Source organism: Saccharothrix coeruleofusca (assembly GCF_017876325.1).
Classification (GTDB): Bacteria; Actinomycetota; Actinomycetes; order Mycobacteriales; family Pseudonocardiaceae; genus Actinosynnema; species Actinosynnema coeruleofuscum.
In genome coordinates this window covers 4,800,828-4,911,226 of sequence record NZ_JAGINV010000001.1, presented here as the reverse complement: position 1 = coordinate 4,911,226, position 110,399 = coordinate 4,800,828, and the positions used below count along the sequence as shown (strand labels likewise).

The following is a 110,399-nucleotide window of genomic DNA, read 5'->3' as shown; positions in this document are numbered from 1 at the left end:
TCCCGTCAACCCTCCCTCGACCACCCGTGGAGATCCGAATGCCCGAGAACGACGAAGTGGCAGGCGACGGCGCCCTCGACGCGCGGACCGACGCCGCGCTCGACGCGATCGCGCGGGGCTTCGCCTTCCCGCCGCGATCGCCGCTGCTGCGGACACCGGCGGACGCCGGCCTCCGGTTCGACGAGGTCACCTTCCCCTCGGCCGACGGCACGCCGCTGGAAGGCTGGTTCATCCCGCGCCACGACTCCGGCCGGTTGATCATCTGCGCGCACCCGTTCACCTTCTCCCGCTACGGCTTCCCGGCGCACCTCCAACCGTGGAAGTCCGCTTTCGGGGAAGGCTTCGGCAACGACTTCGAGGTCAACCTCATCCCGGACTACAAGATCCTGCACGACAACGGCTACAACGTGCTGGCGTACGACTTCCGCAACCACGGGCTGAGTGCGGCGGCGAACGGCGGGCTGCACTCGAACGCCCGGTTCGAAGCCCGCGACGTGCTCGGCTCACTGGCCTACGCGCGCTCGCGCCCCGACCTGGCGGGCATGGCGCTCGGCCTGTTCAGCCGCTGCATGGGCGCCCACGCCACCTTCGTGGCGATGGAACTCGACCCCGCCGCCTTCGCGGGCGTGCGCTGCCTGGTCGCGCCCCTGCTGCTCTCACCGGTGGTCATCCTCCAGCGGCAGCTCGAACACGCCGGGCTCGCCGGGCACGCCGCCGAGGTCGACCGCCGGTTCCAGCTGATCACCAGCGTGCTGCTGGCGGAGGGCGGCCCGGCGAAGTCGGCTCCGGCGGTCACCGTGCCGACCCTGACCTACGGCGTCCACGACGACCCGCTCACCCACCCCTCGGACCTGGAAGCCATCTTCGAGGCGATCGGCGCGCAGGAGAAGGACATGTTCTGGATCCACGGCACCACCGCGCGGTGGGACGGCTACCTGTGGTTCCAGCGCCACCCGGAGCGGATCCTGGCGTGGTTCGAGAAGCACATGCGGTGATCTCCGGGGTTCGGCTCGGTCGGACGCGGCCTGCTCACTCGCCCGCGACCATGTGCTGGGTGGTCAGCTGCGCGCGGACCTCGGCGGCGGTGCGCTCGGCTTCGGCAGAGGTGGTCCGCTGGGGTGCGTTGAGGAAGTCCGTGCCGCGCAGGGGATGGCTCGCGGGCCGGGGGTAGAGCCAGGCGTGGAAGTGCTGAACGCGGTCGCGGGTGGAGACCGCGTGGACGCGTTCGGCGTCGGTGACCGCGCGCAGGGCGGCGTCCAAGCGGGTGAGCAGCCTGCCGAAGGACTCGGCCTCGGCCCGCGTCATCTCGGCGAAATCGGTGTAGTGCCGTCGCGAGGTGACGCGCAGGGCGCCCGCCATCGTGGTCTCCGCGGGTCCGTGGGCGACCAACCAGTGCTCGTCGCTGTGCACCCAGCCGCCGGTGGCGGGTTCGGGCGGGTCGCAGTAGGGGCAGTCGGACACGGTGGTTCCTCCAAGCGGTCATGGCGTGTGCGCGATCGCCGCGAGGCGGTCGACGCGGTGGGAGAGTTGGCTGAAGACGTCCTCGAAGAACTCGTCGGTGTCCACCCGTCCCGGATCGGGGACCGACCAGTGCACGTGGCGGTCGGCGGGGCCCAGTTCCTCGAAAGCGCCGTCGCAGACGGCGACCACCAGGTCGTCGGGGGCGACGACGTCGCGCACGTGGGCGGTGGTCTCCCGCTCGAGCACCAAGCCGTGTCGTTCGGCGGTGGCCAGTGTGCGGGGGTTGATCCGATCACCGGGGTGAGTGCCCGCCGAGGTGGCCGGGATGGCGCTGCGGGTGCGCCACACCGCCGCGGCCAGCGGCGAGCGGGCGCCGTTGCGGGTGCAGACGAACACCACCCTGGGCGCGGTCACGGTCGGGGTGATGCTCAGGCCCCGCAGTGGTTCGGCGGTGAGCCGCACGTAAGCGCGCCGCCCGTCCGCCTGGGACCTGGTGCGCTCCACCAGCCCGACTTCGCGCAGCACCTTGAGGTGGTGGGCGAGCAGGTTGGAGGTCAGGCCGAAGCGGGCGGCGAGCTCGCCCGGCGACCGGTCGCCGATCGCGAGCAGGTCCACGATCTCCAGGCGCACCGGGTCGGACAGCGCGTGGTGCACCGCCGCCCTGTCCCGAAGATTCATGTCGATTTCCATTGAGGCAATCCTTGTTGAGGTGCTTAGCTGGCGGCAAGGTCGTCCACACCATGGAACACGGGAGGCGCCCAGGGCCACCTCGCACCGCACGACACCCGCGTCCGCGCGCCGACGGCAGGCAGGCGTGGCGGACTGCTGCGACCTCGGAAGAGAATCGTGGTTTTCCGCGGAAGATCACGCGCCTCCGCGTGCGGAAAAACAATTTACGTCCTCTTCGGATGTTTCATGCGGAGTAGTTCTAATTGCTTCTTCTCGCCGATTCCCGGCTGAGTGCGAGTGCGTAGCTTCAGTGCGGTCGGGTCAATCCGCCCAAGGAATCGGGGGATCCATGACCACAAAAGAAGCGATCGATCCGGCCGGCTCATCGCTGTCGCGGCGGTGGGCGCGGTCGTCGGTCCTCACGAAGCTGTACTGGTTGCTGCGCGTCGGCGTCGCGGTGGAGTACCTCGGCCACGGCTGGGCCGGGTTGAGCCGGTCGCGGGCCTGGCTGCCCTACTACGACCTGTTCGGCATCTCCGCCGACACCGCCGTGGGGTGGCTGATGTACGTCACGGGCTCGGTCGACATCCTCGTCGGCCTGGTCGTGCTGTTCTTCCCGCTGCGCATCGTGCTGCTGCACGCCACGGTGTGGGGCGTGTTCACCGCCCTGCTCAGACCCGCCGTGGGCGAGGGCTGGTGGGAGTTCCTGGAGCGCGGCGGCAACTACGGCATGCCGCTGGCCCTGCTGGTGCTGGTCGGTGGCGGTGGGTGGTCGCTGCGCCGCTGGTTCACCCAGGGGCACCTGCCCGAGCAGGTCTCCGACCGCGCCCTGGTGTGGTCGCACTGGGCCGCTCGCGTCGGGTTGGCGCTGCTGCTGATCGGCCACGGCGGATTCGCGCTCTTCGAGAACAAGTCTTACTTCTACAAGTACTTCGCCTTCTTCGGCATCGACGGCGGGACCGTCGACTCGGCGAACCTGATGGCCGTCCTCGGCGCGTTCGAAATACTGCTGGGCCTCGCCGTGCTGATTCGCCCGGTGAAACCGCTGCTGTGGTTCGTGCTGACCTGGAAGTTGTTCACCGAACTGCTCCGGCCGCTGGTCGGCCAGGAGTGGTTCCAGTTCGTCGAGCGCGACGGCGACTACGTGCTGCCGGTCGCGCTCGTGATCGGTGCGGGCCTGTACGCGGCGGCCCGCCACCGGTTGCGCACCCGATCCGCCACCTAGAGGGGAACCCCGTTGCGCCTGCTCCCGCTCGCCACCACCCTGCTGCTCCTCGCGGCGCCCGCCACCGCCACGGCGGGCGCCGCGACCGGGCAACCGGTCGAACTCGGCACGATCCCGATCGGGGCCAACTCCCGGACGGTCGTGTTCACCCCCGACCACCGGCTCGCCTACGTCGCCAACGGCGGCTCCGGCACCGTCTCGGTCGTCGACCCGGTCCGCCGCGCCCAGGTCGCCACCATCCCGGTCGGGACCTTCCCCTACGGCATCGCCTTCGACCGGCCCGGCCGGTACGCCTACGTCTCCAACCGCGACTCCGACGACGTGTCGGTGATCGACACCGCCCGCCGCGCGGTGGTGAAGACCATCCCGGTCGGCGACGCACCCCGCTTGGCCGCGCTCAAACCCGACGGTCGCGAGGTGTACGTCAGCAGCACCGGCTCCGACGCGGTGCACGTCATCGACACCCGCACCCAGGTCGTCACCCACACCATCCCGGTCGGCGACGCGCCGCGCGGCGTGCAGTTCACCACCGGTGGTCGCTACGCCTGGGTGGCCAACTCCGACGCCGACACCGTCTCGGTCGTGGACACCGCCACCTACACCGCCGTCGACACCATCCCCGTCGGCGACGAACCCCGCGGCGTGCTGATCAGCCCCGACAACCGCACCGCCTACATCAGCAACACCATCGACGGCACCGTGTCCGTGGTCGACGTCCGCACCCGGAAGATCACCGCGACCATCCCCGTCGGCGAGAAACCGCGCGGCATCACCCTCGCCGCGGGCGGCCGGATCGCGTACGTGGTCAACGCGGGCCCCGGCGCCACCGGTTCGGGCAGCGTGGTCACCTTCGACACCCGCACCAACCAGGTGCTCGGCCAGGTCGCGGTGGGCCTGGACGCGCACTGGTCCGCCCCCGGACCCGGCCACCGCTACATCCTCGTCACCAACTCCGGCTCCGACACCCTCTCCGTCGTCACCCTCGCCCGCCGCTGAACGCCGCCCACGGGCCCGCGGCAGGCCCGTGGGCGGTCGGCGACCACTCCCGACTAGCGTTGTGCGCCAGGCGGCAGACGTCACCAGCACGTCCGAGCGGAGGACGCGAGCATGACATCCCCCCGACTGGCGCGACGGCTGGGCACCGGCGGCGCGGTGACCATCGGCTTGGGCTCCATGATCGGCGCGGGCGTCTTCGCCGCCTTCGCCCCGGCGGCCGAGGCGGCGGGCAGCGGCCTGCTCGCGGGCCTGGCGATCGCCGCCGTCGTCGCCTACTGCAACGCGACCTCCTCCGCGCGGCTGGCCGCCCGCTACCCCGCCTCCGGCGGCACCTACGTCTACGGCCGGGAACGCCTCGGCCCGTTCTGGGGCTACCTGGCGGGCTGGGGCTTCGTGGTCGGCAAGACCGCCTCCTGCGCGGCGATGGCGCTCACCGTCGCCGCCTACGCCCTGCCCGACGCGGGCAGACCCGCGCGGGCCGCCGTCGCGGTGCTCGCCGTGCTCGCGCTGACCGCCCTGAACTACTTCGGCGTGCAGAAGTCCGTCGCGGCCACCAGGGCGATCGTGGCCGTGGTGCTGGTGGTGCTCGCACTGGTCGTCGTCGCGGCCATCACCGGCGGGCGCGCCGCCGACCTCGCCCGGACGCCGGGCACGACCAGTCCGCTTGGCGTCCTGCAGGCGGCCGGTCTGCTGTTCTTCGCCTTCGCGGGCTACGCCCGCATCGCCACCCTCGGCGAGGAGGTCCGCGACCCGGCCCGCACCATCCCCCGCGCCATCCCCATCGCGCTGGGCATCACGCTCGTGGTCTACGCGGCCGTCGCCGTCGCCGTCCTGACCGCCCTGGGCCCGGCCGCGCTGGCCGCCGCACCCGACCCCATCGCCACCGCCGCCGCCGGGTGGCCCTGGTTGGTCCCGGTGGTCCGCGCGGGCGCCGCGCTCGCCGCGCTGGGTTCCCTGCTGGCCCTGGTACTCGGCGTCTCCCGCACCACCCTGGCCATGGCCCGCGACGGCCACCTGCCCCGCACCCTGGCCGCGATCCACCCCCGCCACCGCGTCCCGCACCACGCCGAGATCGCCGTCGGCGTCACCGTCGCGCTGCTCGCCTCCGCGGTGGACCTGCGCGGCGCCATCGGCTTCTCCTCCTTCGCCGTGCTCGTCTACTACGCCGTCGCCAACGCCTCCGCGTGGACCCTGCGCGTCGACGAAGGCCGCCCGCCACGCGCCGTGCCGGTGGTGGGCCTGCTCGGCTGCCTGCTCCTGGCGGCCACCCTGCCCACCGCCTCCGTGCTGTCCGGGGCCGCGGTGCTGGCGCTGGGTGCCGCGGTGTGGGTAATCCGCTGGCCACGCCACGGGAGGTGACAACGACGCCCACCGTCAGGCGCGAGTGCGGCGATCTCCTCGAGGGGATTGAGTACTCGTTCCAACGACCTAGTCCATGCCATGTGGAAGAGGAGTGCGTCGCGGCGTGTACCGCCGATTTGTCGTACCTAGGGTTCATACTTCGAGGAGCCTGAGTCAGGAGGCGACGTGGTGGAGGTGCTGAGGTCTTGTTGGACGAGAGCCGGCGCGACGACATCGGTTGGCTGGTCGCGACGTACGACAGCTTGGTGCAGGAGGCGGCGGGGGGGACCCGTGACGTCGACCTAGCGCAGGTGCAGCGTTGGCTGCGCCGGGTCACCGGCCTTTCGTCGCTTAGTGCCGCGGTGGAAGCCGCACGGCGGTTGACTCGTCACGAGATCAGCTTCATCGCACCTGTGACACTGCCGGTGCCGAATGCGCCCCGCAAAGAATCGGTCGGACGACAGCAGGCCTCTGAACGCCAGGAGCGCGTCCAGAGGCGTACTCCCCGACCAAAGCAGGTCTCACTACCGCCACCAGACGCGCCCCGCAAAAAATCGATCGGACGACAGCAGGCCGCTGAACCGCAGGAGCGCGACCAGAAGCGCACTTCCCGACCAAAGCCTAACCGCACGCGGGCGGTGATCGCTCCGCCACTTAACGACGATGTCGCGGCGAGATTGGAGAAGCTGTTTGGCCAGCTCGACGGACTACCGCAACGCACGCGCACGGCGGCCGAGGAGGCGGAGGCTGAACGCTTGCGCCAACAGATCACCAAGCTGACCGGGCTTTCCCGTGTGGAGACCGCCAGAAAGGCGCTGCGCACGTTCCTGACTCGCCGCGACGGCGTACGCAGGTTCGTGCCGACCAAGCCGTACGCGGAAGGTTCGACTCGCAAGCCGCCGTACATCAAAGTAGTGCTCGGCGGGTCTCCAGGTGGAGGTAGTCGCGCCTGACGCTCCCTGATCAGTGACTTATAGATCGGTAAAGTCGGCTCGGAAGCCGAGGAGCCAGAGGGTCTCAGACACACTCGCGGGAGCGTTCGTCGAAGACGCTGTGGCCTTGTGGCGTTGGTTGCGTACGTAGATTTGGAGGATCGGCTCTAGCCTCGCCCGCGTACAGATACCGATGTGGGTTCCGTATAACGAGCAGCGCCTGCGCCGTGTGATCGAGTCCATGCTGCGCCCCCCGGTGAAGTGGATGCGCATCGCGGGCCCGATGCTCGTCGCGTGCGGCGTCGTCTTCCTGCTCACCAATTCCGGTTCGTTACTGCTGGCTGGCTCGATTCTGGCGGGAGTGCTCTGCACCTTTGCGTTCGAGCCGCTCATGGTCTGGTACAGCCTGCGCGCGCAGAACGCCGCCATCCGACAGGGCTACCACCTGGTCGTGGACGATGTCGGTGTCACGATGAAGGCGGAGTCCTATGAGTCGCGATTGGCGTGGTCGACGGTCCAGCGGGTCAAGGAAGAACCCGACGTCTGGTTCCTGGTGCTGAGCAAGATGGAGGCGGTGGCGGTTTACAAGGACCTCATGACCGAGGAGCAGCGGAGCCAGTTCGCCGCCGTCCTCGCCCAGCGGCAGCCCGCCTGACCCGATCGATCCGGCGGGCGGACCGCTGAGTCTTCTCCAACCTCATCCGGCGTTGGATTGGAAAGGTCTCTGGTGAAAGTTCGCAGCACGATGGCCGGGGGGAAACCGCCCGGCCATCGTGGTCGATCAGGTCGATCGATCAGTGGTCGATGTCGTGCGCCGCGAACGACCTGTTCGCTCGGGTGATTCCGGCTAGGGCTGCCGGAGCGTCACCAGAACTTGACGGAACTGGCTTTGTTGTTGATGAAGAAGTCCACGGAGGCCTTCGAGCGGTACGGCCCCTCCCAAGTCCCGGTCCAGTTCGTGTGCTCGTAGATTTCCACCAGGCACTTGCTGAACCCCTGGAAGGAGGTGGTCCGGTCGTTGAAGCGCAAAGGGATGTTCGCCTGGTAGTCGACTCCCCTGCTGGTCACGCACGCGCCGGGACCCGAGAAGATCTGCGTGTCGCCACGGAAATCCCTGTCGTCGTAGAGGACGCCGACCGTGACCGAGGCCGCCTCCGCGTTGATCCGGTCCACCACCGTGTCGGTGAGCTCGCGAGGCGAGGAGATGTCCTGGACCTTCCCTCCGCTCAGGTGGCTCACCGCTTCGGCGAAGGACGCGTAGCACGTCGTCTCTCCGCTCTCCAGCGCGGTCACGCAGTGCTTCCCCGATGCGCCGCCGGTGCCGCTCGCCACTGCCGACGGAGCTGCCAGCAGTGCCGCGAAAACGAAGTACAGCGGGACGACAAAGTGTCGCTTGAGCATGGCGCCTCCATTGATCGTAGTTTGCCGTGATCGTGTTCTCCGGTGACGGGCGTATCGATGCCCTTCAACGCGGGCAGTCGTTCGCGGATCGTGGAGAACTCGGCCGATGGAGTGGTTCGTGGTCTGTCGAGTGCTTTTCGACAGGTCCGGTGGGGCGTCTTCGACACTAGAGTCCGCTTTTGGGACCGGTCCCTCTGTGGGGGGTGATCTCGTGATGGCGGTCGTCGTGATCATGGCGTAGTGAGGGTCGGTTCGATCCGGGCAGGCGGTCGTCGGGCACGGGGATCGGTGCTGGATTCTCCCGAGTTTGAATCTTTCCAGCCTCACCTCGCGACGAGGTGGGCGTGACAAAGATTCGGGTCAGGGCGGTGATACGAGTGGTGGAGCAGCGGAGTCCGCTCGGCAGCGGGCAGGGCTTGGCGTCCGGATCGAATCCCGCCAGGGTTCCCGCCCACGCCGCCAGGTTGGAAAGGGCTCACCGGCTACATCTGGAAACCGGCGGGCCCGCGCACCGCGGCGGCGGCCAGTTCTTCGACCCTGGCGGCGGACACCGGCACGCCGGGGGCTGCCTGCACCCAGGCCACGAATTCGAGCACGGTGAGACCGGACGGCGGCTGCCCCACGTAGGGGAGGGCGTAGAGCAGGGTGTTGGGCTCACCGCGCCAGCTCTCCGCCAGCGTGCCGAGGTCCACCGCGTCGAAGCCCAGCACGTCCAGCAGGTCCGCCGCTTCCCGCTTGGCGGTCGGGTCGTCGCCGGACAGCGGCAGCGCGGTGCGGTCGGGCGCCCCCGCCGGGCGGAACAGCTCCAGCAGTTGCTTGGGGCCGATGTTGTGCAGCGCCTTCACCACGCGGGACTCGGCGAGGTGGCGCTGCACCAGCCCGCTGGAGGTCAGCTCGTCGCGGTCGAGCTCCGGAATCCGCCACCCCGCCTTCGGCGCGTAGTTCATCGGGTCGATCACGGTCTTGCCCGCCAGCTCCGCGCGGGGCAGCCGCTCGTGGGCGGCCAGCGGCACGGCCGCGACGACCAGGTCCGCGATGCGCGCCGTCTCGGCCGGGGTGGCGGCGCGGGCCCGCCTGCCGAGCTCGGCGACGAGGTCGGCCAGTGCCTCCGGGCCTCGCGAGTTGCTCAGCACCACGTCGAGGCCGGCGTCGACGGCGCGGCGGGCCACCCCCGCGCCGACCATCCCGGTGCCGATGATGCCGAGGACCGATGTGCTCACTGGTGTTCTCCGTTCGAATGGGCTGGCACCCATCACAGCCCGAGTGAGCCGCGCCAACAATGACCGGAAACGAGCGGCAGCGATCACATCGTGTGATAGATCAGAAGGGGTGGAACTGAGGGCGCTGCAGTACTTCGTGACCGTCGCCGAGGAGCTGCACTTCGGCCGCGCGGCGCAACGGCTGCGGATCGTGCAGCCCGCGGTGAGCCAGCAGATCACCAGGCTGGAGCGCGAACTCGGCGTGCGGCTGCTGGACCGCACCTCGCGGCGGGTGCGGCTCACCCCGGCCGGTGAACGGGTGCTCGACGCGGCCCGCGAGGCGCTGGCGGCGGCGGCTCGCGTGCGGGTGGTCGCGGGCGAACCGGCGGCCGCCCTGCGGATCGGGCTCGCGTCCTGCGTCACCACGCGGGTCGACCGCGCCCTGGCCCGCCTGCGCGACGCCGAGCGCCCCGCCGAGCCGACGCTGGTCGACCTGCCGGTGGCCGCGCGCCTCGACGCCGTCCGCGACGGCGAACTGGACCTGGCGCTGGTTCGCGGCGCCGTCACGACCACGGCGGTGACAGTGGCGCGGGCCTGGTCCGAACCGCTGCACGCGGTGCTGTCACACGACCACCCCGCCGCGAGCACGCCCGCGATCGGCCTGCACGACCTCGACCCGCAGGGCCTGCGGCTCCCTGCCCGCGACAACGACCCGCTGCTGCACGACGCGATCCTCGCCGCGCTGCCATCGGCCCCGCCGCGCCCACCCGCGGGAGACCTGCTCAACGTGCTGTTCGAGGTGGGCCGCGACCCGGCGGGTTGGACGCTGATGCCCGCCGAGCAACTCGCCGCGACCCGTTCGGACCGGGTGCTGTCGCTACCGCTGGACCCGCCGGTGACCATCGACGGCCACGTGGTGACCTCGCAGGCCACGCCGGAGTCGTGCGTGGCGTCCTACGTGGCCGCGTTCGCCGATTGAGGACGATCACCGCCAACCGGACGAGGACGGCGCGCATCGTCGGCAGCGCGAGGGACGAGTCGGACTGCGTTCCGTGACCACTTGAACCCGCAAAGCGAGGATTGCTCCGTTCAGCAGTCGACCCCGTGCCCGCCGAGGCGTCATAGTCTCTTTTCGGATCGGGGATTGATCACTAACTCGCGGAGGGTGCTCCGCGGGCGGGGGGCTTCACACATGCGGTCGCGCATCCGTGCGCGGGGCTTTGCCCTGCGCGCACTCGGTTGTGGAATCGTTCTCACGATGGTGGGCGCCGGGCTGGCGCCCGTGGCCGCGGGTGCCGCGCCGCAGCCGGTTCCGGACGTGGCCGCCGACGAGGCGACCGCCAAGCGGTACGCCGCGCTGGGGGACAAGCCGGTGGCCAAGCCGGCCGACGGGGACCGCGAACGCGACCCGCACCTGGAAGTGATCCACAACAATGAGCCCGACCCGCCGTCCGAGATGAGCATGGAGGGCGGCAAGCTGCCGTGCCGGGTGGGAGCCGACCGGGCGTTCGTCTTCACCCGCACACCCGGGCTGAGCGCGCGGCTGTCCGACGCCGACGGAGGCAGCCTCGACGGTGCGTTCAAGCTGTTCCGCGGACCGCAGGGGGCTTTCTCCCACGAGTACGCGGAGTTCCACGTCAGGAGCATCCCGTCCGGCTCGTTCGGCTCGGCGCAGGTGCCCGAGGGGTACATCACCGCGGACGACATCTACACGTGGCGTGTCCGGGCGGAGGACCGCCAGTCCCACACCTGGTCGGAGTACTGCGAATTCGAGGTGGACACCGCACGGCCCAACACACCCCTGGTGTCCTCCGCTGACTACCCGACCGAGGGTGCGCACGGCAGCGTCGGCCGCACTGGCAACTTCACGTTCCAGGTCAACGGCAACACCGGCCGCGACGGGACCATGGACGTCGTCCACTACAGCTGGTCGCTCAACGACAACGGCGCCCACAACGCTGCCGTGGCATCGGAGGACGGCACCGTCACCGTGCCGATCACGCCCACTCGCCCTGGCATCAACACGCTCTACGTGCACGCCGTCGACCGCGCGGGCAACCACTCCCTGACCAGGGCGGCCTACCGGTTCGAGGTCGCCGCGCCGACGCCCGCGTCGGCGGAGTGGAAGCTGGACGAGTCGTCGGGCGACTCGGCGGCCGACACCGGGCAGGGCAACCGACCGCTGTCGCTGTCGGGCGGGGCTTCCTTCGGCCCGGCGTACGCGGCCAACGGCATGCGGCTCAACGGCACCACGGCCGTCGCGACGACGGCCACGCCCCCGGTGGACACCTCCCGCGCGTTCACGGTCTCGGCGTGGGCCAAGCTGACCCGGACCGACGGCTACTTCACGGTGCTCAGCCAGGACGGCGATCGGGTGAGCCCGTTCTACCTGCAGTACGACCCGGCGGTGGACCGGTGGCGGATCAGCGCGACGGATCGGGACGCCGACTCACCGTCGACGGTCTCGGTGAACTCCCTGAACCCGCCCGAGGTCGGTGAGTGGACGCACCTGCTGGCCACCTACGAGCCGAACAGCCGCAACGCCACCCTCTACGTCGACGGCGAACCGCAGGGCTCGGTGGCGATGAGCTTCTGGCAGGCGGGCGGCAGCCTGGTCGTCGGCGCGGCGCGGTGGAACGGCGACCGGGCCGACCACTTCCCCGGCGCGGTCGACCACGTGCAGCTGTGGGACCGGGAACTCAGCGCGGCCGAGGCCGCCGAAGCGGCCAACCTGGCCGTGCCGCGCGCTCGCTACCAGCTCGACGAGCGCTCCGGCAGCACCACGCTGGACGAGGTCTCCGAGCAAACCGCCACGCGGTCCGGTGGCACGTCCTGGGCGGGCGACCCTCGGGACTCGGCCGCCAGCAGGAAGAAGTGGCTGAACTTCGACTCGTCCGGGACCGGCGAGGTCACCGCACCCGCGCCCGCCGGGCTGCGGACCGACCGCTCCTACACCGTGTCGGCCTGGGTGCGCCAGGACGAGTTCGACCACCTCGCCCGCGCCGCGGTGGGCGCGGGCGACGCGCGGTACTCCCCCTTCCTGCTCGGATACCGGCCGTCGGAGGGGAAGTGGGGCTTCCTGGTGTCCAAGTCGGCGGCCACCGGTGACAGCTGGCTGGCGCTGTCCGACGCACCGGCCGAGGCGGGGCAGTGGGTGCACCTGGCGGCCACCTACGACGCCACCAGTGGCCAGATCGCCTTGTACGTCAACGGCACCGAGCAGAGCTTCTTCTCCGGCACCCCGGACGGCACGGGCGTCCAGAGCAGGGTCGCCACCGGACCGCTGTGGATCGGTCGCGGGATCTGGGAGGGGCAGAGGAACGACGTGTGGAGGGGCGACGTGGACGACGTGCGGCTCTACTCCGGCGTCCTGTCCGCGGACGAGATCGCGGTCGTGTACAGCACCACCTTCCACTTCTGATCGCATCAGGTCGGCCTCAAGCAGCGTTGTCGTGGGCGCTGGATCGGCCAGTAGGGCCGCCCCGCCCGAACTGCAGCGGGAGACCTCCGTTCCAGTCCCCCGCGCAGCGGAGGCGTGAGCTCGGAAACGGGCACTCAGTTGACGTCCTCCGACTGGATATATTGCTAGACCAAGTCTGGCGACGGGTAGTTCTGCCGCTGCCTGCGTGATCAACTCGTGTTGGTTGACAGCAAGGATGTGAAGTGACGTTTGAGCCGCTGGAGCACCTGGAATACTGGCTTGAGGGGGTGCAATCAAAGCTAAACAATAACGGGGTTTCGGTCGAGCTTTCGAGGTCTCCTCCCGGACGTTCAAAGAGGTCGTTGGGGGTGTATCTCCAAGCTGGTGATCGAGGCGGTTTCCTTGAGGTTTGGGATACCGGAGAATGTCAATTGTCGGTTGTGGACTACTCCTCGGTCGCGGATCCTGTCGAGAGTCGTCACTGGGTTCAGTCATCAGGTGATTTGAGAAATGTCGTAGGCTTGCTTTTATCCTGGATTCGGCAGTCGATTTAAGAGTGTGACCCCGCGGGTGATGGCGTTAGGGTGGTGGGTAAGAATTGCGGACAGTGGGCGGGTCTTTCGATGATGGCAGAATGAAAGTATGATCGACATATCTGCTGGACAGGAAGACCTGCCCCTGCTTCACTCTGGCGTCCGTTATTAGTAGCTGTTTTCGAGCTACTGGGGTTCGGAGAGTCGGCGGCTGGTGATGCGGATCATGAACCAGCGGACCATGGCCTCGTGGTGGTGGAGTAGTTGTTCGTAGTCGCGGACACAGCGGCGGTATCCGGTGATCCACACCAACGTGCGCCCCACCACCCACCTCCGGGTCGGTACGGTGAAGTATGGCACTTGCGGATGTTGGACGATCTCCACCACCAGGCCGAGAATCGTACGGGCCCAGTCGAGCATAGGGTTGGTGTGGCCGCCGTCGGCTCACACCAGCGTGGTCCGTTTCCCAGTGGTGCTGCGCATTCGGTGGAGCAGGCTGCGCGCGGCAACTCGGTCCTGTGTCGAGACCGTGGTCACCAGCGTCGCCACCGGCAATCCCAAGGTGTCCACGACGATGTGGCGCTTGCGGCCATCGATCTTCTTCCGGCTGTCCCACCCAGCGTGGCCCGGCCGACGGTGGCGGCGGCGCGCATCGACTGTTCGTGCGCCGGTAGTCTGTTGATGGGGGGATAAAGTTTTCCGTTCTGTGATGATCCTGGGATTCTACGGGACGTGGACCGCCTTGAATAGCGGCCAGCGCGGTAGGGGGTACCGCAGCCTGCGCGGAAAGCGTCAGATCCTGAGTTGGGTGTTGGCGCGTCTATCCGCTCTGCGGAGGCAGGCGTGAGTGCGGTTGGCAGGCCAGTCAGCAACATCCACATTTTCTTACCTGAGGAGTCGGGATGGCCCCGCCCGTAGACCCCGCCGAAGAGCGCTCCCGGCCGGTGGTACCCGTCGAGGTCGAGGTCACCGCATACGACCCCATGCTCGGTGTCAGTACCTGGTGGAATGAAGACACTGTTCTTCGAGTGGAAGTGTGGGATTCGCCCGAGAAAACGGTGGTTATCTCTGGGAATCCGGCCGGTCTCGTGTCCCTCGCCAGGCACCTGCTCACCCTCGCCCAAGAATCGGTTCCGGACGGGCGTCACTTCGACTTCGACACCTATTGCGGATGGCTAGAGGAGGGCTCAGCCGCTATTCGCGTGGAGGTGGACAAGAAGTAAAGGTGCGGCGCTTCACCTGAAGGGACGAGGTGCCACAGCGAGTTGTTGCTCGGTGTGGCCTCAAAGGCTGTCCCTGCTGTCCCGGCCCTCACCGACAACACTACGGTAGGTGATCTGCGTAACCTGTCTGCTGGCAATCCGCTGGAGTTAATAAAAAGTAAAAGGAATCTTTCTGACGCGGACCCGCTGGATAGCGTATTCAACCCGCAGGGAAATCTGAAGGAGTATCCGGGTGTCACCCCTGACCGAACCGTGCTGTTTCAAGGCAATCATCGTGCTGCGGAGTTGATGGCCCGCGCGGCCGGTCCTGACAACCTTAACATAAACTGGGGTATGCCTATTTACATTCGTGATTTTTGAAGACCTCGGTATGATTCACTCTAGCGTGGAGGTGCGCGGTTAAAAAGTTTTGGAGGCGTGTGAATATCGATGCGGTCTACCCCTTGGATTTGCAACTTGCGGAAGAGCTTCGGAGGATGGCCGTCCGGAAGGGCTTTACGGCTCGCGCTTGGCGGCAGGATGATTACCTGAGCATGAGGCCGGGTATGTTGATCAAGTGCTGGCTTCGGCCAGCGGGAAGGGACGCCTTTACCTTTTCGGATAGATACATCAGGTGTTGGCTGATCGTAGAGAAAGTATTCCATGATGAAAAAGGGTGGGAGACTGAAAGAAATCTCCGTCTACATGCCCTTGATGTTGCATCTAATGTTTACGGCAAGCTCAATTCGGCTACCCGTACGGAGCGCGCCGAATACATGCTCGGACTAGAGTCGACGCTTCCATTCGATAGATCTGAGATTAACTGAGGTTTTCTCAACGGTGTATGCCGCAGGTAAAGCAAGGCAGGTTCAGGCGGTCGTAGCATCTGATCGTGGTGTTCGGCGAGGAAGGACCGCCCCGCCGTGCGTCGGATGTTGACCTTGGCCGATCGGGAAGGGACCTCCCAAGCACTGGCCGAGTCGTTGGAGTACTGAGATCGCTGCCCGGATCGGGCGTGATGCCTCGATCGTGTCCCGAGAGGTGAGTCGTCATGGTGGCCGGGATGGTTACCGGGTGGTGGCCGCCGACCGGGCCGCCGGGGCGGCCCGGTCGAGGGCCGAAGCCACTGGCGGTGGACCGGAACCCGGTTCTGCGGTCGCGGGTGGTCGGACTGCTACGGGCGGGCTGGTCATCGGCGTCGATCCAGGGCCGGTGGGCACGCGATCACGATGGCGGGGACGCTGTGCGGGAGAGTGAGCTTCCCTCGATAACCCGAGGCGGTTGTTACCGGGTTCGGGTCGGTGATGCTGGGATGGCAGTCGGTTCGGCCTGAGAGGCGTGCCAGGCGGCTTCGTGCTCGTCGGGGCTGAGCTGGCCGAGGGTCTTCTGGATGCGTTCGGTGTTGTAGAACCCGTTGGGGTGGACAGTTCGGTGGAGGTCCCAGGGGTTGGGCGTGAAGCCCAACCCGACGCTCCGCAGCACAGACGTTGTCGAAGCCGGAACCCGGTATCGATGCCAAGTGCGAGGGTGCGCGGCGAGCACTGCGGGTGCCATCAGCGGCCGCAGGCGACCTCCTCCCGTTCGGCGTGCCCCGCCAGCGCGGCGCGGTGCCTGCGGTTGGCGGTCATCACCTCGTCCAGGGTGTCCCGCGCGCGTAGCAGTTCGGTGATGTGGGTGTCCAGCCGCTCCCGCTCCCTCGCCATGCTCTCCCACGCGGCGTCGGTGACGTCCGCGGTGCCCGCGTCGACGCAGGGCATGATCTCGGCGATGGTGCGGCTGGACAGCCCGGCGCTGTAGAGCCGTTGGAACAGCACCACCCGCTCCACATCGGACTCGCGGTAGAGGCGCTGCCCGCCGGAGCTGCGCTCGCTGGTGAGCAGCCCCTGCTGCTCGTAGTACCTCAGCGAGCGCACGCTCACGCCCGCCCGCGCCGCCAGCTCGCCGATCCTCATGCCGCAGACCTCCCACTACCCGGACCACACCTGATGGTGGACGTCGAACCCAGGGTAGGCGTCAGGAGGCGGTGGGCAGGCGGGTCACGAGGGCTGGTGCTGCCGGTGGGGTGCGGCGAGGTGGCCGGTCAGCCGCTCCCAGTTGCCTGACCCGATGGCGGCCTTCTCCTCGTCGGTGAACGGCGCCTGTTCGAGGAAGGACCGGGCGACGCCGCCGCTGGTGTCCAGGTGGGGGAAGCCGCCGGGGCGGGTGCCGAAGGTGTAGGGGTAGTCGGTGGAGTAGAGCATCCGGTCGGTGCCGACGACCTCGGCGGTCCAGCGCAGGTAGCGCTCGCTGACCGTGCCGCTGCCCGCGATCCAGAAGTTCTGCCGGAAGTAGTCGGCCAGCGGGCGCGGCAGCCCGGCCATCTCCCGCAGGAAGCCGACGTGGTCGAGGTAGAACAGCACGACCTCGCCCCAGTGCCCGGCGATCACCTGGAGCTCGGGGTGCCGGTCGAACACCCCGGAGAAGATCATCCGCAGGTATTGCACGCCCAGGTCGTAGTACCAGCCCAGCCCGGCGGTGGCCAGCGCCGGGCCCACGCCGTTGGGCAGCCCCGAGTAGTACGCCTCCTGGACCGCGCGCACCGGGGTCTGGGGGTGGAAGTGCAGGGGGACGCGCAGCCGCTCGGCGGTGGCGTAGAGGTCGTCGAACTCCGGCGCGTCGGCCAGTTTGTCGCCGGTGCGGCCGTAGAGCATCGCGCCGCGGAAGCCGAGGCCGATCGCGCGCTCCAGTTCGGCCGCAGCGGCTTCGGGCGCGGAGGTCGGGATGGCCGCGAACGCCTGGAACCGCCGCGGGTTGGCTTCGACGATCTCGGCGAGGGCGTCGTTGGCCTCGCGCGCGACGCTCACGGCCTCGGCGGGCGCGAGGTTCTGCACGCCCGGCGTGGACAGCGACAGCACCGCGACGTCGATGCCCTGGTCGTCCATGTCGGCGAGGCGCTGCTGGCCGACGTCGAGCAGCCGCCGGGTGACCGGGTGGTCGGGGCCGTAGACGTTGGGGCTCAGGCCCGCCTTCTCCCACGCTTCCAGCACGACGGGGAGGAGCACGTGCTCCTCAAGACCGACGATGCGCAACTTCTCGTTCATGCCGCACTCCCTGTCTTCGGGGGACAGGAAGCACTGTATCAGCGATACTAACGGTGGTAGCAACGGCATTAGTATCGCCGATAAACAGTGGTGGGCGCGGTGCGCGTCACGAACGCCTGCGTGGCCCCCCGGTAAGCACGCGCAGCACGGTGGCGGGCTTGAACAGCGTCGCCGCCGGATCGATCAGGCCGTTCACCCGCTGGAACTGCCCGGCCAGGACCGGGTCGTGCCTGGAGACGGCTTGCAGCCGCTGGATGTAGGCGCCGATGACGCGCTCGACCCTGGACTGGGGCAGGCCGAGGATCTGGCGGTCGGCGCCGACGCCCGTCCGCCACGCCTGGTCGACCCACTTGGCGGTCGCGGTGAAGAAGCGGCGGGCCAGATCGGGCCCGCCGTCGGCCAGGCTGTCGCGCAGGGTGGTCGCCTGGATCGCGGCCATGGTCATGCCCTGCCCGAACAGCGGGTTGAAGCTGCAGACGCCGTCGCCGACCACGAGCAACCCGCCGGGGAACCGGCGCAGGCGCTCGTAGTACCGCCGACGGCTCATGGGAACCCGGTGCGTGCGAGCGTCGTCGAGCCACTCCGCTTGGCGGAGCGCGGCGAAGACGTGCGGCGGCGCCATGCGCTCGGCGAAGGCGAGGAACCCCTCCAGGTCGGTGGGGCTGCGCTGACCCGCGTACCCGCCCAGCGTCAGCACGTAGCGGCCCTCCTCCTGGGCGAGGAGCCCCATGGCGGTCGGGCGCTGGGGCACGGCCGACACGATGACCATGAGCAGATCCCCCAGCGCGCCCGGCGGCAGCCGCAGGTGCCTGCTGGTGTAGGTGACGTCGACGGGCACCTGCTCCTCGTCCGGCGCGTCGTACCCGAGCCGCTTCAGCCAGACCGGGGTGCGCCCACCTCGGCCGGTGGCGTCCACGACCAGATCGGCCGGGAGGACCTCCTCGCGGCCGTCCTGCGCCGCCACCCTGACCCCGGCCACCCGGTCCCCGGAGGCGACCAGGTCGATCGCGGCGCAGCCGTCGCGGAACACCACACCGGGCATCGCGCGCACCTCGTCCCGGACGCGGCTCTCCAGGTAGGGGCGGCTGGGCTGGTAGCCGGGGTGGTCCTGCGGAGGGTAGTCCTCCGGGGGGCCCTCGTACCCGAGCACCTGGCCGTTGACGTCGAACCACATCTGCGCGGGGCTCTCCACGGCGGGAACCCCGTCGGCGGCGAACTTGGCCAGCAGTCCGGGGAACAGCTCGTCGAGGATCGCCACGCCGCGCGGGAGCAGGGCGTGCGAGTGCCGCCCCTGGGGAACGCCCTTGCGGTCCAGTACGCCCACGGGCAGCGGATCGCGTTCGACGACGGTCACGTGCCGGTAGGCGTCGGCGAGCACCCTGGCGGACAACAGCCCGGCGATGCTCGCGCCCAGCACGACCGCGTGGTCGCCGACCTTCCCCATCACGCCTCCCCGGCGCGGCGGGCACCCGCTCGGCATCCGGGCGGTTCGGGCGGTACCACGGGAAAAACGCGCATGGCGGAGTGCTCCTCGGTGGGGGATCGGCACGGTATTGATCTTCATCCTGAGGCAGCCGTCGAACGCGCGTCCAGGTCGAGTGCCCGAAGGTGCTAAATGATGGCCCCACCCGCGGCGCGGGCACTGATCAGGAATCGAGAAGCGCCGGTCGTGGTGCCGCGCCTAGCGTTCCCGTCATGACCTGCACGGACACGATCACCCTCGAAGTGGACGACCTCGCGGCCGCCGAGCGCTTCTACACCGCCTTCGGGCTGGGGGCACTGGTCGGCCTGCGAGCCGCGCGGGAGCCGACCAGCGGCTTCCGCGGATTCGCCCTGTCGCTGCTGGTGTCCCAGCCCGCCGACGTCGACGCGCTGGTCGACGCGGCTCTGGGCGCGGGGGCGACGGCGCTCAAGCCCGCCGCGAAGTCGCTGTGGGGCTACGGCGGCACCGTGCAGGCCCCGGACGGCACGATCTGGACGGTCGCGACGTCGGCGAAGAAGGACACCGGCCCGGCCACCGGGCGGATCGACGGCGTGGTGCTCCTGCTGGGGGGCGCCGACGTGGCCGCGAGCAAGCGGTTCTACCTCGGCCGAGGGCTGACCGCGGCGAAGAGCTTCGGCCGGATGTACGTCGAGTTCGCCGCCGGGCGGGGACCGGTCAAGCCGGCGCTGTACCGGCGCCGCGCGCTGGCCAAGAACGTCGGCGTCGCCCCGGAGGGCACCGGCTCGCACCGGATCGCGATCGGCGGCGCCACCGAGCCCTTCACCGACCCGGACGGGTTCGCCTGGGAGCCCGCCCCGGTGGCGGCGCGGCCCTGATGTGCCACTACCACCTGCCCGCCGAGCTGGCCGAGCAGCTGCGGGACAGCACGAGTTCCCCGACCGGACCACCCGCTGACCGCCGACCCGATGCCGACGGCACGGTGGCGCCCACCACGACCCTTGAGGAGATTCCGCGATGAGCCGCACCAAGACCAGCACGTACGAGGGGTTCACGGCCGAGGAGCGGGCCGCGATGAAGGAGCACGCCCAAGAGGTGAAGAAGGCGTCGCGCCGGACCTCGCGGGCGGAGAAGGCGGCGGAGGCGGAGCGGGACCTGCTCGCGAAAATCGCCGAGATGCCCGACGCCGAGCGGGTCATCGCCGAGCGCGTGCACGCCATCGTCACGGCCAACGCCCCGATGCTCGCGCCCAAGCTCTGGTACGGGATGCCCGCCTACGCGCTGGACGGCAAGGTCGTCTGCTTCTTCCAGAGCGCGGACAAGTTCAAGACGCGCTACTCCACGCTCGGGTTCAACGACCTGGCCAAGCTGGACGACGGCGCGATGTGGCCGACGCACTTCGCCCTGGCCGAGGTGACGGCCGAGGTTGAGGAGCGCATCGCCGAGCTGGTGCGGCGGGCGGTGGGCTGAGCTCGTCGCTCAGCCGATGCCCGCGGTCCACTCGGCGACCGCGCGGTGGTAGTCCGGCGCGTTGGGGGAGAAGTTGAGCGAGTGCCCGTAGCCGGGGACGACGTGGGTGCGCAGCCGGGCCTCGGGCGCGTAGAAGCGCGCTTCCGAGGCTCGCAGCGCGTCGGCCGACGAGCAGTCCGCGCCCAGCGGCGGGCCGCAGAAGTTCGCGTCGCCGCCGCCCATGACGAGCATGACCGGCACGGTGATCCGCCGCGACACCGGGATGAGGCTGCCGATCAGCACGGTGTCCACGGTCTCCGCGGGCGTGACGGTGTCCTTGGTGGCCTCGTCGAACTCGATGGCCCCGGCCTCGGTCGCGCCGGGGGTGTGGAACGAGGAGTACCGCGAGCCCGCGATGGTGGTGAGGTAGCCAGGGTCGAGGCCGCGCTCCTGGAGCCGGGGGTCGAGCACGGCCGGGACGAGGGTGGTGAACACGGGCACCGCGCCGGGGAGGTTGATCCGGTGGGTCAGCCCGGTGATGACCACGCCGTCCACGTCGCGGTGGGTGGCCGCCACGGTGGTGGCCACCGCCGAGCCGATCGAGTGGCCGACCAGCACCACCCGGTCGAACCTCGGCCGCAGCGACTGGACCACCGCGTGCACCGCCTTGGCCTGGGCGGGCACGCCGAGCAGGGCGCTGAGCGGTGTGGAGCTGCGCCCGCTGCCGAGCCGGTCCACGGCGACGGTGGCGATCCCGGCCTCGTTCATGGCCCGCCGGTACGAGAGGGTCTGCGGCGCGTGGCCGATGTCCCAGTAGGCGCTGGTGTAGGTGCCTCCCGGCACCAGCACCTGGAGCGTCCGCGCGCCCTGCGGCACGCACAGCCTGCCGTGCATCGACTGCTTGGTCAGGCCGATCGTCACGGGCACCGCCACGTCCTGGCACGTGGTCTGCGCCGCGCCCGCCGTGCCGGGGGCCAGGCACAACCCGGCGGTGAGCAGCACGGCGGCGCCGCAACGGCGGAAACGCGACCAGCTCAAGGGGAACGACCTCCGGCTCGCTGTGGGCCTCGCTGTGGGCCTCGCTGTCGGTGTCACTGTCGGGGTCACTGTCGGGGGACCACCGTCATCAGCATGTCGCTGGGGTAGGCGGTGGAGGTGAACTTGACGCGGACGGGCTTGTCCGGCAAGGGGACCAGCCGCCACCGCGCCGCGACGGTGGCCACGGCGATGGCGATCTCGGTCTGCGCGAACAGGTTCCCGACGCACTGGCGCGCGCCCGCGCCGAACGGGACGAACGCGCCCTTGGGGACCTCGGCGGCGCGTTCGGGCGACCAGCGGTCGGGGTCGAAGCGGTGGGGGTCGGCGAACGAGGCCGGGTCGTGGTGCAGGGCGTGCGGGCTGAAGATCACCTCGGCGCCCTCGGGCAGCGTCACGCCGCCCAGCTCGACCGGGACCAGCGCGCGTCGCATCAGGAACCAGATCGGGTACATCCGCAGCACTTCGTTGACGACCTGGTTGAGGTAGGCCAGCTTCCCGACGTCGGCGAAGGCGGGCGCGCGCCCGTCCAGCACCCGGTCCACCTCGGCGTGGACGCGGCGCTCGACCTCCGGGTGCCGGGCGAGTTCGTGGAAGGTCCAGGCCAGCGCCAGCGCGGTGGTCTCGACGCCGCCGACGAGCAGCGTCAGTACCTCGTCGTGGACCTGCTGGTCGGACATGCCCGCGCCGGTGTCCGCGTCCTGGGCGTCCAGCAGCGTGGACAGCAGGTCGCCGTGGTCGACCCCGTCCTCCCGTCGCCTGCGCACCAGGTCGAGCACGATGCCGCGCATCCGGCCGATGGCCCGGTCGAACTCGCGGTTGCCGGGCAGGGGCAGCTTCCCGACCAGCGGCGGCGTCAGCGCGCGGACCATGCCGTTCCTGATCACGGTGAAGATGGAGCGGCGCACCTCGTCGATCGCGCGCCGGTCCAGCTCGGTGGAGAACAGCGCCTGGCAGGCGATGGTGACGGCGAGGGCCTGGGTGTCCCGCTCGACCGCGCGCACCTGGCCGGGGCGCCACGTCGCGGTCAGCTCGGCCGTCGCGCGGGCCATGGCCTCGGCGTAGCGGGCGACGCGGTCGCGGTGCAGCGCGGGCCGCACCATCCGGCGCTGGCGGCGGTGGAACGCCCCGTCGGAGGTGGCCAGGCCGTTGCCGAAGAACGGCCGGAACTTGTCGAACAGCGCGCCTTTGCGGAATGCGGACCCCTTCGTGACGAGCAGTTCGTGGACAAGGCGAGGATTCGTCACGAAATAGGTTCGCATCGTGCCGAGGTCGACCCGGACGACATCGCCGTGATTCCGCAAAGATGCGGTGAACTTGTGCCGCTCGCGCATCATCGGCAGGGTGTGGCCGAGTAGTGGCAGGCGGCCCGGCGCCACCGGGACGGGCATATCCGCTCCTCGCCGAGTTTTCGGGGGAGCACCACGATAGAAACCGTTCGGGTGAGGCGACAGTACCCGTTCGGGTGGCGCTGAGCCACTCGGACGGCGCAGCAGACCCACTTGGGCGGTGGCTACGATGATGCCTTCTCGGTGAAAGGGTGTTTCGCGGTGGAGCAACGCGAGTGGATTCCGCGCAGCGTCGACATCTCGGTTCCGAGCATGGCCCGCACCTACGATTTCCTGCTCGGCGGCGCGCACAATTTCGCGGTGGACCGGGAACTGGCCGCGCACGTCCAGCGCGTCATGCCCGACGCGCGTTCCGCGGCCCGCGTGAACAGGGCGTTCCTCGGCCGCGTCGTCCGGTTCATGATCGGGCGCGGGGTCCGCCAGTTCCTCGACATCGGCTCCGGCATCCCGACCGTCGCCAACGTGCACGAGGTCGCCCAGGGCGAGGACCCGCGGTGCCGGGTGGTGTACGTGGACAAGGACCCGGTCGCGGTCGCGCACAGCGAGCTGATGCTGGCGGACAACGACCGCGCGACCGTCGTGCACGCCGACATGCGCGATCCGGAGTCGATCCTGGACGACCCGCGGACCCGCGCGCTGCTCGACTTCGACCAGCCCATCGGCCTGCTGCTGCTGATGATGCTGCACTGGCTGCCCGACGAGGCCGACCCGTGGCGGCTGATGGCCCGCTATCGCGACGCGCTGCCTCCCGGCAGCCACCTGGCGATCACCCACGTCACCGCCGACCACCAGGAGCGGCCGCTGGCCGAGGTGACCGACCTGATCAAGCGCAGCCGCAGCGTCGACCAGCTCACCGAGCGCCCGCACGACCGGGTGCTGGCGCTGTTCGGCGATTTCGAACTGGTCGAGCCGGGACTGGTCGGGTGCGCGCAGTGGCGGCCCACCGGACCGGGCGACATCTCCGACGCGCCGGAGATGAACATGGTCATCTACGGCGGGGTAGCCCGCAAACCCTGATCACAACGGGATTGAACCGATGTCACAGCCCCACCCCGAATCCGATGCCGCTCACGGGCAGGTTTCCCCGGACGGCGCGCGTGCGCGCGAACTGCTCGCGCGCACGTGGGCGTACCGGTTGAGCGGCGTCGCGATGATCCCGCTGTCACGGGAGGAACTGGACCGGGAACTGCGCGAGCGGCTCGACGAGCTGTGCGCGGTCCTGGTCCGCGACCCGTTCGACGCCGCCGCGGTCGAGCGGATCGGTGAACAGGTCGTCGCGCTGGGCCACGTCGCCGAGGACGGTTTGCGCCGCACCGCGGAAGTGCTCGGCAAAGGGCTCCCGGCGCTGCCCGAGCTCCAGCGGGCCGACGTGGGCGCGGACCGGATCGCCCTCGCGGTCGGCGCGCTGGCCACCGGTTTCCTGACCGCCAACCGGCGGGCCGTGTTCGAGCAGCAGGAGCGGATGCAGCTGTCCCTGCTCAAAGCGGTGCGCGACGCCAAGTGGCACCTCAAGGAGAGCGAGACGCGCTTCGAGGAGGTCGCCACGTCCTCGGCCAGCGGCATCGCGGTGGTCGACCTGGACGGGCGGCTGGTGCGGACCAACGGCGCGATCGGCGACATCCTCGGCCGCACCGCCGCCGAGCTGACCGGCACCTCCCTGTTCGACCTGGTCCACCCCGACACGGTGGGGATGCTGCGCCAAGCGATGCGGGCGGCGGTCGAGGGCGGGCAGGACCGCCTCCGGCAGTCGCAGCGGCTGCTGCGGGACAACGGCGACGTCGCCCGGATCTCGCTGACCGCGTCGCTGCTGCGCGACGCCGACGGAGCGCCGAGCCACTTCGTGGTGGTCGTCGAGGACGGCACGGAACTGGTGCTGCTGCGCAACGAGCTGAACCGGCAGGCGCTGCACGACGTGCTCACCGGCCTGCCCAACCGCCAGTTCTTCAGCACCCACCTGGAGAGCGCGGTGCGGCGGGCCGACCCCGCGCACGGCGTGACGCTGCTGCACCTGGACCTGGACGCCTTCGGCATGGTGTGCGGCAGCCTCGGGCGGCGCGCGGGCGAGCTGCTGCTGGTGCAGGTCGCGCAGCGGCTGAAGTCCCTGCTGGCGCGGGAGAAGGCGATGATCGCCCGGCTCGACGGCGACGAGTTCGCCATCCTGGTGGAGAACACCGCGACCACCCCGGACGCCGCCACGATCGCGGCGGCGGTCAACCGGCGGCTGACCGAACCCGTGCAGGTCGACGGGCACGGCCTGGCGGTGTCCGCGTCCATCGGCGTGGCCCTCGGCACCTCCCCCGACCAGGACCCGGCCGAGCTGCTGCGGGCCGCCGACCAGGCGCTGCGGCGGGCCAAGACCGGGCGGCGCGGCCAGTGGGAGCTGGTCGACCCGAGCCGGGACGCGGCGGACCGGGCGGCGCACGCGCTGGCCGTCGGCATGGCGGGCGCGTGGGAGCAGGGCGGGATCACCGTCCGCTACCGGCCCGTGGTGCGGCTGGCGGACGGGGGCCTCGCGGGCGTGGAGGCGGTGCTGCACTGGGAGCGGCCGGAAGGTGCCGTCCCGCACCAGCGGTGCGTGGCGCTGGCCGAGAGCACCGGCTTCATCCTGCCGCTGGGCGAGTGGCTGCTCGGCGTCGCGGCCGGGCAGGTCCAGTGGTGGCGGCAGCGCGACGGGTCCGCCCCGCCGCTGGTCCTCGCGCTGACCGCGCACCAGGCGGTCGACGCGGACCTGGTGTCGCGGGTGGTGCGGGCGCTGGACCGCACCGGCCTGCCCGCCGACCGGTTGGTGATCGGGATGCCGGTGGGCGCGCTGGCCGTGCCCGAGGCGGCGGACAACCTCGACGTGCTGACCGAGACGGGCGTGCGGACGGCGCTGGAGGACTTCGCGCTGGGCCCGGACGACCTGGCCGCCGCGCGGGAGCACGGCGTCGGCTCGGTCCGCGTGCCCGGCCGCCTGGTCGACCTGCCGGGCAGAGCGCTGGCCGAGCACGCGGTCGCCCTGGTCCCCGCGCTGCGCGAGGCCGGGATCGAGGTCGCCGTCGACGGCGTCGCCACGGCCGAGCAGGCGGCCTGGTGGCGGGACGCGGGCGCGGACCGGGCCACCGGCCCGCACTTCGGGCCCGACCACCCGGCGGGCGGCTTCCCGTCCCGCCGGTAGCCCGCGCCTCACACCAGCGTCTCCGCGACGTAGGCGGCGGTCTCGGCGAGGAGGGCCTCGTCGTAGCGCGCGTCGGCGGTGGCCTTGCTGGACATGATCGACACGACCAGCGGAGCGGAGTCCGGGGGCCACACGACGCCGACGTCGTTGAGCGTGCCGTAGTTCCCGGTGCCGGTCTTGTTGGCCACGCGCCAGCCCGGCGGGACGCCCGCCCGGACGCGCTTGGCCCCGGCGACGCCGCGCTCCATCAGGTCGCGCAGGAAGTCGCGCTTGTCGGCGGGCAGGGCGTCGCCCAGCACGATCCGCTGGTAGTCCGCGCCGATCGCCCGCGGCGTGGTGGTGTCGCGCGGGTCGCCGGGCGCGGCCTCCACGATGTGGGGCTCGATCCGGTCCATCCGGGTGACCTCGTCGCCCAGGCCGCGCAGGTACGCCGTCAGCTCGGCAGGCCCCCCGAGGTCGCGCAGCAGCATGTTGCCCGCCGTGCCGTCGCTGAAGCGGACCGCGGCGTCGCACAGGTCGCGGATGGTCATGCCGGTGGCCACGTGCCGCCGGGTGATGGCGGAGCTGGCCATCAGGTCGGCCTCGGTGTAGGTGATCACGGTGTCCAGGTGCGACATGGGGTTGCGGTGCAGGACGGCCGCCGCGGCGAGGCCCTTGAACGTCGAGCAGAACGCGAACCGCTCGTCCGCCCGGTGGGCGATGGTCGCACCGGAGCCGGTCGCGACGGCGTGGACGCCCAGCCGCACGTCGTACCGCCGTTCGAGGTCGAACAGGCGCTCGTGCCGCTCGGGCGGTGGGGTGGTGGAGGGCGTCGGGGCGGAGGCGGGGTCGGCGGGCCGCGCGGTGGTGGCGCACCCCGCCAGCGGCAGCAGCGCGAGCGCCTTGAGCAGGGCGCGGCGGTCGGTCGGTCGTGGCGTGGTCATCGTTCCCCCTGGTGGTCGAGTGCGGGACGAGGCTGGCAGCGGGCCTGGGATGCCGTCCAAGACAGAGGAGGCCGGATCGATGCCGATCCGGCATACAACGTGGTCGGGTCGACGTCATCGCGGCACTGGAGAAGCACCTCGGGGGGCGGTTGCTCACCCGGTAACCGCGAGTCGAACCCCCGGAACCCCTGAGTTCAACGCTGGGGTCGCGTGCCCGCGGCGGAGTCGACGACCAGGCGCGCGGCGGCGCGGGCCGGGGCGACGGGATCGGCGGGAACCCCGCGCAGGAGGCTGCTCAGCACCCCGTTGTAGAGCAGCAGCAGCATCGCGGCCACGGCGTCCGGATCGGCGCACCCGGCTTCCCGCGCCAGCCCGGCCAAGCGCCCGGTCACCAGCCGCGTGTCCTGCTCGACCAGGTCGAGCACCGGGTCGGCGCGGCCGTCCGGCGGGGCGGGGCGCTCGGAGGCCGTGGCCAGGAAGCAGCACCACTGGGTCGGCCCGGCCTCGGCGCGGAAGGTCTCCACGGCGTCGAAGACCGCCAGCAGGCGTCGCACCGGGGAGTCGGCCGCGGCGACGGCGGCGTCCCAGTGCCGGGTCCACGCGTCGAGGCGGCGGGCCAGCACCTCGCGCAGGAGGTTGTCCTTGCCGCCGAAGTGCTTGTAGAGCGTCACGATCGCCACGCCCGCCGAGGCGGCGACCTGGTCGACCCCGGTGACGGCGATGCCCCGCTGGAAGAACAGCGCCTCGGCGGCGTCGAGGATGCGCTCCCTGGGGTGCGGGGGAGTGGCCACGCTCCTAGCATAACGCTCGTTACGCCATAACGATCGTTATACCGAATGGGGTGCCAGCGTGGTGGTGACCGACGCACGACGCCGAAGCGGTTCCGGCCTGGGGACCGCGGTGGCGGGGATGTCGCTGATCGCCGCCACCTACGGGATGGCCCGCTTCGGGGTCGGCCTGTTCGCGCCCCGGCTGGCCGCGCAGCGCCCGGACCTGGCCGGTGTGCTGGGGTGGGCCGCGGCCGCGCAGTTCACCTCCTACTGCCTGGCCGCCGCGGTGGCCGCCCGGTTCGCCGACCGGCGCCCCCGCGCCGCCGTGCTCCTCGCCGGGGCCACCGCGACCGCCGGGTGCCTGGGCGTGGCGGTGGCCTCGGCCCCGGCCGCGTTCGTGCTCGCGGTCTTCGTCGGCGGGATGGGCGGCGCGTTCGCCTCGCCCGCCCTGGTGCCGATCGTCGACGCGGTGGTGACCCGCCGCGCGACCGCCACCGGGCAGTCGCTGGTCAACTCGGGGACGGCGGTGGGCGTGATCGGCGCGGGCCTGGTCGCCCCGGTCGCCGCTTCGGTCGGCCCGGCGTGGGTGTGCATGGCGCTGGTGTGCGCGGTCACCGCGTTGGCCACCTGGTACCCGGTGCGGGCGCGCGCCGACCTGGCCTCTCCGGCGTCCCCGGCCGCGCTGTCCGCGTGGCGGTCGCTGGTCCTGCCGGGGGCCGCCGCGGTGCTCGCCGGGGCGGGCTCGGCCCTGGTCTGGACGTTCGGGCCGCTGCTGGTCACCGGCGCGGGCGCGGTGCGCCCCGACCGGGTGGGCTGGCTGTGGATCGCGCTGGGGGCGGGAGGGGTGCTCGGCACGCTGACGGGCGTGCTGGTCGAGCGCTGGGGCAGGCGGACCGGCTGGTGCGTGTGCGCCGCCGCGCTGGCCCTGGCCTGCGCCGCGCTGGCGCTGTCCACCGCCTCGGGCGCGGCCTGGGCGGCCTACGCCTGCATGGCGGTCTTCGGCGCGGGTTACATGGGGCTGTCCGGCGTGCTCGTGCTCTGGGCGCGGCAGGTCCGTCCCGACGCCGCCGGAGCGGGCACCTCGGTGCTGTTCATCGCACTGGCCACCGGTCAGGCCCTCGGGTCCGCCGGGTTCGGGCTCATCCAGGGGACGCTGAGCGCGGCGGCCGTGGCGCTCGTGGCCGCGGGCCTGTGCGCCCTCGGCGGTCTGGTCGTCCTGGTGCCGCGGAGCCCGAGGGCGGCGTGACGCCGCCGTCCGGGACAGCGGCGGATCGCCGCCGACCTCGCGGATAGGTTGGGCGGGTGGACGTCATCGCGGCCTGCAAGGCATTCGTCGCCGTGAGCGGGCACGGCAGCTTCACCGTCGGCGCGGCGGCGGCGCGCATCCCGCAGTCCGTCGCGAGCAGGCGCGTCGCGGCCCTGGAGAAGCACCTCGGGGTCGAGCTGCTCACCCGGTCCTCGCGCAGCGTCGCGCTGACCCCGTTCGGCCGGGAGGTGCTGCCCTCGGCGCGGCGGCTGGTCGAGCTGGCCGAGGCGCTGGAGCACGACGCCGCGCAGGCCAGGCTGCGCCCCTTCCGGCTGGCCGTGCCGGAGGTCTGCGGCCCGCGCCCGCTGGCCGCGCTGGTCGCCGGGGCCAGGGCGCATGACCTGAACCTCGACCCGCGCCCGGCCGCGCCGCGGCGGCGCGCCGAACTCGCCCGCACGCTGGAGGTGCGCGCGGCCGTGGTCGCCGTGCCGCCCGACGACGGCGCGTGGCGGGTGCCGCTGGGCCTGGCGGGCCACACCGACCCCGGCGACGCGCCCGCGATCTACCTGGAGTCGCTGCGCGCGGGCCGCGCCGAGCGGACCGCCCGCCGACGCCGGGTGCTGATCCAGGCCGAGGACGACGTGCCGCACGTGCGGGACCGCGTCCGGCGGCTCGGGCACGCCGTGGGGCTGCAACCCGCCCAGGTCGTGGTGGCCGGTTCGCTGGTCGCGGCGGTGGCCGAGGTGCTGGCCTCGGACGACCTGCTGCTCTGCGCGCGCGGCCAGGCCGAGGAGCTGGGCCTGCACTGGCGGCCGATCGGCGAGCTGGACGCGGCGCGCGGCTACGACGTCACCGCCCGCTCGCGCGAGGACGGCAGGCGGGTCCGGGCGCTGCCGCCCGCGCTGATCGGGCGCTGCCTCGGCGTGCCGGAGGGGGAACCGGGATGGGCGTGAGCAGGGTGCTGCGCGAAGCCGGGCAGGCGCTCGACGAGGCGGGCCTGCGCGGCTCGTTCCTGGTCCGCGACCTGGACACCGGCGACGAGCTGGGCATCGACGCCGACGCCGAGTACCCGGTCGCGTCGCTGGTGAAGGTGCCGCTCGCGGTCGCCACCCTGGAGCGGATCGCGCGCGGCGAGCTCGACCCGGCCACGCCGGTCCGCGTGCCACCCGGTCGCGGCACGACGCCCGGCCCGGTCGGCCTGAGCAAGTTCCGCCACCCCGCCGTGATCGCGCTGGAGGACCTGCTGCACCTGAGCACGTCGCTGAGCGACAACGCCGCGGCCGACGCCCTGTTCGCCCTCACCCCGCCCGCCGCGGTCACCGCCGAGCTGCGGCGGCTCGGCCACGACGGCATCACCGTGCGCCACCTCATGGCGGAGCTGGTGGACACCCCGGCCGAGCGGTTCCCCCGCGCCGAGGTCCACCTGGCGCACTCGCTGGCCATCACCGCCGGGACGGCGGGCCACGGCCACCCGGTGCCCCAGCTCGACGTCAGCCGCGCCAACACCGGCTCCGCCCGCGCGTTCGCGGACCTGCTGCACGGCCTGTGGCGGCCGACGACCGTGCGGCCCGCCGTGGCCGCCAGGGTGCGCGAGCTGATGGGCGACAACGTCATGCGGCACCGGCTGGCACCGGACTTCGCGTCCGACTCGGCGCGCTGGTCGTCCAAGACCGGCACGCTGCTCAACCTGCGGCACGAGGTGGGCGTGGTCGAGCACGACGACGGGCGGGCGTTCGCCGTCGCCGCGCTCACCGAGTCCCGCGTGCCCGCCGCCGTGCAGCCCGGCGCGGAGGCGCTGATGGCGCACGTCGCCCGGATGCTGCGCGACGCGGTCCGGATGGGCTGAGCGGACCGCGTCGCGCCCAGGGGTCAGCCCTCCTTGATGGCCCTCAACCCGTACAGCAGCGGGATGCGGGGCTCGTCGTCGGGCAGCGCCCACCAACCGCTGTCGGTGCGCACCATCCGCGGCCAGCGCGGCCAGGGCAGCAGCTCGCTCTCGGTCAGCCGGTCGACGCGGAAACCCGCGGCGACCAGGGAGGTCACCACCTCCCCGAGGCCGTGCGCCCACTCGTAGTTCACCGGGTCCGACGCCAGCGGCGGCCCGTCGGTGTAGGTGTGGGTGCCGTCGTGCTCGATCGCGCCCCGGCCTTCGAGGTAGTCGTGGCGCAGCAGCAGGTCCGGCGTGTCCCCCGGCGCGGGCGAGGGGCCCAGCGAGGTGAGCAGGGGGTGGAACTCCGCGATGTAGAGCAGGCCCCCCGGCTTGAGCAGCCCGAGGACGACGTCGGCCCAGCGGCGCAGGTCCGGCAGGTAGCACAGGGCGCCCTTGCCGGTGTAGACGACGTCGAAGCGCCCGGTGCCCAGCGCCGCCGCGGCGTCGTGGACGTCGGCGTGCACGTACTCGACCGGCAAGCCCGCCTCGGCGGCGATGCGGCGCGCCTCGGCGACGGCGTTGGCGGAGAAGTCCAGCCCGGTGGTGCGCGCCCCCCTGATGGCGAAGGCCATCGTCTCCACGCCCAGGTGGCACTGCAGGTGCGCGACCTCCCGACCGGCCAGCTCGCCCAGGTCGGCCCACTCGAACGGGGCGAACCAGCCCAGCGGGTCGCGGGTGCCGATGCCGTAGAACCGGCTGGCCACGTGGATGGGGGTCCGGGCGTCCCAGTTGCGCCGGTTGGCGTCGATCTTGGCCTGGACATCGCGGGGGAACGGCACGCGGTCAGCTCTACCACAGCGGCGGCCCGGCCGAGGGCCCGTCGGCGCGGGATCACCCGGTGGGCAGTCCACCGGGGCGGCCCACCGGGGCGGCCCACCGGGGTGGCTCAGCCGGGCACGTCCACGCGCTGCGTGCCGATGACCGACAGCAGCCGCAGCGCCTCCTCCGACGACGAGCCGGGCACGGCGGTGTAGATCACGACCTGCTGGTCCCGGTCGGCGATGTCGAGCGCGTCGCAGTTGAGGGTGATCGGGCCGACCAGCGGGTGCTGGAAGGTCTTGCGCAGGGTCGGCACGGCGGACACGTCGTGCGAGTGCCACAGCCGGGTGAACTCCTCGCTGCCCGCGAGGAGTTCGGCCACCAGCCCGGCCACCTCGGGGTCGTCGGGGTAGCGGGCGGCGGTGGCGCGCAGCCGCCGGGCCGCGTGGCGGGCGAACTCGTCCGGGTCCGACGCCCCGTACAAGCGCCGGTCGCCGGGACGCGGGTCGAGGAACGCCCGGCGCACCAGGTTGCGGTCACGCCGGGACAGCGCGGAGAAGTCCTCCATCAGCGCCGCCGCCAGGTCGTTCCAGGCGATGACCTCCAGCGTCGCGGAGGTCACGAACGCGGCGGCCCGCGGCAGCCGGTCCAGCAGGTCCAGGATGCTCTGCCGCACCTCGCGCGAAGGCCCCGGCGCGGGAGCGGGCGGCGCCCCCGCGAGGTGGTGCAGGTGGGCGCGCTCGACGTCGGACAGGCGCAGCGCCCTGGCCAGCCCGGCCAGCACCTCGCGCGACGGGCGCGGGCCGCGTGCCTGCTCCAGCCGCGCGTAGTACTCGGCGGAGATGAACGCCAGCTGCGCCACCTCCTCGCGCCGCAGGCCGGGAGTTCGGCGGCGCGGTCCGGCGGGCAGCCCCACGTCGGCGGGGGCGATCCGCTCGCGCCTGCTGCGCAGGAAGTCGGCCAGTTCGCGTCTGTCCACGCGCCCAGTGTCCGCGTGCCCGCCCGGCTCAGCCAGGCATCGCCGGTACCTGGCTGAGCCCCGTGGACCGGCGCAGGCTCGTCGTCATGAACAACACGACGTCCACCACTTCGGGCCTGCTCGCGGGCAAGGTCGCTCTCATCACCGGCGCGGGGCGCGGCATCGGCGCCGCCTCGGCGCGGCTGTTCGCCGGGGAAGGCGCCCGCGTGCTGCTCGCGGCCCGCACGCAGGACCAGCTCAAGGCGGTGACCGAGGAGATCAGGGCCGAGGGCGGCACCGCGGACTACGTGCTGTGCGACCTGGCCGACCCCGCGAGCGTGCGGGCCGCCGTGAACCGCGCCGTCGAGCTGTACGGCCGACTCGACGTGGCCTTCAACAACGGCGCGACCGTTGTTCCGCCCGGCCCGCTGGACCAGACGCAGGAAGCCGACTTCGACTACGTCTACCAGGTCAACCTCAGGGGCGTGTGGCTGGCCATGACCGCCGAGATCGCCGCCATCCGGGCCACGGCGGGCACCGGGGCCATCGTCAACAACTCCAGCGTCGGCAGCCTGCGGGCCAACCCCGAACTGCCCGCCTACGGGGCGATGAAGCGCGCGGTCAACAGCCTCACCGAGTCTGCGGCGGTCACCTACGGCCCCGAGGGCATCCGCGTCAACGCCGTCGCCCCCGGCGGCACGGACACCGAGATGATCCGCGAGTGGGACGCCCACTCGCCCGGCCTGGTGGAACGGCTCACCCCGCACATCCCGCTGCGCCGCATGGCCCGGCCCGCCGAGATCGCCGAGGCCGCCGCCTGGCTGCTCAGCGACCGCGCCTCCTACGTGACCGGCGCGATCCTCCAGGTCGACGGCGGCAGCGGCGCCTGATCAGCGCGGACTCCGGTCGCGCAGGACCAGCCCGCACGCGGCACCCAGCAGGGCGACCAGCACCAGCGCCAGGAACAGCTGCGCGTGCAGGCCGAGCACGGACGCCGTCCGGTCGGCGAACTCCGGGTCGTTGACGGCGGTGCCGGGGAACAGCGCCGCGACGAACATGCCCAACCAGGGCGTGGAGACGACCGCCGCGGCCCAGAGCAGCCGCGCGGGTGGCGCCCCTGCCGAGGGCGAGCGCGAGACCGATCGCGCCCAGCAGCACGGACGGGGAGTCCGGCGGGTGCCGGACTCCCCGCACAGCAGGCCGCAGAGCCGGGCCCGGCACAAGAGGGAAACGCGCAGCGCTTCGGCGGGCGCTTCCGGAGGGCTCAGAAGCGTTCGTAGCGGAACGCGGCCAGGGCGTCACCGCGGTCCTCGCCGAGGACTTCGGCCGCCACCAGGTCACCGGCGTGCAGGCACAGCGTCGCGCCGCTGTGCGAGACGGCGAAGTGGAAGTTGGGCAGCGCGGCCACCCGCCCCAGCACCGGCAGGCCGTCACCGGGGATGGGCCGCTCGCCGACCCGGACGCTCTCGGCGGACACGTCCCGCAGGCCGGGGTAGAGCGCCTGGCCCGCCGCCAGCACCTGCTCCACCGCCCAGTGGTCGACGCCGATCCCGCCGTTCTCGGGCGCGGCCCCGTCGAGCTCCTCGGTGTGCAGCAGGAGACGCCCGCCGCCGTCGGGGCGCAGGTGGACGTGCGGGGCGTGCACGACGCGGGCCAGCGAGACCGCGACCGGCGAAGTGCAGACGAGCACGCCTCGGGTGTTGCGCATCGGCAGGTCCAGGCCCGCCAGTTCGGCGATCCGAGCGGCCTGCGGACCCGCGCAGTTCACGACCGCGTCGGCGGGGAGCCGCCGTCCCGAGGCGAGGTGGACGGCGCGCACCGCCCCAGCGGCCACGTCCAGCCCGGTCACCGCGTCGTCGCGGACCAACCACGCGCCACGGCCGCCCGCGCGGGACAGGAGGTGGCCGATCAGGCGGGTCGGCTCGACCCAGCCTTCGCGCGGGAAGAAGGCGATCCCGTCCGAGGGCAGCTCGGCGGGGTCGATGTCCGGTTCCAGCCGCAGCACCTCGGCGCGGGTGAGCCAGCGCGCCTCGTAGCCGTAGTCCAGCACCCCGGAGACCTTGGCGCGTAACTCGCCGAGCCCGGACTCGTCGGTCCACTCCAGGTTGCCGCCCTCGTGGTACCAGTCGCTGCCGGGCACTTCGGCGGCCAGGGCGCGGTGCGCCTCCATGCCCGCGACGCTGAGGTCGTGGTACGAGCGCGGCTGCTTGCCGCAGGAGTTGATCCACGAGAACGTCGCACCCGACGTGCCGCCTGCGGGCGCGCCCGCGTCCACGACGGTGACGCGGGCTCCCCGCCGCGCCAGCGAGGCGGTCACGGCTGCGCCGTAGACACCCGCACCGATGACGACCACGTGCTCGACCATGCTGCTCCCCTTCATCAGCTGTCCACAACGGATTGATCTGGTCCATCCCTCGATTCCATTTTGATTCCACAACGGCGTGGCTTCTGGCACCGTGTTCGGCGTGTACCCCAAAGACGACGCGGGCAGGGAGCTGAACGCCGAGTTCTCGGTTGAGGCCGACAGTGATCACCTGGCCGTGATCCTGGAGAGCGCGGGCGGGGTGACCGCAGGCAGGCAGGCGCCCCGCAACGCCGACTACCGCGAGGCCCTGGAGCTGCTGCTGCGGCGGCTGGCGCAGTTGGACGCGGTGCTGCTGGGCGCGTTCGTCGACTCGCGGAACGTGCAGCACCTCGACGAGAGCGAGCGCGCACTGCTGTCGGAGCCCGTTGCGCTGGCGGCCCAGCGCGACTTCGAGGAACTCCGGCGCCTGCTCACCAGTCGGCAGGGGCGGATCGGCCAGCGGGAGGGAGCCCCCAAGGCGGGGAACAACAGCAAGCGGCTCCGGCTCCGGCTCAACGTCCCGGAGTACGGCCCGGACGACGCGAAAGCGCTGGAGAGCGACTTGGCGGGAGCGGGTGCCGGGCGGTTCGACGTGGTCATGCGGCCGGTCCCGGCCCGTCCGGCGTCCTGGGTGGGCGGGAACCGGGTCGACGCCTACGAGGTGCTGCGCGAGCTCATCGGCGCGGAGGTCCGGACCGTGGTGACCGACAAGCCGAACCTCGTCATGGGCGTTCGGGGCCACCACGTCGAGGTCGCCACGGAGAACTCGCCCGAGGGGAAGCTCATCCCGGTGGCCGAGGTGCAGGCGGGCATCGACCGGCTCATGGCCCAGGGCAGCGTCCTGGTGTCGCCGCCGGAGCTGGGCTACCGGAGTTGGTTCATCGGGGCGGTGCTGGCCACGCTGCCGGGTGCCGTGGTGAGGCAGAGCAGGCCCGTGGTCATCGCGCTCTCCGAGGACGACACCACCGAGCAGTCCACTGGGCTCGACGGCAAGGTCCTGGCCACGTACCGCAAGGAGCAGGGCAAGCTGCGTCGCAGCCTGCTCGACGGCAGGGCTGCCGCTGCCTGCGCGCTGTGCGGGGAGGTCTTTCCGGAGGGCTTCCTGGTCGCGGCGCACATCAAGAAGCGGTCGCTGTGCACCGACAAGGAGCGGTTGAACCTGAGCAACGTGGCCATGCTCGCCTGCCGGTTCGGCTGCGACCACCTGTACGAGTACGGCTACGTCACCGTCAGTGAGAACGGGCGGGTGCAGGTGGCTCGGACCGGCGAGCCGGTGATCGACAGCAGACTGACCGCGCTGGCCGACCGCGCCTGTGGCGCCCACCACGCGGGCTCGGAGCCCTACTTCGCCTGGCACCGCGCCAACGTCTTCCGCGAGGCGGTCGGTTAGGATCGCGCGATGGCTTCGAGCGATCGCGACGCCGATGAGGTGCTGCGGCGGGTCTTCGGGTACGACTCGTTCCGCGGCGAGCAGCGGGACATCGTCGAGCACGTGATCGGCGGCGGGGACGCGCTGGTCCTCATGCCCACCGGTGGCGGCAAGTCGTTGTGCTACCAGATCCCCTCGCTGGTCCGCGACGGCGTGGGCGTGGTGGTCTCGCCGCTGATCGCGCTGATGCAGGACCAGGTCGACGCGCTGCGCGCGCTGGGCGTGCGGGCGGGGTTCCTCAACTCCACCCAGTACCCGGACGAGCGGTCGCTGGTCGAGGCGGAGTTCCTGGCGGGCGAGCTGGACGTGCTCTACCTCGCGCCCGAGCGGCTGCGGGTCGACTCCACGCTGCGCCTGCTGGAGCGCGGCAGGATCGCGCTGTTCGCCATCGACGAGGCGCACTGCGTGTCCCAGTGGGGCCACGACTTCCGGCCCGACTACCTGGCGCTGTCGCACCTGCACGAGCGGTGGCCGGACGTGCCGCGCATCGCGCTGACCGCCACGGCGACCAAGGCCACCCACGCCGAGATCGCGCAGCGGCTCCGGCTGGAAGACGCCAGGCACTTCGTGGCCAGCTTCGACCGGCCCAACATCCAGTACCGCGTCGTGCCGAAGAACGACCCCAAGCGGCAGCTGCTGGAGCTGCTGCGCACCGAGCACGCGGGTGACGCGGGCATCGTCTACTGCCTGTCCCGCAACTCCACCGAGAAGATCGCGGAGTTCCTGGTGGAGAACGGCATTCCGGCGCTGCCCTACCACGCGGGCCTGGACGCGGGCACCCGCGCGCGCAACCAGGCGCGGTTCCTGCGCGAGGACGGGCTGGTGATGGTGGCCACCATCGCGTTCGGCATGGGCATCGACAAGCCGGACGTGCGGTTCGTGGCGCACCTGGACCTGCCCAAGTCCGTCGAGGGCTACTACCAGGAGACCGGCCGGGCGGGCCGCGACGGGTTGCCGTCCACCGCGTGGCTGGCCTACGGCCTGCAGGACGTGGTGCAGCAGCGCAAGATGATCGAGGAGTCGCAGGGCGACCAGGCGCACCGGCGCAAGCTCGCGGCGCACCTGGACGCGATGCTGGCGCTGTGCGAGACGGTGGAGTGCCGCCGGGTGCGGCTGCTCGACTACTTCGGGCAGAGCGGGCAGCCGTGCGGCAACTGCGACACCTGCCTGACGCCGCCGCAGACCTGGGACGCCACCATTCCCGCGCAGAAGGTGCTCTCCACCGTGGTCCGGCTGCGCAAGGAGCGGCGGCAGAAGTTCGGCGCGGGCCAGATCATCGACATCCTGCTGGGCCGCAGGACGGCCAAGGTCATCCAGCACGACCACGACCAGCTGTCGGTGTTCGGCATCGGCACCGAGCTCAACGAGAGCGGCTGGCGCGCGGTGGTCCGCCAGCTGCTGGCGCAGGGCCTGCTGGCGGTGGAGGGCGAGTACTCGACGCTGGTGCTCACCCCCGGCAGCGAGGAAGTGCTGTTCCAGGGGCGCGAGGTGCTCATGCGGCGGGAGCCGGAGAAGGCCGCGCGCGCCGCCAGGGCCAAGAAGCCGACGCCCTCGGCCGAGCTGCCCGCCGAGGCCGCGCCGGTGTTCGAGCGGCTGCGCGAGTGGCGCGCGGTGACGGCCAAGGAGCAGGGCGTGCCCGCCTACGTGATCTTCCACGACGCGACGCTGCGGCAGATCGCCACCACCAGGCCCGCGTCGTTGTCGGAGCTGGGCGGGGTGAGCGGCGTGGGCGAGAACAAGCTGGCCAAGTACGGCCAGCAGATCCTGGACGCGCTGAGCGCATGAGCCGTGAACTGCGCGCGGACTGCGCGAGCTGCTTCGGGTTGTGCTGCGTGGTGCCCGCCTTCTCGCGCTCGTCGGACTTCGCGCTGGACAAGCCCGCAGGCACGCCGTGCCCCAACCTGGGGCAGGACTTCCGCTGCGGCATCCACGACCGGTTGCGGCAGAAGGGGTTCGTCGGCTGCACGGTCTACGACTGCTTCGGCGCGGGGCAGCGGGTGTCGCGGGAGACCTTCGGCGGCGTGGACTGGCGGGAACCGGGCGTCGCGCGACGGATGTTCGAGGTCTTCCCCGTGGTGCGCAACCTGCACGAGCTGCTGTGGTACCTCACCGAAGCGGTGGCGCTGGTGCCAGGGGGTGCGCTGCGCGACGAGCTGGTCCGCGCGCGTGACGAGACCGAGCTGCTGGCGGGGCGGAGTCCGGAAGCGCTGGCGGGCTTGGACGTCGGCGAGCACCGGCGCGCGGTGAACGCTTTGTTGTTGCGCGCCAGCGACTTCGCGCGGTCGTCGGTGCGCAAGAAGCTCGACCGCCGCGGCGCGGACCTGATCGGCAGGAGCTTCAAGGGCGCGGACCTGCGGGGCGCGAGCCTGCGCGGCGCGCTGCTCATGGGCGCCGACCTGCGGCGGGCCGACCTGCGGCAGGCCGATCTCACCGGCGCCGACCTGCGCGGGGCCGACCTGCGCGGAGCCGACCTGAGCGGCGCCCTGTTCCTGACCCAGGCGCAGCTGGACGCGGCCAAGGGGGACCGGGGCACCAAGCTGCCCGGCTCGCTCGCGCACCCCGCGCACTGGGCCGCGTCTTCCGGGCTACGTCCTGAGGCGTAGGCGGCTTCGCCGCTCCGGAGCGGACGCGCGGACGTGCTCGCGCGCACGACGATGGCGTGCATGAAACTGACCCCTGGGGTTCGGAAGTCCGTGCTGCTGCTGCACGTGGTGTCCTCCGTCGGCTGGCTCGGGGTGACAGTGGGCAACCTCGTGCTCGCGATCGCCGCGCTGATCACCGACGCCCCCGGCGACCAGCACGCGGCGTACCGGGTGATGGCGCTGCTGGGCGACGCGGTGGTCCTGCCCGCCGCCCTGGCGGCGCTGGTGAGCGGCCTGCTGCTCTCGGTCGGCACGCAGTGGGGGCTGGTGCGCTACCGCTGGGTGCTGGCCAAGCTGCTGCTGACCAGCATCGCCGTGGTGGCGACGTTGTTCTCCCTGCGCCCCACCCTGCACACCGCGCGCGATGCCGTGGTGGCGACCGGGGACGGCGTGCTCGCCGATGTCGGCGACACCGGCGTGAGCGTGGTGGCGGCCTGCTCCGTGTCGCTGGCGTTCTACGTGGCCAACACGGCGCTGTCGGTGTTCAAGCCCTGGGGGCGGACCCGCTGGGCCTGATCCCGGCGCGGCGGCGCGCGACCTCCGCGCCCAGTTCGGCCGGGTCGCGGCCGGCCAGGTGGTCGCGCACCAGCGGGTGCGGGAAGCGGTGCTCGCCGTCGACCTCGACCAGCAGCACGCGGTCGCGCGCGTCCCGCAGGACCGCCCGGCGTCGCAGCGGGAACTCGTCCAGCGCGAGCGGGCGGGCCAGCGCCTCGGTGACCGCGTCGAGCGGCCTGGCGGTGGCAGGCGGGATCACCGCCAGCCCGATGAGCAGGCCGGTGACCGGGGCCAGGGCCTGCGGCCCGACGGGAGCGCCCAGCACCGCGGCGAGCCCGGCGCCCGCCAAGCCCGCGACCGGGAGCCAGCGGAGGCCGCCACCCGCCTGCGCCGCGCCGGGCAGCCCGGACCACAGCGCGGTCAGCCCGCCGAGGAACACGCCGGTGGCCGCACCCGCGGACAACCCGGTGCCCAGCGCCACCAGCAACTCGGCGGACGGACCCGTCAGGACCATGACCGCGGTGGGGAGCACAGCGCAGGCGGTGGCCCAGTAGCCGTCGCGGAAACCGCCCAGCCCCAACAGGAACGCGACCAGAACGACGACCGCGAACGACAGGTAGGCGGGCCAACGGCCCAGGTTCGCGCCCAGCCAACCGCCCACAGTGGACAGTCCGGCGGTGGTCGCCGCGCCGCCGAGGAACCCCACGACGGCCCAATGCGCGCCGCGAGCCCGTTCCCGCGCGGGCGCGGCGAACCGGCCCCGGTGCAGCAGGGCGGTGCACAGCACCGCCACGCCCGCCGTCACCAGTCCCACCCGCTGGCCCACCACGAAGCACAACGCCGCCGCCGCACCGGCCAGCGCGCCCGGCGCGGCCCGGCGGAACAGCCGCCAGACCGCCTCCTGGGTCACGAACCCCAGCCACACCTCGCGCCGGGGCAGCCGGGGGTGGGCGGCCAGGTCCCGGCGGGCGGGGGAGGCCGCGATCCGGGCCAGGAAGCGCAGTGCGCGCAGCAGCCGCTCCGCGCGCGGCTGGCGTGCCACCGACTCCACCACGTAGGTGTCCAGCACGCCCCGGTACTCGGCCCGCCCGGCCCGGTAGGCCAGCGCCAGCAGGTCGAACGCCAGCGGCGTGCGCACCTCCTGCCACAGCTCGGGGTTCTTGGTCAGCTCCTCCCGCAACCCGTCCAGGCGCGGCCCGCACGCGCTGATCAGCGCGAGGACCTCGGCGCGGCGCAGCGGTCGCACGCGCACCACGTCGTAGCGGGGGAGGCGTTCGCAGTCGTCGGTGCCGCAGCAGAGCACCACCTGCGGCGGCTCCAGCGCGGTGATCCGGCGCAGGCACTCGACGCGATCGGCCTCGGCCACCTCGTCCAGCCCGTCGAGCAGCAGCGCCAAGCGCCGCTCCCGCAGCCACGCCCGGCCCAGTCGCGGGCCGATCCGGTAGCGCGCGGCCAGTTCCCGCAGCAGCCACTGGTCGAAGTCCGCCTCGCGCCGCCACGCGCCGAGGTCGACCACCACCGGCAGCGGGCGGTCCGGGTCGCCGCGCGCGGCGGCCAGCAGCGCCTCCGCCAGCTCCAGCAGCAGCGTGGTCTTGCCCGAACCCGGCTCGCCCGCCACCACCAGCGGCACCCGCGGGTCGGTGGGCAGCGGTGGGCCGACCCTCGGCGCGACACCCAGCTTGAGCCGCACCTGGGCGGCCAGCGACCCGGCGACCCGCGCCCGCACGAACCGCTCGACCCGGTCCAGCGCGACCACCCGGTTGGCCGGGTGGGCAGGCAGGTGCTGCACCAGCCGCGCGCGCAACGGCTCCCAGGCGGCCAGCGCCGCGCCGACCGCGCAGCACCCGATCAGCGCGGGCCACACCCAGGCGGTGTAGCGGCCGAGCACCTTCGGGGCCGACCCGCCGGTCGCGATGTTGACCGCGATCGGCAGCAGGACCAGGCACACCACGCCGCCCACGCCCGCCAGGGCGACCATGCGGGCGTTGCGGGCGAGCCGTCCGGAGTCCATGCGCCGCCTCCACGGGTCGCGGACGACGGTAGTGCCGATCGCGGGCCCGTGGTAGCGGAGCCGACCCGTCCCGCGTCGTCGCGGAACGGCGGCCGTTGCCCCGTTCGGCGGCGCGCGGCCGTCACCCCCGCAGGAAGTCCACCAGCAGGCGGTTGACCTCGGCGGGGCGTTCGAGGAAACCGTAGTGGCCCGCGTCGGCCACCTCCTCGTAGCGCGCGCCGGGGATCGCCTCGGCCACCTCGCGGGCCAGGTGCGGCGGCAGCACGCGGTCGTCGGCGAACCCGATCACCAGGCACGGCACGGTGATCGCCGCGTAGGCGGCCAGCCGCGAGTCGAAGTCGTTCAGCTCCATCTGCGCCCGCACACCCGCGCTGATCGCCGACCCGGTGTACTCGAACACGTCGAGCCAGTCCCGCACCGCCACCGGGTCGCGCAGGGTGGCGGGGGAGAGGTTCACGATCGCGCTGACCGCCGCGTGGTACTCGCCGGGCAGCGTGATGCCCTTGTCGTGCAGCGCCCGCTCACCCCTGGACAGGGCCGACTGGACCGGGTCCTTGCGGCCCGCGGTCGCCAGCATCACCGCGCGGGTCACCAGGTCGGGGCGGGCCAGCGCCAGTTCCTGGGTCACCCGCGCGCCCATCGACGTGCCGACCACCGCCGCGCGGCCACCCAGGTGCTCGATCAGCGCGGCCACGTCGCCGACCAGGTCCCCGATCACCATGCCGTCCGCGCACTCGTCGGTGGGCGGGATGCCCCGGTTGTCCACGGTCGCCACGCGGAAACCCGCCGCGCGCAGCGCGGGCACCTGGTGGGCGTGCCACACCCGGCCCGGACTGCCGGTGCCCATCACCAGCACCACGAGATCTCCGTCGTCGCCCCGGACGTCGTAGCTGAGGTTGATCCCGTTCAACGAGGCGATCGGCATGGGCGCAGGTTAACCACCCGCCCGCGCGGGCGCTATCCATGCCCGCCGTAGGCCGTTCGGGGGTGATATCGGCAGGCGATCGGCCCAGAGGGCACACCCCGTCCTTCACATAATGAACTGATGAAGATCGCAAAAGTGCTCGGACCGCTGATGGCCGTGCTGACGGCGACGGCGCTCGTGCCGGGAGTCGCCGCGGCCGACACCCTGCGGTGGCAGCAAGGACGTCGCCAACCGCTGGTCGCAGAACGACGAGCGCACCGAGTGCGCCATGGTGCAGGTCCCCGTCGACTACGCCAAGCCCGACGGGCGCACGATCGGCATCGCGATCAGCCGGATCAAGGCGAGCGGCCGCAAGGACGGCGTGGTGCTGCTGAACCCCGGCGGCCCCGGCTACACCGGCATGAGCACGCCCACGAAGGTGCTGGACTCGAAGGCCGCCGGGATCGGCGTGCACCACGACCTCATCGGTTTCGCACCCCGCGGAGTCACCTACAGCGGCGGCCTGTGGTGCGAGGACGACCGGACCCAGCCGGACCCCTCCCTGTCGGAGAAGGAGAGGGCGCGCTTCATCGCCGAACGCGACGGGCGCAACCACCAGCGCTGCGTGGCCGCCGACCCGGAGTTCGCACGCAACCTGACCACGGCCACGATCGCGCGCGACATGGACCGCATCCGCCAGGCGCTCGGCGAGCAGAAGATCAGCTACCTCGGCTTCTCGTGGGGCACCGCGCTCGGCGCCCACTACCGGGCCCTGTTCGACCAGCACGTCGACAAGATGCTGCTGGACTCGGTGATGCAGCCGACGTTGAGCATGCTGGAGATGGACCGCGGGCAGCTGACCGCGCGGGAGAACGCTTTCCACGAGTTCGCCGCGTGGCTGGCCCGCAACGACGACGTCTACCGCTTCGGCGCCACCACGACCGGGGTGACGACCGCGCTGCTGGACCTGCGCGCCAGGCAGAACGGCGAGCGCGATCGCAGCGCCTTCGACAGCATGATCACCTACTCGCGGCGCGACTGGCCGGAAGCGGCCAGGTGGCTGGTCGACGTGCGCGACCGCGGCGCGTCCGCGGCCCCGGTGAGCGAACCGGGCGCGCTGGGCTGGGACAGCGAGATCCTCGGGTTCAGCCCGTTCCAGCAGACGGCGGTGATGTGCAACGACTCCGGCAGCACCCGCGACTTCGACGAGATCTGGCGCCACCGGCTCGACCTGATCGAGGAGCTGCCGATCGCGGGCCGCTACGGCGCTTACGCCGACCGCTGCGTCGGCTGGCCGCTGCCCGCGACGCCATGGCAGCTGACCGGCGGCACCAGCACGCTGCAACTGGTCGGGCACCTCTACGAGAGGATCACCCCGATCACCTGGGCCCGCCAGATGCGCGCTCAGATCGGCGGTGCCCTGCTCACCGTGGAGGACGACGAACACGGTTCCCTGATCGACCTGCCGTGCGCCGCCATCGCGGTGGAGTTCTTCGACACGGGCAAGACCAGCGAGGGCTCCTGCCCCGGCGAACCGATCCCGCCCGCCCAGCCCTGACGCGACGGCCTCCGGGAATCCGCTGTAGTCGTGCCGCGTGGGCGCTACCGCTGCCGCGCGATCGCGTCCAGCTCCGCCGCGAGCAGTGCGCGGACGGCTCGCGGGGGGAGCCGCTCCTGGTAAGCCGCCGCCTGCAACGTCAAGCCGTCGATGAAGACGTGCAGCCGCTCCGCCAGCCGCTCCAGCAGCGGGTCACCGAGTTCGTCGCCGATGGCCGGGGGCGGAGCGGCGGCGCGGCGGTGGGCGACGGCCAGGCGGCAGACGTGGCGCTCGCCCTCCCACCCGGCCCGGCGCAGCTCCGCCAGCGCCGGGTCCACGCGCGAGCGCATCAGGCAGGCCAACCAGACGTCGACCTCCACGCGGCGTTCGGCGTCCAGGGGGAGCAGCTCCTCCAGCAGTCGCCGGGCCCGCTCAGGGCCGGGCAGGTCGCCTCGCAGGTGGGCGGTGACGCGGGCCCCCACGGCGGAGGCCACTTCCCGCGCGGCGAACAGGAGGAGACCGCGCTGGCTGTCGAAGTAGTGGCGCAGCCCGCCGACCGACACGCCCGCCTCCTCGGCCACCCGGCGGACCGTGGCGCCCTCGATGCCCTCCTGGTCGATCACGGCCCACACCGCGCGCGCCAGCGCGGCGCGCCGCTGGTCGTGGTCGACGATCTTCGGCATGCCCGTTTTTGTAGCACACCTGTGCGGTTTCGTTTACCGTACAAGTGTGCTGAATAAGACGGCCAAATCCGGTGTTGCCGTGCTCGTCGCCGGAGTGGCGGTCTTCGCGGGCTCCGTGACGCTGCTCGTGCTGACCGGGAACACCGCCGTCCGGTACTCCGCGGACCACGGCGACACCGTCCCGGTGTGGACCAGGTGGGCGCCCGCCCTGGCGGGCATCATGGCCATCCGGCTCGTGCCCGCGAGGCCGCCCGCCGCGCTGCTCGCCTCCGGGGGCACCCGAGTCGAGGCGGAGGTCCTGCTGGCCGCCGCACTGGTGTTCGCGGTGGCGCTGCGCCTGACGGGTGGCGGTGAACCGGCGCACGTGCTGTTGAAACTGCTGCTCCTGCTGGTGGTGCCGCTCGTGCTGTTCCGGGTTCGGCGCGGATCGCCCGCGATCGCGCTCGGCGACCGCCCGCGGGTGGCTCCGGTCGTGCCTGTCGCGGTGTGGCTGCTGCTGAGCTGCGCAGGCCCGTTCGCCCTGCGGCCCAGCGACTACGCCGACACCGTCGACACCGTCGACACCGTCACGCTCATCGCCACCGTGGTCGTGGTGTTCCTGGTGAACAGCCTGCTGGAGGAGGTGTTCTACCGGCGGTGGTCGCAGACCCGGTGGGAGGCCGTCCTGGGCCGGTGGCCCGCGATCGTGCTCGTGTCACTGCTCTGGGCCGGGTGGCACGCCGCCATCCAAGGCGTCGGGGACCTGCCGGTGGACTTGGCCTCGGCGTTCGCGAACCAGGGCGCCCAGGGCCTCTTCCTCGGCTACCTGTGGAGCCGGTACCGGCTGATGTGGCCGCTCCTGGTCGTCCACGGCGCGGTCAACGCACTGCCGATGTTCCTGTGAGACGCCGCCGCGCGGCGCTCCTAGACTCGCCGCATGAGGCGAGCGATCTTGTCCGGGTCCACCTTCGAGGAGCAGATCGGGTACGCCCGCGCGGTGGTCGACGACGACTGGGTGCACGTGTCCGGCACCACCGGGTTCGACTACTCGACGATGACCATCGCCGACGGCGTCGTGGCGCAGGCCGAGCAGTGCCTGGCCAACATCACCGCCGCGCTGGCCGAGGCGGACTGCACCCTGGCCGACGTGGTGCGGGTGACCTACTACCTGCCCGACGCCGCCGACTTCGAACCGTGCTGGCCGGTGCTGCGACGGGCCTTCGCCGAGCACCGGCCCGCCGCGACCATGCTGGAGTGCGGCCTGGCGGACCCCCGGATGCGCATCGAGATCGAGGTCACCGCCCGTCGCCGCCCGCGCGCCGGCCACGGCGGGTAGCGGTCACCGGCCCGCGCGGGCGCGCCGGGTGGTGCTCGCAGGTGGTCAGCGGGGGCCGTTGGCGGGCCACTCGATGGCGGGGCAGCGGTTCATGACCATGTCCAGACCGGCTTCGGTGGTGCGGCGGTAGGCGGCCTCGTCGACCACGTCGAGCTGGAACCACACGGCCTTCGCGCCGATCTTCACCGCCTCGTCGGCGAACGCGCCCGCGGCCTCGGAGCGGCGGAACACGTCCACGCAGTCGACCGGGAAGGGGATCTCCGACAGCGTCGCGTAGCCCCGCTCGCCCAGGACGGTCGGCGCGTCCGGGTGCACCGGCACGATCCGCTTGCCGCGCTGCTGGAGGAACCGCGCCACGCCGAACGCGGCCCGCCCCGGGTTGTTGGCCAGGCCGACCACGGCCCACGTGTCGCACTCCGCCAGGATGCGCCGGATCTTCTCGGAATCGCCCCACGGTTCGGTCATGGTGTCCAGCGTAGGACGAGAACTAATGAAGGTCTTTCGCGTCCACTCTCGATCGGGTGATCCTGGAGCCATCCGCCGCCGCGGAGCACCCGAGAGGAAACCTTGATGCGCGTCATCCCTGCTGTCGCGATCGCACTGCTCGCCTCCGCCACACCCGTCACCGCCACACCCGTCACCGCCCAAGCCGCGCCGCCTCCCGGTGCCTACTACCTGCAGAGCACCGCCACCGGCCTCAACGCCGCCGTCTCCGGCACCACCGTGGTCCAGCACCGCCCCAAGGGCGACGAGGACCACCAGCAGTGGACCCTCGCGGGCCGCACCCTCCAGGAGGGCGGCCGCTGCCTTGGCCGATCCGGTGACCAGGCCGTCGTGCTGGCCTGCGACAGCCCCGACGCCCAGTGGGACGTGCTGGCCGACGCGGGCGACCGCTACCGGCTCAAGGTCCCCGGCGCGGACCGCTACCTCACCGCGCCCGGCGACCAGGTCCGCGTCGGCACCGCCCAGGACCAGTGGTACCTCACCCCGGTGTCACCCCAGCGGGTGCCGGTCCCGGCGGACGGCGCGCGACGGCTGGACCAGGTCACCTTCCTCACCGCGCACAACGCCTACGCCAACGGCGTGGACGGCGGGTTCGCGCCGCCGTTCATCAACCTCGCTCCCAACCAGGCGCGCGGCATCGAGCAGCAGCTCGCCGACGGCGTGCGCGGGTTCCAGCTCGACATCCACCAGACCTCCGACGGCGCGATCCTGTGCCACAACAGCTGCACGCTGGTCAGCAGGCCGGTGGCGCTGTGGGTGGACGTGCAGCGCATCGTGGACTTCCTGCGCCGCAACCCCACCGAGTTCGTCACCGTCTTCCTGGAGGACTACGTCTCCTCCTCGGTGCTGCGCGCCGAGCTGGCCCGCGTCAACGGCCTGGCCGACGTGCTGTTCCGCCCCGACCAGGCGGGGGTGCGGCAGAACGGCTGGCCCACCCTCGACGCCCTGCGCTCCAGCGGCAAGCGCCTGCTCATCTTCACCGACCACAACCGGGCCGACGACCAGGCGCTGCCCAGGGACGGCTACGGCGTGATGTACCAGCAGGACTGGACGGTGGAGAACTACTGGTCCATGGGCTCGGGCACGGGCACCTCCGACTGGTCCTGCTACAGCCGCTGGGGCACGCCGCTGACCCGCACCGAACCGGGCTTCCGGCCGCTGTTCGTGATGAACCACTTCCGCGACGTGCCGCTCACCGGCACGGCCTCCACCGACAACGGCAAGCTCGGCGACCGGGCGCGGCGCTTCTGCGAGCCCGCCGCCCGCAAGACGCCGAACTACCTGGCCGTGGACCACTACCACCTGGGCAACCCGATGGCCGCCGTCGCCACCCTGGCCGGTGAGCGCTTCCCCGGCTGACCGGGGACCGCGCCAGGCGGCCGAGCCTAGGCGGCCGGGTCGCCGCGCCACCGGTGCGGCGACCCGGCGCAGCCCGTGTCCACCCGGCCGTCCGCCCCGATGCACGGGACGATCCGGTAGGTCTGCTGGCCGTAGGAGATGCCCTGGCGCACGGTCACCTCGCCCGCCTCGTCGACCTCGCACGGGTTGTTCAGGGTGCAGCGCTCGCCGTTCTCGTTGCCGGTGTTGTTGACCCCGACGACCTCGCCGCTGGACAGCTGGACCACCGGTGAGCCGGAGGTGCCGCCGATGGTGTCGCACGCGGCGGTGTAGCGCAGCGAGTCCTCCCAGGTCCAGTCGGCTTCGCGCAGCCGGTGCGCGAAGCCGTCGAGCCGGCAGGTGTAGGTCTTCTTCCAGTACCCGGACACCACGCGGATCGCCGCCCCGGCCACGGGGTGCTCCGGGGACAGCAGCAGCGCCCGGCTGCCCAGCTCCTCCACGTCGGCGTAGCTGGAGCCCAGTCGGTACAGCGCGAGGTCGGTGCCGGTCATCGTCGCGTACGCCAGCCGCTCGGCGGTGAGCGTGCCCAGCGTGCCCGTGCCTCGGCGGTCGAGCAGCGTGAACGTGCGGCTGGAGGGCTGCTCCACCAGCACCTCGCCGGGGGCCATCAGCTTCACGCAGTGCCCGTTGGTCAGCACCAGGGCGGGGTCCTCCGGCCGGGCGGTGGGGGTGCGCACCACCGAGCCGGAGCAGTTGCTCAACGCCACCACACCGGTGAAGTCGACCGCCGCGTGGGCGGGTGCGGCGAGCACCGAGGTGAGCAGCGCCGCGCCCGCCACCGCCGTTGGGAAACGCCTGTTCATCAGCCGGAGTCCTCTCTGCTGGCAGGCGCATCGAACCAGCGGCGGGCGCGCGGTGCGGCCGACACGCCGGGGGAGGACCCCGAGTTCACCGGAAAGCGTGGGCGTCCACAGAGGACGGGTCTGCGCTACTCGCCCTTGGTCCCGTCCGCCAGTTCGCGCAGGAAGTCCAGGTGGCCCACGTGCCGCCCGGTCTCCTGCACCAGGTGCGCCAGCACCCACCGCACGGTGCGGCCGTTGCCGTCGCGGTCGGCGCGCGTCCGGTCGCCCGGCGCCAGCCCGGCCAGCGCCCGCGCCGAGCGCTCCCACTCCGCGCGGTAGGCCGCGAGCACGGACTCCACCGTGTCGCCCTCGTCCAGCAGCCACGAGGCGTCGGCGTCCGCGCCCCACAACGAGGGCAGGTCGGCCCCGCCGGTCTCGATGGACAGCCACCAGCGCTCGACCGCGGTCAGGTGCTTGATCACGCCCAGCGCGCTGACCGCGGGCGAGGTGGGGATCGGGGTGGCGGCGGCCTGCTCCCGGCTCAGGCCCTCGACCTTGGCCACCGCGGTGAGCCGCAGGAAGGTCAGGAAGTCGGTCAGCAGTCGCAGTTCGTCGTCCGCCGCCGCGGCGGGCCACACGCGCTCATTCGAACTCATGTTCGAACCCTACGGTGTCGGGGTGTCGGGGTCGAGCGGCGGTCCGACCACAGCGCGGTGGTGGCCACTTGGACGCCCAGCGCGACCGCGAAGGCGCGTCACCGGCCCAGCGGCGGGACGAGGGTGCCGAGGAGCCCGCCGATCGTGGCCGTGCCGAGCCCCAGCGCGGCCTGCTGCGCGGTCGTGAACAGGCCCCCGGCCAGGCCCGCGCCCCGCTCCGGCAGCGCCGCCATGACGGTGCCGACCAGGGGGCCGTGATGAACCCCTGGTTCGAGCCCCTGGCCTGCAACGCGCCGTTCCGGTTCATGATCGACGACCTGGAGGCGCTGCCCCGGCCGACGCAACTGCGCCTACCTGCACTTCACCCACCCCGACTGGATCGCCGGGCACGCCGACCACGAGCGGGAGCGCGCGGCCATCGTGGCGAAGCTGCGCGAGTACTACGGCGAGTCGCTCGCGGAACCGGCGCGGGTGCGGCGGCTGCCCCCGGTGAACTGACCGGCCCGGCCGAGGCCGTCGGAGGGCGCTGATCGGCTGGTACCGTGGGCGGCGGCGTGCGTGAGCGGACGCGAGGCTGGAGCCACTCCCCGGCATCGAGTGGCGGATCCGCCGCAGGGTGGGGGCACCCAAGCTCACAGGACCACCGAAAGCCGAACGACGCGCGTGCGTCCTTGTTCGCCGAGCCGGGCGGCGGGAGCGAGGACCGCGATGAGCCGATCGTCGTTGACCGACCAGCTGGTCGACCTGCGCCGCAGCTGCACCGGCGAGAACCTGTCCCAGGCCGTGCCCGCCGTGCGGGCGGTGCTGCACGAGCTGCCCGACCACCGCCGCGAGCGGGTGGTCGCCGCGCTGCGCGGCGAGGCCGACGCGCGCGGGCTGTTCCTGCCCGAAGCGGCCACCGAAGCCCAGCGCACGCTGGAGTGCCTGGTCTTCCAGGCCGCCACCGAGGCGGGCGGCCACCTGCAGCTGCGCCCGCCCGCGAGCATGCTGCGGCCCGCCCACCCCTTCCGCGCGGTCGAGCCGCACGAGGTGCCCCGCCTGCACCTGGCCGAGCACGCGCTGGGGCCGCTGCTGTTCGAGCTGCTGCCCCGGCACGAGGACGCCTGGGTGGCGGGCGTGGCCGGGTTGCGCGTGCGCAGGCACCCGCGCTCGGTCGAGCTGCGGCTGGCGGGGGTGCCTGCCGCGGTGCTGCTGGCCGGGGTGGACGAGCGGGCCTGGCAGGTCGGCATGGACTACGTGCGCAGGCTGATCAAGGGCCGGGGGCTGTCCGACCGGTTCGCCGAGGGGCCGCTCAGCCAGGCCGAGCGGGACCAGTTGGCCGAGTTCCCCCGGCCCGGCGGCCTGGGCAGCGCCCTGCTGCGCCGCTACGGCCTGTTCACCGGCGCGCCGTGGCTGCGCTCCTGGTCGCACGGCGCGCAGTGGTGGCTGGAGTGGCCGGAGAGCCTGGGCGTGGTGGGAGTGGCCGACCGGTTGCGGCACCCGGTGGTGGGCGTGCCCGGCCTGCGGGAGACCTCGGGCGAGGCGGGTGGCCTGCGGCTGACCGACGGCTGGTACGAGCTGGGCCTGCGGGAGGTGGCCCCGCCGGACCCGGCCAACGAGGAGGCGCTGGCGGCGGTGGAGTGGCCCGAGGGCGTGACGGGCTGGTGGGAGCCGCCGCACGTGGTGGGCTAGGCGTCCGATGTGGACCCGCGGACCGCCGTCGCGGTCCGCGGTGCGGACTGGCGTCCGGTGAACGTGCGGGTGCACGCGCACCCCGCTCGTCCACGGTGGACCGGTGGCCGTGATCACGACCATGGCGGGCTGATCCGGTTCGGGCCCGCCGGTAGACTGCCGGTTCAGCCCCGACGCGCCCGCGCCGTGGCCCGCTGACGTCGTTGAGGAGGACCCCGGTGACCCAACAGGCTGCCGAGGCCCAGTCCCAGGCCGCGCCGCGCCGCGTGCTCGTGGCCGAGGACGAGGCCCTGATCCGCCTCGACCTGGTGGAGATGCTCCGCGAGGAGGGCTACGAGGTCGCGGGCCAGGCCGCCGACGGCGACGAGGCCATCGCGCTGGCCACCGAGCTGCGCCCGGACCTGGTGATCATGGACGTCAAGATGCCCAAGGTCGACGGCATCGAGGCCGCGTCGGCGATCGCGGGCCAGCGCATCGCCCCGGTGGTCATCCTGACCGCCTTCAGCCAGCGCGACCTGGTCGAGCGCGCCCGCGACGCGGGTGCCATGGCCTACCTGGTCAAGCCGTTCGCCAAGCGCGACCTGGTGCCCGCCATCGAGCTGGCGATGAGCCGGTTCGCCGAGCTGCAGGCGCTGGAGAACGAGGTCGCGGGCCTCACCGAGCGGCTGGAGACGCGCAAGGTGGTCGAGCGCGCCAAGGGGCTGCTGATGACCAAGCAGGGGCTGTCCGAGCCGGAGGCATTCCGCTGGGTGCAGCGCACCGCCATGGACCGCCGCACCACCATGAAGGCAGTGGCCGAAGCCATCATCGAAAACTTCGGCTGAGGATTACCCGTTCGGGCAACACCGCGTCCGGTTACCACTCGACTATCGGGCGCGGTTCTGCCATGCCCATTGTTCCCCCCGTTTGGTTACTCCCCGCACCGGGGTCGTGACCTGAGGCTATTTGATCTAAATTTGAGCTTGTTAACGCGCGTGAATTTTCCGGTGACTACCGTCACGATGTGGACACAGAGCAGGAAGACCACCTGTTCACGGAACCGAAGTGAAGCTACCTTCCTGCCCTAACCCAAGCCCTTGTGTCGAGGGCTCCGCCTGTTGGCGGGTTGGTTCCATGGGAGGTATTCCGGTGTCAGGAGCACGACTCGGCCGAGTGCTGGTGCTGGCGGCGGCTTCGTCGCTGGTGCTCGCGGCTTGTGCAGGCGGCGGTGGCGGAAGCGCGTCGGGCGGGGACGTCACCTCGGTCAAGATCGGGTTCATGGGTGACCTCACCGGCGAGAGCTCGGCGATCGTGATCCCGCCCCGGAACGGGGCGAAGATGGCGTTCGACGAGTACAACGCCAAGAACCCCAAGGTCAAGATCGAGATGCTGCCCTACGACAGCCAGGGCAAGCCGGACCAGGCGACCTCGCTGATCACCAAGGCCGTCGGCCAGGACAAGATCGTCGGCCTCATCGGGCCCGCCTTCTCCGGCGAGTCCAAGGCGATCGGCGGCGTGCTGGAGGAGAACAAGATCCCCAGCATCTCCCCGTCGGCCACGAACCCCGGTCTGGCCTCGAACGGCTGGACCTACTGGCACCGCGTGGTGGCCAACGACAACGACCAGGGCCCCGGCATCGCCGAGTTCCTGATCACCGCCAAGTCGCCGAAGAAGGCGTTCGTCATCTCCGACGACCAGGAGTACAGCGTCGGCCTGGCCGAGGCGGTCACCAAGACCTTCAAGGACAAGGGCGTCACCGTCGAGAACGACAAGTTCTCCAAGGACGCCTCCGACTACTCCTCCACGGTCACCAAGGTCGCCGCGGCCAACCCCGACGTGATCGTCTACGGCGGCTACTACGCCCAGGCCGGTCGCCTGCTCAAGCAGCTGCGCGACGGCGGCGTGAAGGCCACCTTCGCCTCCGGCGACGGCTCGCTGGACGCCCAGCTGGTCACCGGCGCGGGCACCCAGGCGGCCGAGGGCGCCGTGCTGGCCTGCCCGTGCAACATCCCGTCGGGCGACGTCACCGGCACGCTGAAGACCTTCGCCGACAACTACAAGAAGAGCGCGAGCGCCGACCCGGCGATCTACGCCACCGAGGGCTACGACGCGGCCACCGCGTTCATCAAGGCCGTCGAAGCGGGCAACACCACCTCGGAGAAGATCAACGAGTACCTGAAGACGGTCAACTTCGAGGGCGTGTCCAAGCCGATCAAGTTCAAGTCCAACGGCGAGCCGGAGAACAACTCCATCTTCGTCTACCAGGTCAAGGACGGCGTCCTCAAGCTGCTCGGCCCGTCGGCCGAGGCGAAGCTCGAGGGCTGAGCCCGAGACGGATTCGAGCAACTGGAGCTGGGGAGCGGGAGCGTCGTGATGGCGATGGCTCCCGCTCCCCGCCACTTATGGCGACGTCTTCCCTCCCGCCCCGTCTCGTGAGGCAAACCTGTCATGCTTGATGATTTCCTCAACCAGTTCCTACCCAGCACGGTGGGCGGACTGGTGTTCGGCTCCATCTACGCGTTGGTGGCGCTGGGCTACACGATGGTCTACGGCGTGCTGCGCCTGATCAACTTCGCGCACTCCGAGATCTTCATGATCGGCACGTTCACGTCGCTGGTGGTCATCACCGCCATCGCGCCGACCGCGCCGTTCACCGGACTGGCCATGGTCGGCGTCCTGCTGCTGATCATCGTGCTGTCCGCCGCCGTGTCCGGCGGCGCCGCGGTCCTGCTGGAGCTGGTGGCCTACCGGCCGCTGCGTAGGAAGGGCGCCACCCGGCTGACCGCGCTGATCTCCGCGATCGGCGCGTCGCTGTTCCTGCAGGAGCTGTTCGCGCTCGTCATCATCCCGTGGTTGACCGGCAAGCCCGGTCGCAACCAGCAGTCGTCGCTGCGCATCGTCGACCGCGACACGGTGTTCACCATCGGCAACGCGCAGGTGCGCACCGACCACATCATCGTCATCGTGGCCGCCGTGATCATGATGATCGCGCTGGACCGGGTGGTGAACCGCACCAAGATCGGCCGCGGCATCCGGGCCACCGCTCAGGACCCCGAAGCCGCCGTGCTGATGGGCGTGAGCATCGACAACATCGTGCGGATCACCTTCCTGCTCGGCGGCACCATGGCCGGTGTCGCGGGCGCGCTCTACCTGATGGAGTTCGAGAACACCGTCTTCAACGTCGGTTTCGTGCTGGGCATCAAGGCGTTCACCGCGGCGGTGCTCGGCGGTATCGGAAACCTGCGCGGAGCGCTGCTCGGCGGTGTCGTGCTCGGCCTCATCGAGAACTGGGGCGCGATCTTCCTGGGTTCGGAGTGGAAGGACGTCATCGCCTTCACCGTGCTGGTGGTCGTGCTGATGTTCCGCCCGACCGGCATCCTGGGCGAATCCCTGCAGAAGGCCCGCGCATGAAAGGCGGCGGAGTGACCGGCAAAGCAAACCCGTTGGCGCGCGTGGGCGCGCTGTTCGACGGTGCCCGCGACTGGTGGGAGCACGCCAAGGTCTGGCAGCGCTACCTGGTCTACATCGGCGCCATCGTCTTCGCGCTGATCCTGCCCGCCCCCTGGATCGGCTCGTTCATGTCGCCGGGCGCGGACTGGACCTCGGTGCTGATCTACCCGGTGGGCACCTACATCCTGCTGGCGGTCGGCCTGAACGTGGTGGTCGGCCAGGCGGGCCTGCTCGACCTCGGCTTCGTGGCGTTCTTCGCCATCGGCGGCTACTCGGTGGCCTACTACGGCACCCAGTACGGCTGGAACTACTGGGCCACCGTGGTCTTCGGCATCGCGCTGGCCGCGGTGTCCGGTGTCATCCTGGGCGCGCCGACGCTGCGGCTGCGCGGCGACTACCTGGCGATCGTGACGCTGGGCTTCGGCGAGATCGTCCGCATCACGGCCAACAACACCGACGAGATCGGTGGCGCGCGCGGCATCACCAACGTCCCGCACCCGCCGCCCATGTTCGGCATGAAGTTCCTGCTCGACCCCGCGCCGTACTACTACCTGATGGTCGCGGCGATCGTCCTGGTCATCATCTTCTCGGTGCGGCTGCAGAAGAGCCGCGTCGGCCGCGCCTGGGCGGCCATCCGCGAGGACGAGGACGCGGCCGAGCTGATGGGCGTGCCGACGTTCAAGTTCAAGCTGCTGGCCTTCGCCATCGGCGCGATGATCGGCGGCCTGGCGGGCGGCATCTACGCGGGCAAGGCGGTGTTCATCGAGCCGAACACCTTCCCGTTCATCCTGTCCGCGACCATCCTGGCCGCGGTCGTGCTGGGCGGCGCGGGCAACCTGCCCGGCGTCATGCTGGGCGCGTTCGTCATCGCCTGGCTGCCCGAGCGGTTCCGCGAGGTCGACTGGCTCAAGGACATGCTGGGCGGCAAGGACCCCTCGGAGTTCCGCATCCTGCTCTTCGGCGGCGTGCTGGTGCTGATGATGGGGCTGCGCCCGGAGGGCCTGCTGCCGTCGCGGCGGCGCAAGGCGGAACTGCACGAGGGCACCGGCGGCATGGGCGCGATGGGCGCCGAGGTCGCCGGTCCGGAGACCGAGGCGTCCACGGAGGCGGTCAAGTGAGCACTCCCGTCCTCAAGCTCGACAACGTGGTCATGCGCTTCGGCGGCGTGGTCGCGTTGCGCGGGGCGGACTTCCAGATCAACCAGGGCGAGATCTTCGCCCTGATCGGCCCCAACGGCGCGGGCAAGACCACGGTGTTCAACGTGGTCACCGGGGTTTACGCGCCCACCGAGGGGCACGTGCTGTTCAACGGCCAGAAGATCGAGGGCAACAAGCGGTTCAAGATCACCAAGATGGGGATCGCCCGCACGTTCCAGAACATCCGGCTGTTCCACAACATGTCGGCGCTGGAGAACGTGATGGTCGGCGCGGACGCGCACCACCGCACCGGCGCCATCGGGGCCACCCTGGGCCTGCCGTGGCACCGCAAGGAGGAGAAGCGCGGCCGCGAGCTGGCCAGGGAGCTGCTGGACTTCGTCGGCATCTCCGGCCGGATGACCGAGACCGCGAAGAACCTGCCCTACGGCGACCAGCGCAGGCTGGAGATCGCCCGCGCGCTGGCCACCGACCCCAAGCTGCTGCTGCTCGACGAGCCCGCCGCGGGCATGAACCCGGCGGAGAAGAAGGCGCTGCAGGAGCTGATCCGCAAGATCCGCGACGACGGTCGCACGGTCCTGCTGATCGAGCACGACATGAGCCTGGTGATGGACGTCAGCGACCGCGTGGCGGTGCTGGACTTCGGCCAGCTGATCGCGGAAGGGCTGCCGCACGAGGTGCAGAACAACCCGAAGGTCATCGAGGCGTACCTGGGGGCGGCTGAAGATGCTTCTTGAGGTCAAGGACATCAACGTCCACTACGGCAAGATCGCCGCGCTCAAGGGGATCAGCCTGCAGGTCAACGAGGGCGAGATCGTCTCGCTGATCGGCGCCAACGGCGCGGGCAAGACGACCACGCTCAAGACCATCTCCGGGCTGCGCCCGCTGACCAGCGGCCAGGTGCTGTTCAACGGCGAGGACATCTCCAAGCTGGCGGGCCACAAGCGGGTCCAGCTGGGCATCGGCCAGTCGCCCGAGGGCCGGGGCGTGTTCCCCGGCATGACGGTGCAGGAGAACCTGCTGATGGGCGCCTACACCCGCAAGGACGACCTGACAGCCGACCTGGACGAGGTGTACGAGCTGTTCCCGAGGCTGGCCGAGCGCAAGAACCAGTTCGGCGGCACCATGTCCGGCGGTGAGCAGCAGATGATCGCCATCGGCCGGGCGCTGATGACCAAGCCGAAGGTGCTGCTGCTGGACGAGCCGTCGATGGGGCTCGCGCCGATGCTGATCGCGCAGATCTTCTCGATCATCAAGGAGATCAACAAGCGCGGCACGACCGTGCTGCTGGTGGAGCAGAACGCGCAGCAGGCGCTCAAGCTCTCCGACCGCGCGTACGTGCTGGAGACCGGCCGGGTGGTCAAGAGCGCGCCGGGCCTGGACCTGCTGGACGACCCGCAGGTGCGCGCGGCGTACCTGGGCGGTCACTGACAGCCGGGACGGTCGGGAGGGGGCCTGCCACCACGCGGTGGCAGGCCCCCTCTCACTTCCCGAGCGGGATGTCGGTGCTCGACCGGTCCCGCAGGTCGGTCAGCGTGGGACCGCCGAACACGCGCAGCGCGGCGGGCCTGGCCTCCTCCGGCAGGTCGTAGTAGACGTCGTACTCCAACCGCACGTTCGAGCCGAGGTCGACCTGGTCGGGCTGGCGCCGGATGGTCATCGCCTCCGCGTCCACCCGGTGCTCGGCGCCCCGGTCGTCGAGCAGCACGTGCCTGCGCGCGTCGAAGGCCACGCTGCTGCGGCCGTTGTTGACCACGCTCATCCGCACCCGCACGTACTGGCCCTGGGCCTCCAGTTCGGCGTGGCTGCCCTGGACCGCGGCCAGGCCCGTGGTCAGCCCCAGCAGGGTGAACGCGGTGTCGCCGTCGGCCGTGGTCGGTAGCCGCAGCGCCCGCTCGCCCGGCCGCACGGCCTGCGCGGGCACCGGGTAGGTCTCGGACGTCGCGCCGGGTGACGTCCCGGCCACCGGACCGGGTGAGCACCCGGTGGCGAGCAGCAGGGCGAGCAGGGCGGCGGCGCGCATCAGGACTTCGGCGCCTCCCGCAGGAAGCAGGTCAGGCGGGCGGTGCAGCAGCGCCTGTCCTGCTCGTCGCTGATCACGATCTCGTAGGTGGCGGTGCTGCGGCCGCGGTGGACCGGCGTGCACACGCCGGTCACCACGCCCTCGGTGACCGCCCGGTGGTGCGTGCAGGACAGCTCCAGGCCCACGGCGATCCGCTCCGGCGCGGCGTGCATGGCCGCGGCGACCGAGCCCAGGGTCTCCGCCAGCACCGCGTTGGCGCCGCCGTGCAGCAGGCCGTACGGTTGCCGGTTGCCCTTCACCGGCATCGTGCCGACGAGCCGATCGGCATCCCATCGGGTGATCTCGATGCCCATCCGGGAGGTCAACTGCTCGTCGACGACGTCCTGGTTGGCGCCGGGGATGTCCTCGGGTGCTCGGTTCACGGGCTGCTCCAGTCGGTGCAAAACTGTCGGGCCCTCACCCTAGACTCGCCTCGTGAGCACCTCAGAAGCCTCCCGCCTGCTGCTGGTCGACGGCCACTCGATGGCCTACCGGGCGTTCTTCGCGCTGCCCAAGGAGAACTTCCAGACCGGCACCGGCCAGACCACCAACGCGGTCTACGGCTTCACCTCGATGCTCATCAACCTGCTGCGCGACGAGAAGCCCACGCACGTCGCGGTGGCCTTCGACGTCTCCCGCCGCACCTTCCGCACCGAGCAGTACGCCGAGTACAAGGCGGGCCGCAGCGAGACGCCCGACGAGTTCCGCGGCCAGGTCAGCCTGATCCGCGAGGTGCTGGACGCGCTGGCCATCCCGTCGCTGTCCAAGGAGAACTACGAGGCCGACGACCTGATCGCCACGCTCACCACGCAGGCCACGGCGCAGGGCTTCGAGGTGCTCATCTGCACGGGCGACCGGGACGCGCTGCAGCTGGTCAACGACGAGGTCACCGTGCTCTACCCGGTCAAGGGCGTGTCCGAGATGGCCAGGTACACCCCCGAGCTGGTGCTGGAGAAGCAGGGCGTGCCGCCCGAGCTGTACGCCGACTACGCCGCCGTGCGCGGCGACGCCTCGGACAACCTGCCCAACACCCCCGGCGTGGGCCCGAAGACCATCGCCAAGCTGCTGGGCCAGTACGGCTCGCTGAACGGGCTGATCGACCGGATCGACGAGGTCAAGGGCAAGGCGGGCGACGCGCTGCGGGCCAACCTGCCCAACATCGTGCTCAACCGGCAGCTCACCGAGCTGGTCCGGGACGTGGAGCTGCCGGTCGGCCCCGCCGACCTGGCGGTCCGCTCGTGGGACCGGGACGCGGTGCACCGGCTGTTCGACGAGCTGGAGTTCCGCGTGCTGCGCGACCGGCTGTTCGCCACGCTGTCCACCGCCGAGCCGGAGGCCGAGGAGGGCTTCGAGGTCAGCGGCGGCGAGATCCCGGCGGGCGAGCTGGCCGCCTGGCTGGACCGGCACGCCCGCGGCGCGCGGGTCGGGCTGGCGCTGCGCGAGTCGGCGGGCGAGCTGGTGGGCGTGGCGCTGGCCTCGGTCGGCGGCGAGGGCGGGTACGTCGAGCTGGCCTCGCTGTCCCCGGAGGACGAGAACGCGCTGGCCGCGTGGCTGGCCGACCCCCAGGTGGCCAAGGCGGGCCACGACCTGAAGCTGCCGCTGCGCAAGGTGCGCGCGCGCGGCCTGAGGCTGCGCGGCCTGACCAGCGACACCGCGCTGGCGGCCTACCTGGTGCGGCCGGGCCAGCGCTCGTTCGCGCTGGACGACCTGGCGCTGCGCTACCTCAAGCGCGAGCTGCGCGCCGAGGAGCCCGACGACGGCCAGCTGTCGCTGCTGGCCGACGAGCAGGAGGAGCGGCAGAAGACCGCGCGGGCCGCCATCGTGCGGGCGTTCGCGGTGGCGGAGCTGGCCGACGCGCTGGACCAGGAGCTGGTGCGCACCGGCCAGGAGAAGCTGCTGGCCGACCTGGAGCTGCCGCTGATGGCGGTGCTCGACGAGGTCGAGGCGGTGGGCATCGCGGTCGACGACGAGCACCTGGCCGCCCTGGAGGCGCACTTCGCGGCGGGGGTCAAGCAGGCCGCGCAGGACGCCTACTCGGTGATCGGCAAGGAGATCAACCTCGGCTCGCCCAAGCAGCTGCAGGTGGTGCTGTTCGACGAGCTGAAGATGCCCAAGACCAAGAAGACCAAGACCGGCTACACCACCGACGCGGACGCGCTGCAGAACCTGTACGAGGCCACCGGCCACGAGTTCCTCCAGCACCTGCTGGCGCACCGGGACGTGACGCGGCTGAAGTCCACCGTCGACGGCCTGCTCAAGGCGGTGGCCGACGACGGGCGCATCCACACCACGTTCCACCAGACCATCGCGGCCACCGGGCGGCTGTCGTCCACGGACCCGAACCTGCAGAACATCCCGATCCGCACCGACGAGGGCAGGCGCATCCGCCAGGCGTTCGTGGTCGGGCCGGGTTACGCGGAGCTGATGACCGCGGACTACAGCCAGATCGAGATGCGGATCATGGCCCACCTGTCCGGCGACGAGGGGCTGATCGAGGCCTTCCGCAGCGGCGAGGACCTGCACACGTTCGTGGCCTCCCGCGCGTTCTCGGTGCCCACCTCACAGGTCAGCGCCGAGCAGCGCCGCCGGGTCAAGGCGATGTCCTACGGCCTGGCCTACGGGCTGTCCGAGTACGGCCTGGCGCAGCAGCTGCGCATCTCGGCGGCGGAGGCGCGGGAGCAGAAGGAGGCGTACTTCGCCCGGTTCGGCGGCGTGCGCGACTACCTGCACGCCATCGTCGAGGAGGCCCGCAAGAAGGGCTACACCGAGACCATCCTCGGGCGGCGGCGCTACCTGCCCGACCTCAACAGCGACAACCGCCAGCGCCGGGAGATGGCCGAGCGGATGGCGCTCAACGCGCCGATCCAGGGCAGCGCGGCGGACATCATCAAGGTGGCCATGCTGGGGGTGTTCCGGGCGCTGGAGGAGTCGGGCCTGCGGTCGCGGATGCTGCTCCAGGTCCACGACGAACTGGTGCTGGAGGTCGCCGAGGGCGAGCGGGAAGCCGTGGAGTCGCTGGTCCGCGAGCACATGGGCAACGCCTACACCCTCTCCGTCCCGCTGGAGGTCTCCGTGGGCGTAGGCCGCTCCTGGGACGACGCCGCCCACTGACCCCCGCGCCCGCAAGTACTACCCGACCCCCGCTCCGGGGCAGCTGAGTACCACCCGAGGTGCGCGAATGGCTCGGCCCGTGTCCGGCCAACGGGCACCCTGCCGCCTGGACCGAGCACGTGGGCACCGCGAACGGGGCACCCCGGTAGTGGTTAGCGGCCTGTGCGGGCCTGCTGGGTAGTACTTGCAGGTGGTTTGTGGGGCGGTGCAACTCGGTGGATCACGCGGGTCCGCTCTGGTTAGCGTGCCCGCGTGGAATGGGCTCGGGCGGTGGCCGCGGCGTTCGGCTTGGGCGAGGTGCTGGAGCCGTGGACCCCGGTGACGGGCGGGGCGTCGCACCTGGTGTGGCGGCTGCGCACCACCCGCGGCGACTGGGCGGTCAAGCGCGTCAACCGGTCCTGGGAGGCGTGGTGGACGCGCGAGCACGAGGTGGCCGCCGCGATCCAGCTGGAGGCGTGGAACCTCGGGGTGCCGATGCCCCGGCCGGTGCACCCGCTGCGCCCCTCCGCGCCGCTGCTGGCCGACGTCCGCGTCGACGGCGAGGTGGGCAGCTTCCTGGCGCACGAGTGGTGCGAGGGCACCGCCCCCACCAGCCCGACCCCGGAGCTCCTGGACTGGGTGGGGGCCACGCTCGCCGTCCTGCACGAGCTGCCCGCCGGACCGCGTCCTGACGCTCGGCCGCACGCGGTCGAGGAGTGGCGCGAGTGGCTCGACGGGGTTCCCGGCGACTTCGCCGACCGGGTCCGCTCCTTCCTGCCGGACATCGCGGCGGCCGAGGAGGTCGTCGACGAGGCGGCGCGGGACCCCAGGCTCACGCCGGTGCGCACGCACCGCGACGTGAAGCCGGACAACGTGCTGCTGACCTCCGCCGCGCCGCTGCTGGTGGACTGGGACGGCGCGGGCGCGGACTTCGCCGAGTGGGAGCTGACCCGTTCCGCGCTGGCCTTCGACGGCACCGCCGAGGGCTTCACCCGCGTGGTGCGCGCCTACGAGCGCGCGGGAGGCCGCCCGCCGGGGCCCGACCCCGTGTTCCTGGCCGGTGTGCTGCACGCCCGGCTGGGCGGGGCCGCGTACATGGTGTGGCGGGCGCTGGGCCACCGGCCGGTCACCCCGCCGGAGCGGGCCGCCGCGCACGGCCACGCCCTGGAACTGCTCAGCGCCCTGCGGGTGGCGCTGCCGAACCTGGAGCGGTGGGCTCGTCTGCTGGCGCGCTGAACGTCACGCGCACGTCTCGCGCGGTCAGCTCCTCCCGGCACGCCGCGCAGGTCACGTGCACGTCCACGCCGCCGCCGCAGTCGCGGTGGTGCAACTCGAACGAGGGGCCCTGTTCGGGTGGCATCCACCGGTCGCCCCACTTCCGCAGGGCCATCAGCACCGGGTAGAGGTCCAGGCCCTTCTCGGTCAGCCGGTACTCGTACCTCGTCCGGACGTCCTTGTACGCGACCCGGCGCAGGATGCCCTCCTCGACCAGCGTGCCCAGCCGCTCGGCCAGCACGCTGCGGGAGATGGCCATCGACGACTGGAAGTCCTCGAACCGCCGGGTGCCCAGGAACGCCTGCCGCACCAGCAGCAACGTCCACCGCTCACCCAGCAGGGCGGCGGGCAGGGCGATGGTGCACTGCTGGTCGGCGACTCTCACGGGGGCCATGCGGCCAGAATACCGTTGCGTTCGGAAAGTGAACTCAGCTAGCGTGGGGGTTCTGAATCCGAACTCAGGGGGAGTCGGAATGGTCGAGCTCCGCGTCCTGGACCGCGCCACGGCGGGCGACGCCGTCGACGCGGTTTTCGACGGACTGTCACCGCGCAGCCGATACCTGCGGTTCCACGCTCCGGTGCCGCGCCTGACCGCCACCATGCGCGAGCGGTTGGCGGACGTCGACGGCCGCGACCGGGCCGCGCTGGTCGCGCGGAGCGGCAGACGCGCGATCGGCATCGCCCGGCTGTCCGCCACCGGCGGCGGCTCGGCCGAACTGGCCGTGGCGGTGGTGGACCGCTGGCAGCGCCGGGGCGTCGGCACCCGCCTGATCACCGCGCTGGGGGAGCTGGCGGTGCGCCTCCGCCACACCGAACTGCACGCCACCGTGCTGCCGGAGAACCTGGCGGTGCTCTCGCTGGCGCGCCGGGCGTTTTCCGGCGTCCTGCTCACCGCCGAGGAGGACGCCATCACGCTGCGCTACTCGCTGGAGCCGACGTTGACCCACGAGGAGTTGGTGGCCGCTCTGCGGTGGTGACCACAACGCGGCCATGATCAGGTTGCCGAGAGTCCTCCTCGCGCTGCTGCTGGTCGCTCCGCCCGTCGCGGTCGAGGCGACGCCCGGCGACCGACCGCTGCCCGGCCGCACGATCGACAACCCGCCGCTGCTGCCCGCGCTGGTCGGTGGGCAGCCCTCGCGGGTGTTCCAGGGCGTACACCGGCACGCCGCCTACGCCCTGTTCGACTTCCTCCTGGACTACCAGCTCGTCGCCTGGGGCCTGGCAGGTGTCCGCGCCTGCCCGTTGCCGCCCGACCGCACCACCGCCGCGCATCAAGCCGCGCTGAACCTGGATGGCACGCCCAACGCGCTGGGCGCCCAGCCGCGCGCCATCGCTGTCGAGCGCTCGGGTGGTCAGCGGCCGGGAGTCCAGGGCGTCGGCCGAGTGCTGGGAGGACTTCCTGTTCGAGGTGATCGGGCCGCGCGTCGAGGGCAGGCCGACCGCCCCGGTGCTGTCGCCGCACGACCTTGGCGACCTGTTCGTGCCGTTCTCCATGGAGCAGGTCTACCTCGGGGACGCGACCCGCAACGGCCGCGCGCACCTGGTGGTGCAGCGCGATCCGCACGGTCGAGCACTGCGGGTTCAGCCCGGACGAGGGGGCGCGCCCTGGCGGGACCTGCTGGCCTGGGTGTACCGCGGCGAGCGGCCCGCGGGCGACGTGGTGGACGACCCGCCCTGCCGAACAGGTAGTCCCCACCGTGGGGCGGGGACTACCTGCCTGCGCTGAGCGCCGCGAGAACGGGTTCGGGTGTCAGGCGCGGAAACCGCTCCTGGAAGTCCAGGACGCCGACCCAGGTCGGGCGCAGGGCGATCCGGACCATCCGCAGGCCGGGCTTGTCGATCGCCGCGACGTAGGCATCACCCGCCTCCTCGCCCAGTCCGGCGCGCTGCATGGTGGCGTACTCGGGCAGGACGCCCTCGACCTCGGTCAGGGTGACCTTCCCGCGCAGCATCAGCACCTGCGGGGGTCCGTCGCTGGTGTCGACGGTGATCGCCACGTCGGGGCGGACCCGCAGGTCGCGCACCTTGTAGGTACCGGAGAAGGCGGCGATGACCACCTCGTCGCCGGTCCACAGGAAGTTCACCGGGATCAGCCTCGGCGTGCCGTCCTTGCCGGTGTAGGCCAACCGCGCCACCAGGCTCGTGTCGTTCAGCAGGCGTTGCGCCGTGGGGGTGGCCAGCAGGCGCACATCGCCCTGCGGCAGTTGCGCCGCCTGACTGCCGGAGGGGTTCATGAACCGCAACCTACTGGGAGAAGCTCCTAAAGAACAAGTAATACTCATAAATCAGGACTACGGCGGTAGCCTGGCAGGCATGACCGGTATGCGCAGTTACGGGGACCCGTGCGGGGTGGCCTGCGGCCTGGACATCATCGGTGAGCGCTGGGCCCTGCTGATCGTGCGCGACCTGCTGCTGGGGCCCAAGCGCTTCGGCGACCTGCACGCGGGCCTGCCGGGCATCAGCCCCAACGTGCTCACCCAGCGGCTGCGCGAGCTGACCGAGCACGGCGTCGTGGAACGCCGCGACCTGCCTCCACCTGCCCGCGTCCGCCTCTACGGGCTGACCGACTGGGGCCGCGCCCTGGAACCGGTCCTCCTGCACCTCGGCCGCTGGGGGAGCCAAGCGCCCGCAGTCCCCGACGGCCGCCTCGGCGTCGACTCCATCCTGCTCAGCGCCAAGGCGGCCTTCGACCCGGCGCGCGTCGCCGTGTCGGACCGCGTCTACGAGCTCCGCATCGACGCCGACACCTACTGCGTCGAGATCACCGGCGGCTCGCTCCACATCAGCCGCGGCACCGCCCCGAGTGCGCCCGACGCCACCCTCGCCACCGACCTCGACACCCTCCGCGCCATCTGCGACCACCGGCTCACCCTGGCGGCGGCGGTGGACTCGGGCTCGTTGCGCCTCGACGGCCCCGAACACGCCAGGCAGGGCCTCGCGGACCTGCTCCTGGCGCCGTTCGACCACGCGCCCTCCTCCTGAACCGCCCCGCTAGCAGACGGCGAACAGCTGGAGGAACGCCTCCTCGCCCTTGGCCTCGTTGTTGGCCAGCGCCGCTTCGCGCAGCGCGCGCGCCGCGTCCCGGCACTTGAGCATCGACGCGCCGTCGTTCTCGGCGCGCTTGCGGGCGTCCTCGGCGATCTCCCGGTCGTTCTTGGCCTTGCTCGCCTCGTCCTTGGCGTTCTCCAGCTGCTTGCCCGACTCGGTGAGCTCGCGCTCCTTGTCCGACAACCGGGTGGCGAGCTGGTCGGCGCGGCTGGCCTGGTTGGCGTACAAGGCGCCGAACACGCCCGCGGTCGCCAGGAGCAGCACCGCCAGCACTGACAGCAGCACCACCGCGGTCCTCTTCCCCGGCGGCGCGGCGGCGGCCGTGCCGTAGGGCTCGAAGGGCGGTCCGACGTGCGGCTGCCCGGCGGGCGGCGTGCTGGGCGTGAACTGGCCGTAGGGCTGGAAAGCCGGTCCGGTCTGCGGCTGCTCGACCTGCGGGGCCGGGGTCGACAGGCCGTACGGTTCCAGGACCGGGTGGGTCGGCTGCGCTTCCGGAGACGGCTCGGAGCTCGGGTAGGTCAAGGTTCCCCCCTGAATTCAAAGTCGGCCCAGTATGAGCCGACACACCGCCTCTGAACAGCGAGTTCACCGATTCGCGATGTCCGCCGGGCGTTACGTGAAAAGCGTCTCAGCGCCGGGACACCGCCGACCGCAGGGGCGGGTGGCGGCGGCGAACCTCGACGTTGCCGAGCCCCCGCGCGGTCGTGGGCACCGGGGCACGAGAAGGTCTGCGAACTGCTCGCGGGCGGCGGGGTGGGGCGCGTCGGCTCGGTGCACTTCGAGTGACTGCTGGACGTGCGGCACGGCCACCACGGCGGCTGCGAGGGGGTACGGCGCGCCCGAGGCACGGGACGACCCGTTCGCCCTGCGCATCGTCGACGACTGGCTGCGCGCGCTCTAGCTGGACGCCGAGCACGAGGACGGCTACCGGCTGATGGCCAACGGCAGCCGGGGCAGGTCGACCCGCTGGGCAGGCGCGCCACCCACCGCGACGGCGCGCGGCCGGGCTGCTCGACCAGCGGTGGACCCGGCGCGAGCGGGCCCGCGCGCCGTACCGCTGATCGGGTGACCGGCGTCCTTCCGGGGGACCAGGTGATTCGACTGGCGGTAGCGCGACCGGGCGGGCAGCGTGGGGGCCAGTGGCGCGCCCCACCGCTGTGGCGCGCCGCCGACGGGCGAGGAGTTCGGTGCGATGAGCGAGCGGACCGCGCTGGTGCTGGGCGGCACCGGCATGTTGCAGGGCTGCGCCGATGAGCTGGTGGCGCGGGGGTGGCGGGTGGTGCTGCCGTGCAGGCGGGCCAGACCGGAGCTGGGCCAGGCGGCCAGGGCGGCGCTGCGCAGGCGCGGGCACACGCCCATCGGCGACTCCTGCTGGGTGGCCGCGGACTGGGCGCGCGCCCAGGAGCTGGCCGAGCGGGTGCGCGCCGAGCTGGACCGCCCGGCCGACCTGCTGGTGGCGTGGGTGCACGCCAGCTACCGCGAACCGGTGCTCAAGGCCGTCGAGCCGCTGCTGGCCCCCGGTGCGCCGGTGGTGGAGGTGCACGACATCGGCGCGATCAGCCCGACCCGAGGGGTGCCCGACCCGCTGCTGGCCGCGCACCCCACGCAGCAGGTCGTGCTGGGCTTCGTGCGCCACGCCGGGCAGACCCGCTGGCTGACCCACGAGGAGGCGTCCAAGGGCGTGATGGAGGCCGTGCACCGCGCCTTGGAGGGCAAGCCGCCCTCGGTGCACCAGCTCGGCGAGGTCGACACCTGGGTAGTGCGCCGCTAACGCCTGCAAGTACTACCCGGGCCGTCCGCGCGGGCCGTTAACTACTACCCGTCAACCACTACCCGCAGGCGCGAGAGCGCCCAACGTTATCCATCACAACCTCGCCATCTGTGCCCCGGCCACACCCCGAACCGCGCGTTCGCGGCGGCGGGTAGTAGTTACCGGCCCTCGTGAGCGCGCCGGGTAGTACTTGCAGGCGCTACCGCAGCGCACCCGCCGGGCGGACCTCCCACACCGTCCACAGCGGCCGGTACCCCTGCCGGGGCCAGAACACCGACGACAGCGGGTTCGGCGGGTTGTAGTAGAGGTAGCTGCCCACCGTCCCCATCCGGTGCAACTCCCGGTGCACGTGCGCCATCAGCTGCCTGCCCACCCCGATGCCCCGCGCGCCCGGCAGCACCGACACGCAGTTGACGTAGGCCCACCGGCCCTGCGGCAGCTTGGTCGCCGCCCACCCGCCCGGCTCCGCGGTCACCACCGCGCACTCGGCCAGCCCGACCGCGATCCCGTCCCGCTCGGCCAGCCACGCGGGCCCGCCCGCCGCCAGCCGCTCGGCCAGCGAGCGCCGCTTGAGCGCCGCCGCCTCCGGCCGGTCCACCGTCGAGCCGACCAGCGCCGAGTAGCGCAGCTCGGTCAGCGCCAGGTGCAGCACCGCCTCCAGGTCCGCCAGCCCGGCCCGGCGGATCACCAGCGGCCCCGCCACCGGCGGCGGTGGCGCGGCCAGGCGCACCGCGATCACCGTCAGCGGCACCAGCCCGTGGTCCAGCAGCGCCCGCGCCGCCTCGGCGTCGCGGCTGGGCCAGGTCAGCACGCACGCCGAGTCCCGCTCCGCCGGGCCGACCCGGTCCAGCCGGTGCCGCCACGCGCGCAGCAGCGCGTCCATGCCCACCGCCCCGGTGCCGCCCAGCAGCGGGGTCAGCTCCCACACCTCGGTGGCCGACCACAGCCGGGCGGGCGAGGTGCGCTCGTGCAGCTTGCGCTGCACCACCCCGGCCACCCGCGTGCCGTCCGGCAGGGCGGCGGTGATCACGTCCCCCTCCGGCGGTGGCCCCACGGCGGGCAGCAGCCGATCGATGCCCGCGAAACGCGCGCTCTGAGCCTCCACCAGCCCCCGACTGACGGTCATGCCCGCAGGCTACGGCTCGCGCTACCGCGGCTTGCGCGTGGACAGGATCGCGGTGCCGGGGAACAGCCTGCCGCGCAGCGGGCTCCACTGCCCCCACGTGCGGGTGTGCCCGGCGGGCCACTCCGGTTCGACCAGGTCCACCAGCTCCAGACCCGCCCCGACCAGCGCGCGGACGTAGTCGCCCATCGTGCGGTGGTGCTCGACGTAGGTGGCCCGGCCCTGCGCGTCGACCTCCACGTAGGGCGTGCGGTCGAAGTAGGAGTGGGTCACGGTGAGCCCGCCCGGACCGGGGTCGTCCGGAAAAATCCACCGCATCGGGTGATTCACCGCGAACACCCACCGCGCGCCCGGCCGCAGCACCCGCGCCACCTCGGCGAACACCGCGCCCACGTCGGCGACGAACGGCACCGCGCCGAAGGCCGAGCAGGCCGCGTCGAAGCTGGCGTCGGCGAAGGGCAGCTGGTCGGCGCTGGCCTGCACCAGCGGCACGGTGATGCCGGTCCGCTCGGCGGCGGCCACGGCGTGCCGCAGCATCCCCGCCGAGATGTCCAGCGCCACCGGCCGCGCGCCCCGCGCGGCCAGCCAGCGCGCGCACGGCGCCGAGCCGCACCCGACCTCCAGCACCCGCTGCCCGGCGACCGGGCCGAGCAGCCCGGCGTCCTGCTCGCGCAGCCCCTCCGGGCACCACAGGAAGTCAACGTCGCCGAGGAAGCCGCCGTGCTCGGCGTGGTAGTCGTCCGCGTCGGCGTCCCACCACAGCCGGTTGGCCGCGCGGGACTCCGCCGCGTCGGCGGCGCGCTGGGCGATGCCGGTGGTGCCGAGGGCCGCTTCGGCGCTCGCGTGCTGGTCGGACACACTGCTCCTTCAGGGGGACCGGTTTGCCCGGTGTGCTCAAAGCCGCGTACGATACCGGCCGCGTAGTGGGTTCGCGCTGCTCATGATCGGTGATCACCTGGTGAGTCGGTCTTCGCGGTTGGGGCGTGCCCGTCGCGCAGCGCTAAACCTGCAGGTCAGACAACCCCAATCCGTACCGGAGCCACCTACCTAATGTCCACCGACACCACCACTGTCCCGGCTGCCACCGCGCCGAAGCAGCAGATCGCTATCAACGATATCGGGACGGAGGAGGACTTCCTCGCCGCCATCGACAAGACCATCAAGTACTTCAACGATGGCGATATCGTCGAGGGCACCATCGTCAAGGTCGACCGGGACGAGGTCCTGCTCGACATCGGCTACAAGACCGAGGGCGTCATCCCCTCGCGCGAGCTGTCGATCAAGCACGACGTGGACCCCAACGAGGTCGTCAAGGTCGGCGACGAGGTTGAGGCGCTTGTCCTCCAGAAGGAGGACAAGGAAGGCCGGCTGATCCTGTCCAAGAAGCGCGCGCAGTACGAGCGCGCCTGGGGCACCATCGAGGCTCTCAAGGAGAAGGACGAGCCGGTCCGCGGCACCGTCATCGAGGTGGTCAAGGGCGGCCTGATCCTGGACATCGGCCTGCGCGGCTTCCTGCCCGCCTCGCTGGTGGAGATGCGGCGCGTGCGCGACCTGCAGCCCTACGTGGGCCGCGAGCTCGAGGCCAAGATCATCGAGCTGGACAAGAACCGCAACAACGTGGTGCTGTCCCGCCGCGCCTGGCTGGAGCAGACCCAGTCCGAGGTCCGCAGCGAGTTCCTCAACCAGCTGCAGAAGGGCCAGGTCCGCAAGGGCGTCGTGTCCTCGATCGTCAACTTCGGCGCGTTCGTCGACCTTGGCGGCGTGGACGGCCTGGTGCACGTCTCCGAGCTGTCCTGGAAGCACATCGACCACCCGTCCGAGGTCGTCGAGGTCGGCCAGGAGGTCACCGTCGAGGTCCTCGACGTCGACATGGAGCGCGAGCGCGTGTCGCTGTCGCTCAAGGCGACGCAGGAAGACCCGTGGCGCCAGTTCGCCCGCACCCACGCGATCGGCCAGATCGTGCCGGGCAAGGTCACCAAGCTGGTTCCGTTCGGCGCGTTCGTCCGGGTGGACGAGGGCATCGAGGGCCTGGTCCACATCTCCGAGCTGGCCGAGCGCCACGTGGAGATCCCGGAGCAGGTCGTGCAGGTCGGCGACGACGTCATGGTCAAGGTCATCGACATCGACCTGGACCGCCGCCGCATCTCGCTGTCGCTCAAGCAGGCCAACGAGGGCTTCACGGTCGACTCGGAGTTCGACCCGACCCAGTACGGCATGGCCGCCGAGTACGACGAGCAGGGCAACTACATCTACCCCGAGGGCTTCGACCCGGAGACCCAGGAGTGGCAGGAGGGCTTCGACAAGCAGCGCGAGGAGTGGGAGCGGCAGTACGCCGAGGCCCACACGCGCTACGAGGCCCACATGAAGCAGGTCGCCAAGGCCGCCGCCGCCGAGGAGGAGGCCGCTGGGGAGACCAACTACTCCTCCGGTGGCGACGCCCCGGCCGCCGCGTCCAGCTCCGGCGCTCCCGCCCAGGCGGGCGGCACGCTGGCCAGCGACGAGCAGCTCGCCGCGCTCCGCGAGAAGCTGTCGGGCGGCATGTGATCGCCTGATAGTGTGCTAACGGCACGGCCCCGTACCGCGACTGCGGTGCGGGGCCGTTGTCATGCACTACCTTGTTGGCCTTATGGGCTCGCGGACGGTGGTGCTGGTGGGACTTGTGCTCGGGTGCACGGTGGCGTGCTCGGCGGAGCAGGCCCCGCCTCCGCCTGCTCCGCCGATCCCCAAGATCGTGCCTCCGACCTCGGCCTCCCGCGTGCCGGTGATGGTGGACCGCCCGCTGCCCGACGACTGCGAGCTGGTCGTGCCGGTCGAGGTGATGAACCAGCGGCTGGGCCGGGAGCTGCCGGGCGAGCCCCGGCTGATCATCGGCATCCCGGAGCCCGCGCTGGGGCGCACCGGCAAGATCGACTGCTACTACGGCTTGGCGCAGGGCCAGCAGCTGGCCGCCGCGCCGGTGGTCATCGGCCTGTCCGCCTACAACGACGAGGCCACCGCCCGCGGCCGGGTCACCGACAGCGTCTCCGCCGAGCGCCAGGAGGGCGGGGCGGTCAGCGAGGTCGAGGTGGGCAAGCAGAAGGGCTCGCTGGTGGTGACCCGCGACGAGCGCCTGCTGCTGGGCTCGCTGGGCAAGACCACGTTCGTGGTGCGCGTCAAGGCCGGTGTCGTGCCGGACGACCAGGTCGGCCCGGTGCTGGCCGCGCTGGCGGCGCAGTCCATGACGCCGACGGAGGACGTCTGAGCCGCGCCCCGCGCCTGCGGGCCGGCATGATCGGGCCATGCTGCGCGTGGGGCTCTCCGGGGGAATCGGGTCGGGCAAGTCGACCGTCGCGGCCAGGCTCGTGGAGCACGGGGCGGTGCTGGTGGACGCCGACCTGCTGGCCCGCGAGGTGGTCGAGCCGGGCACCGAGGGGTTGGCCGAGGTCGTCGCGGCCTTCGGCGACGGTGTGCTGGGCGCGGGCGGCGCGCTGGACCGGGCGGCGCTGGCCGCGAAGGTGTTCAGCGACGACGAGGCCCGTCGCACGCTCAACGGCATCATTCACCCGAAGGTGGGAGCTCGTGCGGCCGAGCTGATCGCCGCCGCCCCGCCGGACGCGATCGTCGTGCACGACGTGCCGCTGCTGGTGGAGAACGGCCTGATGCCCGCCTACCACCTGGTGCTGATCGTGCACGCCGACGTGGAGCAGCGGGTCGCCCGCCTGGTGGGCGGCCGGGGCATGGACGAGCGGGACGCGCGCAACCGGATCGCCGCCCAGGCCGACGACGCGCGCCGCCGCGCGGCGGCCGACGTGTGGCTGGACAACACCGGCACCCCCGACCAGGTGCTGGCGCGGGTCGACGCGCTGTGGGTGGACCGGCTGGTGCCCTACGAGGCCAACGTGCGGCTGCGCCGCTACACCCCCACCCCGCCCAGGGTGGTGCCCTACGACGCGACGTGGCCCGCGCAGGCCGAGCGGATCGCCGCGCGCATCCGGCTGGCGGCGGGACAGCGGCGGGTGGAGCACATCGGCTCCACGGCGGTGCCCGGCCTGGCGGCCAAGGACGTGCTGGACTTCCAGCTGGGCGTGGACTCGCTGGAGACCGCCGACGCGCTGGCCGACGCGCTGGCCGAGGCGGGCTTCCCGCGCCTCGACGGCATCGACACCGACACCCCCAAGGACGACGGGGACCCCCGGCGGTGGCGCAAGCGGGTGCACGTGGGCGCGGACCCCGCTCGTCGGGTCAACCTGCACGTGCGGGTGGAGGGCGGCCCGGCGTGGGAGTGGGCGCTGCGGTTCCGCGACTGGCTGCGCGCGGACGCGGCGGCCCGGCAGGAGTACCAGGAGTTGAAGCAGGAGCTGGCGGAGCGGTTCGCCGACCACGAGAGCGCCTTCGCCTACGGCGACGCGAAGGAGCCGTGGATGAGCGCCGCCGTGGCCCGTGTGGAGGCGTTCTACCAGGACGGCCAGGTGTCGTAGATCCCGCGGTGGGTCAGCCACGCGCCCAGGTCGTGCCGGTGCAGGCTGACTTCCTCCAGCGTGCGGTGCACGGTGCGCAGCGCCAGGTCGGCGTCACCGGGGCCGAGCACCCGGCCGGCCACGGCCGCCGCGAACTCCTCGCAGCGCACGATCCGCGCGGTGGTGCCGCCGGGCACGGCCAGGCCCAGCAGCAGGTCGGTGGTGTGCCACGAGCGGCCGTCGCGGGTGACCCGGACGGCGCTGAGCACGCTCGGACCGCTGCGCGCGTGGCGCGAGCGCGGGCGGTGGTGGGTCAGCCGCAACCCCAGCTCGGGCATCAACCAGGTGACCTCCGAGTCGGCGAACGGGTCCTCCGGCGTCGGGCACTCCAGGCGCAGGCCCCACCGTTCGACCTGGCACCGGGACAGGCGACGGGACGTGCCCGACGAGTAGTTGCGAACTGCGCTGACGGTGTCGACCACGTCGACCAGCTGAGGTGTCATAACCGCTCCCACGCGCTCAGAGGGTAGCCGCAAGTGAGCGTCGGGTAACTATCCGGATTGATTCGTTACATCACGGAATGTGATGGAGAGTGTCTCGTTCTGATGACGGCGGACCAGGCGATTGCTCACCCCATCGTCGCACCGCGTCACCTCGACGAATCCGCGTCGGCAAGTACTACCCGTGTGGCCTAGACGGGCCGCTGACTACCACCCGGCTCGGACGCAGCGATAACGGGTAGTAGTCACCGGCCCGTGGGGGCGGGGCGGGTAGTACTTGCCGGTGCGGTCAGGGGTGGCGGGGGCGCCAGGTGGTGACGGTGCCCTGGGCGGCCAGCCACCGCACCGCGTCGTGGCCGTGGGCGGAGATGCCCGCCACCGCGCGGTAGGTCGTCTCCAGCGCCCACTGCGCCCGGCACGGCTCGATCAGACCCTGCCCCAGCGCGGCCAGCAGCTCGTCGGTGTCCAGCACGGTCACCGCGCGCCCGGTGCGCACCACCAGGTCCAGGTACAGGTCGACGGTCTTCCACACCGACCCGCTGGAGGTGATCTCGACGACGTCGAGGTACAGGTCGTAGTCGCGCTCGTGACCGGGGTGCCAGGACTGGCGGGTGACGCGCAGCCCGTGCCGGGGCAGCAGCCACGACTCGAAGTGCGCGAGGTGGGGGTGGCCGGTGACCGGCCGGGACATGTAGAGCCCGTGCCGCGTCAACCGGTACTCCTCGACCCCGCGCAGGTAGCCCTTGGGGTCGGTGTTGCTCTTGGCGTCCAGGTCGAAGTACTCCACCTTGGGCGGGTGGACGTGCGTTCCGGTCGTGATCCCTGCCGCGCTCAGCGTCACACCACGAACTCTAAGCAGAAATGCGGTCGGATCACCCTGATGTGTCACCCGAACAGGTGACGATCGCCTAGGGTCCCGGCCATGTTCGGCATCATCCGCCCCTGCCGGAACAGGCTGGGCCCGAGCCTGCGCGAAGCCTGGCTGGCGCACCTGTGCGGGCTGTGCCTGGCCCTGCGCGACGACCACGGCCACCTGGCGCGCGTGGTCACCAACTACGACGGCCTGGTGATCTCCGCGCTGGTGGAGGCGCAGTCCGCCCGGTCGAGGCGGGCCGCCGGGCCGTGCGCGCTGCGCGGGATGCGGTCCGCCGAGGTCGCGGTGGGCGGCGGCGCCCGGCTGGCCGCGGCCGTGTCGCTGGTGCTGGCCTCGGCGAAGGTCGACGACCACGTCGGGGACCGCGACGGAGCTTTCGCCCACGCCCCGGTGCGCGGGGTGGGCCGCCGGGTCGCCCGGCGGTGGGCCGAGCAGGCCGCCGCCACCGGGGCCGACCTGGGGTTCGACACGGCGGTGCTGGTGGACGCGGTGCGCGGGCAGTCCGCCGTGGAGGCGGCGGCGGGGCCGGGTGGCTCCGTGCTGGCCGTCACCGAGCCGACCGAGACCGCCGCCGCGACGGCGGCGGCCCGGACCGCCCTGCTGGCGGGCCGCCCCGGCAATGCCGAGCCGCTGCGCGAGGTGGGCAGGCTGTTCGGGCGGCTGGCGCACCTGCTGGACGCGGTGGAGGACCTGGCCGCCGACCGCGCGTCGGGCGCGTGGAACCCGCTGGTGGCCACCGGAACGTCCCTGGCCGAGGCGCGGCGGCTGTGCGACGACGCGGCGCTGGGCATCGAGCTGGCGCTGCGCGAGGTGGAGTTCACCGACGACCGGCTGGTGCACGTGCTGCTGGTGCACGAGGTGAAGGAGTCGATCCGGCGCGCGTTCGGGGAGCCCCACGGCCACGCGGCCAGGGCGCACGCGCCCAGGGGCCAGCGGCGCGGGAAGTCCGGGGAGTCGGGACCGGGCAGCGGGCTGTGGTTCTGGCCCGAGCTGGTCGACCCGCCCAGGAGCCGCTGGCTGCTGCCGGGCTGCCTGGCCGTGCTCTACCAGTGCGGAACCTGCCAGTACTGCTGCCGCGACCCGCACCCCGGCCCGTGGAGCGGCAAGCGCCGCGACGCCTGGTGCGGCAACTGCGACTGCCCGACGTGCGACTGCGACTGCTGCGGGTGTGACTGCTGACCTGCGGGGACCGGAAAATGTCGGACGGCGGGCGTACCTTTGTCGCCGTGGCTTTCCCTACCGAGATCCCGGTCAAGGCGCACTCGTCGCACCGTCCCGTCGGTGACATCCCCCGCACCGACGGGCAGTTCCGCGTGGTCAGCGACTACCAGCCCGCGGGCGACCAGCCCGCCGCGATCGCCGAGCTGGAACGCCGCATCCGCGCGGGGGAGAAGGACGTGGTGCTGCTCGGCGCCACCGGCACCGGCAAGTCCGCCACCACGGCGTGGCTGGTGGAGAAGCTGCAGCGGCCCACGCTGGTGATGGCGCCGAACAAGACGCTGGCCGCCCAGCTGGCCAACGAGCTCAAGGAGTTCTTCCCGCACAACGCGGTCGAGTACTTCGTCAGCTACTACGACTACTACCAGCCCGAGGCCTACATCCCGCAGACCGACACCTACATCGAGAAGGACTCCTCGATCAACGAGGACGTCGAGCGCCTGCGCCACTCGGCCACCATGAGCCTGCTGACCAGGCGCGACGTCATCGTGGTCGCCTCGGTGTCGTGCATCTACGGCCTGGGCACGCCGCAGTCCTACCTCGACCGGTCGATCAAGCTGGAGGTCGGCGCGGAGGTCGAGCGCGACCTGCTGCTGCGCGCGCTGGTGGACGTGCAGTACGCCCGCAACGACATCGCGTTCAACCGCGGCACCTTCCGGGTGCGGGGCGACACGGTGGAGATCATCCCCGCCTACGAGGAGCTGGCCGTGCGCGTCGAGTTCTTCGGCGACGAGATCGACCGGCTGTACTACCTGCACCCGCTGACCGGCGACGTGGTCAAGGAGGTCGAGGAGCTGCGCATCTTCCCGGCCACCCACTACGTGGCGGGGCCGGAGCGGATGGAGAAGGCGATCAGCAACATCGAGGCCGAGCTGGCCGACCAGCTGGCCAAGCTGGAGCGGCAGGGCAAGCTGCTGGAGGCCCAGCGGCTGCGGATGCGCACCACCTACGACATCGAGATGATGCGCCAGGTCGGGTTCTGCTCGGGCATCGAGAACTACTCGCGGCACATCGACGACCGCCCCGCGGGCTCCGCACCCGCGACCCTGATCGACTACTTCCCGGACGACTTCCTGCTGGTCATCGACGAGTCGCACGTGACGGTGCCGCAGATCGGCGGCATGTACGAGGGCGACGCCTCGCGCAAGCGCAACCTGGTCGAGCACGGCTTCCGGCTGCCCAGCGCGCTGGACAACCGGCCGCTGACCTGGGAGGAGTTCGCCGACCGGATCGGCCAGACGGTGTACCTGTCGGCCACCCCCGGCCCGTACGAGATGGGCCAGGCGGGCGGCGAGTTCGTCGAGCAGGTCATCCGCCCCACCGGACTGGTCGACCCGGAGGTGGTGGTCAAGCCCACCGAGGGCCAGATCGACGACCTGGTGCACGAGATCCGCGCGCGGGCCGAGCGGGACGAGCGGGTGCTGGTCACCACGCTGACCAAGAAGATGGCCGAGGACCTCACCGACTACCTGCTGGAGCTGGGCATCCGGGTGCGCTACCTGCACTCCGAGGTCGACACGCTGCGCCGGGTGGAGCTGCTGCGCCAGCTGCGGCTGGGCGAGTACGACGTGCTGATCGGCATCAACCTGCTGCGCGAGGGCCTGGACCTGCCCGAGGTGTCGCTGGTGGCGATCCTGGACGCGGACAAGGAGGGCTTCCTGCGCTCGGGCACCAGCCTCATCCAGACCATCGGCCGCGCGGCGCGCAACGTCTCCGGCGAGGTCCACATGTACGCGGACCGGATCACCGACTCGATGCGGCACGCGATCGACGAGACCAACCGCAGGCGGGCCAAGCAGATCGCCTACAACGAGGAACGCGGCATCGACCCGCAGCCGCTGCGCAAGAAGATCACCGACATCCTGGAGCAGGTCTACGCCGAGGCCGAGGACGCCATCGAGCCGGGCGGCTCGGGCCGCAACGCCTCGCGGGGCAAGAAGCCCACCGGCGACCCCGGCGCGTCGGGCCGCAGCTCGGGCGTGCTGGTGGACAAGGACGTCAGCGGCATGGCCCGGTCCGAGCTGGCCGACCTGGTGCAGCAGCTGACCGACCAGATGATGAACGCGGCCCGCGAGCTGCAGTTCGAGCTGGCGGCGCGGCTGCGCGACGAGATCCAGGACCTGAAGAAGGAGCTGCGCGGCATGGACGCCGCGGGCGTGAAGTGACGACGAGGGGGCCGAGCCGCGCGGCTCGGCCCCCTCACCGCCGGGCGCCCGATCAGGACGTGATGTCCTTGCGGGCGAACTTGCGCGCGGCCAGCAGCGTGAAGAACGCGCCGTAGGCCAGCGCCGAGAACGCCCCGGTCGCCATCTGCGACCAGTCGATCTCGGTGGACAGCAGGTCCACCCACGCCAGGGCGTAGTGCGTGGGCAGGTACTCGCGCAGGTCGCCCAGCGCGGTGATCTGGTCGAGGATCTGCGACAGGATCGACGCCAGCACCGCGCCGCCGACCGCGCCCAGCGGCGCGTCGGTGGACACCGACAGGAACAGCGCCAGCCCGGCCAGCCAGAACAGGTGGATCGAGATGTAGCCGACCGCCAGCGCCACGCCGGTGACGCCGGAGGCGAACGAGGCCGCCTCACCGGTCGGGCTGACCACCTCGCCCGCCCCGTACCAGAGCACGCCCACCGCCAGCGCCACCGCGGGCAGCAGCACCAGCGCGAACAGCGACAGCAGCCCGGAGGCCACGGTCTTGCGGCGCAGCAGCCGGTGCCGCGGGATCGGCGCGGCGAGCAGGTACTTCAGGCTCGACCACGACGCCTCGCTGGCGATGGTGTCGCCGAAGAACAGCGCCACGATCATCGGCAGCAGGAAGCTGCCGCTGACGAACAGCGTCAGCACCACGAAGTTGATCCCGCTGGCCGTGGCCAGGTCGACGAACCCGCCCGTGCGCCGGTTCGGCTGGGACTGCCCGATCTCGAACGAGACCACCAGGATGAACGGCAGCAGCACCAGGAAGCCCAGCACCAGCTGGGTGCGCCTGCGGCGCAGCTGCCGCACCAGTTCGACCCGGATGGGCAGCGTGCGGCCCGCCCGGTAGCCGACCTTGGACCCGTCCGGCGCGACCCGCGGGTGCTCCGCGGCGGCGGCGTCGGTCAGGTCGCTGATCGCGGCGGGATCGGTGTGCACGCCGTGCCCGTTGCCCTGGCTCATCGGGAACCCCCTGCGTCGCCCACCAATTCCAGGAACGCGTCCTCCAGGCGTCTGCGCGGACCGGCCTGGTCCACCGCCACGCCCGCGGACACCAGCGCTTGCAGCGCTTCGGCGCGCGGCGTGCCGTTGAGGCTCGCGTGCACCTGCTCGCCGTCCACGTGCACGTTGTGCACGCCGGACAGCCCGCGCAGCACCGAGGCCGCTTCCTCCGGGCGGTCCACCCGGAAGCTGGCCTCGCCGCCGCCGGTCGCGATCTCCTCGACCTCGCCCGCGGCGACCAGGGTGCCCTTGTGCATGACCACCACGTGGCTGCACGTCTGCTCCACCTCGGCGAGCAGGTGGCTGGACACCAGCACCGTCCGCCCCGCGGCCGCGTAGCGGCGCAGGACCTCGCGCATCTGGTGGATCTGGGGCGGGTCGAGCCCGTTGGTCGGCTCGTCGAGCACCAGCAGGTCCGGCAGGCCCAGCATCGCCTGGGCGATGGCCAGCCGCTGCCGCATGCCCTGGCTGTAGGTGCGCACCTTGCGGTGCACCGCGTCGCCCAGGCCCGCGATCTCCAGCGCCTCGTCGAAGTGCGCCTGCTCCACGGGGCGGCCGGTGGCGGCCCAGTACAGGTGCAGGTTGGCGATGCCGGACAGGTGCGGCAGGAAGCCCGAGCCCTCGACGAACGAGCCGATCCGGGACAGCACCGGAGCGCCGGGGCCGACCCGGTGGCCGAACACCCTGATCTCGCCCTCGGTGGGCTGGATCAGGCCCATCAGCATCCGCAGCGTGGTGGTCTTGCCCGCGCCGTTGGGGCCGAGCAGGCCGAGCACCTGCCCGTGCCCGACGGTGAAGGACAGGTCCTTCACCGCGGTCAGCCCGCCGGGGTAGGACTTGGTCAGCCCCTTGATCACCAGGGGCACGCCGGTCAGCTCCGGGTCGACGTCGGCGTTGAGCCTGCGCCGGAACCAGCCGATCACGGCCGCGGCGGCGCACACCGCCAGCACCACGGCGATGCCCCACAGCGCGCCGGTGGGCACGCCGCTGGTGCTGTTGACCCCGCCGACCACGGGCACCCGCAGCTCGGGCGAGGCCAGCGAAATCCGGTACGCGGCGGGCTCCTGGGCGTTGGCGTAGGCCTGGTCGGTGGTCGACACCACCAGCTCCAGCCGGTGGTCGCTCTCCACCGGCCGCACCGCGCCGGGCAGCGTCACGGTCACCTCGACCGGGGTGCCGTCGGCGGGCAGGTCCGCCACGCGCACCGGGGCCACGGCCGATCCGGGCAGCGTGCGCACGCCGTTGGAGTCCGCGTCGTAGAGCTTGACGAACAGCACCGCGCCGTCGGCGGGCACCGGCTGGCCGGGCACCGCGGCCACCCGCAGCCGCACCGTCGACGAGCCGCTGAGCAGCAGCTGCGAGGTCATCGCCTCGCTGCTAAACACGGCCGACTGGCCGGGCAGGTCCAGCGAGAGCCTGCTGGCCAGCGAGCTGGACCGGCTCAGCGCCGCGCCCAGCCCCGGCAGGCTGCTCACCGCCGCCGGGTTGCCGCCCGCCGGGTTGACCACCACCTGCTCGCGCCCGGACAGCGCCACGTCGCGGCGCTCGGTGGTGGTGGAGCCGCCGGGCAGACCGGGGTAGCCGGGCGCGACCACGGTGCGCAGCGACGGGGCGCCGCTGCTGCGGAACGCGCCGGTCACCGAGTACTCGAAGCCGGTGCCGGGGTCGGCGCCCCGGTTGTCGAGGTGGAAGGCCAGCCAGTCGGCGATCTGGCCGCGCAGCTCCGGACCGGGCGTGCCGCCGTCGTGGCCGCCCGCGTACCAGATCACCTTGACCTTGGCGCCGTTGGCGGCGATCTGCCTGGCGTTGGCGTCGGCCTGGTCCAGCCCGAACAGGGTGTCCTGCTCGCCCTGCACCAGCAGGGTGGGCTGGGTGATCCGGCTGGTCAGCTCGGACGGGGAGGACCGGCGCAGCAGCGCCAGGGTCCGCTCACTGGCCTTGCCGGTGGTGGCGACCTCGGTGTATGCGGCGCACACGTCGGCCTGGAACCGGCCGCAGGCACCGTTGACCGGGCCCGCCGGGCGGTCGCCGCCCTGGTCGCCGCCCGGCTGCCGGGGTGCGGTCGCGGCCGCCGCGGCGTTGTCCAGCGCCTGGGCGTCGTCGTCCTGGCCGGGCTCGGGCGCCTCCTGGCCGGGGCTGGCCGCGTCCCCGCCGGACAGGCCCGCGGAGAAGAAGATGCCCGCCCACGAGCGCTTGAACACCCCGTCCGGGGCGAACGCGCCGGGGGAGGGGGTGGTGCCGTCGACGGTGGCCGTGGTCGCCGCGTTGGGCAGCAGCGCCTGGGACAGGTCGTTGTAGGTGATCACCGGGGCGATCGTGTCGACCCGCTGGTCCACGCCCGCCAGCGACAGCGCCAGCGCGCCGCCGTAGGAGCCGCCGGTCACGCCCACCCGCGGGTCGCCGGGGGCGTCGGTGCGCACCTCCTCGCGGGTGGCCAGCCAGTCGAGCAGCTTCTGCGCGTCGCGCACCTCGTGGTCGACGGAGTTCAGCGCGATCTGCCCGGTGCTGCGGCCGAAGCCGCGCGCCGAGTAGGTCAGCACCACGAACCCGCGCTGCGCCAGTTCGGTCGCCTGCGCGGACACGCCGGCCTTGCTGCCGCCGAAGCCGTGCGGCAGCAGGACGGCGGGCGCGGGGGTGCGCTCGGGCAGGTACAGGGTGGTGTCGATCTGGACGGTCCGGTCGCTGCCCGGACCCTCCGGCACGTCGATCACCGCGTCACGAGTGCTCACCGGGGGTGGGTCGTCCCCCTGCCGCAACCAGATCACGGCGCCACCCACCAGGGCGACGAGCACGATCAGCGCGGGGAGGGACCACCTACCGCGGGAGCGGGAGAAGGAGGCCACCCTGATGACCCTAGGCTTGTCCGGCTGAGAACCGGCGGTCAGCACCCCCGCCGCCTCTCAGCGAGTCGCCTGCCGTCGGGGTGTGGCTGATCACCCCCGGTGGCGCCGAGGGGCGGTCATGCATGAGACTGTATGCAAAATGGAGGGGAGTACTCCCTAAAACGGCGGTGTCGTCAGCACGGAACCTGGCGTGAGGTTCCCGGCACCACCGGTCGGCGGTTCGCACCGCAGGCGGAGGAGACCTCCGGTCATTGGCGTGCGCGCGGTGCACCGGAGGTTCTTACATGGCAGTCCCCGCATGGCTCTGGCTTGCGACCATCGCAGGTCTGCTGGTCCTGCTGGCCGTCGACTTGTTCATCGTCGACCGCAAGCCCCATGAGGTCACCATCGGGGAGGCGGCCCGCTGGGTCGTCTTCTACGTCGGCGTCGCGATCCTGTTCGGCCTGGGCATCTGGTTCTTCGCGGGGGGCACCCCCGCGGGCGAGTTCTTCGCCGGGTACATCACCGAGTACTCGCTCAGCGTCGACAACCTGTTCATCTTCCTGATCATCATGACCACCTTCAAGGTGCCCGCGATCCACCAGCACAAGGTGCTGCTGGTCGGCATCGTGATGGCGCTGGTCATGCGGGGCATCTTCATCGCCGTCGGCGCCGCGGTCATCGCGCAGTTCTCCTGGGTCTTCTACCTGTTCGGCGCGTTCCTGATCTACACCGGCTACAAGCTGGCGCGCACCGACCACGAGGAGGAAGAGGAGGAGTACAAGGAGAACGCCGCGCTGCGGTTCGTGCGCAAGGTCTTCCCGGTGGCCGACCAGTACCACGACTCGAAGTCGTTCGTGAAGATCGACGGCAAGCGGTTCGTGACGCCGATGTTCATCGTCATGGTCGCCATCGGCACCACCGACCTGCTGTTCGCGCTGGACTCCATCCCGGCGATCTTCGGCCTGACCAAGGAGCCGTTCCTGGTCTTCACCGCCAACGCCTTCGCCCTGATGGGCCTGCGGCAGCTGTACTTCCTGCTGGGCGGTCTGCTCAACAAGCTGGTCTACCTGTCCATCGGCCTGTCGGTGATCCTGGGCTTCATCGGCGTGAAGCTGATCCTGGAGGCGCTGCACACCAACTCGCTGCCGTTCCTCAACGGCGGGGAGCCGCTGCACGTGCCGACCATCGGCATCGAGTTGTCGCTCTCGGTGATCGTGGGCGTGCTGGCCATCACCACGGTCGCCAGCCTCATCAAGGTCCGGCGCGACCCGGCGGCGGTCAAGCACGTCGGCGAGGCGCACCACGAGGAGCAGGCGAAACAGCCTGGGCAGTGACGCGGGCAGCGGCGCTGTGTGAGCGTCAATATTCTCGTGAGCTTTGCTAAGGACATCTGGGGTACCGTGCTGAATCGTGCGCCCTGATGACTTGCAGTCGCTGACCCTCCCCGGTTCCGTCGCCCTCCGCGGCGAACTGGCCCTGGTGAACGTGACCACCCCGGACGTGGCCGCCAACACCTACCGGGGAGGGTTGTGGCGCGTCCCGCTCGACGGCGGCGGGGCGCGGCAGTGGACGTGGGGCGAGCGCGACTCGGCCCCGCGCATCTCCCCGGACGGGCGGTGGGTCGCCTTCCTGCGCGGCGAGCGGGGCAAGCCCTCGCAGGTGCACGTGATGCCCGCCGACGGCGGCGAGCCGCGCAAGGTCACCGACTTCCCCCTCGGCGCCGCGACCCCGGTCTGGGCCCCCGACTCCCGGCGGCTGGCCGTCGTGGCCCGCATCCCGGAGGCGGGCCGCTACGGCACCGAGCTGGCGGACGGCGAGAAGCCGACGCCCGACGCCGAGGCCCCCCGGCTGATCAGGCGGCTGGACTACCGGCTCGACGACATCGGCTTCACCACCGACCGGCACCCCCGGCTGCACGTCGTGGACGCGCTCGACCCGCGGGCGCGGCCGGTCGAGCTGACCGACGGCACCTTCTGGCTGGGCGAACCCGCGTGGACCCCGGACGGCGAGTGGCTGGTGTTCTCCGCCGAGCGGGACCTGGGCGCGGTGGAGACCCTGCACCGCGACCTGTACCGGCTGCCCGCCGCGGGCGGCGAGCCCGAGCTGCTGGTGCGCTCCGAGGGCTCGGCGGACACCCCCGTGCCGCTGGCGGACGGCGGCGTGCTCTTCTTCGGCACGCGCTTCACCGGCGTGCACAGCGTGGCGCGCAACCTGGGCCTCTGGCACGCCCACGGCGACCGGCTGCGCAGGCTGACCGACGAGGAGACCGTCGACTGCGAGAGGGCCTCGGGCGAGCCGGTCGTCACCGGTGCGGGCGTGCTGGTCGCGGTGCGCAACCGGGGCGCGGTGGAGCTGCGCCGGGTGCCGCTGGACGCCGAGGGCGCACCCCTGGACCGGCTGGACCTGCTCGCGGGCGAGCGCGCCGAGGTCAAGTCCTTCGCCGCGGACGGCGACCGCGTCGTCGCGGTGGTCTCCGGCCCCGACACCACCGGCGACGTGGTCCTGGTCGGCGGCGACAGGCTCACCGACTTCGGCTCCGCGGTGCCGCTGCACCAGGTGGTCGAGCTGACCGGCAGCGCCTCCGACGGCTACCCGGTGCACGGCTGGCTCGTGCTGCCCGAGGGCGAGGGCCCGCACCCGGTGCTGCTGGCCGTGCACGGCGGCCCGTTCATGTACCACGGCTGGGGCTTCTTCGACGAGGCGCAGGTCTACGCGGGCGCGGGCTACGCCGTGGTGCTGCCCAACCCGCGCGGCTCGGCGGGCTACGGCCAGGCCCACGGCCAGGCGGTGATCGGCGCGTTCGGCACGGTCGACGTGGACGACGTGCTCTCGGTGCTGGACGTGGCGCTGAGCAGGCCGGACCTGGACGCCGACCGGGTGGGCGTGATGGGCGGCTCCTACGGCGGCTTCATGACCTCCTGGCTGGCCGCGCACCACGGTGGGCGCTTCCGCGCCGCGTGGAGCGAGCGCGCGGTCAACGCCTGGGACTCCTTCGCGGGCTCGTCGGACATCGGCTGGTTCTTCACCGACGCCTACTGCGGCCCCGGCTTGGAAGCGCAGCGCGCCATGAGCCCGCTGACCTACGCGGAGAAGATCACCACGCCGTTCATGGTGGTGCACTCCGAGCACGACTGGCGCTGCCCGCTGGAGCAGGCCCAGCGCATGTTCGTGGCGCTGCGCCGCAACGGCGTGGAGGCGGAGATGCTGGTCTTCCCCGGCGAGGGCCACGAGCTGACCCGCTCGGGCAAGCCCCGCCACCGCGCCCAGCGCTTCGACGCCGTCCTGGCCTGGTGGGCGCGGCACCTGAGCTGATGCCCCGAGCCGTGTTCGATCGACCCGGTGGGAACCGGGTCGATCAAACACGGCGAAATCCCTAATCCCCTCCCGGTCCGCCACGGCAGACTGACTGCTCTGGCGAGGAGGTGGAGGGTGACGGTGATTCCCCCGGTCCGGGTGGGCAGGTGGCCCACCGGGACGTTCATGGACATGCTGGCCCCGCCCGCCCAGGAGGCGCTGCTGCGGCTGGGCAGGCCGAAGAAGTTCCGGCGCGGTGACGTGCTGATGCACGAGCTCGACGAGTCCGACGAGGTGGTCCTGCTGTGCCGGACGCTGGTCAAGGCCACCATCTCCCTGGACAACGGCCGCGTGGCGCTGCTCAACATCAAGGTCGGCGGCGACGTGGTGGGGGAGATGGCCGCGCTCAGCGGTGATCCGCGGTCGGCCACCATCACGGTGTGCGCGGACGGGCACGGTCGGGTCTTCACGGCCGCGCAGTTCCGCGACTACCTGCGCGAGCACCCGGACGCCAACCTGGCGCTGTCCCGGATGATCATGCAGACGCTGCGGTGGGCGGACAAGCGCAGGGTCGACTTCAACGGCTACCCGGCCCTGGTCCGGCTGGCCCGCGTGCTGGTGGAGCTGTGCAACCACTACGGCCGCAGCGGCCAGGACGGCGTCACGCTCGACCTCGGGCTGACGCAGCGGGAGCTGGGCGCGCTGGTCGGCGCGGAGGAGGACACCGCGCGCAAGGAGCTGCGGGTCCTGCGCGACCGAGGGGTGATCAGCATGGGCTACCGGACGATCACCGTGCTGGACCGCGTGCTGCTGGACGGGATCGCCCGCGATTCCGGCAAACCCGGTGATACCCCCGCACACCCCAGGGAGTCGGCGTGACGATGACCGATGTGGCACTGGACGTCCCGTTGGACGGCTTGGTCTACCGGCTCGTGGTGGCGGTGGACGTGGAGGGCTACAGCAAGCTGCACGCGCTGGACCAGGCACGGGTGCAGACCCGGCTCAGCGAGGTGCTCGACGAGGCCGCGCGCCGCGCGGGCCTGGACCGCTCGCGGTGGTACCGGCAGCTGCGCGGCGACGGCGAGCTGGCCGTGCTGCCCGCCGACAGCGACACCGCCTGGGTGGTGGCGCGCTTCACCGAGCACCTGACCGAGGCGCTGGGCGAGCTGCGGCGCGCGGGCACCCCGCTGCGGATGCGGCTGGCGATGCACTGCGGCACGTTGACCTCGGGGCGGTTCGGCCTGGTCGGCGACGCCCCGATCGTCACCTGCCGTCTGCTGGACGCGCACGTGGTGCGGCGTGCTCTGGCCGAGTGCGGGGAGGACCTGGTGCTGGTCATCTCCGAGCGGCTGTTCGAGGACGTGGTGCGGACCCGGTTCCAGGACCTGGACCCGGACCGGTTCCGCCCGGCGCGGTTCTCCACCAAGAACGTGAGCTACTCCGGGTACGTCTGCACGGGCGGGCCGCGCGGTGTTTCGCACGGTGGTTCGCGCGAGGGTTCGCGCAATACCTAGCGGAGCCCGCCCGTGCTGCGGCACGCTCACCGGATGCAGTGGACCGTGCGGGTGGGCGAGCCCGAGGACGCGCACGAGATAGCCAGGATCAACGTGGACGCCTGGCAGCACGCCTACCGGGGGCTCGTCGACGACGCGGTGCTGGACCGGATGCTCCCGGAGAGCCGGGTGCCCGGTTGGCTGCGGGTGCTGGCGCTGCCCGCGCCCAGCCGGGTGTTCGTCGCGGTGGAGGGCAGCGGCAAGATCGGCGCGTACTGCGCCGTCGACGCCGTCCGGGAGGCCGAGGACGCCCACCCGGACCTGAACACCGGCGAGCTCGTGGCGATCTACGCCGACCCCCGCTACCGCGGCACCGGCGCGGGCCACCAGGTGCACGAGGCCGCCCTGAAGCACCTGGTGGACCAGGGCTTCCGGTACGCGGTGCTGTGGGTCTTCCAGGACAACGCGGGCAGCCGCGCCTTCTACGAGGCGCACGGGTGGCGGCACGACGGGGTGGTGCACCGCTACGAGCTGGGCGAGCAGGTGCTGCCCGAGGTGCGCTACGCCCGGTTCCTGCCCGCGCCGCGCCGTCGCCGCGCTCACCCCAGCAGGGTGTAGTTCAGCTCCTCGCACACGCGCGCCAGCGGCAGGTCCAGTCCGGGGTGCTCCAGCGGCAGCAGCACGTCCGGCGAGGCGGGCAGGCCGGTGCCGCCCGGCGGGTCCCACAGGCACACCGCGGGCTCGGCGGCGTCCATCGACGACCGGTACCACAGCCCGTCCAGCTCGGGGTAGGCCGCGCGGATCGTGCGCGCCCACGCCTGGGTCAGGTGCTTGGGGCCGGAGCTGATCTCCTGCGAGGCGCCGACCCGCGTGGGCCACAGGCCCGCCAGGTCCAGCAGCCGCAGCGTGCGCCGGGGCCGCAGCACCACCAGGAACGGGCTGCGGGTGCGGCGGTCGACCACCGAGGTCGCCTGGAACACCTCGGCGATGCTGGTCCGCACGGACAGGCCGAAGTAGAGCACCCCCTGGTCGGGGGCGTGGGTCAGCTCGCCGTGCGGGCCCGGCTCCTGGGTGTCGAAGCGGGCGTGCGGCAGCGGACCGGTGTAGCGGAAGCTGTTCCAGCGCTGCGGGTGCAGCCCTTTTGCCGTGAAGACGCGCACCAGTCGGGTGGCGCGGTGCACCGCCACCACGTCCTCGGTGCGGCGCAGGGCGGCCTGCAGCACGGCGGGAGCGGGCGGCTGGGGAAGCCGAGACATTCGGGTCCTGGGGGTCGGGGGATGATCAGGCGGGCGTGCCCAGCTGGGCGGCCAGCGCGGTGACGCGCCGGGGGTCACCCCCGGCCAGCAGCCACTCGCGCGGGGTGGTGGGCACGCCGTCCACCAGCAGGTCGGCCTGCTCGGTGGTCATGAACCCGGCCACCACCAGCGCGGGCTGGTCGTCCGGCACGGCGGCCAGCACGGCCTCCAGCCCCGGCAGCACCCCGGCGCCCGCGAACTGCCACGCGGGCAGCCGCCAGCTGCCCCGGTCCTTCCAGCCGACCAGGCGGCCCATGGCCAGCCGGTGCCGGATGCGGCTGGTGTCCACGCGCAGCTGCTGGGCGGCTTCGGCGACGGTCACCGCCGAGTCGCGCAGCACCGCGTGCGCCACGACGGTCCGGGCGCGCGACTGGTCGTCGGCCGGGCCGTGCGGGCTCAGGTCGAGCCCGACGTCGGTCAGCGCCTCCTGCTCGTCGAGGTTGAAGTAGCCCGCGGGCTCCGGGCTGGGTGGGGCCAGCCGCTTGGCCGCATCGGCGACGAGGGTCAGGAACTCGTCAGGGGTGACCTGCAAGCCGGCTTTCGCCAGGACCGTCTCCAACGCTGGGCTCATGCGCACAGAGTATCCTGGGCGTGCGCTCTTGTGCGCATAGTTAACTCGAATGCCGGAACGTCGCGACTGTGCGCACACATCGTGCCACGATACGTAACCATTGTCACGCGGCGTGGCCCCGCGGAGCCGTGACCCCGACCTCACCACCCCGGTCGATACGATGCCGCGCGGACAGCAATGGGGGTGGTCGTGGCCGTTCTGGTTCGCCCGGACAAGCGGGTTGTCGGCGTCTGGCTGGCGGTGGTCGCGGTCGCCTTCGCGGTCGCCTTGGCGGTGGTGCTGGCGCGCTCCGGCACCGGTCTGATCGACCTGCGCGTCTACCGCGTCGGCGGTCAGGCGTGGCTGGAGGGCGTGCGCCTCTACGCCGAGGGCTTCCCCAAGCCGCTGGACGGCCCCGCCCTGCCCTTCACCTACCCGCCGATCGCCGCCGTGCTGTTCAGCGTGCTCGCGGTCGTCCCGTGGTCCATGGCCGTGCTGCTGTGGACCGGCACCGGCCTGGCCCTGCTGGCACTGGTGTGCCTGGTCACCGCGCGGCACGTCTACGGGCGCGGCGCGCAGGCCCTGCTCGTCGGCCTCGGTGTGGCCGCCGGATCGCTGGTGCTGGAACCGGTCAGCGCCACGCTGGACTTCGGCCAGATCAACCTGCTGCTGATGGGCCTGGTCGCGCTGGACTGCCTGCTGCCGCGCACCCGCTGGCCGAGGGGCCTGCTGATCGGCTTCGCCGCCGCCATCAAGCTCACCCCCGCGATCTTCGTGCTGTTCTTCCTGGCCAGGGGGCGGTGGAAGCCGGTGCTGACCACCGTCGCGTCCTTCGTGGGCTTCGGCCTGGCGGGCCTCGCCCTCGCCCCGACCGACACCAAGCAGTACTGGCTGGACTCGCTGCTGGACCCCGGCCGCGTCGGCGGGCTGGCCTACGTCGGCAACCAGTCGCTGCGCGGCGTGGTGCACCGCTTGGGCCTGACCGGCCTGGCCGAGTCCGCCACGTGGGCGCTGCTGAGCCTGGCCGTGGTGGCGCTGGTGTGGGTGGCCGTGCGGCGCTCCCGCGACGAGGTCTCCGCGCTGCTCGCGGTGGCCGTCGGCGGGCTGCTGATCTCCCCGGTGTCCTGGTCGCACCACTGGGTGTGGGTGGCACCCGGCCTGATCCTGCTGACCGGCCTGGTCCGCGCCCGGCCGCCGCAGGCCTTGACCGCGTTGGCGGTGCTGCTCGCGCTGTTCCTGATCGCGCCCCAGTGGTACCTGCCGCACGAGGCCGACCGCGAACTGGCGTGGAGCTGGTGGCAGCACGTGGTCGGCGACGCCTACGTCTGGGCGGGACTGGTGGTGCTCGCCGTGCTGGCCGCCCGCAAGCCCGCGACCGCTGACGCGGCTGCTGACGCGACGACTGACGCGGCTGCTGACGCGACTACTGACCGGTGATCAGCTCGACCGCGCGGCCCTTGGTGGCCTCGTCCACCTCCACCGGCCGGAAACCCCGGCCCACGATGTGCGCCACCAGCTCCGGCTGCGGCGGGAGACCGTGCTTGCGCAGGTAGTGCGGCACCGCACCGGCCCAGATCCAGGTGCCGTCGGTGCGGAAGTTCAGCGGCACGTCCCGGTCGCCCGGCGCGAACTCGTCCACGTCCAGGTCGCGCGCGGCCAGCACCACCGGCGCCGCCTCCAAGTAGGCCAGCAGCGCCTCCCGCAGCTGCGGGTCCACCGGCGGCCGGTTCACCACCGGTCGCCCCGACTGGTCGCGCCCGTCGTAGACGTGCGCGGTGCGCAGCTCGGCACCGGCCTGCTGGAGCGGCGGCAGACCCACCCGCTGCCGCCACCAGTCCGGGATGCGCTCGTCGGCGCGCGGGAACGTGCGCAGCTCGTCCTGGAAGCCGATCACCGGCGGAGCGTTGCGCCACCGCGGCTCGTCCTCGGCGTTGAAGTCCACCGCGAACGCGCTGGGCGCCTCGATCTCGTACACCGCGCTCAACCAGGTGCCCCTGGTCTCGTCGTACATGCCCACGCGCAGCTGGCCGAACAGCTGCACCACGTCCATCGGGGGCCGCACCGGCCGCCACTGCCCGTCCGGGCCCGCGAACGCCAGGTCCACCTCGATGTGCCTGCCCGCCGCCCGGTACTCGGCCCGGATGCGCTGCCAACCGGGCGGGATCGCCGGGAGCATCGCGCGGCCGATCCGCCGCACGAGCTGCTGCTGCTCCTGCTCGGTCAGCGGTGTGGCTGGCTGGCTCATGCGACGAACACCCCTTCGGCTCCCCCCGACTCGGTCCGCTGATCTTATCGACCGCGCGCGGGGTGCGCGGACCAGTCGTGCGAGTCCGGCGGGTCAGCCCAGCTTCGCGCGCAACCAGTCCGGCAGCACCTGTGCTGAGCCACCTGAGAGCCGCAGCTCCTCCTGATAGGCCTCGGGCGGGGGCGGCGAGATCCACCGCGGTTCCTCACTGCGGTTCATCCGCAACTTCTGCTCACCCGTGAACCACACCTCGAACCGCGCGCTGTACCAGGCGTTGTCACCACCCAGCATGGCCTCGCGCAGCTCGTGGAACCGCTCGGCCACGGCCGCGGGCGGCGACCACTGCTCCATCCCGCCCGCCACGTTCTGCACCATCGCGTTGACCTCCCCGTGGTGGCCGATCTCGCGAAAGTGCACTTGGGCGTACTCCCACCCCGGTGGCAGCGTCTGCAGCAACTGGTCGGCGATCCGCCGGGCGTACGCGCCCTGCTGCTCGGGGCTGATCGGTGCCGGACTGGTCATCGGTGCGTTCCTCCCTGGCGCGGGCCCTCGGTCATGCGGACTGCTCGACGGCGAGCACCCTACGCAGCCAGTCGGGGGTGTTCGCCGCAGAGCGCGGGTAGACCTCCAGATCCGCGGCGTACGCCGCGGGGTCGATCGGCGGATCCCACACCGGATCGACTTCGAAGTTGAAGCTCACCCGGAAGGAGTCCGGCGGGTCCAGCACCAGCCGCACTGAGAACCACGTGCCCAGATCTGGTTCGTAGAGCAGGTGCCGCACGTCGCTGAAGGCGGCGGGCAGGTCATCGGGGAACTCGTGTGCCCGCGTGGATCCGTCCGGCATGACCACCGAGTAGACGAGGTCGTCCACAGTGGACAACATGCTGACCTTCAGGTCCAGCCTGCGCCAACCGGGTGGAGCGGTGTCCAGCAGCCGCCCGCAGACCCACCGCAGGATCCGGTCGACCTGCTCCTCGCGGGCAGGCCCCGTATGGGCAGACCGCCCAAGCTCACCGACGCCGAACTGATCACCCTCGCGGTGGCCCAGGCCTTGCTGGGGTTCACCTCCGAGGCCCGCTGGCTGCGGTTCCTGCCCGCCCGAATGCCCGGCGCGTTCCCGTACCTGCCCGGCCAGTCCGGCTGCAACCGCCGCCTGCGCGCCGCCCTGCCCCTGGTCAAACGGGTCATGCGGCTGCTGGCCGCCGACACCGACCTGTGGACCGACACCACCTGGATCGTGGACTCCACCCCGGTCGAGTGCGGCCGCTCCCGCCCCACCGTCAAGCGCTCGGAGCTGGCCGGCTGGGCCAAGTACAGCTACTGCCGCTCGCACTCGCGCTGGTTCTGGGGCCTGCGCCTGCACCTGGTCTGCACCCCCGCCGGCCTGCCGGTCACCTGGGCCCTGACCGATCCCAAGATCGACGAACGGGAGGTGCTCATGGCGATCTGCGACCACGAGCCCCACCTGCTCGCCGACCGCCCCGGCCTGCTGATCATCGCCGACAAGGGCTACGTCTCCCGCGACCTCGACCGGTTCCTCGCCGAACGCCGGGTCCGGCTGATCCGGCCCTCCTACCGCAACCGGACCCCGCACCCCGGCGAGCCGCTGCTCAAGTCCGTCCGCCAGCTCATCGAGTCGGTCAACGACACGCTCAAAGGCCAGCTCAACCTGGAACAGCACGGCGGACGCACCATCGAGGGCGTCGGCGTCCGCGTCGCCCAACGCCTGCTGGCCCTGACCGCCGCCATCTGGCACAACCGCGCCACCGGACAGGCCGTCACCCGATCCCTGACCGCCTACGACCACTGACCGAGTTAGGAATTACTCGTCTAGGCGTGGCTGGTGTAGACGCGGCCGTCCGAGGTGATGTGCACGTCGGCGGTGAAGTAGCGCGGGTCGTGCAGGACACGCTGGGGCTCAGTCGAGGTTGATGTGCTCCGCCCAGGGAGGGGTGGACGTGTCGCCGATCTGCCGCATCAGGCGCAGGCGTGAGCGGTACTTCTTGACACCCGGCTCTATGTTCTCGAACCAGTTGGTCACGCTGGGCCAGTACTTGACGACCCCTTCACCCTCGGTGATGCCCCGGACGGACGGGTCGGCCTGGTTGACGTCGGTGCCGTCCACGACATGGTAGGTGTACGACTGGTGCTCGGTGAGGACCAGCATGCCCTCGGCGTCGCCCAAGGGGTTGTCGTCGAGTTGGGCCAACGTCGCCAGCGCGTTCTTCTTCGACTTGGCCCCGACCGCTGACACCCCGAGCGAACTACCCGCCAGCCACAGGCCATGGTTGACACCGATCAACCGCAGCACCTCGCGGGCCGCTGCGGGCACGCCCGCGGCCCCCTGTTCAGCGGCCATGGCATCGATTTGCTCGTCCGACGCACCCGTGACCGACTCGGGCTTCAACCCCTCGGAGAGGACTCGCTCGAAGGTCGCACGGATCGCGCCTGCTGCGGTCTGCTCGTCTGGCTGTAGCACACTCATCCGTCCGATTCGACCGTCAGGCGTAGATCGGTTACCGGCAGCAGACCGTGTTCGCGTAGCGCGACGAATGACGCCAACATCCCATGCACGCCGCCCTCGCGTGGAAGGCCGTGCTCGTCCACCAGGTACGACAACTCGTCCGAAGTCAATGGTTCGGGGACGCCTCGAAGCTCTACGGGGGTGGGTACGGCAGCAGCGCGCCGTTCGGCAACCAGGGCGTGCGCGGCGAGCCAACGGACCTCGCCGAACAGCAGAGGAATGCTAATCAGGTCAGGGGTCTCGTCGGTCAGCAGTTCCTCCACGGCGGGCAGCAGGCGTGGGTCGCCGCTGGGGTCTTTGGCCAGCACCCCCAACATGGTGGTGCGGCGATACGTGTCAGGCGACTTCAGTATGTCGATGACCTCGGCGAGTTCATCATCGGCGATCATGCGCATCCCCCTTGCCCCGGTCGATGGCGGCGGACCGCCTCGACGACGTCCACGATGCGCGGATTGGGCGGCAGGCCGAGCCTTTCAGCCACTCTGCTGCCGATCTTCACTCGGCTCTCCGCCCTTCCTACCAGCGCGGTAGTTCGAGTGATCAGCCATGCGGACGCCATCGACCATCATGTAGTCGCGGCTCTCCGGTCGGTGGCTGCGGCCAACGATCTAAACATCGGTACCTGACCATTGGTCAGCTCCTCGATCTTGTGCGCGAGGAAGTCGTACTCCTCTTCCAACGCCCCCGATCCCGTCTGCCGTGAGTGCTACCGAGTCGGCCCTCGCCCAGCCAGGCCCGGATGAACTCGTCGGTGCGGGGCGCGCCACATGCTGCGCGGCACCGCCTGGGGTAGCCGACAGCACTGCCAGCCGTTCGGACGCCTGCTCGGCGTTGGGGCATGCCATACGCACTGCCCGAGTCATCTTGTCGTCTGGTTCTCGCCTGCCTGTTGACGCGGAACACGTCAGCAGGCAGGCGAGTGCTCAGGAGGTCGAAATTTCGCCGACCCACGCGCCGGACAGAAAACAGCGGGGGAGGTACTCGGACTCCACGTCGACCTCGATGCCCACCTCTCTCGCCAGCACAGCCATCGCCAGCGGAGCCAGTGCGATGAAGCCGTCCGGGTCATTTGCCCGGCCGCTGGTGGACCAGTGCTGCCGATGCAGCTCCAGCGCGCGCCGCAACGACGCGTTGAACCCGTCCGCGTTGCGGTCCAGCACGTGATACAGCAGTTCGATCGGCGGGTAGATCAGCCGGGTCATCAGCTCCTCGGGCGTGTTCGACGCGCTGTTCGCCAGTTCCACCGTGGAGGCGAACTTGGCGTCGAGGTCGGGACCATTGCGGAAGAACGTGCGCAGGGTCTCCACCCAAGCCCACATGTAGGCGTCGTAGTCGACCCCCGCCGCGCGCATCACCTCATCGGGGACCGCGGCCAGCATGGTCAGCCGCTGCTGTTCACGGCAGACTACGGCCAGCCACACCGCCGTCAGCCAATATCCGGCTCGATTGTGCTGACCCGGTGCGGTGGTCGGAATGCGCAGCTTGCGGCCAACGGTGCACTCGATCGACTCGGTCGACGTGTCGACCGCCGCGAACAGCGCCGATGCGGCTTGCATGGCGGTGACGAAGTCATCCCAACCGCGCACGTCTTCGCCGCTCGGAGCCGACACCGTCCGCAACGCGGCGAGCATCAAGGCCCTGTCCAGCACGCTGGTCAGGGCCAGTGGCGTCTGTTCCGCCTGGGAGATGAACTCCGGCAGCCTCGCGGAGAAGCGCGCGATCCTCCGCTCGGCCATCGCGTGGTCCACCTCGTGGCGCGGCACTGCCATCACGGCTGCTGCCCACCTGTTTCCGGGTAGAGGACACTGGGCTCTTGATCAAAACCACGGTACGTGTGGGTGGTCGACTTCGGATTTTGGGTAACCCGTGGTCGGACCACGTACTCCACCCACTAGTTGTTCAACGCAGCGCGGAGGTCATCCGCCGAGGACTCCTCGGGCTCATCACCGCTGCGTTCCACAGCCCCTAGTAGGGCTTTGTTAGGTCGGCGTGTCGTGGGGCGTCGGGTGGTGCGAGTAGTTTCATGCTCCGGTGACCCCGGATGAGCTCTTGGTCGTGCGGCACCACCTGGAGGCGTTCGCTCTCGCCGGGCGTGGCCCGGCAGTACTCCAGAACCTTGGGCAAGGTCGCGAACTGTCAGATCGGGCGAGCGTGCACGCGGTCACCGACACGGCGTCGTGTCCGCTGGACTGGCGGCTGTTCCTGCCCGAGTCGTGGGACACCGCCAAGGCCGGACCGGCGGCGGTGAAGGCGGCGAGAACCGAGCAGTGCAAGACCTTGAAGAACGCTCTGCGGGCTGCCGTGCTGGCCGCGCCCGCCGACGTCGACGCCGAGGCGGTGTGCGCGGCGGCGACGGAAGCTGCCCCTGGTGGTGGAGATCGTGCAACGCCCGCAGGTGCGGTACTTCGCGGTGCTGTCCAGAAGGTGGGTGGTCGAACGCACTCCGGCCTGGATCACCGGCCACCGCCGCTGCGTCCGGGACTACGAACGACTACGCCACCACGAGGCCATGGTCCGCTGGGCGATGATCCGCATCACCAGCTGCCGACTCACCCGACCCCAGTAGCTCGGAAACAGCTACTTACAGACTGCGGGTAACACCCGATCCGCGGTCCTCCAGGAGCGTGCCCGCATCGTCCCAGCGTTGCAGGCGGAGCAGTTCGCCGTACTTGTTGAACAGATTATATTCGGCGAGTTGGCCATTGGGATGCCACCGTCGCCACTCACCCACCGCCGCGCCTCGCTCGCACTGACCTTTGAGTTGCTTTGCGCCGTTGGCGTACCACTCTTGCTGAGGACCGTGTTCGATACCGTATGCGTAGGTGGTGATCGCAACCGTGCTGCCCTCTTCGTCGGTATCCACCAGTTCGCCGGTAAATGGTCTTCCGTGGTGCAGGACGCGCGAGGTTGAATCCATGGTCGTTTCGTCGCTGCTGACTCGCATCGCCTACGTCGCCTTCGCGCTCGGGTGCTCAGCTACGTGGACGGATCAATACATCGTGTGGAAAGCTCAGGCGTTTTCGATGCGTGTGGTGCCGTTGAGCAGTCCTGTGGGGAGGTAGTCGGAGGTCACGGTGATCTGTGTGCCGGTGTCGTGTGCCATGGCGGCCAGTGCGAGGGGGCCCAGGGCGATGTAGCCCAGGGGTGATTCCTCGCGTTCGTCGTCGGTCGACCAGTAGGTCTTGTGCTGTTGCAGTGCTTCGGCGAGGGCGTCGTTGAACTGCTGTTCGTTGCCTTCTTGGAGCAGGTGGTGGAACAGGGTCATGATCGGGAACGAGATGTGTGTGGTGTAGTCGCGGATGCCTTCGGGGAGTTGGGCGGGGTCGCTGTTGCGCAGGGCGGCGTTGAGTGCGGCCTCGACGCCTGGCTCGCGGTGGAGGAACAGTTGGAACATCCGCACCATGTCGTGGAGGTACTCGGGTGCGGTGCCCGCGCCCAGCGCTTCGGCCGGAACGTTCGCGAGGTGTTGCAGTGCGCCGCCGTCCCTGGCCGTGATGGCCAGCCAGAGGGTGGTCAGCCAGTTCTGCGGTGACGCGTAGGACACCGGGCCGGTCGCGGTGAGCAGGTACTCCTGCTCACCGATCCGGCAGGTCAGGTCCGAGCCCTTCTCGGCGGAGGCGACGGTGAAGATCGCCATGCCCACATCGAGCGCGAACACCAGACCGAGCCAGCTCTCCCTGGCCTCCGCTCGCGGGTCGACCACCGCCTGATGGCCGACCCGGTCCACTGCCGACATGAAGAGGAGGTTCAGTCGGCCCGTGTAGCCCCCGACCATTTCGACGCCCCTGCGGACGTCGTCATCGAGCCTGTCCAATGCCTCAACGGCGTCTTCGGCGTAGGTGGTGTGGCGGCTTACTTCGAGCATGATGGCTGTGCGACCTTTCCTAGACCTTCGCTGACTGCTGCCAGTCCATGATGAATTCGTCCGACACGTACCCGTTGTACTGCTCGTTCGCGCCTGAGCCGGTGGTCTTCGCGGTCACGAGGTGGTACTCGACCAAGCCATGGCGACGCAGGTGCTCCAGTCGGTCGGCCTGCTGTTGGTCTGCTGCCAGTTCCTGCGGAGACTTCGGCTCGGTATCGGGGGCGGCACCTCGCTGAGGGCTGCGCAGTTCTTCGACCTTGTGCTGGTAGAACTTGTCGTAGCCCACTTTGGCCTTGTAATCCTGGAACTCCGCGTCCGTCATCCGCTTGACGCGGTCGTCACCAGTTTCTCGCAGGTGGCGGTCGATCTCCGCTTCGCTGATGCCGAAGTTCTCGCGCACGTGCGCAGCGAGCGCCTGAGGCCTGCGAGCCTCGTCCAGTTGCCTCGCCATCTCGCGCTCCTGCTCCAGCTTCGTCTTGTGGTCCGCGATGGCCTGATCGATCTGATCCGGCGTTTTGCCCTCCGCTGCTAGATCCTTTCGCATGTTCGCCTCGCCCGCGCGGGAAAGCTTGGCGTTGAGCATGTCGTGAATTTTCTTTTCGAAGTAGTCGGGGTGGCCTTGCTCCACCCAATTGCCGTCGAGTGACCACGCGGCATCGCGGGTGGCGTACGGGCCCTTGCACTCCAGGATGACGAAGCGGCCGTCGTCGAGGCGGTGCACCATGTCGAACCGGTTCCCGCCGCCCAGACCAGGGTCCACTCGCGTGGCACCGGGGTAGTGGTCGTCCATGAACTGCTCGCCACCGCGTTCGCCGAGCTGCTCGCCGAGCTGGGATGCCCGGTGCTGCGCCTCCTTGTACTCGGGCGTTCCGTCAGGCGCTTGCCTGGCCTCCTCGATCGCCTGCCTGCGCCGGTCGATCAAGTCCTGGTTCTGCTGCACCAAGGCAGGGTCGACTTGGCCGCGGTGATCCCTCAGCGGACCGTGGAATTCGGCGGGCAACGCGGGTGGGCGGTCATCCTTGAACTTCACGTCGAGCTCGCTGAAGTCGACTGCGCGGATGTTATGACCGTCGGGTGGTCGCCAACCCGGCGGCACGTCGACCGACTTGACCGACTTGCCGTCGATGTCCACGGACTTGGAGGGGTTGATGACGAGTTCCCACCTGTCGCCGGTCTTCCGCAGGTGGAAGTGCTTCCGCATGTAGTCGTTGTCCCTGAGCTTCTGCTCGGGTGTCAGACCGGACTTCTCGCCCACCTCCCGACGCCAGGAGTCGTCGCCCTTCCCACGGTCGCGGGCGTCGGAGGGGTCGAGGTCGGACTTGTCCTTGTCGTGGGTGCCGGGGACGAAGCCGTCTTCGCCCGCCTTGGTGCGGGTGCCGTCGGGGCGGTGGGTCTCCCACTCGCCGTTGGGCGGGATCTTGGGCCTGCGGGTGCCGTCGGGGCCGATTTCGGCGTCGCTGGTGTAGACGCGGCCGTTGCTGTCGGTCCAGGCGGGTTTGGTGGGGGCCAGGACGTCGGCGTTGGTGTGGCGGGACAGGCGGTTGGCGAAGTCGTTGCTGCCCGCGTCGCAGCCGATCAGGCGAATGGGAGTCCTGCCGTCCCAGCCGTTGCGGCGCAGCAGGTCGCCGTACTCCTCGGGGCTGTAGGTGTGGTTGCCGATGCGTGCGCGGCCGTCGGGGGTGATGTGGACGTCGGCGGTGAAGTAGCGCGGGTCATGCGGGACGCGTTGGGGCAGGTCGCCCATGTCGCCATCGCCCCGGTGGTGCGAGATGCCCGCCGGGGTGGTCTCGCCGTGCCGCGCGTGCGCCTCGTCGATGCTCGGGCGATCCGCGTCGTGGTGCGGGGTGTCCGAGTGCGGGGTCGGGTCGCTGTCGGGGTCGCGTCGGGGTGTCGGTGCGTCGGCGTCCCGGTGCGCGGGTGGGGCGGCGTCCGGTTCGTTGCGGTGTGGTGGGCCGGCGTCCGGGGCGCGTCGCGGCGCGGGAGGACCGTCCGGGGTGTGCCGTGGTGGCGGCGCGTCGTAGGGGTCGCGGTACTGCTGGGGCACGCCGTCGGGACGGCGTGGCGGCGGTGTGGTGTTCGGATCGCGGTGCGGCACGCCCGGCGCGCCACCGCGGTCGCGCGGCGTCGGGCCGTGGGGGTGCGGCCGGGGCGGTGGGACCGAGGGGCCGTCGGCACCGCGTGGGCGGGGCGGGGGTGCGGGGTTGTTCGGACGCGGGCCGGGGCCCTGCGGTCCGCGCTGGTTCGGGGGACCGGCGTGGGACGGGCCCGCGTGTGGAGGGGTGGTGTGGGCGGGGCCGGTGTGAGGTGGGCCCATGCGGGTCGGTCCGGTGCCGGGCGGACCAGCGTGCGGAGGTCCGGCGTGCGGAGGTCCGGCGTGGGATGGGGTGGTGGTGTGCGGCCCGGAGTGCGGCGAGCCCTGATGTGATGGGCCGGGGGCGGAAGGGCTCGTGTGCGAGGGGTCGGGGTAAGGGGAACCGGCGTGGGAGGGGCCGTAGGAGGAAGGGCGCGGGCTTTCGGGTCCGCGTCCGCTGGAGACGCTGGAACCGAGGTCGCCACGGCTGCCGGGAGTGCCGCTCCAGCCGCCTCCGCCGCCGGGCCTGGCACCGGGAGGCGAACCGGCGCCGGGCGAGCTGCCGGGGGAGTTGCCGCCGGGGGCGTGACCCGGTGTCGTAGCGGGGGCACTGCCCTGCGGAGTGGTGTTCGGCGGAGCCGACGTGTGCGGCTGGTCGGCGCGCGGGGGAGTCGGGGGTGCCGCTGCGGTGGCGGAGTGGGTCTGGTCCACCCGCGACGGACTCGGGGAAGGGCCTGGGGACGTGCTCGGCGAAGGCGAACCGGTGTTGCCGCTGTGCGGGGTCGGTGAGCCGCCACCGCTGTGCGGGCTGGGCTGTCCCATCGGCCCGCCGCGTTGTTCGCCCAGAGGGGCGCGGCCGGGTGAGGTGGGGTCGGGCGTGCTGCGCGGCGGTGGGATGTCGGTGTCCGGGCCGCCGGGGGTGTTGCCGGGGCCGGATCTGCCGCTGGGGGTGTGGTCGGCTTCCGGTGTGCGTCCGGTGCGGGGCGGGCCGCTCGTCTCCGGTGCGGCGGGGGTGGTGGCCGAAGTGGTGGTGCTGCCGCTGCCGGGCCGGTCCGCCGAGGACGGCGTGGAGCCGGGCGCGTCGTGGTCACCGGGGGAACTGCCGGACGGAGAGCTGCTCGACGGAGAGCTGCTCGATGGGGAGTTGCTGGATGGGGAGTTGCTGGATGGGGAGCTGCTGGATGGGGTGCTGCTGGATGGGGTGCTGCTGGTCGGACCGTTGTCGGAACCGCCGGGTGAGCCGCTGTCGGAGCCGCCGCGCGAGCCGGAGGGGGTGTCGATGTCGGCGCGGCCGGTCTGCAGGAACCCGCCGTGCCTGACGCTGCTGGGGCTGAGCACGTCCAGGCCGGTGGCCTTGCCCGCGAGCTTGCCCACCACCTTCATGACCTTCTCGAAGACCTCGACCAGGCGCTTGAGCAGCGGCGAGACCTTCTTGATGGTGTTGAGCAGGTCTTGGATGAGCTTGGCGATCCTGGCCGCCCACTTCGAGATCGCGGTCACCGCCTGGGCGACGATCACCGGCGTGCCGAACCCCAGGGTGAACACCGCTTCCAGCACCCAGGCGATCAGCTTGCCCACCAGGTCGGCGATCAGGTCGCGCACCATCTCGCGCACGAACCCCACGACCATGCCCATCAGCCCGACCACGGTGCCCACCGACCCGGCCGCCGAGGCCGCCCCGGCCAGCGCGTCGCCGTGCACCTTGGAGTTGGCGGCGTACTGCTCGGCCGCCGCGCCGGTCCACCCCTCGGTGCCGGACTTGACCGCCGCGGCGTAGTCCTCGGCGATCTTGCCCAGCTCGGTGGCCACGTTGTTCCACGTGGTCGAGTAGGACTCGATCACCGGCGGGTTGCCCGCCAAGGAGTCCAGCATCTCCTTGAGCGGCTGCATGTGCTCCATCAGGAACGACGCCGCCGAGGACAGCAGCGTGCCGAACGGGTCGACCGCCATCGCGGCGGCGTCCGCGGCCAGGCCGACCATGCCCAGCCCGGCCTCGACCCAGTTGCCGTCCTTGATGCCGTTGAAGGTGTCCATCGCCGACTCGGCGATGGAGATCCCCGTGGCCCAGCCGTTGTCCCCGGTGCCCGCGGTGAAGAACGAGCCCGACTCCGCGGGCGGGGCGGCCACCAGGTCGTTCTCCGGCGGCATCACTCACCGCCCTTGAAGCTGTCCCGGATGGACTCCTCCATCTCCCGGTATTGGCGCACGGTGTCCTGGACCGCCTTGCCCGCGGCCTCCATCGCCTCCACGGCGCCGCCCAGCGCGTCCAGGCCCCACTGCTCCACCGGGTCCAGCATCATCCGGAACGGCTGGCAGATGATGCCGTAGGCGTCGGTGGGCATGCTCACCGTCCTGGCCGCGTCCACGGCGCCCTGCAAGCGGGAGCTCAGGTCGGCCAACTGCTTGCCGTGCGCCTCCAGCGTCTCGGCGACGATCTCGAAACCAGCCACGTCATCCCCCGGAAGTCCTGTCAGGACAAGAACGATTGCCCGCCGAAGTCGTCGTCGTCATCGTGCCCGCGCGGCCTGGGCGGCGGGCGGCGCGTGGTCGGCGGTGGCGGCGGGGCGGGGTGGTCGTCCTCGATGCCGAACCGCAGCTCCCGGTTGACCGGCGGCGGCTCCTCCTCGGCGGGTGGCGCGGGGAAGTTCCGCTTCGCCTCGTCGAACAGCACGTTGGCCGTCTCGTCCCGGGTGCCGATGGTCTCCGCCATCGCCTGCCGCAGCAGCTCCGGGATGCGGGACTGGGCCTTCTGCAGCGTCCGCATCACCTCGGCGGAGACCTCGGCCATCCGCTTGTCGCGGGCTGACTCGGCGATCTCCAGGTGCGTCAGGATGCCGTTGGAGCCGATGGTGAGCCGGATCGCGCCGTCCCTGGACGCCTCGGTGATGGTCATGCCCTGCACGCGCGCCGCCATGTCCTGGTAGCGCTCGGCCTTCTGCTGGATGCTCTGCTGCCACTGCTGGAGCATCCGCTCGGACCCGGCGATGTCCTCGGGCACGACGTCCTCACCCCCCTGATGACCGGTTCGTGCTCGTGAGGATGACGCAGCGGGGACGGGCCCGGTTCCGCACTCCGGTCAAATGCTCCGATCGGAGCAGCGCGGAACCGGGCCGCTCGGCTCAGCGCACGCCGAGCAGGTCCACCACGAAGACCAGCGTCTCGCCCGGCTTGATCACGCCACCCGCGCCGCGGTCGCCGTAGCCCAGGTGCGGCGGGATGACCAGCTTGCGCCTGCCGCCGACCTTCATGCCCACCACGCCGCGGTCCCAGCCCGCGATGACGCGGCCACCGCCGAGCGGGAAGCTGAACGCCTCCCCGCGGTCCCAGGACGCGTCGAACTGCTTGCCCGTCGAGTGCGCCACCCCGACGTAGTGCACGTCGACGAACTGGCCGGGCGCCGCCTCGGGCCCGTCGCCGACGACCAGGTCCTCCACCACCAGGTCGGTGGGCGCGGGCCCCTGGTGCGGCTCGACCTCGGGCTTGCTCAGGGCCATCACAACACTCCTCACGCGTCTGCAACGGGTCGAGGGGAGTCAACCACGTCCCCGTCAAGACGGCCGAATGGCCTACGACCACTGGATCTTGTGCGCGCCGTGGTGGCTCTGTTGCGCTGTGCACACCCCCTCGCCGGGGTGGACAACCGAAGGAGATGATCATGGCGGAAACCCTGCGCCGCCTGCGGTCGTGGCTGGTGGTGCTCGGGGCCGCGCTGCTGCTGCCCGTCTCGGGCATCAGCGCGGCCTCGGCCCAGCCGACCACCGACAGCGGCGTCAGCCCGATGATCGTGGGCGGCACGCGCGCCAGCACCAGCCAGTACCCGTGGGTGGTCTACCTGGCCACCTCCAGCGGCTCGCAGTACTGCGGCGGAACCCTGGTCGCCCCGAACAAGGTCGTCACCGCCGCCCACTGCACCGTGGGCGACTCGGCCTCGGCCGTGCGCGTGGTCGCGGGCCGCGACGACAAGAACTCCACCGCGGGCGTGGTCGCGCGGGTGAACAAGATCTGGATCCACCCGAGCTACCGGACCGCGACCCAGGGCTACGACGTGTCGGTGCTCACGCTGGACCGCAACCTCAACTACGCCACCCTGCCGTTCGCCACCTCCGCCGACACCGGCCTGTACGCGGCGGGCACGTCCGCCACCATCCTGGGCTGGGGCACCACCTCCTCGGGCGGCTCGGCCTCGCGCTACCTGCTCAAGGCGAGCGTGCCGGTGGTCAGCAGCACCTCGTGCACCAGCTCCTACGGCACGAGCTACAAGTCCGCGCACATGGTGTGCGCCGGGTACACCCAGGGCGGCACCGACACCTGCCAGGGCGACTCGGGCGGTCCGCTGGTCGCGGGCGGCAAGCTGATCGGCATCACCTCGTGGGGCCAGGGCTGCGCGTCGGCGGGCTACCCCGGCGTCTACGCGCGGGTCTCGGCCTACGCGACCGAGATCCAGGCGCAGATCAACGCCTGACCGACCCCTGCCGCGCGCCGGGGGAGCACCGTGCTCCCCCGGCGCGCAACGTTTCCGGCTCCGTGCGGCGTCCACTCAGGACCGCGACTACGAGCCGATCCAGGCGGGCGCGCGGACGCCCTTCAGCCGATCTCGGACTCGGTGAGCAGGCGGTGCGCCAGCACCGTGCCGCCCGCCATCGCCGCGGGCATCACCACCAGCGCCGCGAGCGGGATCAGGCACAGCAGGTACGCGGGCACGGCGAAGCCCAGCGTCAGCGCCCGGCGGCGGCGCAGCACCCGCCGCCGCACGTCCAGCGGCAACCCGCGCCGGGTGAACGGGATGCCGGTCAGCTCGACGGCCAGCAGGGAGGCGTTGACGCACACCGCGAGCACCGGCACCACGGTCTGCCCGATCAGCGGGATGAACCCGGCCAGGAACAGCGGGAACGCGCACAGCAGCGCCAGACCCACCAGCAGCACCGCGTCGCGGGCGCCCACCGACGCCGACCGCCACCAGCTCACCCGCTCGGCCTCCGGCACACCGCCCAGCTCGGTGTCCTCGATGGTCTCGGCGATGTGCTCGTAGAAGGGGCCGCCCACCACCAGCGTGATCGCGGTGAACAGCAGCAGCCCCACCGCCAGGTAGGCGCCGAGGATGGACACCGCCGCCAGGAACCGCACCGCGGAGCGCAGCGGCGGATCCCACAGCTCGGCGAACGGGGTGACCCACACGGCCAGGTCGTCGACCCAGTAGCCCAGCGCCACCACGCTGCCGATCAGCAGCGCGGTCGTGACCACCGCCGGGACGGCGCCGATCAGCAGCAGCCGCGGCCTGCCGAAGACCAGGCCGAAGCCCCTGGCGAACAAGGCGATACCCGCGGTGAAGTCCCGAATCACCGGCGGAGCATACCCAGCGCGGCACCGGTCCGACGTCGAGCGGCCGCGTCCCCTCGGCGGGGAACGCGGCCACCACGTCTGCTCCGGCGGGAGGCGTTAGCGCCGCCTGCGGAAGGCGAAGGAACGCGCGCCCGCCCCGACGCCCGCCAGGTGCAGCGCGACGCACAGCAGACCCGCCAGCATGAGCGTGCCGCCGTTGACGACCGCGCCGAGCGAGGCGTCGGCGAGGTCGAGCAGGAGGGCCAACCCGAAGATGACCGCTGCGATGATCGCGAACACAGGAGCCTCCTAGGGAGTAGGTGACCTCCTGTTACCCGGCCGCTCAGCCCCCGAAGCGGGCATTCGGCCCAATTTCCAGGCCGAGGTAGGTCAGCGGGCCCGCGTTCGGCACGGCCAGCTCGTGGAAGCCCAGCCGGTCGTAGAAGGCGCGCGCCCCGGTGTTGACGCTGAGCATCCCCAGGTGCACACCGGGCACGCCCTTGTCCCGCAACGCGGTGAGGAACGCGTTCATCAGGGCCCGGCCGTGACCGGAGCGCTGGTGCTCGGGCAGCAGATCGATGTGCAGGTGCGCCGGGTAAGCGGCCAGCTCCGGCACCACCATCCGCGCCGGGTCGTGCAACAGCCCGATCATCACCTCGCTCGGCGAGGTGGGCTCGCCGGTCGGCGGCGGGTACCGGTCGGACACCCTGGGCAGCCACTGGTCCCGGAACGCCTTGACGAACGCCGCGGTGTCCGCGGTGCCCAGGACGTAGCCCACCGCCCGCTCGCCGTCGTCGGCGACGAACGCCAGATCCGGCTCCAGGTAGGTGTACGGCCACGCGAAGATGCTGGGCATCAGCCGGTGGTCCGGGTAGATGTGCCGGGAGTCGCCACCCGCGTCGGCGGTGCGGACGCAGATCTCGCCCACCGCCTCGTGATCGCTGTCCCGGTACGGCCTGATCCGCACGGCTACCCCCTCCTCAGCCGGGGAACCCCGGTCGACCCCCCGGAAACCCACGCCACCAGCCCCGCCACGTCCACGCCGTGCGGCGGGTCCTCGCGGTAGGGCTCGATGTTGCGCGCGCCGCGGCTGAGCAGCGCGTCGGCGCCCCTGGGGTTGCCCCGCGCGACGTGGGTCAGCCCCACGGCCAGCTGCGCCAAGCCGCGCCACAGCTCGCGCTCCGGCTCGGGGGCCGCCTTCCAGGCGTCCTCCAGCACCTCGTGCGCGTGGAACGGCTTGCCCTCGTCGAGCAGCCGCTGCGCCTCGGCGAGCGCTTCGGCCGGTGCGCGCGGCACGCCCTCGGGCTGGCGCTCGACACCGGCAGCGCCGTAGGGCAGGGGGCGGCCGAGGCCGTCGCGCGGGCGCGCGTTGCGGGCGCGACCGGCCTCGTCGCGGTCTCGCGGGCTGTCCTCCACGGTGTGATCGTGTCACGGAGGACAGCCCGGCGCACCGCCGCTGTCGATCACGTCGTTGATCAGCGCCGTTGATCAGCGCTTGAGCGGGGCGGCGAACCGCAGGTGGTTGCCGGACGGGTCGCGGAACGCGCAGTCCCGCACCCCGTAGGGCTGCTCGACCGGCTCCTGCATGACCTCGGCCCCGCTCGCGCGGGCCTTCTCGAAGAACGCGTCGCAGTCGTCCACGGCGAAGATCACCGCGCTGAGCGAGCCCTTGGCCAGCAGGTTCCCCAACGCCTCCGCGTCGGCGGGGGCGCGGCCCACCGCGACGTCCTCCAGCACGATCTGCACGTCGGGCTGGTCGGCGGGACCGAGGCTGAGCCAGCGGTAGCCGTTGTCCATGGTCACGTCGACGCAGGGCACGAGGCCGACCACGTCGCGGTAGAAGGCCAGTGCCTCGTCCTGGTCGTGGACCTGGATGATGGTGTGCGACAGCTTGATGGTCATGCCGCCGACGGTAGGGGCGGCGCTCAGGAGCCCGCTTCTCGAAATCTGCTCGGTCTGGTGGCGACCTTGGCGCAGCAGGCGGGCACCACCGCGACGTCGTCGTGGCAGCGCGCCCGGTATGCGCTGGGCGGCTCCCCCACCAGTTCGGTGAAGCGCGAGCTGAACGAGCCCAGCGAGGTGCAGCCGACCGCCAGGCAGACCTCGGTGACGGTGAGGTCGCCCCGGCGCAGCAACGCCTTCGCGCGCTCGATGCGCCGGGTCATCAGGTAGTTGTACGGCGTCTCGCCGTAGGCGGCCTTGAACTGGCGGGCGAAGTGCGATGGCGACATCAGCGCGGTCCGGGCCATGGCGGGCACGTCCAACGGCCTGGCGTACTCCCGGTCCATCAGGTCGCGGGCCCGCCGCAGGTGGGCCAGCTCCTCGCGCGTCACCATGGGATCATGGCACGCGGGCGGTCATTCGCACGCCCGATTCCGCCGGGTGCGGCAGAATCCCCGTCCGCGCGCGGACGAGCGGCACGGGGGCTGATGACCATGCTGGTGGAGCTCGCGATCGGCGACGCGTACGGCGCGGGCTTCGAGTACGCGCCCGCGTCGCTCATCGCCGAGCGCAACACCCTGACGGGCTATGTCCAGCACCCGAGGCACCTGGGCATCCGGCCCGGCGCGTACACCGACGACACCCAAGATGACCCTCGCCCTCGCCGAGCTGCTCGTCGACGGCGGACCGTGGACGCCCTCGGCCATCGCCGACCGGTTCGTCGAGGCGTTCCACCGCGACCCGCGCGAGGGGTACGCGCGCGGGTTCCAGGCGTTCCTGGCGCAGGTGCGCACCGGTGAGGAGTTCCTCGCCCGCATCCGGCCCGACAGCGACAAGAGCGGCGCGGCGATGCGCTCCGGCCCGCTGAGCCTGCTGCCGACCGTGCCGGACGTCCTGCACCACACCTCGGTGCAGGCACGCCTCACCCACGACACCCCCTCCGGCGTCGCCGCGGCCCAGGCGGCTGCCCTGGCCGTGCACTACTGCCACCACGAACTCGGTCCGCTGGACGGGATCGGGCGCTGGATCGACCGGCAGCTCGACTCCGCCACGTGGGCGCGGCCGTGGCGCGGCAAGGTCGGCCCCAAGGGCGAGATGAGCGTCCGCGCGGCACTGACCGCGTTGTCCGCCAACGACACCCTCGGCGGCTTGCTGCGCGACTGCGTCGCGTTCACCGGCGACGTCGACACCGTGGCGACCGTGGCCATGGCCGCGGCCTCACGGTCGCCACTGGTGCGCGCGGACCTGCCCGAGGTGCTGTTCACCGACTTGGAGAACGGCCCCTACGGCCGCGACCACCTGGCACGCCTGGACGCCCGGCTGCTCGCGGGCTGATCGCCCAGGCACGGCCCGCGCGCGGCCCGCGCCGCTATTCGGTTCTCATCCGGTAGTGCGCCTCCAGTTCCTCGGTCCTGTCCTGCGGCCACGGGCAGCGGATCTCGCCGAACAGCGCGGCGAAGAACAACTCCAGGTGCACGTGCCAGGCGGCCAGCGCGGTGGGCACCGCCGCCCGGTCGGACACCTCGTGGGTCAGCACGACCGCCGTGCCCCGCTCCGGGTCGTGCTCGAACTCCCACCGCACCCGGCCCCGCGGCGAGTCGAACTCCAGCAGCTGCGGTGCTTCCACGGCCGTGACCGGCCCCGGCTCCACGTGCGGGTTGGCCGCCCGCGCAGGCGGCGGACCGCCGACTTCGGGCCGCGCGCCCTCGGTGAGCAGCGCCCACAGCTCGTCCGGCGACCGCCACATCAGGTCGCGGGCGAAGCGCACCCGCAAGCCCTCGGCCTCGCCCTGGTCCAGGCCGAACTCGCGGACCCACCGCTCCAGCAGCGGCAGCCAGTCGGTCGTCGGCGTGTGCGGTCGGTCCGCCAGCCGGTCGTCCAACGCGTCCAGGCAGGTGGCCCAGCCCGCCGCGTTGCGCGCCGCGCCCAGCGGTCCGGCACCGATCACCTGCGTGAACACCAGCAGGCAGCTCTCGTCGCGCGGCAGCAGCTCGAACCGCAGGACGTCCTCGTTCCAGCGGAACGCGAACACCCTGGGCGGATCGGATTCCAGCACCTCGCCGGACCCGGTCGGCCCGCCTTCGGGGAAGGTGAACCGCATGGTCACCCCGTCGACCTCCACGGTCGCCGGGAACCAGTGCGCCAGCTGCGCGGGCTCGCGGATCGCCCGCCACACCTTGGTGGGAGGGTGCGCCAGCAAACGCTCCACGCGCAGGACGGGCTTGCCTCCGATGATCTCCAGTCGCGCGTCCATCAGTCGGCCATCTCGTCCAGGTGCCGCTCCAGGGCGTCGAAGCTGCTGTCCCACAGCTCGCGGTACGGGGCCAGCCAGGCGTCGATCTCCGCCAGCGGTTCGAGCCGCAGGCGGTACCACCGGCGCTGGGCGTCGCGCCGCACCTCCACCAGGCCGGCCTCGCGGAGCACCTTCAGGTGCTTGGAGACCGTGGGCTGGGCGAGGTTGAGGCCATCGACCAGGTCGTTGACCGGGCGCTCACCCCCGCGCAGGACGTCGAGGATCTGCCTCCGGCTGGGGTCGGCCAGCACGGCGAACGTAGATGTCATATCGGCAATATAGCCACCTCCGTATGTACGGTGTCAACGGTGCCGGGCACGTGGATCGAGTCAGTTCGGCGAGGCGGGCGCGCGGCAGCGCCGGTCGGGCAGGTGCGGCCGGAACCGGTCGGCAAGCCGCGCCGGGCTCGGCCCGAAGTCGCGCGAATCGCTGAACCCGCCGTGCGGCAGGACCAGCGGGTCGCCCTCTCCGATGGCCGTGTGCCGGGTGCGCACGCCGCTGACGGTGGTGTAGCCGGGCATCGGGACCTCCTTGATCGGGTGCTCGGGTCAAGGTCTACGGCAGAGGTCCGACAGAAACCGGGGCGGATCGAACAGCGGACCCGGTTGTTCACCCGGAAAGGTGATCACCTGCCGTCCGGACCGGTGGGTTCAGCCGGTGGGGCCGCCCCGTCCGCCCGTCGGGGGCGGGCGACGGCGCGACCGCACGCCCGACCACAGCGGCTCGCCGAGGTAGTGGTGGTGAAGAGGTAAGCTGCGCAACAGGTTCCTCGAACCCCTGAGGCCTGCCCATCGGCGGCACGACCGCGAGCCCCTCCCCGCAGCGATTCGAGGACTCCCGTGCCGCGTTCCCTCTCCGTCACCAGCTCCCCCGTGCGCGACCTGCTCGCACTCACCGCCCGACCCGAGGTGATCTCGTTCGCGGGCGGCCTGCCCGCGCCCGAGCTGTTCGACCTCGACGGCCTGCGCGCCGCGTTCGACCAGGCCCTGTCCCGCCGCGCCCTGCAGTACGCGCCCACCGAGGGCGACCCCGACCTGCGCGCCCTGGTGGCCGCGCGGATGACCGCGCGCGGTCTGCCCACCGACGCCGCGGACCTGCTGATCACCACCGGCTCGCAGCAGGCGCTGAGCCTGGTGGTCACCGCCCTGCTGGAACCGGGCGCGGTGGTCGCCGTGGAGGAGCCGACCTACCTGGCCGCTCTGCAGTGCTTCCAGCTCGCGGGCGCGCGCGTCGTCCCCGTGGCGGGCGACGAGCACGGCGTGGACCCGGCGGCGCTGGCCGAGGTCGTCCAGCGGCACCGGCCCGAGCTGCTCTACCTGGTGCCGACCTTCGCCAACCCGACCGGCCGCACGCTCGCCGAGGCCAGGCGCGCCGAGGTCGCGCGGCTGGCCGAGCGGCACGGCCTGTGGGTCGTGGAGGACGACCCGTACAGCGAGCTGCGCTACCGCGGCACGCCCGTGGCCCCGCTGGCCGCGAGCAGCGAACGCGTGCTGCACCTGGGCAGCTTCTCCAAGGTCGGCGCTCCGGGGCTGCGCCTGGGCTGGCTGCGCGCCCCCGCGACCCTCCTGCGGACCCTGGTGGTCGTCAAGCAGGCGGCCGACCTGCACACCTCCGCCACCGACCAGGCCGCCGCCGCCGCGTACCTGGCGGCCAACGACCTGTCCGCGCACGTCGAACGGCTGTGCGCGGCGTACCGGGCGCGTCGTGACGCGATGGTCGAGGCGCTGCCGTCAGCGCTGCCTGAGGGCGCGCGGTGGACCGACCCGGACGGCGGCATGTTCGTGTGGGTGCGTCTGCCCGGCGAGGTCGACACGCAGGCGTTGCTGCCCAAGGCGTTGGCGCGGGACGTGGCGTTCGTGCCCGGAGCGCCCTTCCACGCCGTGAACCCCGACCGCGCGACGCTGCGGCTGTCGTTCACCACCAACACGGTGCAGGACATCGCGGAAGGGGTGCGCCGCTTGGGGCTCGCGCTGAGCTGATCGGCGCACGGGGCGGGCAGTGGTGCTCGGGCCCGCTCGGCGGGCGAGGATGTCCGCGTGAAGCGGACACGAGCGGTGCACCACCTGCGGGAGTTGGCGGCCAAGTGCGACGAGATGAGCAGGGCGTCGTCCTCGATCTTCCGGCTGCGGGTGGTCCAGCTGTGGGCGGTGGGCGAGGTCCTGGGCTCGACGGAAGAACTGGACTGGGTGAAGGTCGCGCTGGTGGTCGACCTCCCCGTGGACGAGGTGCCCTGGTTGGGCAAGCCCGCCGGGGCGGACCACTGGGCGCAGGCGACGCGCTTGGACAAGAACCCGATCTCGCCCCTGTGGCGGTCGGCGCGCGCTCCCGTGTGGAATCACCGCGTCGAACGGCCCGTCCTGGTCTGGGACGTGGAGAACGGCGTGGCCGAGCAGACGCTGACCGCTCTGGCCCAAGGGCGCGGTGACAGCGTCCGCACCCCCGCGCCGAGCGCGGAGGAACTGCGCGAGCGCTTGGACGACGAGCTGGCGGTGAGCCTGCGGGCCCTGCGCCACTGGACCGGTGTGTACGAGGAGAAGCGCTGGGCGCCGGGGAAGCTGACGCCCATCTCCGACGCGATGTGGAGCGCGGGCGCGGGCTACGTGGACGTGTGGGACGCGTTGGCCGATCCGGGGAACTAGGCGCGCTCGCCGCCCGGCCGAGGCT

The 110,399-nt window shown here is 71.8% G+C and carries 116 protein-coding genes and 3 pseudogenes; 60 read left to right on the top strand and 59 right to left on the bottom strand.

Going from position 1 to position 110,399, the window contains the following annotated elements; translation table 11 throughout:
- Positions 1-38 precede the first annotated feature (38 nt).
- Positions 39-995 carry an alpha/beta hydrolase family protein gene (locus JOF41_RS21875; RefSeq protein WP_209621609.1) on the top strand — a complete coding sequence of 319 codons (957 nt, stop codon included), beginning with the start codon at positions 39-41 and terminating at the stop codon, positions 993-995.
- 34 nt (positions 996-1,029) lie between these two features.
- Here the strand turns inward: JOF41_RS21875 and JOF41_RS21870 are convergent, their stop codons facing one another.
- On the bottom strand, positions 1,030-1,461 hold the full coding sequence (locus tag JOF41_RS21870) for an HIT family protein (RefSeq protein WP_209621606.1): 432 nt from the start codon (positions 1,459-1,461) through the stop codon (positions 1,030-1,032).
- A gap of 18 nt (positions 1,462-1,479) precedes the next feature.
- Entirely contained in the window at positions 1,480-2,151 is a 672-nt protein-coding gene (locus JOF41_RS21865; RefSeq protein ID WP_189223152.1) for a metalloregulator ArsR/SmtB family transcription factor, read from the bottom strand.
- Positions 2,152-2,479: 328 nt separating this feature from the next.
- Between JOF41_RS21865 and JOF41_RS21860 the strand changes: the two genes are divergently transcribed.
- The 5 genes from JOF41_RS21860 (at position 2,480) to JOF41_RS38375 (ending at position 7,279) form a co-directional block, all read left to right on the top strand.
- A complete protein-coding gene (locus tag JOF41_RS21860) occupies positions 2,480-3,355 on the top strand; it encodes a hypothetical protein (protein WP_209621603.1) in 876 nt (291 codons plus the stop codon).
- A 12-nt stretch (positions 3,356-3,367) separates the two neighbouring features.
- Positions 3,368-4,351: a beta-propeller fold lactonase family protein gene (locus JOF41_RS21855; protein WP_209621600.1), complete on the top strand. Its 984-nt coding sequence runs from the start codon at positions 3,368-3,370 to the stop codon at positions 4,349-4,351.
- A gap of 111 nt (positions 4,352-4,462) precedes the next feature.
- The gene (locus JOF41_RS21850; protein WP_209621598.1) at positions 4,463-5,710 is read left to right on the top strand and encodes an APC family permease; all 1,248 of its coding nucleotides are present in this window, start codon (positions 4,463-4,465) and stop codon (positions 5,708-5,710) included.
- 188 nt (positions 5,711-5,898) lie between these two features.
- On the top strand, positions 5,899-6,645 hold the full coding sequence (locus JOF41_RS21845) for a flagellar biosynthesis protein FlhF (protein WP_209621595.1): 747 nt from the start codon (positions 5,899-5,901) through the stop codon (positions 6,643-6,645).
- A 208-nt stretch (positions 6,646-6,853) separates the two neighbouring features.
- Positions 6,854-7,279, top strand: a complete 426-nt coding sequence (locus JOF41_RS38375; protein WP_209621592.1) for a YcxB family protein — start codon at positions 6,854-6,856, stop codon at positions 7,277-7,279.
- Between the two features lie 209 nt (positions 7,280-7,488).
- On the opposite strand, the gene JOF41_RS21835 is transcribed toward JOF41_RS38375, so the two are convergent.
- Both JOF41_RS21835 and JOF41_RS21830 read right to left on the bottom strand, forming a co-directional pair.
- On the bottom strand, positions 7,489-8,025 hold the full coding sequence (locus JOF41_RS21835; RefSeq protein WP_209621588.1) for a hypothetical protein: 537 nt from the start codon (positions 8,023-8,025) through the stop codon (positions 7,489-7,491).
- Between the two features lie 482 nt (positions 8,026-8,507).
- Positions 8,508-9,245, bottom strand: coding sequence for an NADPH-dependent F420 reductase (locus tag JOF41_RS21830; RefSeq protein WP_307867492.1), 738 nt, complete (start codon positions 9,243-9,245; stop codon positions 8,508-8,510).
- Positions 9,246-9,354: 109 nt separating this feature from the next.
- Here JOF41_RS21830 and JOF41_RS21825 point away from each other — a divergent pair, with 109 nt between their 5' ends.
- The 3 genes from JOF41_RS21825 to JOF41_RS38760 all read left to right on the top strand — a co-directional run bounded on the left by JOF41_RS21825 (position 9,355) and on the right by JOF41_RS38760 (position 13,199).
- Positions 9,355-10,203, top strand: a complete 849-nt coding sequence (locus JOF41_RS21825) for a LysR family transcriptional regulator (protein WP_209621582.1) — start codon at positions 9,355-9,357, stop codon at positions 10,201-10,203.
- Between the two features lie 279 nt (positions 10,204-10,482).
- Positions 10,483-12,645: a LamG domain-containing protein gene (locus JOF41_RS21820; protein ID WP_209621579.1), complete on the top strand. Its 2,163-nt coding sequence runs from the start codon at positions 10,483-10,485 to the stop codon at positions 12,643-12,645.
- Positions 12,646-12,887: 242 nt separating this feature from the next.
- A complete protein-coding gene (locus JOF41_RS38760) occupies positions 12,888-13,199 on the top strand; it encodes an immunity protein TriTu family protein (protein WP_443705654.1) in 312 nt (103 codons plus the stop codon).
- Positions 13,200-13,364: 165 nt separating this feature from the next.
- Here JOF41_RS38760 and JOF41_RS21815 read toward each other — a convergent pair whose 3' ends face one another.
- Positions 13,365-13,598 carry a transposase gene (locus JOF41_RS21815; protein ID WP_209621577.1) on the bottom strand — a complete coding sequence of 78 codons (234 nt, stop codon included), beginning with the start codon at positions 13,596-13,598 and terminating at the stop codon, positions 13,365-13,367.
- 24 nt (positions 13,599-13,622) lie between these two features.
- Positions 13,623-13,889: a transposase gene (locus JOF41_RS38665; RefSeq protein ID WP_372448532.1), complete on the bottom strand. Its 267-nt coding sequence runs from the start codon at positions 13,887-13,889 to the stop codon at positions 13,623-13,625.
- Between the two features lie 191 nt (positions 13,890-14,080).
- On the opposite strand from JOF41_RS38665, the gene JOF41_RS21805 reads away from it, so the two are divergent.
- Together JOF41_RS21805 and JOF41_RS21800 are read left to right on the top strand one after the other, a co-directional pair.
- Positions 14,081-14,401: an Imm32 family immunity protein gene (locus JOF41_RS21805; RefSeq protein ID WP_209621574.1), complete on the top strand. Its 321-nt coding sequence runs from the start codon at positions 14,081-14,083 to the stop codon at positions 14,399-14,401.
- A 42-nt stretch (positions 14,402-14,443) separates the two neighbouring features.
- A complete protein-coding gene (locus JOF41_RS21800; protein WP_209621572.1) occupies positions 14,444-14,761 on the top strand; it encodes a hypothetical protein in 318 nt (105 codons plus the stop codon).
- Between the two features lie 20 nt (positions 14,762-14,781).
- Here the strand turns inward: JOF41_RS21800 and JOF41_RS21795 are convergent, their stop codons facing one another.
- Entirely contained in the window at positions 14,782-15,045 is a 264-nt protein-coding gene (locus JOF41_RS21795; protein ID WP_209621569.1) for a hypothetical protein, read from the bottom strand.
- A gap of 267 nt (positions 15,046-15,312) precedes the next feature.
- On the opposite strand from JOF41_RS21795, the pseudogene JOF41_RS38755 reads away from it, so the two are divergent.
- Positions 15,313-15,635 (top strand): annotated as a pseudogene (locus tag JOF41_RS38755) (IS30 family transposase); the annotation flags it as partial.
- Between the two features lie 298 nt (positions 15,636-15,933).
- Here JOF41_RS38755 and JOF41_RS21790 read toward each other — a convergent pair.
- The 3 genes from JOF41_RS21790 to JOF41_RS21780 all read right to left on the bottom strand — a co-directional run bounded on the left by JOF41_RS21790 (position 15,934) and on the right by JOF41_RS21780 (position 18,904).
- On the bottom strand, positions 15,934-16,332 hold the full coding sequence (locus tag JOF41_RS21790) for a MerR family transcriptional regulator (RefSeq protein ID WP_209621566.1): 399 nt from the start codon (positions 16,330-16,332) through the stop codon (positions 15,934-15,936).
- Between the two features lie 84 nt (positions 16,333-16,416).
- Positions 16,417-17,460 (bottom strand): amidohydrolase family protein, encoded by a 1,044-nt coding sequence (locus JOF41_RS21785; protein WP_189223160.1) that lies wholly within the window; start codon positions 17,458-17,460, stop codon positions 16,417-16,419.
- 106 nt (positions 17,461-17,566) lie between these two features.
- A complete protein-coding gene (locus JOF41_RS21780) occupies positions 17,567-18,904 on the bottom strand; it encodes an FAD-dependent oxidoreductase (protein WP_209621563.1) in 1,338 nt (445 codons plus the stop codon).
- Between the two features lie 251 nt (positions 18,905-19,155).
- Between JOF41_RS21780 and JOF41_RS21775 the strand changes: the two genes are divergently transcribed.
- The gene (locus JOF41_RS21775) at positions 19,156-19,779 is read left to right on the top strand and encodes a VOC family protein (RefSeq protein WP_209621559.1); all 624 of its coding nucleotides are present in this window, start codon (positions 19,156-19,158) and stop codon (positions 19,777-19,779) included.
- A 139-nt stretch (positions 19,780-19,918) separates the two neighbouring features.
- On the top strand, positions 19,919-20,371 hold the full coding sequence (locus JOF41_RS21770; protein WP_209621556.1) for an iron chaperone: 453 nt from the start codon (positions 19,919-19,921) through the stop codon (positions 20,369-20,371).
- A 9-nt stretch (positions 20,372-20,380) separates the two neighbouring features.
- Here JOF41_RS21770 and JOF41_RS21765 read toward each other — a convergent pair whose 3' ends face one another.
- Positions 20,381-21,388, bottom strand: coding sequence for an alpha/beta hydrolase (locus JOF41_RS21765; protein WP_244989653.1), 1,008 nt, complete (start codon positions 21,386-21,388; stop codon positions 20,381-20,383).
- Positions 21,389-21,453: 65 nt separating this feature from the next.
- Positions 21,454-22,776, bottom strand: coding sequence for a cytochrome P450 (locus JOF41_RS21760; RefSeq protein ID WP_209621554.1), 1,323 nt, complete (start codon positions 22,774-22,776; stop codon positions 21,454-21,456).
- Positions 22,777-22,935: 159 nt separating this feature from the next.
- Between JOF41_RS21760 and JOF41_RS21755 the strand changes: the two genes are divergently transcribed.
- A complete protein-coding gene (locus tag JOF41_RS21755) occupies positions 22,936-23,751 on the top strand; it encodes an SAM-dependent methyltransferase (protein ID WP_307867491.1) in 816 nt (271 codons plus the stop codon).
- 19 nt (positions 23,752-23,770) lie between these two features.
- The gene (locus tag JOF41_RS21750) at positions 23,771-25,891 is read left to right on the top strand and encodes a putative bifunctional diguanylate cyclase/phosphodiesterase (RefSeq protein WP_209621551.1); all 2,121 of its coding nucleotides are present in this window, start codon (positions 23,771-23,773) and stop codon (positions 25,889-25,891) included.
- A gap of 8 nt (positions 25,892-25,899) precedes the next feature.
- Here the strand turns inward: JOF41_RS21750 and bla are convergent, their stop codons facing one another.
- Positions 25,900-26,814, bottom strand: a complete 915-nt coding sequence (gene bla, locus JOF41_RS21745; RefSeq protein ID WP_209621534.1) for a class A beta-lactamase — start codon at positions 26,812-26,814, stop codon at positions 25,900-25,902.
- Positions 26,815-27,008: 194 nt separating this feature from the next.
- On the bottom strand, positions 27,009-27,605 hold the full coding sequence (locus JOF41_RS21740; RefSeq protein ID WP_209621530.1) for a TetR/AcrR family transcriptional regulator: 597 nt from the start codon (positions 27,603-27,605) through the stop codon (positions 27,009-27,011).
- 64 nt (positions 27,606-27,669) lie between these two features.
- Between JOF41_RS21740 and JOF41_RS21735 the strand changes: the two genes are divergently transcribed.
- Genes JOF41_RS21735 through JOF41_RS21725 form a run of 3 tightly spaced genes read left to right on the top strand, consistent with a single transcriptional unit; the run spans position 27,670 to position 30,676 of the window.
- Positions 27,670-28,830 (top strand): MFS transporter, encoded by a 1,161-nt coding sequence (locus JOF41_RS21735; RefSeq protein WP_209621527.1) that lies wholly within the window; start codon positions 27,670-27,672, stop codon positions 28,828-28,830.
- A gap of 56 nt (positions 28,831-28,886) precedes the next feature.
- Positions 28,887-29,783 carry a LysR family transcriptional regulator gene (locus tag JOF41_RS21730; RefSeq protein ID WP_209621524.1) on the top strand — a complete coding sequence of 299 codons (897 nt, stop codon included), beginning with the start codon at positions 28,887-28,889 and terminating at the stop codon, positions 29,781-29,783.
- Entirely contained in the window at positions 29,774-30,676 is a 903-nt protein-coding gene (locus JOF41_RS21725) for a serine hydrolase (RefSeq protein WP_189223170.1), read from the top strand. The genes JOF41_RS21730 and JOF41_RS21725 overlap by 10 nt, the downstream gene beginning before the upstream one ends.
- Positions 30,677-30,699: 23 nt before the next feature.
- On the opposite strand, the gene JOF41_RS21720 is transcribed toward JOF41_RS21725, so the two are convergent.
- On the bottom strand, positions 30,700-31,539 hold the full coding sequence (locus JOF41_RS21720) for a methyltransferase domain-containing protein (RefSeq protein ID WP_209621522.1): 840 nt from the start codon (positions 31,537-31,539) through the stop codon (positions 30,700-30,702).
- A 107-nt stretch (positions 31,540-31,646) separates the two neighbouring features.
- Entirely contained in the window at positions 31,647-32,498 is an 852-nt protein-coding gene (locus JOF41_RS21715; protein WP_209621519.1) for a helix-turn-helix transcriptional regulator, read from the bottom strand.
- A gap of 86 nt (positions 32,499-32,584) precedes the next feature.
- Between JOF41_RS21715 and JOF41_RS21710 the strand changes: the two genes are divergently transcribed.
- Complete coding sequence (locus JOF41_RS21710) at positions 32,585-33,367, top strand: SDR family NAD(P)-dependent oxidoreductase (RefSeq protein ID WP_209621516.1); 783 nt, start codon at positions 32,585-32,587, stop codon at positions 33,365-33,367.
- Here JOF41_RS21710 and JOF41_RS21705 read toward each other — a convergent pair whose 3' ends face one another.
- Positions 33,368-33,535 carry a hypothetical protein gene (locus JOF41_RS21705; protein WP_209621512.1) on the bottom strand — a complete coding sequence of 56 codons (168 nt, stop codon included), beginning with the start codon at positions 33,533-33,535 and terminating at the stop codon, positions 33,368-33,370.
- Positions 33,536-33,741: 206 nt separating this feature from the next.
- Positions 33,742-34,857, bottom strand: a complete 1,116-nt coding sequence (locus tag JOF41_RS21700) for an NAD(P)/FAD-dependent oxidoreductase (protein WP_244989652.1) — start codon at positions 34,855-34,857, stop codon at positions 33,742-33,744.
- Positions 34,858-34,942: 85 nt separating this feature from the next.
- Here JOF41_RS21700 and JOF41_RS21695 point away from each other — a divergent pair, with 85 nt between their 5' ends.
- From JOF41_RS21695 to JOF41_RS21680, 4 genes are read left to right on the top strand one after another with little or no spacing between them, the layout of a single operon-like run.
- Positions 34,943-36,211, top strand: a complete 1,269-nt coding sequence (locus JOF41_RS21695) for a hypothetical protein (RefSeq protein ID WP_209621509.1) — start codon at positions 34,943-34,945, stop codon at positions 36,209-36,211.
- A gap of 9 nt (positions 36,212-36,220) precedes the next feature.
- Positions 36,221-38,035, top strand: coding sequence for a DNA helicase RecQ (gene recQ, locus JOF41_RS21690; RefSeq protein WP_189223181.1), 1,815 nt, complete (start codon positions 36,221-36,223; stop codon positions 38,033-38,035).
- Positions 38,032-38,853, top strand: coding sequence for a pentapeptide repeat-containing protein (locus JOF41_RS21685; RefSeq protein ID WP_189223182.1), 822 nt, complete (start codon positions 38,032-38,034; stop codon positions 38,851-38,853). Before recQ ends, JOF41_RS21685 begins: the two co-directional genes overlap by 4 nt.
- Before the next feature lie 60 nt (positions 38,854-38,913).
- On the top strand, positions 38,914-39,408 hold the full coding sequence (locus JOF41_RS21680) for a DUF2269 family protein (RefSeq protein ID WP_209621506.1): 495 nt from the start codon (positions 38,914-38,916) through the stop codon (positions 39,406-39,408).
- Here JOF41_RS21680 and JOF41_RS21675 read toward each other — a convergent pair.
- Both JOF41_RS21675 and JOF41_RS21670 read right to left on the bottom strand, forming a co-directional pair.
- Positions 39,377-41,398 carry an NACHT domain-containing protein gene (locus tag JOF41_RS21675; RefSeq protein WP_209621503.1) on the bottom strand — a complete coding sequence of 674 codons (2,022 nt, stop codon included), beginning with the start codon at positions 41,396-41,398 and terminating at the stop codon, positions 39,377-39,379. The genes JOF41_RS21680 and JOF41_RS21675 overlap by 32 nt on opposite strands.
- Positions 41,399-41,519: 121 nt before the next feature.
- Positions 41,520-42,323 (bottom strand): alpha/beta fold hydrolase, encoded by an 804-nt coding sequence (locus JOF41_RS21670; RefSeq protein ID WP_189223184.1) that lies wholly within the window; start codon positions 42,321-42,323, stop codon positions 41,520-41,522.
- Between the two features lie 268 nt (positions 42,324-42,591).
- On the opposite strand from JOF41_RS21670, the gene JOF41_RS21665 reads away from it, so the two are divergent.
- Positions 42,592-43,860 carry an alpha/beta fold hydrolase gene (locus JOF41_RS21665; RefSeq protein WP_244989651.1) on the top strand — a complete coding sequence of 423 codons (1,269 nt, stop codon included), beginning with the start codon at positions 42,592-42,594 and terminating at the stop codon, positions 43,858-43,860.
- 44 nt (positions 43,861-43,904) lie between these two features.
- Here the strand turns inward: JOF41_RS21665 and JOF41_RS21660 are convergent, their stop codons facing one another.
- Positions 43,905-44,522 carry a TetR/AcrR family transcriptional regulator gene (locus JOF41_RS21660; protein WP_209621500.1) on the bottom strand — a complete coding sequence of 206 codons (618 nt, stop codon included), beginning with the start codon at positions 44,520-44,522 and terminating at the stop codon, positions 43,905-43,907.
- A gap of 46 nt (positions 44,523-44,568) precedes the next feature.
- Here JOF41_RS21660 and JOF41_RS21655 point away from each other — a divergent pair, with 46 nt between their 5' ends.
- Positions 44,569-45,405 (top strand): CPBP family intramembrane glutamic endopeptidase, encoded by an 837-nt coding sequence (locus JOF41_RS21655; protein WP_307867490.1) that lies wholly within the window; start codon positions 44,569-44,571, stop codon positions 45,403-45,405.
- A gap of 33 nt (positions 45,406-45,438) precedes the next feature.
- Positions 45,439-45,837, top strand: a complete 399-nt coding sequence (locus JOF41_RS21650; RefSeq protein WP_189223187.1) for a RidA family protein — start codon at positions 45,439-45,441, stop codon at positions 45,835-45,837.
- A 45-nt stretch (positions 45,838-45,882) separates the two neighbouring features.
- On the opposite strand, the gene JOF41_RS21645 is transcribed toward JOF41_RS21650, so the two are convergent.
- A complete protein-coding gene (locus JOF41_RS21645) occupies positions 45,883-46,302 on the bottom strand; it encodes a CoA-binding protein (RefSeq protein ID WP_189223188.1) in 420 nt (139 codons plus the stop codon).
- A 105-nt stretch (positions 46,303-46,407) separates the two neighbouring features.
- Between JOF41_RS21645 and JOF41_RS21640 the strand changes: the two genes are divergently transcribed.
- Complete coding sequence (locus JOF41_RS21640; RefSeq protein WP_209621498.1) at positions 46,408-47,700, top strand: PI-PLC domain-containing protein; 1,293 nt, start codon at positions 46,408-46,410, stop codon at positions 47,698-47,700.
- A 26-nt stretch (positions 47,701-47,726) separates the two neighbouring features.
- Here JOF41_RS21640 and JOF41_RS21635 read toward each other — a convergent pair whose 3' ends face one another.
- From JOF41_RS21635 to JOF41_RS37905, 3 genes are all read right to left on the bottom strand, one after another.
- Positions 47,727-48,542 carry a trypsin-like serine peptidase gene (locus tag JOF41_RS21635; protein ID WP_209621495.1) on the bottom strand — a complete coding sequence of 272 codons (816 nt, stop codon included), beginning with the start codon at positions 48,540-48,542 and terminating at the stop codon, positions 47,727-47,729.
- A gap of 125 nt (positions 48,543-48,667) precedes the next feature.
- A complete protein-coding gene (locus JOF41_RS21630; RefSeq protein WP_209621492.1) occupies positions 48,668-49,177 on the bottom strand; it encodes a DinB family protein in 510 nt (169 codons plus the stop codon).
- 98 nt (positions 49,178-49,275) lie between these two features.
- Complete coding sequence (locus tag JOF41_RS37905; RefSeq protein WP_276515707.1) at positions 49,276-49,410, bottom strand: hypothetical protein; 135 nt, start codon at positions 49,408-49,410, stop codon at positions 49,276-49,278.
- Positions 49,411-49,516: 106 nt separating this feature from the next.
- Between JOF41_RS37905 and JOF41_RS38660 the strand changes: the two are divergent.
- From JOF41_RS38660 to JOF41_RS21595, 8 genes and pseudogenes are all read left to right on the top strand, one after another.
- Positions 49,517-49,675: pseudogene (locus JOF41_RS38660) on the top strand (hypothetical protein); the annotation flags it as partial.
- A 210-nt stretch (positions 49,676-49,885) separates the two neighbouring features.
- Entirely contained in the window at positions 49,886-50,848 is a 963-nt protein-coding gene (locus JOF41_RS21625) for a hypothetical protein (protein ID WP_189223191.1), read from the top strand.
- Between the two features lie 218 nt (positions 50,849-51,066).
- Positions 51,067-51,672: an ANTAR domain-containing response regulator gene (locus JOF41_RS21620; RefSeq protein ID WP_189223192.1), complete on the top strand. Its 606-nt coding sequence runs from the start codon at positions 51,067-51,069 to the stop codon at positions 51,670-51,672.
- Between the two features lie 304 nt (positions 51,673-51,976).
- Positions 51,977-53,152: a branched-chain amino acid ABC transporter substrate-binding protein gene (locus JOF41_RS21615; protein WP_229795444.1), complete on the top strand. Its 1,176-nt coding sequence runs from the start codon at positions 51,977-51,979 to the stop codon at positions 53,150-53,152.
- Between the two features lie 123 nt (positions 53,153-53,275).
- The gene (locus tag JOF41_RS21610) at positions 53,276-54,238 is read left to right on the top strand and encodes a branched-chain amino acid ABC transporter permease (protein WP_189223194.1); all 963 of its coding nucleotides are present in this window, start codon (positions 53,276-53,278) and stop codon (positions 54,236-54,238) included.
- Complete coding sequence (locus JOF41_RS21605) at positions 54,235-55,395, top strand: branched-chain amino acid ABC transporter permease (RefSeq protein WP_189223195.1); 1,161 nt, start codon at positions 54,235-54,237, stop codon at positions 55,393-55,395. Before JOF41_RS21610 ends, JOF41_RS21605 begins: the two co-directional genes overlap by 4 nt.
- A 32-nt stretch (positions 55,396-55,427) precedes the next feature.
- A complete protein-coding gene (locus JOF41_RS21600; protein ID WP_189223346.1) occupies positions 55,428-56,168 on the top strand; it encodes an ABC transporter ATP-binding protein in 741 nt (246 codons plus the stop codon).
- Positions 56,158-56,862 carry an ABC transporter ATP-binding protein gene (locus JOF41_RS21595; protein ID WP_189223196.1) on the top strand — a complete coding sequence of 235 codons (705 nt, stop codon included), beginning with the start codon at positions 56,158-56,160 and terminating at the stop codon, positions 56,860-56,862. The genes JOF41_RS21600 and JOF41_RS21595 overlap by 11 nt, the downstream gene beginning before the upstream one ends.
- 52 nt (positions 56,863-56,914) lie before the next feature.
- On the opposite strand, the gene JOF41_RS21590 is transcribed toward JOF41_RS21595, so the two are convergent.
- Complete coding sequence (locus JOF41_RS21590; RefSeq protein ID WP_189223197.1) at positions 56,915-57,454, bottom strand: DUF4352 domain-containing protein; 540 nt, start codon at positions 57,452-57,454, stop codon at positions 56,915-56,917.
- Positions 57,454-57,807 carry a hotdog fold thioesterase gene (locus JOF41_RS21585; RefSeq protein WP_189223347.1) on the bottom strand — a complete coding sequence of 118 codons (354 nt, stop codon included), beginning with the start codon at positions 57,805-57,807 and terminating at the stop codon, positions 57,454-57,456. Before JOF41_RS21585 ends, JOF41_RS21590 begins: the two co-directional genes overlap by 1 nt.
- Positions 57,808-57,928: 121 nt before the next feature.
- Between JOF41_RS21585 and polA the strand changes: the two genes are divergently transcribed.
- Complete coding sequence (gene polA, locus JOF41_RS21580) at positions 57,929-60,604, top strand: DNA polymerase I (RefSeq protein ID WP_209621489.1); 2,676 nt, start codon at positions 57,929-57,931, stop codon at positions 60,602-60,604.
- A 252-nt stretch (positions 60,605-60,856) separates the two neighbouring features.
- Positions 60,857-61,819, top strand: coding sequence for an aminoglycoside phosphotransferase family protein (locus tag JOF41_RS21575; protein ID WP_209621486.1), 963 nt, complete (start codon positions 60,857-60,859; stop codon positions 61,817-61,819).
- Here the strand turns inward: JOF41_RS21575 and JOF41_RS21570 are convergent.
- Positions 61,758-62,252 (bottom strand): winged helix-turn-helix transcriptional regulator, encoded by a 495-nt coding sequence (locus JOF41_RS21570; RefSeq protein ID WP_189223200.1) that lies wholly within the window; start codon positions 62,250-62,252, stop codon positions 61,758-61,760. The two genes, JOF41_RS21575 and JOF41_RS21570, sit on opposite strands and share 62 nt — an antisense overlap.
- A gap of 79 nt (positions 62,253-62,331) precedes the next feature.
- Here JOF41_RS21570 and JOF41_RS21565 point away from each other — a divergent pair, with 79 nt between their 5' ends.
- Positions 62,332-62,835 carry a GNAT family N-acetyltransferase gene (locus JOF41_RS21565; RefSeq protein ID WP_189223201.1) on the top strand — a complete coding sequence of 168 codons (504 nt, stop codon included), beginning with the start codon at positions 62,332-62,334 and terminating at the stop codon, positions 62,833-62,835.
- A gap of 314 nt (positions 62,836-63,149) precedes the next feature.
- Entirely contained in the window at positions 63,150-63,584 is a 435-nt protein-coding gene (locus JOF41_RS21560; protein ID WP_209621483.1) for a hypothetical protein, read from the top strand.
- Here JOF41_RS21560 and JOF41_RS21555 read toward each other — a convergent pair.
- A complete protein-coding gene (locus JOF41_RS21555) occupies positions 63,568-64,092 on the bottom strand; it encodes a pyridoxamine 5'-phosphate oxidase family protein (protein WP_189223203.1) in 525 nt (174 codons plus the stop codon). The genes JOF41_RS21560 and JOF41_RS21555 overlap by 17 nt on opposite strands.
- Before the next feature lie 79 nt (positions 64,093-64,171).
- Here JOF41_RS21555 and JOF41_RS21550 point away from each other — a divergent pair, with 79 nt between their 5' ends.
- Complete coding sequence (locus tag JOF41_RS21550; RefSeq protein WP_189223204.1) at positions 64,172-64,840, top strand: winged helix-turn-helix transcriptional regulator; 669 nt, start codon at positions 64,172-64,174, stop codon at positions 64,838-64,840.
- 9 nt (positions 64,841-64,849) lie between these two features.
- On the opposite strand, the gene JOF41_RS21545 is transcribed toward JOF41_RS21550, so the two are convergent.
- Positions 64,850-65,428 carry a hypothetical protein gene (locus JOF41_RS21545; protein ID WP_189223205.1) on the bottom strand — a complete coding sequence of 193 codons (579 nt, stop codon included), beginning with the start codon at positions 65,426-65,428 and terminating at the stop codon, positions 64,850-64,852.
- 670 nt (positions 65,429-66,098) lie between these two features.
- On the opposite strand from JOF41_RS21545, the gene JOF41_RS21540 reads away from it, so the two are divergent.
- Positions 66,099-66,677 carry a Rossmann-fold NAD(P)-binding domain-containing protein gene (locus JOF41_RS21540; protein WP_189223206.1) on the top strand — a complete coding sequence of 193 codons (579 nt, stop codon included), beginning with the start codon at positions 66,099-66,101 and terminating at the stop codon, positions 66,675-66,677.
- 199 nt (positions 66,678-66,876) lie between these two features.
- Here the strand turns inward: JOF41_RS21540 and JOF41_RS21535 are convergent, their stop codons facing one another.
- The gene (locus JOF41_RS21535) at positions 66,877-67,803 is read right to left on the bottom strand and encodes a GNAT family N-acetyltransferase (protein WP_189223207.1); all 927 of its coding nucleotides are present in this window, start codon (positions 67,801-67,803) and stop codon (positions 66,877-66,879) included.
- A gap of 21 nt (positions 67,804-67,824) precedes the next feature.
- Complete coding sequence (locus JOF41_RS21530; protein WP_189223208.1) at positions 67,825-68,658, bottom strand: class I SAM-dependent methyltransferase; 834 nt, start codon at positions 68,656-68,658, stop codon at positions 67,825-67,827.
- 192 nt (positions 68,659-68,850) lie between these two features.
- On the opposite strand from JOF41_RS21530, the gene rpsA reads away from it, so the two are divergent.
- The 3 genes from rpsA (at position 68,851) to coaE (ending at position 72,257) form a co-directional block, all read left to right on the top strand.
- Positions 68,851-70,344: a 30S ribosomal protein S1 gene (rpsA, locus tag JOF41_RS21525; RefSeq protein ID WP_189223209.1), complete on the top strand. Its 1,494-nt coding sequence runs from the start codon at positions 68,851-68,853 to the stop codon at positions 70,342-70,344.
- A gap of 82 nt (positions 70,345-70,426) precedes the next feature.
- Complete coding sequence (locus JOF41_RS21520) at positions 70,427-71,041, top strand: hypothetical protein (protein ID WP_229795450.1); 615 nt, start codon at positions 70,427-70,429, stop codon at positions 71,039-71,041.
- A gap of 37 nt (positions 71,042-71,078) precedes the next feature.
- A complete protein-coding gene (gene coaE, locus JOF41_RS21515; protein WP_189223211.1) occupies positions 71,079-72,257 on the top strand; it encodes a dephospho-CoA kinase in 1,179 nt (392 codons plus the stop codon).
- On the opposite strand, the gene JOF41_RS21510 is transcribed toward coaE, so the two are convergent.
- Together JOF41_RS21510 and JOF41_RS21505 are read right to left on the bottom strand one after the other, a co-directional pair.
- Complete coding sequence (locus JOF41_RS21510) at positions 72,233-72,739, bottom strand: ribonuclease FAU-1 family protein (RefSeq protein WP_229795452.1); 507 nt, start codon at positions 72,737-72,739, stop codon at positions 72,233-72,235. The two genes, coaE and JOF41_RS21510, sit on opposite strands and share 25 nt — an antisense overlap.
- A 286-nt stretch (positions 72,740-73,025) precedes the next feature.
- The gene (locus JOF41_RS21505) at positions 73,026-73,577 is read right to left on the bottom strand and encodes a ribonuclease FAU-1 family protein (RefSeq protein ID WP_209621481.1); all 552 of its coding nucleotides are present in this window, start codon (positions 73,575-73,577) and stop codon (positions 73,026-73,028) included.
- Positions 73,578-73,658: 81 nt separating this feature from the next.
- On the opposite strand from JOF41_RS21505, the gene JOF41_RS21500 reads away from it, so the two are divergent.
- Together JOF41_RS21500 and uvrB are read left to right on the top strand one after the other, a co-directional pair.
- Positions 73,659-74,789 (top strand): DUF5685 family protein, encoded by a 1,131-nt coding sequence (locus tag JOF41_RS21500; protein WP_209621478.1) that lies wholly within the window; start codon positions 73,659-73,661, stop codon positions 74,787-74,789.
- Between the two features lie 17 nt (positions 74,790-74,806).
- Positions 74,807-76,993 (top strand): excinuclease ABC subunit UvrB, encoded by a 2,187-nt coding sequence (uvrB, locus tag JOF41_RS21495; RefSeq protein ID WP_229795454.1) that lies wholly within the window; start codon positions 74,807-74,809, stop codon positions 76,991-76,993.
- Between the two features lie 52 nt (positions 76,994-77,045).
- On the opposite strand, the gene JOF41_RS21490 is transcribed toward uvrB, so the two are convergent.
- Both JOF41_RS21490 and JOF41_RS21485 read right to left on the bottom strand, forming a co-directional pair.
- Positions 77,046-77,981 (bottom strand): ABC transporter permease, encoded by a 936-nt coding sequence (locus JOF41_RS21490; RefSeq protein ID WP_209621475.1) that lies wholly within the window; start codon positions 77,979-77,981, stop codon positions 77,046-77,048.
- Positions 77,978-80,863 (bottom strand): alpha/beta fold hydrolase, encoded by a 2,886-nt coding sequence (locus JOF41_RS21485; protein ID WP_209621472.1) that lies wholly within the window; start codon positions 80,861-80,863, stop codon positions 77,978-77,980. Before JOF41_RS21485 ends, JOF41_RS21490 begins: the two co-directional genes overlap by 4 nt.
- Before the next feature lie 284 nt (positions 80,864-81,147).
- Here JOF41_RS21485 and JOF41_RS21480 point away from each other — a divergent pair, with 284 nt between their 5' ends.
- From JOF41_RS21480 to JOF41_RS21460, 5 genes are all read left to right on the top strand, one after another.
- Positions 81,148-82,179 carry a TerC family protein gene (locus JOF41_RS21480; RefSeq protein WP_209621469.1) on the top strand — a complete coding sequence of 344 codons (1,032 nt, stop codon included), beginning with the start codon at positions 81,148-81,150 and terminating at the stop codon, positions 82,177-82,179.
- Positions 82,180-82,255: 76 nt separating this feature from the next.
- The gene (locus JOF41_RS21475; protein WP_189223218.1) at positions 82,256-84,157 is read left to right on the top strand and encodes a S9 family peptidase; all 1,902 of its coding nucleotides are present in this window, start codon (positions 82,256-82,258) and stop codon (positions 84,155-84,157) included.
- Positions 84,158-84,274: 117 nt separating this feature from the next.
- Entirely contained in the window at positions 84,275-85,018 is a 744-nt protein-coding gene (locus JOF41_RS21470) for a Crp/Fnr family transcriptional regulator (protein ID WP_229795456.1), read from the top strand.
- A gap of 2 nt (positions 85,019-85,020) precedes the next feature.
- Positions 85,021-85,653 (top strand): nucleotidyl cyclase domain-containing protein, encoded by a 633-nt coding sequence (locus JOF41_RS21465; RefSeq protein WP_209621466.1) that lies wholly within the window; start codon positions 85,021-85,023, stop codon positions 85,651-85,653.
- A 12-nt stretch (positions 85,654-85,665) separates the two neighbouring features.
- On the top strand, positions 85,666-86,250 hold the full coding sequence (locus JOF41_RS21460) for a GNAT family N-acetyltransferase (RefSeq protein WP_307867489.1): 585 nt from the start codon (positions 85,666-85,668) through the stop codon (positions 86,248-86,250).
- Here JOF41_RS21460 and JOF41_RS21455 read toward each other — a convergent pair.
- A complete protein-coding gene (locus JOF41_RS21455) occupies positions 86,232-86,888 on the bottom strand; it encodes an RES family NAD+ phosphorylase (protein ID WP_189223221.1) in 657 nt (218 codons plus the stop codon). The genes JOF41_RS21460 and JOF41_RS21455 overlap by 19 nt on opposite strands.
- A 25-nt stretch (positions 86,889-86,913) precedes the next feature.
- Entirely contained in the window at positions 86,914-87,498 is a 585-nt protein-coding gene (locus tag JOF41_RS21450) for a DNA-binding protein (RefSeq protein WP_189223222.1), read from the bottom strand.
- A 189-nt stretch (positions 87,499-87,687) separates the two neighbouring features.
- Here JOF41_RS21450 and JOF41_RS21445 point away from each other — a divergent pair, with 189 nt between their 5' ends.
- Complete coding sequence (locus JOF41_RS21445) at positions 87,688-88,914, top strand: glycosyltransferase 87 family protein (protein WP_209621463.1); 1,227 nt, start codon at positions 87,688-87,690, stop codon at positions 88,912-88,914.
- On the opposite strand, the gene JOF41_RS21440 is transcribed toward JOF41_RS21445, so the two are convergent.
- The 3 genes from JOF41_RS21440 to JOF41_RS21430 form a co-directional block, all read right to left on the bottom strand.
- Complete coding sequence (locus JOF41_RS21440) at positions 88,901-89,722, bottom strand: hypothetical protein (protein WP_189223224.1); 822 nt, start codon at positions 89,720-89,722, stop codon at positions 88,901-88,903. The two genes, JOF41_RS21445 and JOF41_RS21440, sit on opposite strands and share 14 nt — an antisense overlap.
- A 93-nt stretch (positions 89,723-89,815) precedes the next feature.
- The gene (locus tag JOF41_RS21435; RefSeq protein ID WP_189223225.1) at positions 89,816-90,244 is read right to left on the bottom strand and encodes a hypothetical protein; all 429 of its coding nucleotides are present in this window, start codon (positions 90,242-90,244) and stop codon (positions 89,816-89,818) included.
- 31 nt (positions 90,245-90,275) lie between these two features.
- Positions 90,276-90,605, bottom strand: coding sequence for a hypothetical protein (locus JOF41_RS21430; RefSeq protein WP_189223358.1), 330 nt, complete (start codon positions 90,603-90,605; stop codon positions 90,276-90,278).
- A gap of 84 nt (positions 90,606-90,689) precedes the next feature.
- Here JOF41_RS21430 and JOF41_RS21425 point away from each other — a divergent pair, with 84 nt between their 5' ends.
- Complete coding sequence (locus JOF41_RS21425) at positions 90,690-91,532, top strand: IS982 family transposase (RefSeq protein ID WP_189223350.1); 843 nt, start codon at positions 90,690-90,692, stop codon at positions 91,530-91,532.
- Between the two features lie 108 nt (positions 91,533-91,640).
- Here JOF41_RS21425 and JOF41_RS21420 read toward each other — a convergent pair whose 3' ends face one another.
- The 3 genes from JOF41_RS21420 to JOF41_RS21410 all read right to left on the bottom strand — a co-directional run bounded on the left by JOF41_RS21420 (position 91,641) and on the right by JOF41_RS21410 (position 94,015).
- Complete coding sequence (locus tag JOF41_RS21420) at positions 91,641-92,207, bottom strand: hypothetical protein (RefSeq protein WP_229795460.1); 567 nt, start codon at positions 92,205-92,207, stop codon at positions 91,641-91,643.
- The gene (locus JOF41_RS21415; protein ID WP_209621460.1) at positions 92,204-92,635 is read right to left on the bottom strand and encodes a hypothetical protein; all 432 of its coding nucleotides are present in this window, start codon (positions 92,633-92,635) and stop codon (positions 92,204-92,206) included. The genes JOF41_RS21420 and JOF41_RS21415 overlap by 4 nt, the downstream gene beginning before the upstream one ends.
- A 534-nt stretch (positions 92,636-93,169) precedes the next feature.
- On the bottom strand, positions 93,170-94,015 hold the full coding sequence (locus JOF41_RS21410; RefSeq protein ID WP_209621457.1) for an immunity 49 family protein: 846 nt from the start codon (positions 94,013-94,015) through the stop codon (positions 93,170-93,172).
- 311 nt (positions 94,016-94,326) lie between these two features.
- Between JOF41_RS21410 and JOF41_RS37300 the strand changes: the two are divergent.
- A pseudogene (locus tag JOF41_RS37300) lies at positions 94,327-94,463 on the top strand (transposase); the annotation flags it as partial.
- Between the two features lie 151 nt (positions 94,464-94,614).
- Positions 94,615-94,812, top strand: a complete 198-nt coding sequence (locus JOF41_RS38655; protein ID WP_189223229.1) for a transposase — start codon at positions 94,615-94,617, stop codon at positions 94,810-94,812.
- A gap of 15 nt (positions 94,813-94,827) precedes the next feature.
- Here the strand turns inward: JOF41_RS38655 and JOF41_RS21400 are convergent, their stop codons facing one another.
- From JOF41_RS21400 to JOF41_RS21375, 6 genes are all read right to left on the bottom strand, one after another.
- Positions 94,828-95,190, bottom strand: coding sequence for a toxin-antitoxin system YwqK family antitoxin (locus tag JOF41_RS21400; protein WP_189223230.1), 363 nt, complete (start codon positions 95,188-95,190; stop codon positions 94,828-94,830).
- A gap of 66 nt (positions 95,191-95,256) precedes the next feature.
- Positions 95,257-96,111, bottom strand: a complete 855-nt coding sequence (locus JOF41_RS21395; RefSeq protein ID WP_209621454.1) for an immunity 49 family protein — start codon at positions 96,109-96,111, stop codon at positions 95,257-95,259.
- Between the two features lie 19 nt (positions 96,112-96,130).
- The gene (locus JOF41_RS21390; protein ID WP_209621451.1) at positions 96,131-100,330 is read right to left on the bottom strand and encodes a DUF8616 domain-containing protein; all 4,200 of its coding nucleotides are present in this window, start codon (positions 100,328-100,330) and stop codon (positions 96,131-96,133) included.
- Positions 100,330-100,632, bottom strand: coding sequence for a type VII secretion target (locus JOF41_RS21385; RefSeq protein ID WP_189223233.1), 303 nt, complete (start codon positions 100,630-100,632; stop codon positions 100,330-100,332). The genes JOF41_RS21390 and JOF41_RS21385 overlap by 1 nt, the downstream gene beginning before the upstream one ends.
- A gap of 20 nt (positions 100,633-100,652) precedes the next feature.
- Positions 100,653-101,180 (bottom strand): YbaB/EbfC family nucleoid-associated protein, encoded by a 528-nt coding sequence (locus JOF41_RS21380; protein ID WP_209621448.1) that lies wholly within the window; start codon positions 101,178-101,180, stop codon positions 100,653-100,655.
- Positions 101,181-101,301: 121 nt separating this feature from the next.
- Positions 101,302-101,676, bottom strand: a complete 375-nt coding sequence (locus tag JOF41_RS21375) for an FKBP-type peptidyl-prolyl cis-trans isomerase (protein WP_276515706.1) — start codon at positions 101,674-101,676, stop codon at positions 101,302-101,304.
- A 161-nt stretch (positions 101,677-101,837) separates the two neighbouring features.
- Between JOF41_RS21375 and JOF41_RS21370 the strand changes: the two genes are divergently transcribed.
- Positions 101,838-102,644, top strand: a complete 807-nt coding sequence (locus tag JOF41_RS21370; RefSeq protein WP_189223236.1) for a S1 family peptidase — start codon at positions 101,838-101,840, stop codon at positions 102,642-102,644.
- Between the two features lie 122 nt (positions 102,645-102,766).
- Here the strand turns inward: JOF41_RS21370 and JOF41_RS21365 are convergent, their stop codons facing one another.
- From JOF41_RS21365 to JOF41_RS21340, 6 genes are all read right to left on the bottom strand, one after another.
- A complete protein-coding gene (locus JOF41_RS21365; protein WP_209621445.1) occupies positions 102,767-103,522 on the bottom strand; it encodes an EI24 domain-containing protein in 756 nt (251 codons plus the stop codon).
- A gap of 96 nt (positions 103,523-103,618) precedes the next feature.
- The gene (locus JOF41_RS21360; protein ID WP_189223238.1) at positions 103,619-103,801 is read right to left on the bottom strand and encodes a hypothetical protein; all 183 of its coding nucleotides are present in this window, start codon (positions 103,799-103,801) and stop codon (positions 103,619-103,621) included.
- 43 nt (positions 103,802-103,844) lie between these two features.
- Positions 103,845-104,468, bottom strand: coding sequence for a GNAT family N-acetyltransferase (locus tag JOF41_RS21355; RefSeq protein WP_307867488.1), 624 nt, complete (start codon positions 104,466-104,468; stop codon positions 103,845-103,847).
- Between the two features lie 2 nt (positions 104,469-104,470).
- Entirely contained in the window at positions 104,471-104,917 is a 447-nt protein-coding gene (locus JOF41_RS21350) for a DUF309 domain-containing protein (RefSeq protein WP_189223240.1), read from the bottom strand.
- A 72-nt stretch (positions 104,918-104,989) separates the two neighbouring features.
- On the bottom strand, positions 104,990-105,403 hold the full coding sequence (locus JOF41_RS21345; RefSeq protein ID WP_209621438.1) for a VOC family protein: 414 nt from the start codon (positions 105,401-105,403) through the stop codon (positions 104,990-104,992).
- A 23-nt stretch (positions 105,404-105,426) separates the two neighbouring features.
- Positions 105,427-105,837 (bottom strand): helix-turn-helix transcriptional regulator, encoded by a 411-nt coding sequence (locus JOF41_RS21340; protein WP_209621436.1) that lies wholly within the window; start codon positions 105,835-105,837, stop codon positions 105,427-105,429.
- Positions 105,838-106,090: 253 nt separating this feature from the next.
- Here JOF41_RS21340 and JOF41_RS21335 point away from each other — a divergent pair, with 253 nt between their 5' ends.
- Positions 106,091-106,777 carry an ADP-ribosylglycohydrolase family protein gene (locus tag JOF41_RS21335; RefSeq protein ID WP_244989650.1) on the top strand — a complete coding sequence of 229 codons (687 nt, stop codon included), beginning with the start codon at positions 106,091-106,093 and terminating at the stop codon, positions 106,775-106,777.
- A gap of 34 nt (positions 106,778-106,811) precedes the next feature.
- On the opposite strand, the gene JOF41_RS21330 is transcribed toward JOF41_RS21335, so the two are convergent.
- The 3 genes from JOF41_RS21330 to JOF41_RS21320 are packed head-to-tail and all read right to left on the bottom strand — an operon-like array spanning position 106,812 to position 108,256.
- Positions 106,812-107,696 (bottom strand): SRPBCC family protein, encoded by an 885-nt coding sequence (locus tag JOF41_RS21330; RefSeq protein ID WP_209621433.1) that lies wholly within the window; start codon positions 107,694-107,696, stop codon positions 106,812-106,814.
- Positions 107,696-108,004, bottom strand: a complete 309-nt coding sequence (locus JOF41_RS21325; RefSeq protein ID WP_189223244.1) for an ArsR/SmtB family transcription factor — start codon at positions 108,002-108,004, stop codon at positions 107,696-107,698. Before JOF41_RS21325 ends, JOF41_RS21330 begins: the two co-directional genes overlap by 1 nt.
- 60 nt (positions 108,005-108,064) lie before the next feature.
- Positions 108,065-108,256: an alpha/beta fold hydrolase gene (locus tag JOF41_RS21320; protein WP_209621430.1), complete on the bottom strand. Its 192-nt coding sequence runs from the start codon at positions 108,254-108,256 to the stop codon at positions 108,065-108,067.
- Positions 108,257-108,574: 318 nt separating this feature from the next.
- Between JOF41_RS21320 and JOF41_RS21315 the strand changes: the two genes are divergently transcribed.
- Entirely contained in the window at positions 108,575-109,714 is a 1,140-nt protein-coding gene (locus tag JOF41_RS21315) for an aminotransferase-like domain-containing protein (protein ID WP_307867487.1), read from the top strand.
- A gap of 57 nt (positions 109,715-109,771) precedes the next feature.
- Positions 109,772-110,374: a DUF7711 family protein gene (locus JOF41_RS21310; protein WP_209621427.1), complete on the top strand. Its 603-nt coding sequence runs from the start codon at positions 109,772-109,774 to the stop codon at positions 110,372-110,374.
- The last annotated feature ends 25 nt before the right edge of the window (positions 110,375-110,399 follow it).

Coding starts and splice junctions, on each gene's coding strand:
- JOF41_RS21565 (WP_189223201.1), top strand. CDS start 62,332: ATGGTCGAGCTCCGCGTCCTGGACCGCGCCACGGCGGGCGACGCCGTC.
- JOF41_RS21685 (WP_189223182.1), top strand. CDS start 38,032: ATGAGCCGTGAACTGCGCGCGGACTGCGCGAGCTGCTTCGGGTTGTGC.
- JOF41_RS21630 (WP_209621492.1), bottom strand. CDS start 49,177: ATGAGTTCGAATGAGCGCGTGTGGCCCGCCGCGGCGGCGGACGACGAA.
- JOF41_RS21650 (WP_189223187.1), top strand. CDS start 45,439: ATGAGGCGAGCGATCTTGTCCGGGTCCACCTTCGAGGAGCAGATCGGG.
- JOF41_RS21335 (WP_244989650.1), top strand. CDS start 106,091: ATGACCCTCGCCCTCGCCGAGCTGCTCGTCGACGGCGGACCGTGGACG.
- JOF41_RS21555 (WP_189223203.1), bottom strand. CDS start 64,092: ATGAACCCCTCCGGCAGTCAGGCGGCGCAACTGCCGCAGGGCGATGTG.
- JOF41_RS21600 (WP_189223346.1), top strand. CDS start 55,428: ATGCGCTTCGGCGGCGTGGTCGCGTTGCGCGGGGCGGACTTCCAGATC.
- JOF41_RS21415 (WP_209621460.1), bottom strand. CDS start 92,635: ATGATCGCCGATGATGAACTCGCCGAGGTCATCGACATACTGAAGTCG.
- JOF41_RS21610 (WP_189223194.1), top strand. CDS start 53,276: ATGCTTGATGATTTCCTCAACCAGTTCCTACCCAGCACGGTGGGCGGA.
- JOF41_RS21860 (WP_209621603.1), top strand. CDS start 2,480: ATGACCACAAAAGAAGCGATCGATCCGGCCGGCTCATCGCTGTCGCGG.
- JOF41_RS21370 (WP_189223236.1), top strand. CDS start 101,838: ATGGCGGAAACCCTGCGCCGCCTGCGGTCGTGGCTGGTGGTGCTCGGG.
- bla (WP_209621534.1), bottom strand. CDS start 26,814: ATGACCACGCCACGACCGACCGACCGCCGCGCCCTGCTCAAGGCGCTC.
- JOF41_RS21435 (WP_189223225.1), bottom strand. CDS start 90,244: ATGACCAGTCCGGCACCGATCAGCCCCGAGCAGCAGGGCGCGTACGCC.
- JOF41_RS21670 (WP_189223184.1), bottom strand. CDS start 42,323: ATGCCGATCGCCTCGTTGAACGGGATCAACCTCAGCTACGACGTCCGG.
- JOF41_RS21585 (WP_189223347.1), bottom strand. CDS start 57,807: ATGGGCATCGAGATCACCCGATGGGATGCCGATCGGCTCGTCGGCACG.
- JOF41_RS21420 (WP_229795460.1), bottom strand. CDS start 92,207: ATGAGTGTGCTACAGCCAGACGAGCAGACCGCAGCAGGCGCGATCCGT.
- JOF41_RS21805 (WP_209621574.1), top strand. CDS start 14,081: ATGGCCCCGCCCGTAGACCCCGCCGAAGAGCGCTCCCGGCCGGTGGTA.
- coaE (WP_189223211.1), top strand. CDS start 71,079: ATGCTGCGCGTGGGGCTCTCCGGGGGAATCGGGTCGGGCAAGTCGACC.
- JOF41_RS21760 (WP_209621554.1), bottom strand. CDS start 22,776: ATGCCCGTCCCGGTGGCGCCGGGCCGCCTGCCACTACTCGGCCACACC.
- JOF41_RS21390 (WP_209621451.1), bottom strand. CDS start 100,330: ATGCCGCCGGAGAACGACCTGGTGGCCGCCCCGCCCGCGGAGTCGGGC.
- JOF41_RS37905 (WP_276515707.1), bottom strand. CDS start 49,410: ATGGCGGCGCTGCCGGAGCGGGGCGCGGGCCTGGCCGGGGGCCTGTTC.
- JOF41_RS21680 (WP_209621506.1), top strand. CDS start 38,914: ATGAAACTGACCCCTGGGGTTCGGAAGTCCGTGCTGCTGCTGCACGTG.
- JOF41_RS21835 (WP_209621588.1), bottom strand. CDS start 8,025: ATGCTCAAGCGACACTTTGTCGTCCCGCTGTACTTCGTTTTCGCGGCA.
- JOF41_RS21500 (WP_209621478.1), top strand. CDS start 73,659: ATGTTCGGCATCATCCGCCCCTGCCGGAACAGGCTGGGCCCGAGCCTG.
- JOF41_RS21820 (WP_209621579.1), top strand. CDS start 10,483: ATGGTGGGCGCCGGGCTGGCGCCCGTGGCCGCGGGTGCCGCGCCGCAG.
- JOF41_RS21320 (WP_209621430.1), bottom strand. CDS start 108,256: ATGCCCGGCTACACCACCGTCAGCGGCGTGCGCACCCGGCACACGGCC.
- JOF41_RS21775 (WP_209621559.1), top strand. CDS start 19,156: ATGACCTGCACGGACACGATCACCCTCGAAGTGGACGACCTCGCGGCC.
- JOF41_RS21550 (WP_189223204.1), top strand. CDS start 64,172: ATGACCGGTATGCGCAGTTACGGGGACCCGTGCGGGGTGGCCTGCGGC.
- JOF41_RS21465 (WP_209621466.1), top strand. CDS start 85,021: ATGACCGATGTGGCACTGGACGTCCCGTTGGACGGCTTGGTCTACCGG.
- JOF41_RS21590 (WP_189223197.1), bottom strand. CDS start 57,454: ATGCGCGCCGCCGCCCTGCTCGCCCTGCTGCTCGCCACCGGGTGCTCA.
- JOF41_RS21660 (WP_209621500.1), bottom strand. CDS start 44,522: ATGCCGAAGATCGTCGACCACGACCAGCGGCGCGCCGCGCTGGCGCGC.
- JOF41_RS21850 (WP_209621598.1), top strand. CDS start 4,463: ATGACATCCCCCCGACTGGCGCGACGGCTGGGCACCGGCGGCGCGGTG.
- JOF41_RS21750 (WP_209621551.1), top strand. CDS start 23,771: ATGTCACAGCCCCACCCCGAATCCGATGCCGCTCACGGGCAGGTTTCC.
- JOF41_RS21430 (WP_189223358.1), bottom strand. CDS start 90,605: ATGTTGTCCACTGTGGACGACCTCGTCTACTCGGTGGTCATGCCGGAC.
- recQ (WP_189223181.1), top strand. CDS start 36,221: ATGGCTTCGAGCGATCGCGACGCCGATGAGGTGCTGCGGCGGGTCTTC.
- JOF41_RS21455 (WP_189223221.1), bottom strand. CDS start 86,888: ATGTCTCGGCTTCCCCAGCCGCCCGCTCCCGCCGTGCTGCAGGCCGCC.
- JOF41_RS21375 (WP_276515706.1), bottom strand. CDS start 101,676: ATGGCCCTGAGCAAGCCCGAGGTCGAGCCGCACCAGGGGCCCGCGCCC.
- JOF41_RS21395 (WP_209621454.1), bottom strand. CDS start 96,111: ATGCTCGAAGTAAGCCGCCACACCACCTACGCCGAAGACGCCGTTGAG.
- JOF41_RS21490 (WP_209621475.1), bottom strand. CDS start 77,981: ATGAGCCAGGGCAACGGGCACGGCGTGCACACCGATCCCGCCGCGATC.
- JOF41_RS21710 (WP_209621516.1), top strand. CDS start 32,585: ATGAACAACACGACGTCCACCACTTCGGGCCTGCTCGCGGGCAAGGTC.
- JOF41_RS21645 (WP_189223188.1), bottom strand. CDS start 46,302: ATGACCGAACCGTGGGGCGATTCCGAGAAGATCCGGCGCATCCTGGCG.
- JOF41_RS21675 (WP_209621503.1), bottom strand. CDS start 41,398: ATGGACTCCGGACGGCTCGCCCGCAACGCCCGCATGGTCGCCCTGGCG.
- JOF41_RS21535 (WP_189223207.1), bottom strand. CDS start 67,803: ATGACCGTCAGTCGGGGGCTGGTGGAGGCTCAGAGCGCGCGTTTCGCG.
- JOF41_RS21440 (WP_189223224.1), bottom strand. CDS start 89,722: ATGAGCCAGCCAGCCACACCGCTGACCGAGCAGGAGCAGCAGCAGCTC.
- JOF41_RS21570 (WP_189223200.1), bottom strand. CDS start 62,252: ATGGCCCCCGTGAGAGTCGCCGACCAGCAGTGCACCATCGCCCTGCCC.
- JOF41_RS21410 (WP_209621457.1), bottom strand. CDS start 94,015: ATGGCAGTGCCGCGCCACGAGGTGGACCACGCGATGGCCGAGCGGAGG.
- rpsA (WP_189223209.1), top strand. CDS start 68,851: ATGTCCACCGACACCACCACTGTCCCGGCTGCCACCGCGCCGAAGCAG.
- JOF41_RS21345 (WP_209621438.1), bottom strand. CDS start 105,403: ATGACCATCAAGCTGTCGCACACCATCATCCAGGTCCACGACCAGGAC.
- JOF41_RS21795 (WP_209621569.1), bottom strand. CDS start 15,045: ATGGAATACTTTCTCTACGATCAGCCAACACCTGATGTATCTATCCGA.
- JOF41_RS21625 (WP_189223191.1), top strand. CDS start 49,886: ATGAGCCGATCGTCGTTGACCGACCAGCTGGTCGACCTGCGCCGCAGC.
- JOF41_RS21700 (WP_244989652.1), bottom strand. CDS start 34,857: ATGAAGGGGAGCAGCATGGTCGAGCACGTGGTCGTCATCGGTGCGGGT.
- JOF41_RS21520 (WP_229795450.1), top strand. CDS start 70,427: ATGGGCTCGCGGACGGTGGTGCTGGTGGGACTTGTGCTCGGGTGCACG.
- JOF41_RS21605 (WP_189223195.1), top strand. CDS start 54,235: ATGAAAGGCGGCGGAGTGACCGGCAAAGCAAACCCGTTGGCGCGCGTG.
- JOF41_RS21705 (WP_209621512.1), bottom strand. CDS start 33,535: ATGTTCGTCGCGGCGCTGTTCCCCGGCACCGCCGTCAACGACCCGGAG.
- JOF41_RS21510 (WP_229795452.1), bottom strand. CDS start 72,739: ATGACACCTCAGCTGGTCGACGTGGTCGACACCGTCAGCGCAGTTCGC.
- JOF41_RS21770 (WP_209621556.1), top strand. CDS start 19,919: ATGAGCCGCACCAAGACCAGCACGTACGAGGGGTTCACGGCCGAGGAG.
- JOF41_RS21665 (WP_244989651.1), top strand. CDS start 42,592: ATGGTGCAGGTCCCCGTCGACTACGCCAAGCCCGACGGGCGCACGATC.
- JOF41_RS21875 (WP_209621609.1), top strand. CDS start 39: ATGCCCGAGAACGACGAAGTGGCAGGCGACGGCGCCCTCGACGCGCGG.
- JOF41_RS21865 (WP_189223152.1), bottom strand. CDS start 2,151: ATGGAAATCGACATGAATCTTCGGGACAGGGCGGCGGTGCACCACGCG.
- JOF41_RS21540 (WP_189223206.1), top strand. CDS start 66,099: ATGAGCGAGCGGACCGCGCTGGTGCTGGGCGGCACCGGCATGTTGCAG.
- JOF41_RS21785 (WP_189223160.1), bottom strand. CDS start 17,460: ATGAACGAGAAGTTGCGCATCGTCGGTCTTGAGGAGCACGTGCTCCTC.
- JOF41_RS21560 (WP_209621483.1), top strand. CDS start 63,150: ATGGCACGCCCAACGCGCTGGGCGCCCAGCCGCGCGCCATCGCTGTCG.
- JOF41_RS21330 (WP_209621433.1), bottom strand. CDS start 107,696: ATGGACGCGCGACTGGAGATCATCGGAGGCAAGCCCGTCCTGCGCGTG.
- JOF41_RS21815 (WP_209621577.1), bottom strand. CDS start 13,598: ATGCTCGACTGGGCCCGTACGATTCTCGGCCTGGTGGTGGAGATCGTC.
- JOF41_RS21450 (WP_189223222.1), bottom strand. CDS start 87,498: ATGAGCCCAGCGTTGGAGACGGTCCTGGCGAAAGCCGGCTTGCAGGTC.
- JOF41_RS21595 (WP_189223196.1), top strand. CDS start 56,158: ATGCTTCTTGAGGTCAAGGACATCAACGTCCACTACGGCAAGATCGCC.
- JOF41_RS21400 (WP_189223230.1), bottom strand. CDS start 95,190: ATGCGAGTCAGCAGCGACGAAACGACCATGGATTCAACCTCGCGCGTC.
- JOF41_RS21725 (WP_189223170.1), top strand. CDS start 29,774: ATGGGCGTGAGCAGGGTGCTGCGCGAAGCCGGGCAGGCGCTCGACGAG.
- uvrB (WP_229795454.1), top strand. CDS start 74,807: ATGTCGGACGGCGGGCGTACCTTTGTCGCCGTGGCTTTCCCTACCGAG.
- JOF41_RS21780 (WP_209621563.1), bottom strand. CDS start 18,904: ATGGGGAAGGTCGGCGACCACGCGGTCGTGCTGGGCGCGAGCATCGCC.
- JOF41_RS21325 (WP_189223244.1), bottom strand. CDS start 108,004: ATGACATCTACGTTCGCCGTGCTGGCCGACCCCAGCCGGAGGCAGATC.
- JOF41_RS21790 (WP_209621566.1), bottom strand. CDS start 16,332: ATGAGGATCGGCGAGCTGGCGGCGCGGGCGGGCGTGAGCGTGCGCTCG.
- JOF41_RS21340 (WP_209621436.1), bottom strand. CDS start 105,837: ATGGTGACGCGCGAGGAGCTGGCCCACCTGCGGCGGGCCCGCGACCTG.
- JOF41_RS21480 (WP_209621469.1), top strand. CDS start 81,148: ATGGCAGTCCCCGCATGGCTCTGGCTTGCGACCATCGCAGGTCTGCTG.
- JOF41_RS21635 (WP_209621495.1), bottom strand. CDS start 48,542: ATGAACAGGCGTTTCCCAACGGCGGTGGCGGGCGCGGCGCTGCTCACC.
- JOF41_RS21640 (WP_209621498.1), top strand. CDS start 46,408: ATGCGCGTCATCCCTGCTGTCGCGATCGCACTGCTCGCCTCCGCCACA.